99 protein-coding genes, 8 tRNA genes, 3 rRNA genes and 3 pseudogenes (2 of these 113 running past the window's edge) are annotated in these 115343 nt (G+C 49.3%); 58 read left to right on the top strand and 55 right to left on the bottom strand.

The annotated features are described in order from the left end of the window. The 12 genes from flhB to flhD form a co-directional block, all read right to left on the bottom strand. Window positions 1-253: the 5' end (the start) of a flagellar biosynthesis protein FlhB gene (gene flhB / locus PT300_02825; protein ID MDF7679597.1), read on the bottom strand. The gene continues 881 nt to the left of window position 1, outside the view; only the first 253 of its 1134 coding nucleotides appear in the window; it begins with the start codon at window positions 251-253; its stop codon lies beyond the left edge, outside the window. Window positions 254-431: 178 nt separating this feature from the next. Next, window positions 432-1076 (bottom strand): protein phosphatase CheZ, encoded by a 645-nt coding sequence (gene cheZ, locus PT300_02820; GenBank protein MDF7679596.1) that lies wholly within the window; start codon window positions 1074-1076, stop codon window positions 432-434. A 25-nt stretch (window positions 1077-1101) separates the two neighbouring features. Next, on the bottom strand, window positions 1102-1491 hold the full coding sequence (cheY, locus tag PT300_02815; GenBank protein ID MDF7679595.1) for a chemotaxis response regulator CheY: 390 nt from the start codon (window positions 1489-1491) through the stop codon (window positions 1102-1104). A 101-nt stretch (window positions 1492-1592) separates the two neighbouring features. Then, the gene (locus PT300_02810) at window positions 1593-2642 is read right to left on the bottom strand and encodes a chemotaxis response regulator protein-glutamate methylesterase (GenBank protein ID MDF7679594.1); all 1050 of its coding nucleotides are present in this window, start codon (window positions 2640-2642) and stop codon (window positions 1593-1595) included. Next, a complete protein-coding gene (gene cheR / locus PT300_02805) occupies window positions 2642-3514 on the bottom strand; it encodes a protein-glutamate O-methyltransferase CheR (protein MDF7679593.1) in 873 nt (290 codons plus the stop codon). The genes PT300_02810 and cheR overlap by 1 nt, the downstream gene beginning before the upstream one ends. Window positions 3515-3666: 152 nt before the next feature. Next, on the bottom strand, window positions 3667-5364 hold the full coding sequence (locus tag PT300_02800; GenBank protein MDF7679592.1) for a methyl-accepting chemotaxis protein: 1698 nt from the start codon (window positions 5362-5364) through the stop codon (window positions 3667-3669). 151 nt (window positions 5365-5515) lie between these two features. Beyond that, the gene (gene cheW / locus PT300_02795) at window positions 5516-6016 is read right to left on the bottom strand and encodes a chemotaxis protein CheW (protein ID MDF7679591.1); all 501 of its coding nucleotides are present in this window, start codon (window positions 6014-6016) and stop codon (window positions 5516-5518) included. 33 nt (window positions 6017-6049) lie between these two features. After that, a complete protein-coding gene (gene cheA, locus PT300_02790) occupies window positions 6050-8215 on the bottom strand; it encodes a chemotaxis protein CheA (protein ID MDF7679590.1) in 2166 nt (721 codons plus the stop codon). Beyond that, window positions 8212-9171: a flagellar motor protein MotB gene (gene motB, locus PT300_02785; protein ID MDF7679589.1), complete on the bottom strand. Its 960-nt coding sequence runs from the start codon at window positions 9169-9171 to the stop codon at window positions 8212-8214. Before motB ends, cheA begins: the two co-directional genes overlap by 4 nt. After that, the gene (gene motA / locus PT300_02780) at window positions 9168-10070 is read right to left on the bottom strand and encodes a flagellar motor stator protein MotA (protein ID MDF7679588.1); all 903 of its coding nucleotides are present in this window, start codon (window positions 10068-10070) and stop codon (window positions 9168-9170) included. The genes motB and motA overlap by 4 nt, the downstream gene beginning before the upstream one ends. Before the next feature lie 167 nt (window positions 10071-10237). Further along, the gene (gene flhC / locus PT300_02775) at window positions 10238-10786 is read right to left on the bottom strand and encodes a flagellar transcriptional regulator FlhC (GenBank protein MDF7679587.1); all 549 of its coding nucleotides are present in this window, start codon (window positions 10784-10786) and stop codon (window positions 10238-10240) included. A gap of 2 nt (window positions 10787-10788) precedes the next feature. Continuing rightward, window positions 10789-11136, bottom strand: coding sequence for a flagellar transcriptional regulator FlhD (gene flhD / locus PT300_02770; protein MDF7679586.1), 348 nt, complete (start codon window positions 11134-11136; stop codon window positions 10789-10791). A 963-nt stretch (window positions 11137-12099) separates the two neighbouring features. On the opposite strand from flhD, the gene PT300_02765 reads away from it, so the two are divergent. Together PT300_02765 and PT300_02760 are read left to right on the top strand one after the other, a co-directional pair. Continuing rightward, window positions 12100-12375 (top strand): type II toxin-antitoxin system RelB/DinJ family antitoxin, encoded by a 276-nt coding sequence (locus tag PT300_02765; GenBank protein MDF7679585.1) that lies wholly within the window; start codon window positions 12100-12102, stop codon window positions 12373-12375. Further along, complete coding sequence (locus PT300_02760) at window positions 12368-12640, top strand: type II toxin-antitoxin system mRNA interferase toxin, RelE/StbE family (GenBank protein ID MDF7679584.1); 273 nt, start codon at window positions 12368-12370, stop codon at window positions 12638-12640. The genes PT300_02765 and PT300_02760 overlap by 8 nt, the downstream gene beginning before the upstream one ends. Window positions 12641-12693: 53 nt before the next feature. On the opposite strand, the gene uhpT is transcribed toward PT300_02760, so the two are convergent. The 9 genes from uhpT to ibpA all read right to left on the bottom strand — a co-directional run bounded on the left by uhpT (window position 12694) and on the right by ibpA (window position 21506). Then, a complete protein-coding gene (uhpT, locus tag PT300_02755; GenBank protein ID MDF7679583.1) occupies window positions 12694-14079 on the bottom strand; it encodes a hexose-6-phosphate:phosphate antiporter in 1386 nt (461 codons plus the stop codon). A gap of 142 nt (window positions 14080-14221) precedes the next feature. After that, window positions 14222-15550, bottom strand: coding sequence for an MFS transporter (locus PT300_02750; protein ID MDF7679582.1), 1329 nt, complete (start codon window positions 15548-15550; stop codon window positions 14222-14224). Between the two features lie 9 nt (window positions 15551-15559). Beyond that, on the bottom strand, window positions 15560-17062 hold the full coding sequence (uhpB, locus tag PT300_02745) for a signal transduction histidine-protein kinase/phosphatase UhpB (GenBank protein ID MDF7679581.1): 1503 nt from the start codon (window positions 17060-17062) through the stop codon (window positions 15560-15562). 2 nt (window positions 17063-17064) lie between these two features. Then, the gene (gene uhpA / locus PT300_02740) at window positions 17065-17652 is read right to left on the bottom strand and encodes a transcriptional regulator UhpA (GenBank protein ID MDF7679580.1); all 588 of its coding nucleotides are present in this window, start codon (window positions 17650-17652) and stop codon (window positions 17065-17067) included. Between the two features lie 66 nt (window positions 17653-17718). After that, window positions 17719-18009: an acetolactate synthase small subunit gene (ilvN, locus tag PT300_02735; GenBank protein MDF7679579.1), complete on the bottom strand. Its 291-nt coding sequence runs from the start codon at window positions 18007-18009 to the stop codon at window positions 17719-17721. A 3-nt stretch (window positions 18010-18012) separates the two neighbouring features. Next, window positions 18013-19701, bottom strand: a complete 1689-nt coding sequence (ilvB, locus tag PT300_02730; protein ID MDF7679578.1) for an acetolactate synthase large subunit — start codon at window positions 19699-19701, stop codon at window positions 18013-18015. Between the two features lie 102 nt (window positions 19702-19803). Then, window positions 19804-19899 (bottom strand): ilvB operon leader peptide IvbL, encoded by a 96-nt coding sequence (gene ivbL, locus PT300_02725; GenBank protein ID MDF7679577.1) that lies wholly within the window; start codon window positions 19897-19899, stop codon window positions 19804-19806. Between the two features lie 218 nt (window positions 19900-20117). Continuing rightward, window positions 20118-20812 (bottom strand): IS1 family transposase gene (locus tag PT300_02720; GenBank protein MDF7679576.1). Its coding sequence is split into 2 segments (ribosomal slippage): window positions 20118-20554 and window positions 20554-20812, totalling 696 coding nucleotides; the frame shifts between segments, so codons are not numbered across the junction. Between the two features lie 280 nt (window positions 20813-21092). Then, window positions 21093-21506 (bottom strand): heat shock chaperone IbpA, encoded by a 414-nt coding sequence (gene ibpA, locus PT300_02715; GenBank protein MDF7679575.1) that lies wholly within the window; start codon window positions 21504-21506, stop codon window positions 21093-21095. A 207-nt stretch (window positions 21507-21713) separates the two neighbouring features. Here ibpA and PT300_02710 point away from each other — a divergent pair, with 207 nt between their 5' ends. Further along, window positions 21714-21845 (top strand): hypothetical protein, encoded by a 132-nt coding sequence (locus PT300_02710; GenBank protein MDF7679574.1) that lies wholly within the window; start codon window positions 21714-21716, stop codon window positions 21843-21845. 7 nt (window positions 21846-21852) lie between these two features. Beyond that, entirely contained in the window at window positions 21853-22185 is a 333-nt protein-coding gene (locus PT300_02705; GenBank protein ID MDF7679573.1) for a YceK/YidQ family lipoprotein, read from the top strand. 54 nt (window positions 22186-22239) lie between these two features. Here PT300_02705 and PT300_02700 read toward each other — a convergent pair whose 3' ends face one another. The 6 genes from PT300_02700 to dnaA form a co-directional block, all read right to left on the bottom strand. Further along, on the bottom strand, window positions 22240-23466 hold the full coding sequence (locus PT300_02700; protein MDF7679572.1) for a DUF3748 domain-containing protein: 1227 nt from the start codon (window positions 23464-23466) through the stop codon (window positions 22240-22242). A gap of 4 nt (window positions 23467-23470) precedes the next feature. Continuing rightward, complete coding sequence (gene yidA / locus PT300_02695) at window positions 23471-24295, bottom strand: sugar-phosphatase (GenBank protein MDF7679571.1); 825 nt, start codon at window positions 24293-24295, stop codon at window positions 23471-23473. A gap of 163 nt (window positions 24296-24458) precedes the next feature. Further along, window positions 24459-26873 carry a DNA topoisomerase (ATP-hydrolyzing) subunit B gene (gene gyrB / locus PT300_02690; protein ID MDF7679570.1) on the bottom strand — a complete coding sequence of 805 codons (2415 nt, stop codon included), beginning with the start codon at window positions 26871-26873 and terminating at the stop codon, window positions 24459-24461. 28 nt (window positions 26874-26901) lie between these two features. Continuing rightward, on the bottom strand, window positions 26902-27975 hold the full coding sequence (gene recF, locus PT300_02685) for a DNA replication/repair protein RecF (protein MDF7679569.1): 1074 nt from the start codon (window positions 27973-27975) through the stop codon (window positions 26902-26904). Window positions 27976-28027: 52 nt separating this feature from the next. Then, window positions 28028-29128 carry a DNA polymerase III subunit beta gene (gene dnaN, locus PT300_02680; GenBank protein MDF7679568.1) on the bottom strand — a complete coding sequence of 367 codons (1101 nt, stop codon included), beginning with the start codon at window positions 29126-29128 and terminating at the stop codon, window positions 28028-28030. A 4-nt stretch (window positions 29129-29132) separates the two neighbouring features. Further along, window positions 29133-30536, bottom strand: coding sequence for a chromosomal replication initiator protein DnaA (gene dnaA / locus PT300_02675; protein ID MDF7679567.1), 1404 nt, complete (start codon window positions 30534-30536; stop codon window positions 29133-29135). A 765-nt stretch (window positions 30537-31301) separates the two neighbouring features. On the opposite strand from dnaA, the gene rpmH reads away from it, so the two are divergent. The 5 genes from rpmH to mnmE all read left to right on the top strand — a co-directional run bounded on the left by rpmH (window position 31302) and on the right by mnmE (window position 35111). Then, the gene (gene rpmH / locus PT300_02670; protein MDF7679566.1) at window positions 31302-31442 is read left to right on the top strand and encodes a 50S ribosomal protein L34; all 141 of its coding nucleotides are present in this window, start codon (window positions 31302-31304) and stop codon (window positions 31440-31442) included. Between the two features lie 16 nt (window positions 31443-31458). After that, window positions 31459-31818 (top strand): ribonuclease P protein component, encoded by a 360-nt coding sequence (rnpA, locus tag PT300_02665; protein MDF7679565.1) that lies wholly within the window; start codon window positions 31459-31461, stop codon window positions 31816-31818. Continuing rightward, window positions 31782-32039: a membrane protein insertion efficiency factor YidD gene (gene yidD, locus PT300_02660; GenBank protein ID MDF7679564.1), complete on the top strand. Its 258-nt coding sequence runs from the start codon at window positions 31782-31784 to the stop codon at window positions 32037-32039. Before rnpA ends, yidD begins: the two co-directional genes overlap by 37 nt. 2 nt (window positions 32040-32041) lie before the next feature. Further along, window positions 32042-33676, top strand: a complete 1635-nt coding sequence (gene yidC, locus PT300_02655) for a membrane protein insertase YidC (protein MDF7679563.1) — start codon at window positions 32042-32044, stop codon at window positions 33674-33676. Window positions 33677-33746: 70 nt separating this feature from the next. Beyond that, window positions 33747-35111, top strand: coding sequence for a tRNA uridine-5-carboxymethylaminomethyl(34) synthesis GTPase MnmE (gene mnmE, locus PT300_02650; protein MDF7679562.1), 1365 nt, complete (start codon window positions 33747-33749; stop codon window positions 35109-35111). 39 nt (window positions 35112-35150) lie between these two features. Here mnmE and PT300_02645 read toward each other — a convergent pair whose 3' ends face one another. The 15 genes from PT300_02645 to asnC all read right to left on the bottom strand — a co-directional run bounded on the left by PT300_02645 (window position 35151) and on the right by asnC (window position 51469). After that, window positions 35151-36488, bottom strand: coding sequence for an NCS2 family permease (locus PT300_02645; protein MDF7679561.1), 1338 nt, complete (start codon window positions 36486-36488; stop codon window positions 35151-35153). A gap of 149 nt (window positions 36489-36637) precedes the next feature. After that, window positions 36638-38467, bottom strand: coding sequence for a glutamine--fructose-6-phosphate transaminase (isomerizing) (gene glmS, locus PT300_02640; protein MDF7679560.1), 1830 nt, complete (start codon window positions 38465-38467; stop codon window positions 36638-36640). 151 nt (window positions 38468-38618) lie between these two features. Then, complete coding sequence (glmU, locus tag PT300_02635) at window positions 38619-39992, bottom strand: bifunctional UDP-N-acetylglucosamine diphosphorylase/glucosamine-1-phosphate N-acetyltransferase GlmU (GenBank protein MDF7679559.1); 1374 nt, start codon at window positions 39990-39992, stop codon at window positions 38619-38621. Window positions 39993-40176: 184 nt separating this feature from the next. Continuing rightward, the gene (locus tag PT300_02630; GenBank protein ID MDF7679558.1) at window positions 40177-40596 is read right to left on the bottom strand and encodes a F0F1 ATP synthase subunit epsilon; all 420 of its coding nucleotides are present in this window, start codon (window positions 40594-40596) and stop codon (window positions 40177-40179) included. Between the two features lie 20 nt (window positions 40597-40616). After that, a complete protein-coding gene (gene atpD / locus PT300_02625; protein MDF7679557.1) occupies window positions 40617-41999 on the bottom strand; it encodes a F0F1 ATP synthase subunit beta in 1383 nt (460 codons plus the stop codon). 26 nt (window positions 42000-42025) lie between these two features. Continuing rightward, window positions 42026-42889 carry a F0F1 ATP synthase subunit gamma gene (atpG, locus tag PT300_02620; GenBank protein ID MDF7679556.1) on the bottom strand — a complete coding sequence of 288 codons (864 nt, stop codon included), beginning with the start codon at window positions 42887-42889 and terminating at the stop codon, window positions 42026-42028. Window positions 42890-42941: 52 nt separating this feature from the next. Then, a complete protein-coding gene (atpA, locus tag PT300_02615) occupies window positions 42942-44483 on the bottom strand; it encodes a F0F1 ATP synthase subunit alpha (GenBank protein ID MDF7679555.1) in 1542 nt (513 codons plus the stop codon). Window positions 44484-44495: 12 nt separating this feature from the next. Beyond that, window positions 44496-45029: a F0F1 ATP synthase subunit delta gene (gene atpH, locus PT300_02610; GenBank protein MDF7679554.1), complete on the bottom strand. Its 534-nt coding sequence runs from the start codon at window positions 45027-45029 to the stop codon at window positions 44496-44498. Window positions 45030-45043: 14 nt separating this feature from the next. Beyond that, window positions 45044-45514: a F0F1 ATP synthase subunit B gene (gene atpF, locus PT300_02605; GenBank protein ID MDF7679553.1), complete on the bottom strand. Its 471-nt coding sequence runs from the start codon at window positions 45512-45514 to the stop codon at window positions 45044-45046. A 53-nt stretch (window positions 45515-45567) separates the two neighbouring features. After that, window positions 45568-45807 (bottom strand): F0F1 ATP synthase subunit C, encoded by a 240-nt coding sequence (atpE, locus tag PT300_02600; protein MDF7679552.1) that lies wholly within the window; start codon window positions 45805-45807, stop codon window positions 45568-45570. 48 nt (window positions 45808-45855) lie between these two features. Beyond that, window positions 45856-46668, bottom strand: a complete 813-nt coding sequence (atpB, locus tag PT300_02595; protein MDF7679551.1) for a F0F1 ATP synthase subunit A — start codon at window positions 46666-46668, stop codon at window positions 45856-45858. Window positions 46669-47529: 861 nt separating this feature from the next. Beyond that, on the bottom strand, window positions 47530-48171 hold the full coding sequence (gene rsmG, locus PT300_02590) for a 16S rRNA (guanine(527)-N(7))-methyltransferase RsmG (GenBank protein MDF7679550.1): 642 nt from the start codon (window positions 48169-48171) through the stop codon (window positions 47530-47532). A gap of 40 nt (window positions 48172-48211) precedes the next feature. Next, window positions 48212-50101: a tRNA uridine-5-carboxymethylaminomethyl(34) synthesis enzyme MnmG gene (gene mnmG / locus PT300_02585; protein ID MDF7679549.1), complete on the bottom strand. Its 1890-nt coding sequence runs from the start codon at window positions 50099-50101 to the stop codon at window positions 48212-48214. Between the two features lie 377 nt (window positions 50102-50478). Continuing rightward, window positions 50479-50919 carry an FMN-binding protein MioC gene (mioC, locus tag PT300_02580; protein ID MDF7679548.1) on the bottom strand — a complete coding sequence of 147 codons (441 nt, stop codon included), beginning with the start codon at window positions 50917-50919 and terminating at the stop codon, window positions 50479-50481. Window positions 50920-51010: 91 nt separating this feature from the next. After that, a complete protein-coding gene (gene asnC, locus PT300_02575; GenBank protein MDF7679547.1) occupies window positions 51011-51469 on the bottom strand; it encodes a transcriptional regulator AsnC in 459 nt (152 codons plus the stop codon). Between the two features lie 382 nt (window positions 51470-51851). Between asnC and kup the strand changes: the two genes are divergently transcribed. From kup to PT300_02505, 14 genes and pseudogenes are all read left to right on the top strand, one after another. Beyond that, window positions 51852-53720: a low affinity potassium transporter Kup gene (gene kup, locus PT300_02570; protein MDF7679546.1), complete on the top strand. Its 1869-nt coding sequence runs from the start codon at window positions 51852-51854 to the stop codon at window positions 53718-53720. Between the two features lie 174 nt (window positions 53721-53894). After that, window positions 53895-54315: pseudogene (gene rbsD, locus PT300_02565) on the top strand (D-ribose pyranase). An 11-nt stretch (window positions 54316-54326) separates the two neighbouring features. Further along, window positions 54327-55747: pseudogene (gene rbsA, locus PT300_02560) on the top strand (ribose ABC transporter ATP-binding protein RbsA). 20 nt (window positions 55748-55767) lie between these two features. After that, a pseudogene (gene rbsC, locus PT300_02555) lies at window positions 55768-56730 on the top strand (ribose ABC transporter permease). A 30-nt stretch (window positions 56731-56760) separates the two neighbouring features. Then, complete coding sequence (gene rbsB, locus PT300_02550) at window positions 56761-57651, top strand: ribose ABC transporter substrate-binding protein RbsB (protein MDF7679545.1); 891 nt, start codon at window positions 56761-56763, stop codon at window positions 57649-57651. Between the two features lie 70 nt (window positions 57652-57721). Next, a complete protein-coding gene (gene rbsK, locus PT300_02545) occupies window positions 57722-58654 on the top strand; it encodes a ribokinase (GenBank protein ID MDF7679544.1) in 933 nt (310 codons plus the stop codon). 12 nt (window positions 58655-58666) lie between these two features. Further along, entirely contained in the window at window positions 58667-59650 is a 984-nt protein-coding gene (gene rbsR / locus PT300_02540) for a ribose operon transcriptional repressor RbsR (GenBank protein ID MDF7679543.1), read from the top strand. Window positions 59651-59994: 344 nt separating this feature from the next. After that, window positions 59995-61536 (top strand): 16S ribosomal RNA (locus PT300_02535). Between the two features lie 73 nt (window positions 61537-61609). Next, a tRNA-Ile gene (locus PT300_02530) sits at window positions 61610-61686 on the top strand. A 63-nt stretch (window positions 61687-61749) separates the two neighbouring features. Beyond that, a tRNA-Ala gene (locus tag PT300_02525) sits at window positions 61750-61825 on the top strand. 153 nt (window positions 61826-61978) lie between these two features. Then, window positions 61979-64982 (top strand): 23S ribosomal RNA (locus PT300_02520). Window positions 64983-65081: 99 nt separating this feature from the next. Beyond that, window positions 65082-65197 (top strand): 5S ribosomal RNA (gene rrf, locus PT300_02515). Together the 16S, 23S and 5S rRNA genes with 4 tRNA genes alongside form the textbook arrangement of a ribosomal RNA operon. 54 nt (window positions 65198-65251) lie before the next feature. Continuing rightward, window positions 65252-65328 (top strand) — tRNA-Asp (locus tag PT300_02510). A gap of 50 nt (window positions 65329-65378) precedes the next feature. Continuing rightward, window positions 65379-65454 (top strand) — tRNA-Trp (locus PT300_02505). A gap of 131 nt (window positions 65455-65585) precedes the next feature. Here PT300_02505 and hdfR read toward each other — a convergent pair. Continuing rightward, the gene (hdfR, locus tag PT300_02500; protein MDF7679542.1) at window positions 65586-66407 is read right to left on the bottom strand and encodes an HTH-type transcriptional regulator HdfR; all 822 of its coding nucleotides are present in this window, start codon (window positions 66405-66407) and stop codon (window positions 65586-65588) included. Between the two features lie 118 nt (window positions 66408-66525). Here hdfR and PT300_02495 point away from each other — a divergent pair, with 118 nt between their 5' ends. Further along, window positions 66526-66864: a DUF413 domain-containing protein gene (locus tag PT300_02495; protein ID MDF7679541.1), complete on the top strand. Its 339-nt coding sequence runs from the start codon at window positions 66526-66528 to the stop codon at window positions 66862-66864. Between the two features lie 19 nt (window positions 66865-66883). On the opposite strand, the gene PT300_02490 is transcribed toward PT300_02495, so the two are convergent. Beyond that, on the bottom strand, window positions 66884-68404 hold the full coding sequence (locus PT300_02490) for a YifB family Mg chelatase-like AAA ATPase (protein MDF7679540.1): 1521 nt from the start codon (window positions 68402-68404) through the stop codon (window positions 66884-66886). A gap of 324 nt (window positions 68405-68728) precedes the next feature. Between PT300_02490 and PT300_02485 the strand changes: the two genes are divergently transcribed. From PT300_02485 to ilvA, 6 genes are all read left to right on the top strand, one after another. Then, window positions 68729-68827, top strand: coding sequence for an IlvGEDA operon leader peptide (locus PT300_02485; protein ID MDF7679539.1), 99 nt, complete (start codon window positions 68729-68731; stop codon window positions 68825-68827). 131 nt (window positions 68828-68958) lie between these two features. Next, window positions 68959-70599, top strand: a complete 1641-nt coding sequence (gene ilvG / locus PT300_02480) for an acetolactate synthase 2 catalytic subunit (GenBank protein MDF7679538.1) — start codon at window positions 68959-68961, stop codon at window positions 70597-70599. A 2-nt stretch (window positions 70600-70601) separates the two neighbouring features. After that, entirely contained in the window at window positions 70602-70844 is a 243-nt protein-coding gene (ilvM, locus tag PT300_02475) for an acetolactate synthase 2 small subunit (protein MDF7679537.1), read from the top strand. Between the two features lie 36 nt (window positions 70845-70880). Beyond that, the gene (locus PT300_02470; protein MDF7679536.1) at window positions 70881-71810 is read left to right on the top strand and encodes a branched-chain amino acid transaminase; all 930 of its coding nucleotides are present in this window, start codon (window positions 70881-70883) and stop codon (window positions 71808-71810) included. Window positions 71811-71872: 62 nt separating this feature from the next. Then, on the top strand, window positions 71873-73723 hold the full coding sequence (ilvD, locus tag PT300_02465) for a dihydroxy-acid dehydratase (GenBank protein MDF7679535.1): 1851 nt from the start codon (window positions 71873-71875) through the stop codon (window positions 73721-73723). 2 nt (window positions 73724-73725) lie between these two features. Beyond that, a complete protein-coding gene (gene ilvA, locus PT300_02460) occupies window positions 73726-75270 on the top strand; it encodes a threonine ammonia-lyase, biosynthetic (GenBank protein ID MDF7679534.1) in 1545 nt (514 codons plus the stop codon). On the opposite strand, the gene ilvY is transcribed toward ilvA, so the two are convergent. After that, a complete protein-coding gene (gene ilvY, locus PT300_02455) occupies window positions 75267-76157 on the bottom strand; it encodes an HTH-type transcriptional activator IlvY (protein ID MDF7679533.1) in 891 nt (296 codons plus the stop codon). The two genes, ilvA and ilvY, sit on opposite strands and share 4 nt — an antisense overlap. 297 nt (window positions 76158-76454) lie before the next feature. Here ilvY and ilvC point away from each other — a divergent pair, with 297 nt between their 5' ends. The 3 genes from ilvC to PT300_02440 all read left to right on the top strand — a co-directional run bounded on the left by ilvC (window position 76455) and on the right by PT300_02440 (window position 78879). Continuing rightward, window positions 76455-77930 (top strand): ketol-acid reductoisomerase, encoded by a 1476-nt coding sequence (gene ilvC / locus PT300_02450; GenBank protein MDF7679532.1) that lies wholly within the window; start codon window positions 76455-76457, stop codon window positions 77928-77930. A gap of 159 nt (window positions 77931-78089) precedes the next feature. Beyond that, window positions 78090-78413 carry a hypothetical protein gene (locus tag PT300_02445; protein MDF7679531.1) on the top strand — a complete coding sequence of 108 codons (324 nt, stop codon included), beginning with the start codon at window positions 78090-78092 and terminating at the stop codon, window positions 78411-78413. Window positions 78414-78582: 169 nt separating this feature from the next. After that, window positions 78583-78879, top strand: a complete 297-nt coding sequence (locus tag PT300_02440) for a hypothetical protein (protein MDF7679530.1) — start codon at window positions 78583-78585, stop codon at window positions 78877-78879. A gap of 213 nt (window positions 78880-79092) precedes the next feature. Here the strand turns inward: PT300_02440 and PT300_02435 are convergent. Continuing rightward, window positions 79093-79787 (bottom strand): IS1 family transposase gene (locus PT300_02435; protein MDF7679529.1). Its coding sequence is split into 2 segments (ribosomal slippage): window positions 79093-79538 and window positions 79538-79787, totalling 696 coding nucleotides; the frame shifts between segments, so codons are not numbered across the junction. A gap of 197 nt (window positions 79788-79984) precedes the next feature. Here PT300_02435 and rep point away from each other — a divergent pair. Beyond that, window positions 79985-82006: a DNA helicase Rep gene (rep, locus tag PT300_02430; GenBank protein MDF7679528.1), complete on the top strand. Its 2022-nt coding sequence runs from the start codon at window positions 79985-79987 to the stop codon at window positions 82004-82006. An 8-nt stretch (window positions 82007-82014) separates the two neighbouring features. Here rep and gppA read toward each other — a convergent pair whose 3' ends face one another. Both gppA and rhlB read right to left on the bottom strand, forming a co-directional pair. Next, entirely contained in the window at window positions 82015-83499 is a 1485-nt protein-coding gene (gene gppA, locus PT300_02425) for a guanosine-5'-triphosphate,3'-diphosphate diphosphatase (protein ID MDF7679527.1), read from the bottom strand. Window positions 83500-83502: 3 nt separating this feature from the next. Next, window positions 83503-84768, bottom strand: coding sequence for an ATP-dependent RNA helicase RhlB (gene rhlB, locus PT300_02420; protein ID MDF7679526.1), 1266 nt, complete (start codon window positions 84766-84768; stop codon window positions 83503-83505). Between the two features lie 252 nt (window positions 84769-85020). Here rhlB and trxA point away from each other — a divergent pair, with 252 nt between their 5' ends. The 17 genes from trxA (at window position 85021) to PT300_02335 (ending at window position 100128) form a co-directional block, all read left to right on the top strand. Continuing rightward, window positions 85021-85350: a thioredoxin TrxA gene (gene trxA / locus PT300_02415; GenBank protein ID MDF7679525.1), complete on the top strand. Its 330-nt coding sequence runs from the start codon at window positions 85021-85023 to the stop codon at window positions 85348-85350. A 342-nt stretch (window positions 85351-85692) separates the two neighbouring features. Next, complete coding sequence (gene rho / locus PT300_02410) at window positions 85693-86952, top strand: transcription termination factor Rho (protein MDF7679524.1); 1260 nt, start codon at window positions 85693-85695, stop codon at window positions 86950-86952. A gap of 183 nt (window positions 86953-87135) precedes the next feature. Further along, a complete protein-coding gene (gene wecA, locus PT300_02405; protein ID MDF7679523.1) occupies window positions 87136-88230 on the top strand; it encodes a UDP-N-acetylglucosamine--undecaprenyl-phosphate N-acetylglucosaminephosphotransferase in 1095 nt (364 codons plus the stop codon). Next, entirely contained in the window at window positions 88220-89302 is a 1083-nt protein-coding gene (wzzE, locus tag PT300_02400) for an ECA polysaccharide chain length modulation protein (protein MDF7679522.1), read from the top strand. Before wecA ends, wzzE begins: the two co-directional genes overlap by 11 nt. Next, the gene (wecB, locus tag PT300_02395; protein ID MDF7679521.1) at window positions 89303-90433 is read left to right on the top strand and encodes a UDP-N-acetylglucosamine 2-epimerase (non-hydrolyzing); all 1131 of its coding nucleotides are present in this window, start codon (window positions 89303-89305) and stop codon (window positions 90431-90433) included. Beyond that, window positions 90430-91692 carry a UDP-N-acetyl-D-mannosamine dehydrogenase gene (gene wecC / locus PT300_02390; GenBank protein ID MDF7679520.1) on the top strand — a complete coding sequence of 421 codons (1263 nt, stop codon included), beginning with the start codon at window positions 90430-90432 and terminating at the stop codon, window positions 91690-91692. The genes wecB and wecC overlap by 4 nt, the downstream gene beginning before the upstream one ends. A gap of 19 nt (window positions 91693-91711) precedes the next feature. Then, entirely contained in the window at window positions 91712-92413 is a 702-nt protein-coding gene (gene rffC / locus PT300_02385; protein ID MDF7679519.1) for a dTDP-4-amino-4,6-dideoxy-D-galactose acyltransferase, read from the top strand. A gap of 4 nt (window positions 92414-92417) precedes the next feature. After that, window positions 92418-93548, top strand: coding sequence for a dTDP-4-amino-4,6-dideoxygalactose transaminase (gene rffA, locus PT300_02380; protein MDF7679518.1), 1131 nt, complete (start codon window positions 92418-92420; stop codon window positions 93546-93548). A gap of 1 nt (window position 93549) precedes the next feature. After that, the gene (gene wzxE, locus PT300_02375) at window positions 93550-94800 is read left to right on the top strand and encodes a lipid III flippase WzxE (protein MDF7679517.1); all 1251 of its coding nucleotides are present in this window, start codon (window positions 93550-93552) and stop codon (window positions 94798-94800) included. After that, window positions 94797-95879 (top strand): TDP-N-acetylfucosamine:lipid II N-acetylfucosaminyltransferase, encoded by a 1083-nt coding sequence (locus PT300_02370; protein ID MDF7679516.1) that lies wholly within the window; start codon window positions 94797-94799, stop codon window positions 95877-95879. Before wzxE ends, PT300_02370 begins: the two co-directional genes overlap by 4 nt. Next, window positions 95876-97210: an ECA oligosaccharide polymerase gene (wzyE, locus tag PT300_02365; GenBank protein MDF7679515.1), complete on the top strand. Its 1335-nt coding sequence runs from the start codon at window positions 95876-95878 to the stop codon at window positions 97208-97210. Before PT300_02370 ends, wzyE begins: the two co-directional genes overlap by 4 nt. 18 nt (window positions 97211-97228) lie before the next feature. Next, a complete protein-coding gene (gene wecG, locus PT300_02360; protein MDF7679514.1) occupies window positions 97229-97969 on the top strand; it encodes a lipopolysaccharide N-acetylmannosaminouronosyltransferase in 741 nt (246 codons plus the stop codon). A gap of 224 nt (window positions 97970-98193) precedes the next feature. Continuing rightward, the gene (locus PT300_02355; protein MDF7679513.1) at window positions 98194-99579 is read left to right on the top strand and encodes an amino acid permease; all 1386 of its coding nucleotides are present in this window, start codon (window positions 98194-98196) and stop codon (window positions 99577-99579) included. 102 nt (window positions 99580-99681) lie between these two features. After that, window positions 99682-99758 (top strand) — tRNA-Arg (locus PT300_02350). 66 nt (window positions 99759-99824) lie between these two features. After that, a tRNA-His gene (locus PT300_02345) sits at window positions 99825-99900 on the top strand. 22 nt (window positions 99901-99922) lie between these two features. Then, a tRNA-Leu gene (locus PT300_02340) sits at window positions 99923-100009 on the top strand. 42 nt (window positions 100010-100051) lie between these two features. Beyond that, window positions 100052-100128, top strand: a tRNA-Pro gene (locus tag PT300_02335). Between the two features lie 134 nt (window positions 100129-100262). Here PT300_02335 and hemY read toward each other — a convergent pair. Genes hemY through hemC form a run of 4 tightly spaced genes read right to left on the bottom strand, consistent with a single transcriptional unit; the run spans window position 100263 to window position 104352 of the window. Next, window positions 100263-101498, bottom strand: a complete 1236-nt coding sequence (hemY, locus tag PT300_02330; GenBank protein MDF7679512.1) for a protoheme IX biogenesis protein HemY — start codon at window positions 101496-101498, stop codon at window positions 100263-100265. Window positions 101499-101501: 3 nt separating this feature from the next. Then, a complete protein-coding gene (gene hemX, locus PT300_02325) occupies window positions 101502-102650 on the bottom strand; it encodes a uroporphyrinogen-III C-methyltransferase (protein ID MDF7679511.1) in 1149 nt (382 codons plus the stop codon). A 22-nt stretch (window positions 102651-102672) separates the two neighbouring features. After that, window positions 102673-103413, bottom strand: a complete 741-nt coding sequence (gene hemD, locus PT300_02320) for a uroporphyrinogen-III synthase (protein ID MDF7679510.1) — start codon at window positions 103411-103413, stop codon at window positions 102673-102675. Beyond that, complete coding sequence (gene hemC / locus PT300_02315; protein MDF7679509.1) at window positions 103414-104352, bottom strand: hydroxymethylbilane synthase; 939 nt, start codon at window positions 104350-104352, stop codon at window positions 103414-103416. 329 nt (window positions 104353-104681) lie between these two features. Between hemC and cyaA the strand changes: the two genes are divergently transcribed. Continuing rightward, window positions 104682-107213: a class I adenylate cyclase gene (gene cyaA, locus PT300_02310; protein MDF7679508.1), complete on the top strand. Its 2532-nt coding sequence runs from the start codon at window positions 104682-104684 to the stop codon at window positions 107211-107213. 29 nt (window positions 107214-107242) lie between these two features. Here cyaA and cyaY read toward each other — a convergent pair whose 3' ends face one another. Next, window positions 107243-107563, bottom strand: a complete 321-nt coding sequence (gene cyaY, locus PT300_02305; GenBank protein MDF7679507.1) for an iron donor protein CyaY — start codon at window positions 107561-107563, stop codon at window positions 107243-107245. Window positions 107564-107700: 137 nt separating this feature from the next. Here cyaY and PT300_02300 point away from each other — a divergent pair, with 137 nt between their 5' ends. The 6 genes from PT300_02300 (at window position 107701) to uvrD (ending at window position 113308) form a co-directional block, all read left to right on the top strand. Beyond that, window positions 107701-107889, top strand: coding sequence for a lipoprotein (locus PT300_02300; GenBank protein ID MDF7679506.1), 189 nt, complete (start codon window positions 107701-107703; stop codon window positions 107887-107889). 34 nt (window positions 107890-107923) lie between these two features. Continuing rightward, window positions 107924-108748, top strand: a complete 825-nt coding sequence (gene dapF / locus PT300_02295; GenBank protein MDF7679505.1) for a diaminopimelate epimerase — start codon at window positions 107924-107926, stop codon at window positions 108746-108748. Beyond that, entirely contained in the window at window positions 108745-109455 is a 711-nt protein-coding gene (locus PT300_02290; protein ID MDF7679504.1) for a DUF484 domain-containing protein, read from the top strand. The genes dapF and PT300_02290 overlap by 4 nt, the downstream gene beginning before the upstream one ends. Further along, window positions 109452-110354 (top strand): tyrosine recombinase XerC, encoded by a 903-nt coding sequence (gene xerC / locus PT300_02285; GenBank protein ID MDF7679503.1) that lies wholly within the window; start codon window positions 109452-109454, stop codon window positions 110352-110354. Before PT300_02290 ends, xerC begins: the two co-directional genes overlap by 4 nt. Beyond that, a complete protein-coding gene (gene yigB, locus PT300_02280) occupies window positions 110354-111070 on the top strand; it encodes a 5-amino-6-(5-phospho-D-ribitylamino)uracil phosphatase YigB (GenBank protein MDF7679502.1) in 717 nt (238 codons plus the stop codon). Before xerC ends, yigB begins: the two co-directional genes overlap by 1 nt. A 72-nt stretch (window positions 111071-111142) precedes the next feature. Further along, entirely contained in the window at window positions 111143-113308 is a 2166-nt protein-coding gene (gene uvrD, locus PT300_02275; GenBank protein ID MDF7679501.1) for a DNA helicase II, read from the top strand. 86 nt (window positions 113309-113394) lie between these two features. Here uvrD and aphA read toward each other — a convergent pair whose 3' ends face one another. Further along, window positions 113395-114117 (bottom strand): acid phosphatase AphA, encoded by a 723-nt coding sequence (gene aphA / locus PT300_02270; protein ID MDF7679500.1) that lies wholly within the window; start codon window positions 114115-114117, stop codon window positions 113395-113397. A 25-nt stretch (window positions 114118-114142) separates the two neighbouring features. After that, window positions 114143-115343 carry the 3' portion of an OprD family outer membrane porin gene (locus PT300_02265; protein MDF7679499.1) on the bottom strand. Its footprint extends 140 nt past the window's final position, so only the last 1201 of its 1341 coding nucleotides appear in the window; the start codon falls outside the window, past its right edge — the gene reads right to left on this strand; its stop codon occupies window positions 114143-114145.

The raw sequence follows: 115343 nt of genomic DNA, 5'->3' as shown, positions 1-115343 counted from the left end.
ACATGCCAAAGCGCAGGACAAGTTGTTTGTCGTCATGGATCATGCCGTGGTCAAAATGGAGCCCCTGTATCACCATTTGTGCCAGGTGCTGTGCCAGATGACCGCCATACATCAGCATGATCACCAGCCCGGCAGACAGCATTAACACCGATGTCAGCTCACGCGAACGGGGGATCTGTCCCTCTTCCCGTGCTTTTTCTATTCGATGGGGGGTAGGAGCTTCGCTTTTTTCCAGATCGCTGTCTTCAGCCAAGTGCGCCGTTCCTGTATCGGGAAAGTCAATAGTCGCTGACAGAATGCCAAAAAAATGGCCTGTTCATGAGGCAAAAAACAATGAAAAGTATCCGTTATTTAACAGATAACTTAGCGGCAGGATCAGGGCGTGACGATCCACGCCCTGAGCGGATTAACACAGTAAAAAATCGAATATATCAGAAGCCCAGACTATCGAGTAAATCATCAACCTGTGCCTGGTCAGCAATGACACCTGCACCATTTTTATCAAGCTGTGGTCCATTAAGCAGGCTGTTTTCCGGTTTTTTCTCTTTCACTGGTTGTTCAGGCATATTTTCCATCAATACCATCAGTAGCTGTTTCTCTATCTCCTGAATGACAACCATCATTCGTTTGATAACCTGACCCGTTAAGTCCTGAAAATCCTGAGCCATCATGATTTCCATTAACTGCGTATTGGTAAAGGAAGTATGACTCGGCACCTCTTCCAGATACTGTCGGGTGTCATTTACCAGAACTTTTGCATCAGTCAGCTCAATCGGATTAGCAAACCACTGATCCCAACGTGCTTTTAATTCGTTGGCGCCTGACTCCAGTTTGGCCTGATGCGGTTGCGCGGCTTCGACACAACTCAATGCCCGATCTGCTGCCTGTGCTGTCATCGTGACAACATAGTCGAGGCGATCACGTGCATCAGGTATGGCTTCCGCTGCCTGAGCTATTGCTTGATCGAGCCCCAGCTCCCGCATACTATCACGCAGCATGCGGGTAAGCTGACCAATACGGGAGATAATATCACCGGTAATGGCAGAATTGCTGGGAGGCATAGGCTTCTCACTCATCACCCTCTCCTTTCCTTACATGTCCTTACATGCCCAATTTTTCGAAAATCTTGTTGAGCTTTTCTTCCAGTATTGCTGCTGTAAAAGGCTTCACGACATAACCACTTGCACCAGCCTGAGCCGCAGCGATGATGTTTTCTTTTTTGGCTTCTGCTGTCACCATCAGTACAGGGGTAGCTTTCAGGCCACTATCAGCACGAATTGTTTTTAGCAGTTCAAGGCCATCCATATTCGGCATGTTCCAGTCAGAGATGACAAAATCAAAACCGTTTTCTCGTAACTTATTCAGCGCATCGACGCCATCTTCTGCTTCTTCAACGTTGTTAAAGCCGAGTTCCTTGAGCAAATTTCTGACGATACGTCGCATGGTGGAAAAGTCGTCCACCACCAGAAATCTGAGATTCTTATCAGCCATGACTACTCCTGAAATATCTAAACACAATGAAGGAGATAAAGTTAACGACTGCCATACTGCAACAATCGCTTTATTTCGCCAGAAAATCTGACGATATTCCTTTAAATACGTAGTGCCTGGCCGCCAGCAATTTTCGCCAACATCCGTTGACTGATTTCATTTAAATCGACGACTTCACTGACGCCACCGGCTGCAATTGCTTCACGCGGCATGCCGAATACCACACAAGTCGCTTCACTTTGTGCGATCGTCCATGCGCCGGCATTGTGCATATCCAGCATGCCGGTTGCGCCATCGTTACCCATTCCGGTCAGGATCACCCCGACGGCATTGCGTCCGGCGTTTTTGGCGACCGAACGGAACAGGACATCAACGGCCGGGCGCTGATGATGCTCGGTTGGGCCATCATGCAATTTCACCTGATAGTTCGCCCCGTTACGTGCCAGCTCCATATGGTGACCACCGGGGGCAATATAGGCATGGCCGGGTAAGACACGCTCTCCATCCTCTCCCTCTTTGACCGTGATCTGACAGAGTTTATTGAGGCGATCAGCAAAAGATCGTGTAAATCCGGGGGGCATGTGTTGGGTGATCACCAGCGCCGGGCTGGTCAGTGGTAAGGGCAGTAACACTTCGCGCAGAGCTTCCGTGCCACCGGTAGAAGAGCCAATCGCGATTAATTTTTCACTACTGAGCAACGGCCCACATTTCAGCATTTTCGGCGCGGCACTGCCAGAGTGTGTGTTCAGTCGCGCCACAGCGGCAGCCCGGATCTTATCAGCAATAATTTCACTGTATGCCATCATGCCATCACGCAAACCTAAGTGCGGTTTGGTGACAAAATCCACCGCTCCCAATTCCAGCGCACGCAGGGTAATTTCCGATCCCCGGTCAGTCAGTGAGGATACCATGACCACAGGCATCGGCCGCAGGCGCATCAGTTTTTCAAGAAAATCAAGGCCATCCATGCGTGGCATTTCGACATCCAGTGTCAGAACATGGGGATTAAATTTTTTTATCAGATCACGCGCAACCAGTGGGTCAGGGGCGGTAGCCACCATCTCCATATCGTCATGTTCATTGATGATTTCCGTCATTATCTGACGCATCAGGGCCGAATCATCTACACATAATACTTTTATTTTACTCATTATTTCTTCTCCTTGGTCAGCCCATACACCGTATGCCCGCGTAGGTAGAAATCCTTACTAATCTGGCTGAAATTTTCTGAATGCCCGGCAAACAACAATCCCCCTGGTTTTAGTAAGGGGACAAAACGGCGCAAAATGGTCTCCTGTGTTGGCTTATCGAAATAAATCATTATGTTGCGGCAAAATATTGCGTCAAACGGCCCGTCGATATCCCACTCCGCAGATAACAGATTCAGCAGTTGAAAATGCACTTTTTCCGCTAACTCATGACGTATACGGACTTTGCCTTTATTATTTGGCCCAACGCCGCGTAAGAAGTAGTGCTGCATCTGAGCCGGTGTTAAAGCACGCAAATCCTCAAGACGATAAACACCGGTCTCCGCCTTGTGTAAAACATGGCTGTCAATATCACTGGCTACCACTTGCCAGCTGGTGACGGTTGGGCCTAACGCATCGCTCAGCGTCATGGCGATGGAGTAAGGCTCTTCACCTGTCGACGCGGCGGTACTCCATACACGGTAACCCGCAGATCGTGATTTTGCATGCTGTGCAAGGATTGGAAAATGGTGCATTTCACGGAAAAAAGCCGTCAGATTGGTGGTCAGAGCATTAATAAACTCCTGCCATTCATCACTTTGCGGATTCCCTTCCAGTATTGCCAGATATTCACCAAAATCATTTATTCCCAACCGCCGCAGGCGACGCATCAGACGGTTGTATACCATCTCACGTTTGTTGGCAGCCAATACAATGCCTGCGTGCTGATAAATCAACTGGCTAATGCGGCGAAAATGGGCATCTGACAGTGGTAAATTGCTCTCCATTTTCTCTAACAGTGATTTAGCGTCATGGCTGTCTTTGTGGCTTGACAAACTGAAGTCCCCTTAACCACAGATAAAACTGCGTTATTATTGCTATTCCCCGACGCAACAAAGCTACCGTCTGCCAGATGACATGCCTGTAGCCCGTTTCGACCTGTTATCTACGAAAAGGTAACCGCCGACAAGGCGGTTACCTGTGTTACTCAGAACGTCTCCCAGTCATCTTTTGCTGTGGTGGCTGTTTTCGCTTTGGCATCTTTTTTCACCTTCGCGACAGCAGGCGTTTTGACTTTCACTGCGGTCGGTTTATAGGCTGCGGTCGTGCCTGCCACACTGCTTTTTTCCTCTTTGATCTGGAATACCGATACTGATTTACTTAACAGGCTTGCCTGCTCTTCCAGCGCGGCGGCGGCGGCGGCAGATTCTTCAACCAATGCAGCATTTTGTTGCGTCACACGGTCCATTTCCACCACGGCCTGGCCCACCTGGTCGATACCACGGCTCTGTTCATCTGATGCGGAAGCAATTTCACCCATGATATCTGTGACTCGGGTTACCGCATTGACGATATCACCCATCGTATTACCGGCTGTTTCTACCAGGGTTGACCCCATATCGACACGATGCACAGAATCTTCAATCAGGGCTTTGATCTCTTTCGCTGCCTGTGCACTGCGTTGTGCCAGGTTACGAACTTCACCAGCCACCACCGCAAAGCCACGACCCTGTTCACCAGCACGGGCGGCTTCCACCGCAGCATTCAATGCCAGAATATTGGTCTGGAAAGCGATACTATCGATAACACCCGTGATATCAGAGATTTTCTGTGAACTTCCCGCGATATCATGCATGGTTTGTACCACATCAGCGACCACTTTGCCGCCTTTCTGTGCTGTTTCAGAAGCACTGAGTGCCAGCTGGCTAGCCTGACGGGCATTTTCCGCATTCTGTTTAACAGTTGAGGTTAACTCTTCCATACTCGCAGCGGTCTCTTCCAGAGAAGAAGCTTGGGTTTCAGTACGGGAGGAGAGATCGTTATTACCCGAGGCAATTTCAGTCGTACCGCTATAGATGGCATCGGCACCCTGGCGTACCACACTGACGGTTTCGATCAGTTCCTTCTGCATGTGTCTCAGGCTATCAGCCAGTATCCCCATTTCGCTGCCACGTGTTTCAGCAATATGTTGGGTTAAATCACCGGAAGCAATCCGCTTAATATGTTCAATCATACTATTTAGCGGTTGTACCATAATCTGATGAATACCGACCCATGAGACAACATTAGTTAGCGGTATCAGAATAAGGATGGTAATCAGTATACCGATCGACAGAGCATAGGATCTTTCATTCGAGTCGACCGCTTCTTTATATAACTCAAGATGCTGTGCGAGATAGTCTTTATACACCGCATCGTAATCTTCCAGATATTTCTGGACCGGGCGCTGATAAAATTCGTTAATTTTATTATCATCCATTAGCTGGATAAGTGCAGACATCTCATTATATAACGCATTATATTTCTGCTTAAGTTTGTCGGCTATTTGCTGACTTTGATGGGATTCGAGGGGGATTTTTTCATAGGCCGCAAAATTCTTTTCAACAACCTGCAGTTTTTCCCGTGCTTTATTCAGCAGCTCATCGCTGGCATCCCCTGTGCCGTTAGACTGAACATCCATCATATAGCGAACCGCTGCACGATTCATATTATTGAAGGCGCTGACAAAGAAATCGCGACTTTCGCTTAATAATAATTGTTGCTTACGAATAGTCTGCAATACATCAAAATTTTCCTTGTCTGTTTTCAATGCCGAGTAAAAAAGGCCTCCAGATATAAGTTGCAACACACTGAATAATATTAATACCAGCATCAGGCTGGTCACAATTTTAATACGCTTAAACATATTTCCCCTTCCTGGAAACCTGATCTGACAGGCTGTTTGTATGTGACTGTAAATTTTATCGGCGAAATCGAAAGGAACTTTATGGCTGAGAAGGACAATATTTCACTGCGTCCCGCAGTATCAGGGGCTCCAGATGTTGCCCCCTGCTTTATCAGCTACTTTTGGCAATATTATCGACCAACGCCATTTCTTCACTACTCAGTAGTTTTTCTATATCAACCAGAATCAGCATCCGGTCATTTATCGAACCCAGTCCGGTGAGATATTCTGTCGACATCTTCACCCCAAATTCAGGCGCCGGACGGATTTGGTCGGCGGTCAGTGACAGGACATCTGAAACACCATCCACGACGATACCAACCACACGGTGTTCCAGATTAAGGACGATGACCACAGTATTTTCGTTGTAAGTCACGCCTTCCTGTTCAAATTTCACCCGCAGATCAACGATCGGAACAATCACACCACGGAGGTTGGTGACGCCCTTAATAAAATCCGGTGTATTGGCAATATGGGTCACCTGATCATAACCACGAATTTCCTGCACCTTCAGAATATCGATACCGTACTCTGCATCACCAAGGGTAAAAATTAAAAACTCCTGACCTACTGTTTCGTCAGCTAAGTTACTGACGGCTGCTAATCCTGCCATTTTCTACACCTGTTTTCGTCAAAGGGTTAATCGTTATACGACCGCTTCACTCTTAAGCTCTTCCTGGAGCTGAAGCTTTTCTTTATTCAGCGCTTGCAATGCCGACACATCAAGGATCAGTGCGACGCTGCCATCACCCAGGATAGTTGCCGCAGAAATACCGGGAACTTTGCGATAATTGCTTTCCAGATTCTTGACCACTACCTGATGCTGACCAATCAACTGATCAACCAGCAGCGCATAGCGGCGGCCAGCGGTTTGCAAAATAACCACAATGCCTTGTGTGGCATCCGTTTTCGCCCCGGCGACATCGAATACATGGTAAAGCGCGACCAGTGGCAGATATTCACCACGTACCTGTAAGACCTGCTCACCACCGGCAACTGGATGCAGATCTTCTGCTCTCGGTTGCAGCGACTCCATAACCGCGTTCAATGGCAGGATAAAGACTTCGTCTTTCACTTTGACGGACATGCCATCAAGGATCGCGAGGGTCAGTGGCAGCAGGATACGGATCGTGGTTCCTTTACCTGCCCGGAAATAGACTTCAACATGTCCGCCCATCTCCTGGATATTTCGCTTCACGACATCCATACCGACACCACGACCGGAGACTTCAGTGACCTTCGCTGCGGTGGAGAACCCTGGAGCAAAAATCAGCATCGCGACTTCGGCATCCGTCATGTTTTCATGCACTGGCAGTCCCTGGGCGGTGGCTTTGGCCAGAATTTTTTCCCGATTGAGTCCGGCACCATCGTCCGTGACTTCGATACAAATATTGCCGCCCTGATGTTCTGCAGAAAGTGTCAAATTACCGCACGCCGGTTTGCCCGCCGCGATGCGGACATCGGGTGGCTCTATCCCGTGGTCAAGGCTATTACGTACCAGGTGGGTGAGCGGATCGATAATATGTTCACTTAAGCTCTTATCCAGTTCCGTCGAGCTGCCCAGTAATGTTAATTCGACCTGTTTGTTCAGCTTACCCGCTAAGTCGCGCACCAGACGCGGGAAGCGACTAAAGACAAACTCCATCGGCATCATACGAATCGACATCACCGATTCCTGCAAATCACGGGCATTACGTTCTAACTGCCCCATGCTGTTTATTAATTCACCGTGGATGACCGGATCGAGATCACCCGAGCGTTGTGCCAGCATCGATTGCGTAATCACCAGCTCACCTACCAGATTGACCAGCTGGTCAATCTTCTCGACGGCAACACGGATGTTGGTTGCTTCGCTATTTTTCGCATGATTATGGCTGGCACGTGATTTCGCCGCGAGTGCAGCAGCTGTTGCGGCGGCTGTTGCCGCAGCCTCGGCTATTGAGGTCGGATGACTTTCGGCCTCGTCTTCATGGGCAGGTTGCGCTGATTTCGTCGCTGTTGCCGTTTCATTCCCTGCTGGTGTAGCGGCGGCTTTTGTTTCCGTCGGCGCAGCAGGCTGGGCAGGAGCGGTCTCTGCGGTTGGTTCGGCTGATTTGCTCTCGGTTGCGCCAGAGGCTGATGGCGTGGAGAAGGTAATTTGTTCCGGTTCGACGACAAAACAGAGTACAGAGCTGATATCGTCCTGGCTGGTGGAGGTACGCAGCGTGACACTCAGGCTATCCGTGGTCTGTTGTGAACTTTTAATTTCCCCCAGATGCTCAAGCTCTTCCAGCATCAACGGAATTTCTTTTTCTTTCAGTTTGTTGATGCTAACGCATATTTCGCTTTCGCTCGCCGCAGCGGGTTTTGATGCCGCTGGGGAAGATTCCGCAGGCTGTGCATCTGCGCTGTTTTGCGCTGTATTTTGTTCTGCTTCTCGCTGGGCTTCTTCTGCCAGCTGACGTAATGCCTTGCAGATATATTCATAGCTTTCGGCATCAGGTTCTTGCGATGATTTATAGGCGTCCAGTTGCTCCTGCATAATATCTTTCGTTTCCAGAAACAGGTTGATAATTTCGGTACTCAGCTTCATTTCCTGGCGTCTGGCATCATCCAGCAGATTTTCCAGTAAATGAGTGGTTTCTTGTAGGATCTTAAAACCAAAGGTCGCTGCTCCTCCTTTAATTGAGTGTGCTGCACGAAATATAGCGTTCAGCGTCTCAATATCTGGCGCCTGTGGGTCCAGCTCCAGCAAGTGCTGTTCCATATTGGCCAGCAATTCGTCTGCTTCGTCAAAAAAAGTTTGAGAAAAGGCGCTAATGTCCATGCTCACGGGTTCACCTCCGGCTGTGAGTCGCGATTAGTCGGTGCGGGCGTCGCTACAGGATTGTCGGTCGGGTCGCTTTCCGACGGACCGCGTTGTATCAGGCCTTCCGGCCCGGAAATATCCATCGCGTTGCTTTCGGCATTTTCGCGTTCGATAGTTTGTTCAGTATCTTTATTCAATACCATGATAGTAATACGACGGTTGATCGCATTATCACCGTTGACCTGCTTGATATTCATCGTGTCTGCCATGCCAACCACACGTAATACTTTTCCTTCACCCAACCCTCCGGCGATCAATTCTCGTCGTGAGGCGTTAGCGCGATCAGCAGACAGTTCCCAGTTACTGTAGCCCCGCTCACCACTGGCATAAGGTAAATCGTCAGTATGGCCAGACAGACTGATCTTATTCGGTAAATCATTGAGTATCGGCGCAATAGCACGCAAGATAACCCGCATGTAACTTTCTACCTGAGTGCTGCCGGTTTTAAACATCGGCCGATTCTGGCGATCAATGATCTGGATACGTAGCCCTTCATTCACCAGTTCAATCAATAAATGAGGCTGCAACTCTCTGAGGCGGGGATCAGATTTAATGAGCTGATCCAGTCTTTCATGAAGCTGGTGCAAACGCTGTTGTTCAGCACGACCTTTGACTGATTCCACCCGCTTATTGACCTCACCGGTTTGCTTGATAGGGTCGTCACCGCCACCGGGAATAGGACTACTATCTGTACTATTTTTATCACCGCCAGTAATCGCCACTTTTAGTGGCATGCGGAAATATTCGGCAATTTGTGTCAGTTGTTGTGGGCTGGCTATCGCCAGCAACCACATCACCAGGAAGAAGGCCATCATCGCGGTCATAAAGTCAGCATAAGCGATTTTCCATGCGCCACCGTGATGGCCTCCGCCATGCGATTTACGCTTTTTGATGACAATCGGCTGCTCAGGCTTTTTCATGCTGCTTCTTCCGTTTGCCCCTCTGCCCCCGGTGCTGATGTTGTTTTCACCTTCCGCACATGCTCTTCCAGCTCATTGAAGGAAGGGCGTTCGGTGGAGTAGAGCGTTTTGCGACCGAATTCGACAGCAATCTGCGGTGCTGAACCATTGAGATTAGCAAGCAGGATCACTTTTATACACTGCAACATCTTCACCGCTTCTGCGTTCTTCTGGCGCAGAACATACGATAATGGCGCGATAAAACCGTAGGATAATAAGATGCCGAGAAATGTTCCGACCATCGCACTGGCAATCAGCGCGCCCAGTTCAGCCGGAGGGAGATCCGCCGATCCAAGGGCATGTACCACCCCCATCACCGCGGCGACGATACCAAAAGCGGGCAGAGAATCACCGACCATTGACAGACTACCTGCCGGGATTTCACCCTCTTGTTCGAAAGTTTCTATCTCTTCATCCATTAACGTTTCAATTTCAAACGCATTCATACTGTTGTCGCTCACCATCAGCCGCAGATAGTCGGTAATGAACTCCACGATGTGTTTATCGGCAAGAACACGGGGATAATTAGAGAAAATTTCACTTTCCTTCGGGTTGTCGATATCAAACTCAAGCGATAGCATGCCCTGCTGACGCGACTTATTCAGTAGCAGAAACAACAATGCGATGACATCCATGTATAACGCTTTAGTGTATTTGGAACCACGCATCAGTTGTGGCAGTGCACGAAGGGTCGCTTTAATCGCTTTACCATTATTACCCACGATGAACGACCCTAAACCCGCCCCACCGATAATCATCAGTTCAGAAGGTTGATAAAGCGCACCAAGATGCCCACCGACAATGACATAACCACCCAATACCGTACTTACTACAACGATATAACCCAAAATAACTAGCACACGCATTCCTCAAATTAGCAAATGTGGATAACAAAGCGCGGCCAATGCGTGCTGGTCTGATAGTCAGACAGTCATCATCCCGACGTTTTACACGTTGCGATGTCTTACCTGGAGCGGGCGATCCGTTCTGCCGCTCAGTTAACGCAATTGGCCTGTTTATCCAATAGTTATGGCATAATATCGGCCAGTTGAGGCGAAAGTTTACGTTTTTTCACTGCGCGTGACGGTGGCTGGCAGAGTGTACAAATGAAACTGTTCAACGGCTGGTGCGCATGGGTAATAAATGAGCCACCACAACAGTTGCAGGCAGATAGCTGCATCAGGTCACTACTGACAAACCGTACCAGGGTCCAGGCACGGGTCAGTGAAAGCAAGGGTTCTTTTTCCGTTTGCTGGGGGCACTGTTCCAGATAGAGGCGATACGCTTTAAGTACCGCATTGATGCCACTACATTGACCACTTTTTAATAAGAATGAGTAAGCGTTGTAGAACATGGAAGAGTGAATATTGTGTTCCCATGTCATAAACCAGTCTGTTGAGAACGGCAACATCCCTTTCGGCGGTGGATTGCCGCGTAACTCTTTGTAAAGTTTTATTAAACGACCGCGACTCAACTGCGTTTCATTCTCTAACATCTGTAAACGGGCATTAAGTGAAATCATCTCTATCGCGAGCGCAATATCTTTAGCTTCCTGAACAATACTTTTCTCAGCCATTATCACACTCTTTTCTTTGTCTGATGATCATCACTCGTGAGTTGTTGCAATAACTCACTGGAAAGTAAAATACCGGTATGGATTTGTTGTAGATCGTCAACCCGCGATGCTTTGGTCAGTTGCTCGACAGTTTGTGAATCATTAAAGCGGAAGTTACAGACCAGCTGGTTGGTTTCAGCCAGTTTCATCATTTGTGGCAAGCTGAGCTGTGAGAGGGTATCCACCATGTTTTCGTTAATCCCAAGACGAAACATAGCCGACGCTTTTTCTTTGCTGATCAACCTCTGAGCCAGAAGTAAATAAGAAAGGTTGATGTCATAAATATTTTTTAGTAACTCAGATGTATCCATATTCTTTATACCGACAGGTTAGTTAAAAAACATATGCATGCCAGATGATAGGTTTTTATCATCCATAATCAGCGATCCTTCGAAGAGTGACTAAATTCACACCTGAAAAACAGCTGTTCTAAACTTCATCAGATATTAGATTCAACCCTAATATTTTAAACAAATATTAATCAATCCGTATGGACGTACAAAATAAAAAAAAGGTAACAGCTAATCAGTTTTATCAAATAAAATGATAAACTCTGCTTTAATCCTACCATCAAATTATAAAAAGATACAACTCAAAGCAAATGTGTTTTACCGATAATATGATTAAAATCAAAGCAAAAATAGAATATACATACATATTAACGTTAGTAACTAATTCTTTATTATAAATTTTTGCTTATTAAACAAGCACAAAGAATATATTAAGCAAATTGACATCAGTCAGCTTTGTAATGATGGAAATATTTAAATAAAAATTTAATAACGTTAATTTACAAAACAAAAGATAAATATTGAAAGAAATTTAATATTCCCAGGCTATTTTTTTAGAGAGATCACAAGTGAGTGGACAATAATTATCTCAACGACCCAAGAGATAATAGCAATATATGGAATCAGTGACATACATTTCTATGATGATTCTGTTGTGATGCTTCATAAGATTCACTATCAGGAAATGAACGGGAATAATAAAATAAGATTGATTAATAATCATATTAATAATGGACATGTTGGATTAATTATGTTAGTATATATTAAGCGACAGCTATAATAATATTTCTGCCAATCTTTTATTACCTCATACAGCAATAAAGACAGACCGTAATCATAACGTTTCTCTGATTTCCCCGGTGCATAAGAGCCTGTCCCACCAGGCGTTATTGACGCGGCCAACGATGACTGTTTGAAAATTGCACATTTTATTCGTATATTATGTTTACAATAGCACGCATGATGTAAAGCAAAGGTGATGATATGGCGACGACAAATTTCAATCTTCGACTGGATCAGGATTTGCGTGATCGGGCTTTTCTGGTTTTTGAACGCTATGGGTTGAGCGCATCACAGGCGTTCAAGCTGTTCCTGAATCAAGTGGCTGAAACCAATACGATTCCGCTGTCTTTCGACTATCAGGCGATAGCGCCGAACGCAGTCACGAAAAAGGCGATCATTGAAGCATTGCAACGCACTGATTTTTCCGATGCCATGAGCATGAATGATGCTTTAAATGTATTGAACGATCATGCGTAAAGTCATCCTGGAAAAGCAGTTCAGGAAGGATGCCAAAAAGCAGTTTTTAGCGTTCACAACGTCCGCATGGGCGGAGGTTCTGAATTGTCTTTGCAATGACCTGGAATTGCCCGAAAAATACCGTGACCATGAGCTTTCGGGCAAATTGAAAGGCTTAATAATAACCTTTCGATGCGGCCAATCTCCCTCAGAGCCTTTGCCAGACCATTCTGTTTCGTTGACAAAAAAAGAGCATGACCGATTCGGATCATGCTCTTTTTTATAGCTGCTGTTGCTCCCCATACGCTTATGGGGAGGGACAGTTATTGATTACTGGCTCTACAGCGTTGCGTGCTGCTTTTTATCGCGGCGAATTTTACGCTCTTCATAGAATGCGACGATCGCCATCAGGCAAATACAGCCAATCGCGGCCGTATCCAGCGCGGCAAAGGTGCCCGCCCAGCCAGTCAGCCCAAAGATTGGCGTACCATCGGCAATCATACCAAGACCCAGCTTGGCAAAGCTATCCCCCACCAGGTAGGCAAAAGTTCCTTTGATACCATCGGCTGCACTGATCGCTTTTTTCGGTACGAAACCTACCGCTGCGACGCCAATCAGCAACTGTGGACCAAAGACCAGGAAACCTAACGCAAACAGCGAAGCCAGATAGACATACGTATTGCTGGCATGCTGGTAAATGCCGAGGGTCACGATGATTAATGCCAGTGCAATACAGGCGACCAGTGCACGACGGCCGTTTGCCAGATCGGATAACCAGCCCCACAATAACGTCCCGACCAGCGCACCGACCTCAAATAAAGTAAATCCCTGAATCGCGACATCTTTTGACATCTTAAGTTGCTGGTAAGCATAGACAGTCGACCATTGGTCAATCCCAATACGCACCACATAGAGGAAGATATTCGCGAAACACAATAGCCAGATAACTTTATTTTTCAGCACATATTCAACGAAGATCTGCCATTTGGTCATTGAGCTATCTTCTGTTTCTTTATCTTCTGTACTGATCTCTTCGCCAAACAGCTCTTCGGCACTCCCCAGGCCGTAAGCTTCCGGGGAGTCGCTACCAAAGCGCAGGCCGATAAAACCAACAATCAGGGCAATTATCGACGGGAAGATAAACATTCCGATGACATGGCCATCGAACAAGTAGTTGGCACCGAACAATGCCACACCAGCGGCCCCCGCACCACCCAGATTATGCGAGATATTCCACAGCCCCAGATAGGTGCCGCGCTTACGCCGTGGCGTCCATTTGGTGATGGTCGAATAACTGCAGGAACCGCCGGTACTCTGAAAGAAACCACTCAACGCATAGAAGGTGATCATCAGGAACAGATTAATCGAACCCGGCCCCATACTGGCACTGAAACCCAGCATACAGATGGCGGAAAGGATCAGCATAAATGGCAGGAACTGCTTGGTATTTTTGCCATCCGCATAATAGGACACCAGCGTTTTTCCCACACCATAGGTGATCGAAAAACCAAGACCAATCATCCCCAGCTGGGTCATGCTCAACCCGTAAGTCGCGATCATATCGTTCTGGGCGATATTAAAGTTCTTACGGATTAGATACATGGTCATGTAGCCGATAAAGACCACCAGATAAGACTGCATGAAGGGCTTGAACCACATTTTACGTCGTTCTTCAAGCGGTAGATTCAGCGTTGGCTTGCGCACCTGGTTTAGAAAATTGAGCATTAGACACTCCCGAAATTATTTCGATATCTGGAATTGTCTGGCATTCTAAAAGCCTGGCGTTCAGCTATCCTGAGATAACCTCCCGGTTAGATCGGGAAAATATCTTAGTTTTGTCCTGTCCAGGAGAAAAAAGAGAGGTCTGTCACGCTTCTATGTCGGTTTTGGGTGCCTGAGCGTTTAAAAATGGTAACAGTAACAAGGCAGAGATCCCGGCAGCAATGGCAATCACGACAAAAAAGCCGTTCCAGTGCCAGATCGCCATCACCTGTGCCAGTGGCCAGCCAGAGAGCGAAGCGCCGAGATAGGCAAATAATCCGACAAACCCGGTGGCTGCACCGGCGGCTTCTTTGTGGGAACACTCTGCCGCAGCCATCCCAATCAGCATCTGCGGGCCAAAAACAAAGAAGCCGATAGTAAAGAAACAGGTCGCCTGCATCGTGTAGCTGGCGAAAGGCATCAGCCATAAGCCGCCGACTGAAAGCAAAATTCCGGCAGCAAAAATAAGATTCATCGGCCCGCGATTGCCGTTAAAGAGCGTATCCGATCCCCAGCCTGCCACTAATGCACCGATAACCCCCCCTATTTCAAACATGCTGACCGCCGAGTTTGCCATGACCAGATCCACCCCCAGCCGTTCAGACATATAGAGATTCCCCCAGTCATTAATTGCCGCACGCACGATGTAAACCAGTACGTAGCACAATGATAACAACCAGATATAGGGGTTCTTTAAGACGTATCGGTAGAGGATCGCCTTATGTGTCAGTCCCTTTCCTTCCTGTTGCTGCATAATCTCCAGCTCATCATGACGCCATTCACCGACGGCAGGCAGTCCCACCACCTGTGGCCGATCACGCAGTCGCCAGCAGAGATACAGGCCAGCGACAATAGCCAGCATCCCGACCATTATCATTCCGGTTCGCCAGCCGTAATGTAATTCTGCTACCCCGATGATCACTAGGATCAGGGCACCGCCAATGTTGTGCGCCGTATTCCACAATGCCCACCAGCCACCCCGCTCAGAACGTGAGTACCATGCGGTTAATAACCGGACACAGGCCGGTGCGCCCCATCCCTGAAAGAAGGCGTTTAACACCCACAACAGGGCAAACGCCCATAACGAGGAGGAGATACCAAACAGAATATTGATGATCCCGGTGGTAATCAGCCCGGTACTCATAAAATAACGGGAGCTGGAACGGTCGCTGATGATGCCAGAGAAAAACTTTGATAGCCCGTAGGTGATGTAAAACAGCGTGCCCAGTAAACCAATATCACTGCGCGTTAACACATTGCTGAGCAGCATTTCCGGTACCACGGATTGAAAACTTTTGCGCGTAAAATAAAATAAGGCGTAACCCAGCCAGATAGTGATCAGAATATGGCAACGCCAGTAGTGATAACGGGCATCAATGACCTGTTTATCCGTCACTGGCAGCGTATCGGCAGGGGATTTGAGAAAATTAAGCATGCTGACTTCTTAGCGATAACGTCGCGGTAAACTGACACAAACGCGCGTACCATGGGTACAGGAGATGGTTAGCGTGCCACCCAGCGCGGTCACACGTTCGCGCATCCCGATCAGCCCGAATCCTTGCTGACCAGTACCGGAAGGTAATCCGCAGCCATCATCTTCAAGCAACAGCATCAGCCGTTGATCCTGCTGCCAGCCCCGAAGCATGACCTCGTTGGCACTGGCATGTTTGACAATATTGTTCAGCCCCTCCTGACAGATGCGAAACAGCGTCACACGCTGATTTTCACTCAATGCAGATTCATCAATCTGCCAGTCCAGATGGCTGACCATGCCGCGATCTTCCAGTTCCATTTCCCGCATCAGTGAGCGTACAGCCTGTTCAAGAGTCAGATCGTCAAGCTGACGTGGGCGCAAACGTCCCAGCAAGCGGCGAACAGAGTCATAAACCCCCAGGGAGAGCTGTTCGATCAATTCCGCACTCTGTTTGACGCCGCGGTTTTCCGGCGCCAGTCGCTGCACAATACCCGCCTGAGTACGAATCGCAGTGATAGCCTGACCAATATCATCATGCAGTTCACGGGCGACATCCTGGCGGACATTTTCTTCCGTTTCAAGCAATCTCTCGGCCAGCCGACGGTTGCGTGCCAGCTCGCTTTGTAACGACTGGTTGAGCTCACGCAGGCGCTGGATCCCGGTACCCAATAACAGTCCCGTCAGGCTTTGTGCCAGCAGCGAAAGCAGCAAATCCACCGGGTTATCCTGCCATGTCTGACTGGCGATTAACGCAATGGTATTCATCAGTGCGGCGATCAGCGCCCCTTGCCAGCCGTAATGCCAGGCCAGGGCGATAATCGGTAGCGCCAGACAGAAAGGGGTAAAACGGGATAACTCATTGGGTAGTCCCAGTTGCAACCACAGGCTGATAATAAATAACAACAGGTAGCCGATCAGGTGTCGGCCACGCCAGTTGACGGGCTGCGACACCAGCGCAGGGCCTAACGGCCGCCAGATAGTACTGGTGAGATAGTGCCAGATCACCAGACAGGTGGGGGCGAGGGTCAGTCCTCCGGTCAGCGTCAGCAGTAAGGCGCTCAGTCCATCACTGCCTTCTCCCAGCCACGGCAGTGATTGCAACAGTGCTGCCACAATCAGTACCCCACTCTGGCGCAGCAATGTCAGCCAGCCACGCTGGTGACGATAATGTGAAATGAGCGCAACCGGTAATAACGTCAGCAGGCCACCGATCAGCAATAGGGCTGCATGTGCCAGCGCCACCTGTTGTACCAGCCAGAAGATTAACAGCCATTCCGCACCCAGCAATACCAGCCAGTAGTTGCGTGAACATTGCAACATCATTCCCAGCCTGAGACCAAAAGGAAACAGCAGGATAGCAAAATCCGCGCGTTTCACCAGATGCAGGCTGATGCTCCATAAACAAAACCATGCAGCAGAGAAAATGCAGAAACAACCCACTAATGAAAATAGCCGGGAGAACAAGGTATTCATCGTCAGATATCAAATAGACACCGGGCCAGCTCAACATCGTTGCTGACACCCAGTTTTTCCAGCACGTTAGCACGATGCACATGCACCGTTTTCGGCGACAGACCTAATTCCACCGCGATTGCTTTCACCGTCATTCCCTGGCTCAGTTTCTCTGCTACCTGACGCTCGCGGCGGGTCAGTGGGTCCTGACGTCCCGCAGCCAGCTTCATGGCAATATCTGGCGTCAGATAGCACCCGCCCGTCGCCACAGTTCTGACCGCAGTGATCAGTTCATCGGGACTACAGCGCTTGGAGAGAAAACCACGGGCCCCCGCATTCAGCGCCTGTTCTACCAGTGCCGGACTATCATGAACAGAGAGCATGATGATCCCCATTCCTTTAGGCAAATGACTTAACAGCGCAAGCCCGGAAATATCCGGCATGGATATATCACAAATACAGACCTGCACGCCGTGTCCGGGTAACCCGGCCAGCGCATCCAGCCCGGAACCAAATTCAGCGACAACCTGAAAATCGACTTCCAGTGCCAGTAGCTGGGCAAAACCGGATCGAACAATAAGATGATCGTCAATCAGTGCAATGGTGATCATGGCAATTCCTGGCTGGATAAAAAAACGGGCTTACCTTAGCGATACGCCCATTTAAGCACGCACAATTTACTCAAAAAAAACAGTAATTTTGTTAAACATCGAGGGGTCAGACTGGTTACGAACCACCTTTTTCACATCTTCCAGTTTTTCAATCTGGCTAATCATCTGTACCAGCCGCTGATCATCATTAACCAGTAGCCAGATGCGGCTAAGTTGACTGTTCTGAATCGGCAGGCAGAGAATACCTTCAACGTTAAACGCACGGCGGGCAAACAGGCCACAGACATGGGTCATGACGCCGGGATGGTTACGGACAGTCAGTTCGAGAATAACGTTGTTATGAGTCTGCTGTGGCATAATTTATTCTCCCACCATTTCAGTATTCGCCGCGCCAGGCGGAACCATTGGATACACTTTTTCTTCTGCACTAATGCGCACATGGATCAACGCCGGGCCTGGACGAGCGATGATTGACTGTAATGCCGCCAGCGGGTCATCCTCATGATTCAGGTCGCAGGATTGCAGACCAAAACCCGCGGCAATTTGGGTGAAATTAATCATTCCTGGATAGGTCGCGGCAAAGACCCCTTGCGGATAGAACAGACTCTGCTGCTGATGCACCAGCCCTAACGCTTCATTGTCCATCAGGATAATTTTGATATCCAGTTGGTTTTCTGCCGCCGTCGCCATCTCCTGAATATTCATCATCAGGCTACCGTCACCGGTAAAGCAGATAACTTTACGCTGTGGGTTGGCTAGCGCCGCACCGATGGCCGCAGGCAGACCAAAGCCCATCGTTCCCAGGCCGCCAGATGTCAGCCACTGACGTGGGCGATTCAGTGGATAAGCCTGTGCTGTCCACATCTGATGCTGGCCGACATCCGTTGTGATGATAGCTTGATCATCAACACAACGGGCAACGGCATCAATCAGACCATAGTGAGAGAGGGGATTACTTTGCCGATGAAGAGGGGCGGGATATTGATGTTGCAGACTGGCGATCAACTGATGCCATGCACTGTGCGTCTGTGCCTCAATATGTGGAATCAAGTGGGTCAGCACGTCATTCACATCCCCCTGAATAGCCACCTGCGGCTGTTTAATTTTGCCCTGTTCAGAACGGTCAATATCAATATGAATAATTTTTGCCTGCGGACAGAACTGTTCAGCCTTACCAATGGCCCGATCATCAAATCGTGCCCCGAGGACAATCAGTAAATCAGCGTGTTGTAAAATATGGTTGGTACTGCGTGCACCATGCATTCCCAGCATACCCAGCGATAACGGATGCGCTTTAGGCAATATTCCCAGCGCCATCAGGGTCATCACCGCCGGCAGGCTGGCTTTTTCTGCCAGCGTCCGTACCTGTTCGCTCGCATTCAATGCGCCGCCACCCAGATACAATACCGGACGCTGCGCCGCATTGATCATCGCCACCGCAGCGTGAATATCGGTATCGTCAAACTGAGGATTGTCCATACGACAGCCGGGTTCTGGCAAGGTATCCAGTTCAATCGTCGCTGTTTGCACATCCTTTGGAATATCGATCCACACCGGGCCAGGCCGCCCGGACTGTGCAATCCGAAATGCGTCACTGATCATTTGTGGCAACTCAGAAATAGTGCGAACCAGATAATTATGTTTGGTGATCGGAATAGAGATGCCGTAGGTATCGACTTCCTGAAAAGCATCAGTGCCAATCATCGCCGCCGGAACCTGACCGGTAATACATACCAGCGGAATTGAATCCAGCCGGGCATCGGCGATCGCCGTGACCAGATTCGTCGCACCAGGGCCACTACAGGCCATACAGACCGCCGGTTTTCCTTCCGTGCGTGCCATTCCCTGGGCAATAAAACCCGCCCCTTGTTCATGGCGTGCCAGAATATGACTAATTTGCGTGCTTTGACTTAATGCATCATATATCGGCAAAATCGAGCCACCCGGGATCCCGGTCACTGTCGTGATCCCCTGACGTTCCAGCAAATGAACAACTAACTGCGCACCAGTAAAGCGCTTTTTTGGTGATGCGATACCCGAACCTGCCATGCTCTACTCCTTTATCTTCTGAGCCAGCTTAGCGAGCGGGTAACGAAAAAAAACCCCGCCCGGTATGTGCCGACGGGGTCTGGAATTATGCTATTTAGTCCCCTACGGCTGCTCGCCCACTTCCACCACGGCACACACGCCAACCACCACGGTAAGCGCGGTTTTTAGTAGAGCCGAAGTGAAAAGGGAAGTGCTCATCAGGAACCTGTCGTGTTGAAAATAGTAATGGGATTTATACAAACACAGTGGCAGCTATTAGGCAATCACTTTCTGTGCAGTGACTGCAATTTATGCACAGGATCACACTTTCCTGCCGTTTTCTCTGTGTGGTCTGTCTCAGGGCTTTGACTGAATTGCCCTTTTTTTACTTAGCGCCTGTCCCATTAGGGTGGTGTATTCAATATGTTTATATTGTCTCAAACATAATATTCGCGCTCAATAAAAGTACCGATGATCCTGTCATGCATCTCAAAAGATTTTGAGTACCCCAGTGTCTTACGATTCAGTCGCTTTAACCGGTTACGCAGATTCAGGTTTTCCCGTTCAATCCGCTGCGTGTAAAGCTTACCCCTGATATGTTTTTTATCCGGCAGTATGTCATATGCGCTGAAGTTATCGGTACACCAGAAGGCGGCATGAAAACCTGACAGTAATCTCAGTAACCTGCGCAGTGTCTTTTTGCTCCTGCGCCCAAAAGTATGTGCAATAATACGTTTGAGACGAGGCTCCCACGCATACCACAGCCAGCGTTGCTGCTTTTTACTGCCAGCAAAAGACCACATCTCATCCACTTCACAGATAAGCTGGATTTGCTGATTATCCAGCGGCAATGTGGTTACACATCGTGGCGCGGGTTTTTTAAAGTGCGGACAACGGCATTGATGCTGATATGCAGAGTCCGTGCGGTATCACGGATACCGGCATTATTCATAGCAAGGTCAATAATTTGTTCTTTCATGCCGGGGTGGCAGGCTCGATAAGCGTAATCGGTCTGGAAAGTACGACAGCATGACTGACAACGATAGCGCTGAAATCCGGACTTACCCACGCCATGCTTTTTAACGGGTTCAGTTTGTTTACAAAACGGGCATGCTACGTCAATTTTAGCCATCTGGTGTCTCTGATAAAAAGAGCGATTATATAACATGATCAATATGTTGAATACATGACCCCCATTAGGCGCTAAGTAAAAAAAAGCCTGACCCATCACAAGTATTTCTCTTGCCATTTTGACTGAATCGTTGATTTCTCTGTTTTCAGTCAGTTACACCTGCGGGTCAGGCATTCAATATTCTCTTTAAAGAGAATTTATTTTTCATTAATTTATATTATTATAATGATAAGGTTATGCTATGCATTATTCAGTTTTATTTTTTTATTCTGGTATTTTGTTAATTAATTTCGATACGTCGTGGTTTTTTGACTTCCGGAACGATACATTCGAGATCAATATACAGCAATCCATTTTCCAGTTTTGCTCCACAAACATGAATGTTTTCTGCTAACTGAAATTTACGTTCGAAGTTACGTTCGGCAATTCCCTGATAAAGAAAAGTGCATTCTTTTTGTTTGTCAGCATGAGAACCCCTTACAATCAATAAGTTATCCTGTAAAGTAATCTCCAGTTCCTCTTCAGAAAATCCGGCAACCGCAATCGAGATACGATAATGGTTCTCATCTACCCGCTCAACATTATATGGCGGATAGCCCCCATTACTCTGGCCCTGATTATTTTCCAGTAAACTAAACAGGCGATCAAAACCGATGGATGAACGATATAGTGGAGAAAGATCAAATTGACTCAACCCCATAATAAATAACTCCTGAAATCAGCGAGAATTTGTGGCCTTCTGCAATACAGACTGACCGTTATTACCCTGGATACCCATCAGGCGTATCCTCATTGGGTTACCTTTTCTTAAGTGAGGTTTATTATAAAATATTCAAGGATGAAAAGGGTTATTTTTTTTGCTTTTTTTTATTGAATAATTAGACTATTCATCTGGCAGGGCATGTTCGGACAAAAACGGCAACAACACGGTGAGTCACAACACACCGACTTTCCTGAGCATCTGGTGCCGCTCTTATCAGGTCATCTGATCAGTGACCAGCAATATATAATAGAAGGCAAACCCACAAAATAATGGGGAAATGATGAAAAACAGCCTGTTAAAGATGGTTCTGTTCAGTGGTGTCGTCAGCCTAAGCGGATGTTCCAGCGTCATGTCACATACTGGCGGTAAAGAGGGCACCTGGCCGGGAACCCGCGCCAGTATGCAAATGCTGGAAGAGAGTGATACCGGCTGGGGAACGAAATCACTGATCACGCTTGATATGCCTTTTACTGCGCTGATGGATACACTGTTACTGCCGTGGGATCTATTCCGTACCGATAATTCTATAAAGTCACGGGTCGAAAAGAGTGAAAACAAATCACTGACCACCGGCACGGTGATCCCATCGGCAAAAATGACCACGCCCTGATTGAGCCGCCCATTGCCGAAAGCCTGGAAAACAGATGGCATACCGCACTTATGATCAAAGCGTGACTTGCGTGATCCATAGCTGACGATATCCATCGACCTCTTCCATCCAGGCTATCTGTTTACCATCTGGTGAAAACACGACCGCGTCGGCGACAGGTGGACTCTGATGCTCAGCGGTTAAAAAAGTGATTTTACCACTGTGGGCATCACACATCGCGAGGCGATTGTCGAGGACAAATCCCAGCCACTTGCCAGAGGGATGCCAGTTAAAGGCTGACTGAATATCATTGTTGTTGTGCGTTAACTGGCGTAGATCTTCCCCTTGTGGCGAGATAAGCCATAGCTGAACCACCCCCGCATCATCACGCATCAAAAAGGCGATAGCAGTGGCCTGTGGATCTGCCCGTACCCAGTGGCGTGGTGTATTGACCAGCCCAGGATAGCGACGATGATGGGTAAACGTTAAACGCCGCTGTACCACGCCAGCAGGGGGCGCAGGCATGGCAGATGCCGTTCCTGCCAGTGGCGCATCACCCTGCTGTTTCCAGCCCTGTTCGCTATCCGGCAGAGCGACAATAAATAGTTCCGCTACTTTTTCCCCCGCTGCCGATAGCGTATCGCCAATGAATGCCAGTGCCTGATTGCCGACCCAGCCCTCTTCATAGGCGCGGTTAATTTCATCACTGCCCGGCTGCGGTGTCGGCGTTGTCCGGCTCACCAGTACGCACCAGTGACTGCCGTTATATTCACGGGCATGATGGCCTCGCACCACCACCGGGCCATAAGGGACGGCGACACCCACATTGCGTAAATCCAGTAAAGGTGATCGCTGATGCAGGACATGGTCATTATAGGTAAAACTGACATAGCGCCCATCCGGGCTATAGACATGTACATGACTGCCGCCCCGTAATGCACCGGGGGTATAAGGTGCGGTGATATCCATCGCATCAAGATTGTCGATCGTCCCCTGATTCAGCACCACACCACGACGATGGTGAAAATCATAATGCCAGTGTTCATCCGGATATTCCGGGCCGTGAATAAAGAGATATTTGTCCTGCTGTGGATGAGCCGTCACCACCCCCACATGCGCACCACAGGTGGCACGGTAGAGCGTTTCGACGACACCGGTTTGTACATTGACACGTTCAATGGTTTCGCCAGTAAAAAGAGCGCCCGATGGCCGGACATCAAAAACCAGCCACTGACTATCTGCCGTCCAGGCATTGATATTAGTCAGCTGATGATGGCGGGAAGCAAAAGTGACCGGTTTCATGACGTTATGCAGTACCCTGATTCAGCACAAATTTATCAATCGCATAAGCCACACCATCCTGCTGGTTAGTGTAAGTAATAAAATCAGCACACGCTTTGACTGCCGGAGTCGCGTTCTCCATCGCCACCCCCATACCGGCAAACTCAATCATCGATATATCATTTTCCTGATCGCCAATCGCCATCACCTCCTGCGGCTTGATATTTAATGCATCGGACAGCAATTTGACGCTAGCGCCTTTACTCGCCCGTTTATCAAGGATCTCAAGGAAAAAAGGTGCGCTTTTCAGTACGGTATATTTCTCTTTTACCGCCGCAGGAATACGCGCGATCGCGTGATCGAGGATCGCAGGCTCATCAATCATCATCACTTTCAGGAATTGAGTATCTGGATCCATTTTTTCGGCCTCACAAAATACCAGCGGAATCGTTGATATAAAGGATTCATGTACTGTGTAGGGGCTGATATGTCGGTTAGCGGTATAGAGGTTGTTAAAATCAAGGGCATGAAAATGGCATTCCAGTTCACGGGAGAGCTGTTCCAGGTAACGGTAGTCCTGATAGTTCAGCGGGATTTGTATCACCCTGCTGCCATCCCCGGCTTTCTGTACTAATGCGCCATTGTAGGTAATGCAGTAATCACCTTCACCGGTCATCTGCAGCTCTTGCAGATAATTTTGTACCCCGGTATAAGGTCGTCCGGTCGTTAACACCACATTAACTCCGCGCGCACGGGCGGCGGCAATTGCTTCTTTTACCGCTGGCGAAATGGTGTGATCGGGTAACAAAAGCGTACCATCCATATCAATAGCAATCAGTTTTATAGCCATATGATCCCCTGGTAGTCGGTAATTATCGGTATGCTAACGCGATCGTGAATGAAAAAATAGCAGCAAAAGAGAGATAAAGCAGAAAGGCATTTTCTCTTTGACTGATAAAAAAATACCCGATGACAACAGGTATGTTGATCGGGTATTTTTCATCTGATAACGGTCAGATATCAATATTGGCTGCTTTCAGCGCATTTTCTTCAATAAATGCCCGGCGCGGCTCAACCGCATCGCCCATTAATGTGGTGAATAACTGGTCGGCGGCAATTGCATCTTTCACGGTAACGCGCAACATCCGGCGGCTTTCGGGGTTCATCGTGGTTTCCCAAAGCTGCTCTGGATTCATCTCACCCAGCCCTTTATAACGCTGGATAGCCAGACCACGCCGTGACTCTTTCACCAACCACTCCAGTGCCTGCTCAAAACTGGCCACCGGCTGGCGACGATCACCGCGTTCGACAAAGGCACCCTCTTCAATCAGTCCACGTAGTTTTTCTCCCAGCGCACAGAGACGACGGTATTCGCCACCGGTGATAAACTCATGATCAAGTGGGTAGTCGGTGTCTACACCATGAGTACGAACACGGATAACCGGCTCAAACTGAGGTTGTTGCGCATGATGATGGATGTCGAATTTCCACTGGCTGCCATGCTGCTCTTTTTCATTCAGATCGGTCACCAGGGCATTCACCCAGCGCGTGACTTTTTGTTCATCCATCATATCAGCTTCGGTTAATGTCGGCTGATAAACCAGCTCTTTCAGCAATGCTTTCGGAAAACGCCGTTCCATGCGGCCAATCATTTTCTGTGTCGCATTGTATTCAGACACCAGTTGCTCTAATGCCGTGCCAGATAACGCGGGAGCGCTGGCATTGATATGCAGGGAGGCCCCATCGAGAGCAATCGCAATCTGATACTGATCCATTGCTTCGTCGTCCTTGATATACTGCTCCTGTTTGCCTTTCTTCACTTTGTACAAGGGGGGCTGGGCAATATAGACATGGCCGCGTTCGACAATTTCCGGCATCTGGCGATAGAAAAAGGTTAACAATAAAGTCCGGATATGCGAACCATCGACATCCGCATCGGTCATAATGATGATACTGTGATACCGCAGTTTATCCGGATTGTATTCATCACGCCCGATACCACACCCCAGTGCGGTGATCAGGGTGGCAACTTCCTGAGAAGAGAGCATTTTGTCAAAACGGGATTTTTCGACGTTAAGGATTTTGCCTTTTAGCGGCAGGATCGCCTGATTTTTGCGGTTACGCCCCTGTTTTGCTGATCCTCCCGCCGAGTCACCTTCCACCAGATACAGTTCGGATAACGCCGGATCGTTTTCCTGGCAGTCAGCCAGTTTCCCCGGTAATCCCGCGAGATCCAGCGCACCTTTACGACGGGTCATTTCCCGCGCTCGCCGTGCCGCTTCCCGAGCCCGAGCCGCATCGATAATTTTACCGACGACAATTTTAGCGTCAGTCGGGTTTTCCAGCAGATATTCATTCAGCAATTCATTCATTTGCTGTTCTACTGCCGACTTCACTTCAGAGGAAACCAGCTTATCTTTGGTCTGTGAGGAAAATTTCGGATCAGGGACTTTTACTGAGACCACCGCAATCAGCCCCTCACGGGCATCATCACCGGTCGCGCTGATTTTCGCCTTTTTACTGTAACCTTCTTTATCCATATAAGCATTCAGCGTGCGGGTCATCGCTGCCCGGAAGCCAGCAAGATGTGTCCCGCCATCACGTTGCGGAATATTGTTGGTAAAGCAGTAAATATTCTCCTGAAAACCATCGTTCCACTGTAAGGCTACTTCGACGCCAATACCGTCTTTTTCGCTGGAGAAGTAGAATATATTCGGATGAATCGGCGTTTTGTTCTTATTGAGATATTCGACAAAGGCTTTGATACCGCCTTCGTAGTGAAAATGATCTTCTTTGCCGTCACGTTTATCACGCAGGCGAATAGAAACGCCGGAGTTCAGGAAAGAGAGCTCACGCAGGCGTTTGGCCAGAATCTCATACTCAAATTCGGTGACATGAGTAAATGTTTCAAGGCTCGGCCAGAAGCGTACCATCGTCCCGGTTTTGTCAGCTTTTCCCGTTACCGCCAGCGGTGCCTGCGGTATACCGTGGTTATACACCTGACGATAAGTCTGATTCTCGCGCTGAATGACCAGCTCCAGCTTCTGTGACAGGGCGTTAACGACCGACACACCGACACCATGTAACCCCCCCGATACCTTATAAGAGTTATCATCGAATTTACCGCCAGCATGCAGCACGGTCATAATGACTTCCGCTGCCGATACCCCTTCTTCCGGATGAATGCCGGTTGGAATACCACGGCCATCATCCTGCACTGAAACAGAGTTATCACTATGAATAGTGATAACAATATCTTTACAGTAACCGGCGAGTGCTTCGTCGATAGCGTTATCCACAACCTCGAATACCATATGATGCAGGCCTGTACCATCATCCGTATCGCCGATATACATACCCGGGCGCTTACGCACCGCATCCAGACCTTTCAGCACTTTGATACTGGAGGAGTCATAAGAATTCGACATCAACGTTTCTCGCTCATTTTAACGTGGGTTAATCAGTTATTTTACCTTTTTCTACGGTGAACATCTTCGAATTTTTGTTCGACATATCCAGCACGTGTTCAGCGCTGATCGCACTGACGAAAACCTGTGATTGTGTTGCTTTTAAGCGACTGGCCAGTAAACCACGCCGCACATCATCCAGCTCCGAGGCAAAATCGTCTATCAAATACAGGCAACGTCGGCCACTTTCCTGAGTGAAAAACTCACCCTGAGCCAGGCGTAGTGCACACATCAATAGTTTAAGTTGACCGCGCGACAGGGTATCTTCAACCGGTGCGCCATTAGCCCGAATGCGAAAGTCGGCTTTATGCGGCCCGCTGGCGGTATAAGTCAGCATAGCATCACGCTCAAAATTCTTTTCCAGCAACTCGGCGTAATCCGTGTCTTTTTCCCAGCCACGTAAAAAGGAAAAGGTCAACGAAAACTCAGGTAAAAATTGTTTACAGGTATCGGCCATATTTTCAGCGATAGCGGCGCTATACTCAGCGCGCCACTGGCTGATTTGCTCTGCCAGAGGGATTAGTTGCTGATCCCACAGCCACAACTGCGCATAGCGATTCGCCTGACGTAATGCGGCATTACGCTGTTTTAAAACATGCTTCAGATTGCTCCAGACGGTAAAAAAACCCACCTCATTGTGAAAACATCCCCAGTCAAGAAAGGCTCTGCGATATTTAGGGCCACCACTGAGTAAGGTAAATCCTTCTGGTGTAATCAGTTGCATCGGGATCAGATGCGCCAGCTCCGCCACTTTATGGCCATCCGTACCATCGATACGGACTTTGCTGTCACCTTGCCTGTCTTTATTCAGGCCAATGGCCACTTCACGCTCTTCATTTTGCAGGCGGCCATGCAGCACAAAAGCGGGTTGTTCATGGCGGATCACCCGACCCGTTTGCAGGCTGCGAAATGCCCGGCCATGACCCAGGGTGTAAATCGCCTCCAGCACATTGGTTTTGCCGCTACCATTCGCGCCAATCAGAAAGTTAAAGCCAGGTGATAAGGTCAGATCCGCGCTTTCTATATTACGGAAATCTTTTATAAGCAGGCGGGTGAGTGACATATTCAGATATCATCCAAAAGGCGTCGCCAGTAAATCCACGCGGCTACCGACCTTACAATCTCATTGGCATAACCACATAAACCGCATGTGGGCTGGCCGCATCCTCAATCTGTACACTCGACACCGAGTCAGTGAGTAAAATACGCACATTTTCGCACTTCAGCGTATTGAGTACATCCAGCATATAACTGACGTTAAAGCCAATTTCTATCTCGCTACCGGAATAGGTGACATCAAGAATCTCTTCCGCTTCTTCCTGTTCCGGATTATTCGCGGTGATCTTTAACTGGTTTTCGCTCACATACAAACGGACACCACGGAATTTTTCATTCGATAGAATCGCCGCACGGGAAAACGCCTGTTTCAGGATATCACATCCTGCATCCAGATGTTTATCCGGGTTTTTTGGCAATACACGACGATAATCAGGGAAGCGACCATCGACCAGTTTCGAGGTAAAAATAAAATCACCGACATGGGCGCGAATATTATTACTACCAATTTGTACACATAGCGGTTTGTCACCACCGACCAGCATCCGCATCAGCTCAATCACCCCTTTACGGGGCACTATCACCGAATGGTCAGGCAACGCGGTATCCAGTGGCATGGCGCACACCGCCAGACGGTGGCCATCAGTGGCAACAGTACGTAATTCTTTACCTTCGGTTTCAAACAACATTCCGTTTAAGTAATAGCGAACATCCTGATGAGCCATCGAAAACTGAGTGGCTTCGATCAAGCGTTTCATCGTCGCCTGCGGTAGAGTGAATTCGACTTCGCTTTTCCAGTCATCAAGATTAGGAAAGTCAGCGGCAGGAAGTGTGACCAGCGAAAAACGACTGCGCCCGGATCGCACTAACAGGCGATCGCCATCCAGTTGCACCGCGATCTCTGCCCCTTCCGGCAACCCACGGCAAATATCAAAGAATTTACGTGCCGGAACGGTCGTCGCCCCCGATTGATGTGGCTGTGCCAGCGCAACGCGAGCCACCATCTCCATTTCCAGATCGGTTCCGGTCAGCGATAACACACCATCTTCAACCTGAAGAAGCAGATTGCCCAGAATCGGGAGTGTCGGACGTCCTCCCAAAGGGCTGCTCACCTGTTGCAGCGGTTTTAATAAATGTTCACGTTCTACGGTAAAATTCATAGCATTATGATGATAATGTTCTAATTAAATTGGAAAAATCTTCTTTTATATCGTGGCTTTCTTCGCGCAATTGCTCAATTTTACGGCAGGCATGCAATACCGTGGTATGATCACGCCCACCAAAGGCATCACCAATTTCAGGCAGACTGTGGTTAGTGAGTTCTTTCGCCAGCGCCATTGCCATCTGACGTGGCCGCGCCACCGAACGGGAACGGCGTTTAGATAACAGATCAGCAATTTTAATTTTGTAGTACTCTGCGACTGTTTTCTGAATATTATCAATCGTAACCAGCTTTTCCTGCAGAGCCAGTAAATCGCGTAACGCTTCACGGACGAAATCAATGGTGATCGCCCGTCCGGTAAAATTGGCATTTGCAATAACGCGATTCAGTGCGCCTTCCAGCTCACGGACATTGGAACGCAGACGTTTAGCGATAAAAAACGCGACCTCACCGGGCAGGCGGATGTTGTTTTCGTCCGCTTTTTTCATCAGGATAGCCACCCGGGTTTCCAGCTCAGGCGGTTCTATCGCGACCGTCAATCCCCAGCCAAAACGGGACTTCAGACGATCCTCAACCCCATTGATCTCTTTAGGGTAGCGGTCAGATGTCAGAATAATCTGCTGGTTCCCCTCCAGCAACGCATTAAATGTATGAAAAAACTCTTCCTGAGAACGCTCTTTATTAGCAAAAAACTGAATATCATCAATCAGCAGGGCATCGACCGAACGATAATAGCGCTTGAACTCTTCTATTACATTATTTTGTAACGCTTTAACCATATCCTGAACAAAACGTTCAGAATGCATATAGATCACTTTGGCGTTCGCTTTACGCGCCATAATGCCATTCCCTACCGCATGTAACAGGTGGGTTTTACCAAGGCCAGTGCCGCCATAAAGAAACAGTGGATTATAGGCACCACCAGGGTTATCTGCCACCTGACGCGCCGCCGCCCGAGCCAGTTGGTTAGATTTACCTTCAACAAAATTATCGAAAGTGTGTTTAGGATTCACATTAGAACGATAGGTTGGCTCTGCCGGTGCCGGGACATTATCCCAGCCAGCACGCCCGTTTGACGGCACAGTACGTGGCGCCTGATTCTGTGCCACAGGTATCGGGGAGGTGGCACGATTTACTGTGTTTCTTTGTTCCTGCACCACAGGGCGTGAGCCCACTTCAAAACGCAATTGTGGCGCATCAGTACCACAAAAATCATTGAGCAATACATTAATATTATTGAGATACTTATCTCTTACCCAATCAAGCACGAAACGGTTTGGCGCATACAGTGCCAATGTGTTATCGCTTAATTCCGCCTGCAACGGGCGTATCCACATACTGAATTCTGTGGCTGGTAACTCATCCTGCAATCGGGCAAGACATTGCTGCCAAAGCGAAAGTGACACGGCGAACTCCACTCGAACATAAAACCGATATTTAAAGAAAAAATTATGTGATTATTGGGGCACATCAATAAAATCCGCGGTAGCGGGCGATGTACGTACCGCTATTTGCGTTATTTACCCGATACGGATCGTGATGATCCTGATCGGAGTCGGCGATCATAGCCTAAACAGAGAAAGAGATCTTGTATTTTTCAACAGATTCATCCTGATTTATCCACAGGATGTCAAGCTAAGCGCCAGGCCCTGCTATCGTTATTGACGCAGCCCGTCTGGACACCGACAGGACGGGGAAACCGCAGCGAACAGGTCGTACGTGAGGATTTCGAGCACTGCCCAGAGCCAAAATGGCCAGTAAAATAGCCTGATGGGCCAGGCTCTAAGTGTAATCGATCTTATATCCTATGAAGCTAATTTAATCCTCAGTATCGATAAATTTAATGATCTATCGCGCAAAATCATCTCGCTGACCTTGTAACATGCCGTGAGATCCTACAAAAGATCCTTTTGATCCTTGCACTTTAACTGTGAGATCGTATAATTCTTAACCCGGCAAATAAAGCCTGTTTCACGCCATCTGTTACAGTGTGTTTTTTATCGCCCGTGCGTGAGAAATTAAGGAAAGAGAGTTTGACTCCGGAGTGTGCAATTATTACAATCCGGCCTCTTTAATCAACAATCAACACTCGCTGAAACGTAAATCACACGAAATCCATTCGGATATACGTAAAAGTCAGTGAAATTATTCAAGTTTAGGTAGAAACCGCCATGAAACGCACTTTTCAACCGTCAGTACTGAAGCGCAACCGTTCTCACGGCTTCCGTTCTCGTATGGCTACTAAAAATGGTCGTCAGGTTCTGGCACGCCGTCGTGCTAAAGGCCGTGCTCGTCTGACTGTTTCCAGATAATAAAAGTTAACCCTGCGTGGTTAAGTTCGCATTTCCCAGGGAGTTACGTTTGTTAACTCCCGGTCATTTCACTTTTGTTTTCCAGCAACCGCAACGGGCCGGCACGCCGCAAATTACTATCCTCGGCCGCCTGAACTCGCTGGGGCATCCCCGTATGGGTCTGACTGTCGCCCGGAAAAATGTTAAGCGAGCCCATGAACGCAATCGCATTAAACGTTTGACTCGTGAAAGTTTTCGGCTGCGTCAACACGAACTACCTGCAATGGATTTTGTAGTAGTGGCTAAACGAGGGGTTGCCGATCTTGATAATCGTACCCTCTCAGAAGCACTGGAAAAACTATGGCGTCGCCATTGTCGCCTGGCTCCCGGCTGCTGATAGGCCTTATCCGGCTCTATCAACGCCTGATTAGTCCACTACTCGGGCCTCATTGCCGCTTTACACCGAGCTGTTCAAGCTATGGTATTGAGGCACTGATCAGGTTTGGAATGATAAAAGGCGGTTGGTTGACAGTGAAACGCGTATTAAAATGCCACCCTTTACACCCTGGTGGTGACGATCCCGTCCCGCCTGAAACCTTTGATACCAGAGAACACTAACGATGGATTCGCAACGCAATCTTCTTGTTATCGCTTTGTTGTTCGTGTCTTTTATGATCTGGCAAGCCTGGCAGCAGGATAATAATCCTCAGGCTCAACAGCAGAGCACACAGACAATGACCACTGCGGGTAGCGCCGCCAGCCAGGGCAGTAGCCAGGGAAAAAAAATTACAGTTAAGACAGATGTACTGGCGCTGACGATCAACACTTATGGTGGTGATATTGATCAAGCGTTACTTCTGTCTTACCCGAAAACACTGAAATCTTCTGCACCATTCGAACTACTGGAAACCACGCCACAATTTATCTATCAGGCACAAAGTGGTTTAACAGGGCGTGATGGGCCGGATAATCCTGCCAATGGCCCTCGACCATTATATCATGCTGATAAAGATACATTTTCTCTGGAAAATGGTCAGAACGAAATCGTCATTCCGTTAACTTATACGGATAAATCCGGCAATATTTTCAGCAAAATCTTTACCCTGAAACGTGGTGATTATGCCGTAGAGGTTGATTATCGCGTACAAAACAAGGGAACCACACCACTGGAAATATCCACTTTCGGTCAGTTAAAACAGACTGAAAAACTGCCTGAACACCGCGATACACAAACCGGTGGCCTGTCTTCGATGCAAACTTATCGTGGTGCAGCCTATTCCACGACCCATTCAAATTACGAAAAATACAAATTCGATACGATTGCTGAAGGCGACAACCTGAACACCGAGACTAAAAATGGCTGGGTTGCCATGTTGCAGCAGTACTTTATTACGGCATGGATACCACACGGTAACGGTATGAACCATTTTTATACCGCTAATCCGGGTAACGGTATTGTGACGATTGGCTATAAATCTCAGCCAGTGGTCGTACAGCCAGGACAAACCGATAAACTGGAAAGCGTCTTATGGGTTGGCCCGGCGATTCAGGATAAAATGGCGGCTGTTGCACCGCACTTAGACCTGACCGTAGATTATGGCTGGTTATGGTTTATCTCGCAGCCACTCTTCAAATTGCTGAAATGGATCCACGGTTTTCTTGGTAACTGGGGCTTTTCCATTATCATCATCACCTTTATCGTTCGTGGCATCATGTACCCGCTGACCAAAGCGCAGTACACATCAATGGCTAAAATGCGGCTATTACAGCCAAAAGTTCAGGCCATGCGTGAGCGACTGGGTAACGATAAGCAACGGCAAAGTCAGGAATTGATGGCGCTGTATAAATCAGAAAATGTCAATCCACTGGGTGGCTGCTTCCCGGTGCTGATTCAGATGCCTATTTTCCTTGCACTGTATTACATGCTGAGCGCCTCAGTCGAGCTGCGTCACGCGCCCTTTATTTTGTGGATCCATGATCTTTCAGCACAAGATCCATACTATATTCTGCCGATCCTGATGGGGATGACGATGTATCTGATTCAGAAAATGTCACCTTCGGCAGTGACTGATCCGATGCAGCAGAAGATGATGACTTTCATGCCCGTTATCTTCACGGTATTCTTCCTGTGGTTCCCGTCGGGTCTGGTGCTTTACTATATCGTCAGTAACCTGGTCACCATTATTCAGCAACAGTTGATTTATCGCGGTCTGGAAAAACGTGGACTGCATAGCCGTGAAAAGAAAAAAGCCTGATGCGTTAAGCAGGCGAAAACAAAAAGCGGTCGAATGACCGCTTTTTTATTATAAAACATAGAGATATACCATGAGTCATAATGACACTATCGTCGCCCAGGCCACACCGCCGGGACGCGGCGGGGTCGGTATCCTGCGGGTCTCCGGTGAGAAAGCGCGCGATGTTGCACACGCTGTACTCGGTCAACTGCCCAAACCGCGTTATGCCGGTTATTTACCTTTTAAAAATGCCGACGGGACATTACTGGATCAGGGGATCGCACTGTGGTTTCCCGCGCCACACTCTTTCACCGGTGAGGATGTTTTAGAGCTTCAGGGGCACGGTGGCCCGGTGATCCTCGATCTCCTGCTCAAACGTATTCTTATGTTACCCGGTGTGCGTATCGCTCGTCCTGGTGAATTTTCGGAACGGGCATTTCTTAACGATAAACTTGATCTGGCGCAGGCCGAAGCTATCGCCGATCTGATCGATGCCAGTTCCGAACAGGCAGCACGTTCAGCGCTTAATTCACTCCAGGGAACCTTTTCTGCGCGAATCCATCAGCTGGTGGAAGCACTCACTGACTTACGTATTTATGTAGAAGCGGCGATCGATTTTCCCGATGAAGAAATCGATTTTCTTTCTGATGGTAAAACAGAAGCCCGGCTTAATGCTGTGATCGCCGATCTTGATGCTGTGCGTGCCGAAGCGCGTCAGGGGAGTCTGTTACGAGAAGGGATGAAGGTGGTTATCGCTGGTCGTCCTAACGCGGGAAAATCCAGTCTGCTCAATGCACTGGCGGGACGGGAAGCCGCTATCGTTACCGATATTGCTGGCACCACTCGTGACGTATTGCGCGAGCATATTCATATTGATGGCATGCCTCTTCATATTATTGATACCGCCGGTCTTCGCGATGCCCATGATGAAGTCGAACGAATTGGGGTCGAACGTGCCTGGCAGGAAATAGAGCAAGCTGACCGCGTACTCTTTATGGTGGATGGCACCACTACCGATGCCAGCGATCCTGCAGATATCTGGCCAGATTTTATCGAACATCTGCCAGAAAAATTACCGATTACCGTTGTGCGCAATAAAGCCGATATCACCGGTGAAGTGCCAGGTCTTAGTGAAGTGAACGGTTACTCACTGATTCGTTTGTCAGCCCGTACCGGAGGAGGTATTGATCTGTTACGCCATCATCTTCAGCAAAGTATGGGCTTTGAGAGCAATACAGAAGGGGGATTTCTCGCGCGTCGCCGCCATTTACAGGCACTGTCTGAGGCTGCCAGCCATCTGCAACAGGGAAAATCTCAGCTGATTGATGCCTGCGCGGGTGAACTACTGGCTGAAGAGCTGCGGCTCGCCCATCAAGCGTTGAGCGAAATAACCGGTGAGTTTACCTCTGATGACTTGCTGGGACGGATATTCTCCAGCTTCTGTATCGGTAAATAACCTTTTACCGATACAGGATAGTGAGTAGTGACTAACTATTTAATGGGCATCGACAAAGACTATTTTTAGCACAAACAGCAGCGACACGATGATCACACATGGACTGAGATCACGCAGGCGCCCGGTGCCGATTTTCATCACACAATATGAGATAAACCCCAGCGCAATACCTTCAGTAATCGAGAAGCTAAAGGGCATCATCACTGCGGTAATAAATGCGGGAACAGCTTCGGTCAGATCGTTCCATTTCACGCGCACCAGGCTGGAAGTCATCAATACACCGACATAGATTAGCGCACCCGCAGCCGCATAAGCAGGCACCATTCCGGCAAGCGGTGATAAAAAGATAACCAGCAGGAATAAAATTCCCACCACGACCGCGGTCAGACCGGTACGACCGCCCACAGAAACACCGGATGTCGACTCAATATAAGCCGTCACCGAAGATGTGCCGATAAAAGATCCCACCACCGAGGAAATACTGTCGACATACAACGCTTGCTTCATGTGTGGGAATTTTCCCTTTTCGTCAGTTAGACCCGCTTTATCCGTTACCGCAATCAGCGTGCCGGAAGAATCAAACAAATTCACCAGCATAAAAGAGAAGATAATTCCTGAGAGCCCGAGATTAAATGAACCGGCGAGATCAATATGGCCAATGACCGAGGTCACATCCGGTGGAGCAGAAATAATCCCGCTGTAGTGAACATCACCCAGCATCCAACCCAGCAAGGTCGTTACTACCATCGCAATCAACACCGCAGCATGAATATTGCGCGCGGCAAGGATAACGATGATAAAGAACCCCAGAATCCCCAGTAATACACTGTGAGAGGTCAGGTTGCCAATACTGACCAGGGTATCTTTATTCGCGACAATCACCCCGGCATTTTTGAGCCCCATCATGCCGATAAATAACCCAATACCACTGGTGATCCCGACACGCAGACTGAGTGGAATATTGGCAATCATCCAGTAACGTACACGAAAAATGGTCAATAGCAGCAGGCCTATCGCTCCCCAGAAAATAGCGCCCATACCGGTCTGCCACGATAATCCCATCGCCTGTACGACGACAAAAGCAAAGAAAGCATTCAGACCCATCGCCGGTGCCAGCGCGACCGGCAGATTAGCCAGCAGCCCCATCAGAATACTGCCGAAAGCAGCAATCAGACAGGTGGTTGTAAATACGACGTGTGTATCCATCCCTGCAACCCCCAGAATCTGTGGGTTAACAAAGATAATGTAAACCATCGTCAGAAAAGTCGTGAAACCTGCGATGACTTCGGTGCGCACCGTCGTACTATGTTTGCGCAGTTTGAACACGCGATCCAGCAGCCCCGTATCAGAAGACGGGGGGATTTGTTGTTGACTCATTATCGATTTCCGAACTCAATGGGGAAAATTCGCCGCTATCATATACTAAAATAGAACATTGGATGCAGTAATACCGCTATTTTTAGCGATTCTGTTTAAGATATGAATCCTCAGAATGACGTCATGCCCGCAGGCATGACGGACTGAATCTACTCGACAGTCACCGATTTCGCCAGATTACGCGGCTGATCAACATCGGTGCCTTTAATCAGCGCGACATGATAGGCCAGCAGCTGCAGCGGTATGGTATAGAAGATGGGAGCAATCTCCTCTTCCACATGTGGCATTTCAATAAGGTGCATATTGTCATTACCGTTAAAACCGGCGTCACCATCGGCAAAGACATACAATTGCCCTCCACGGGCACGCACTTCTTCAATATTAGATTTGAGCTTTTCCAGCAATTCATTGTTCGGCGCGATGACGATCACTGGCATGTCAGCATCAATTAATGCCAGAGGGCCATGTTTCAGCTCACCTGCGGCATAGGCTTCCGCATGGATATAAGAGATCTCTTTTAGCTTAAGGGCCCCTTCGTGTGCTATCGGATATTGATCTCCACGGCCGAGAAACAGCGCATGGTGCTTATCAGAAAAGTGCTCAGCCAGCGCCGCGATGCGTTTATCCTGATATAACATCTGCTCAATACGATTTGGCAGTGCCTGTAAGGCATGGATAATTCGCTTTTCAACTTCAGCGGGCTGGCTCCGGAGATGGGCCAGCCTGGCGACCAGGAGTAATAATACCGTTAACTGAGTGGTAAAAGCCTTAGTCGATGCGACACCAATTTCTGTACCCGCACGGGTCATCAATGCCAGGTCTGATTCCCGTACCAGAGAAGACCCCGCAACATTGCAGATAGTCAATGAACCAAGATAACCCAGTTGTTTTGATAAACGCAGGGCCGCCAGGGTATCCGCTGTCTCACCAGACTGGGAGAGGGTGATCATCAGGCTGTTGTGACGTCGCGCAGATTTACGGTAGCGAAACTCAGAGGCGATTTCGACATCGCAGGGGATACCCGCCAGTGCCTCAAACCAGTAACGGGATACCATTCCCGCATTATACGAGGTGCCGCAGGCGACAATCTGAATATGCTCAACCTGCGATAACATAGTATCAGCATCAGCCCCGAGTTCGCTCAGATCAACCGCCCCCTGACGGATGCGGCCAATCAGCGTGTTTTTTATCGCATCCGGCTGATCGTAAATCTCTTTTTGCATGTAGTGACGATAGGCACCCTTATCACCCGCATCATATTGCAGGTTAGATTCGATATCCGGGCGTTTAACTTCGTTTGCCGATTTATCAAAGATAACCACAGAACGGCGGGTCACTTCTGCAATATCGCCCTCTTCGAGAAAGATAAAACGGCGGGTTACCGGTAGCAGGGCCAGCTGATCGGAAGCAATGAAGTTCTCTCCCACGCCCAGGCCAATGACCAGCGGGCTCCCCGATCGCGCCGCCAGCAGCGTTCCTGGCGTGCGGGTATCCATAATGACCGCGCCATAAGCACCACGTAAGTGGGGGATCGCACGCATCACCGCTTCACGTAACGTTCCGCCTTGTTTCAGTTCCCAGTGAACCAGGTGAGCAATCACTTCAGTATCTGTTTCTGATACAAAGAGATAGCCACGCGCTTGCAACAGATCACGTAATTCTTCGTAGTTTTCAATAATACCGTTATGAACGACCAGAATATGGTCAGAAAGATGGGGGTGTGCGTTATCTTCGGAAGGCTCACCATGTGTCGCCCAGCGCGTATGCGCAATCCCCGTGCCACCGTGCAGTGGATATGCTTCTGCCGCCTGAGCCAGTACCTGAACTTTTCCTACACGACGAATACGGGACATCTGCCCCTGGTCATCAACAATCGCCAGACCGGCTGAGTCGTATCCCCGGTATTCCAGACGACGTAAGCCTTCAAGAAGGATTTCAGCAATATCGCGTTGTGCTACTGCGCCTACAATTCCACACATAGTTAAAATTCCTGATCATGGTTTTACCCGGGATTGCCGATACCGAAGCGTGATTATCTATTTTCAACAACATAAATCACTGATAATAAAATTATTCTGTATCATCCGTTTTTTGCAACGATATGATTAATCACTATTGCCGCTGGCCTTTTTAGTTTTTTTTCTTCACCGGACGTTGCCAGCCCTGTTTATGGACTTGTGGTACACGACTTAAAACCAGCTCATGATCAGCAACATTACGTGTGACCGTCGTCCCGGCTGCTATAGTAGCACCGTTACCCACCGTAACAGGTGCCACGAGTTGGGTATCAGAGCCGATAAACACATTATCGCCAATTAGCGTTTTAAACTTATTCGCACCATCATAGTTACAGGTGATCGTACCCGCGCCGATATTAACGTTATCACCAATTTCGGCATCACCGAGATAGGTCAGATGCCCGGCTTTCGATCCTTGTCCCAGCCGCGCTTTTTTCATTTCAACAAAGTTGCCGACATGTGCCCCTTTGAGCAGTTCTGCTCCTGGACGTAATCGCGCAAACGGACCGATAGTACAATTTACCTGTAAATGTGCACCATCCAGCACGGAATAGGGGCTGATCTCACAATCATCTTCAATAATGCTGTTTTTTATGATGCAACCTGCGCCTATTTTTACCCGATTACCCAGCACAATGTGACCTTCAAGGATAACATTAGTATCAATTTCAACATCACGGCCATGTGTCAGTGTGCCACGCAAGTCAAAACGTGAAGGATCGCGTAACATCACGCCAGCCAGTAATAGCTTTTCCGCTTGTTCCGACTGATAAATACGCTCCAGACGTGCCAGCTGCAGACGATTATTGACCCCTTCAACTTCGCTTAAGCGCTGGGGATGAACAGTCACAATTTCCCGACCTTCCTGATGCGCCATCGCGATAATATCAGTGATGTAATATTCGCCCTGAACGTTGTTATTGGTGAGTCTTGCCAGCCAGCGCTTTAAATCTGCACCACCGGTGAGCAAAATACCGGTATTAATTTCTTTAATCTGTCGCTGTTCATCACTGGCATCTTTGTGCTCAATAATCCCGGTCACTTTGCCATTCTGACGCAGAATGCGACCATAGCCGTCAGGTTGGTCAACCGCCACAGAGATTAAGCTTATTCCGCCCTGCGGTTTTGCTGTTCGCAGACGCTGCAAAGTCTCAACCGATATCAGCGGCACATCGCCATACAGTACCAGGATATCTTCATCATCGCGAAAGAAAGGAGCAGCCTGCTGGATAGCATGTCCGGTACCAAGCTGTTCTGGTTGTAATACCCAGTTGAGGTTATCTTCATGCAGTGCCTGATGAAGTAAATCGCCGCCATAGCCATAGACCAGATGGATCGCAGAAGCACCAAGATTTTTACTGGTATTAATAACATGCTGAACCATTGATTTGCCAGACAGGGTGTGCAGCACTTTGGGGAGATCAGAATACATACGGGTTCCCTTGCCTGCAGCAAGGATAACCACGCTCATTGTACTATTCAGCATAGGTGTCCTGACGGTGATTTATAACTTAGCCTCTATCCTGTCAGGCGTCATCGTCGCAGCCTGACAGGATAGACGCTTAATTTATCGAATAATATCTTGTTTTTGCTATTTTTATCCATGAATAAAAATCAAACAGAAAAAACCAGCCTGATTGACAGACTGGTTTTTTATTTTCAAGCCGGTGTTACATCACCTTTTTCGTTAGCTCGATAACCCGCAGTTTAGCAATCGCTTTAGCCAGTTTTGTCGATGCCTGGGCGTAATCAACATCACCATGAGAGTTATGAATATTCTCTTCGGCTTTACGCTTTGACTCCAGAGCTAACGCTTCATCAAGATCCTGACCACGGATAGCGGTATCAGCAAGCACGGTCACACGGTCAGGCTGCACCTCAAGAATTCCCCCAGACAGATAGATGAACTCTTCATGACCATACTGCTTAACGATGTAAATCATACCTGGCTTAATGGCGGTGAGTAACGGAGTGTGACCGGGGTAGATCCCCAAATCCCCTTCGCTACCCGTAACCTGGATTTTCTCGACCAGACCAGAGAAAAGCTGTTGCTCTGCACTGACGACATCCAGGTGGTAAGTTATTGCCATATCACCCTCCGATTAAGGCGTTAAAGTTTTTTCGCTTTTTCCACGGCTTCATCGATAGAACCGACCATGTAGAACGCCTGTTCTGGTAAGTGATCGTATTCGCCTGCCATAATACCTTTAAATCCACGGATCGTCTCTTTCAGGGAAACATATTTACCCGGCGATCCGGTAAAGACTTCGGCCACAAAGAATGGCTGAGAGAGGAAGCGCTGGATTTTACGCGCACGAGCGACCACCAGCTTATCATCTTCAGACAGTTCATCCATACCGAGGATGGCGATAATATCTTTCAGCTCCTGATAACGCTGTAACAGAGACTGTACGCCACGCGCCGTATCGTAGTGATCCTGGCCAACAACCAGTGGATCTAACTGACGGCTGGTGGAATCCAGTGGGTCAACCGCCGGATAAATCCCCAGAGAGGCAATCTGACGACTTAATACCACCGTTGCATCAAGGTGCGCAAACGTTGTCGCTGGTGAAGGGTCAGTCAAGTCATCCGCAGGGACATATACCGCCTGAACGGAAGTGATAGAGCCTGTTTTGGTGGAAGTGATACGTTCCTGCAACACACCCATCTCTTCTGCCAGTGTTGGCTGATAACCTACCGCTGAAGGCATACGACCTAACAGTGCAGAGACTTCGGTTCCTGCAAGGGTATAGCGATAGATATTATCAATGAACAGTAATACATCGCGTCCTTCGTCACGGAATTTTTCAGCCATTGTCAGACCGGTTAGCGCAACACGCAGACGGTTACCCGGTGGTTCATTCATCTGACCATAGACCAGGGAGACTTTATCAATAACGTTAGATTCGGTCATTTCGTGGTAGAAATCGTTCCCTTCACGGGTACGTTCACCCACCCCGGCAAATACGGAATAACCTGAGTGCTCGATAGCAATATTACGGATAAGTTCCATCATATTGACTGTTTTACCCACACCCGCACCACCGAACAGACCTACTTTACCGCCTTTCGCAAACGGGCAGATCAAATCGATAACTTTGATACCGGTTTCCAGCAGTTCTCTGGAACTGGAAAGGTCTTCATAAGAGGGTGCCGCACGATGGATAGCCCAGCGTTCTTGCTCACCGATATCGCCTTTCATATCTACCGGTTGGCCCAGTACATTGACAATGCGTCCCAGTGTTTCCTTACCCACCGGAACTTCGATGGGATGTTCGAGATCTGTCACGACCAGACCACGACGCAAACCATCAGAAGAGCCCATAGCGATAGCACGTACAATACCACCGCCTAGCTGCTGCTGAACTTCCAGCACCAGATTTTCATTACCATTTTTTACCTCAAGAGCATCGTACACGCGCGGTACAGCATCCTGAGGGAATTCGACGTCAACTACGGCGCCGATTACCTGGACAATTTTTCCAGTAGCCATCTTGATTCCTCTACGAATTAACCTGGTTATACCGCGGATGCACCACCGACTATCTCAGTGAGTTCCTGAGTAATGCTGGCCTGACGAGCTTTGTTGTAGACCAACTGCAGTTCTTTAATCAGGCTGCCACCATTATCGGTAGCTGCTTTCATCGCCACCATCCGCGCGGCCTGCTCGCTGGCCAGGTTTTCTACTACCCCTTGATAAACCTGGGACTCGATATAACGACGCAGGAGCGTATCCAACAGTGATTTCGGGTCGGGTTCATACAGATAATCCCAGGTTTTACGCTTCAGCTCAGCATCATCTGATGCCGGTAATGGCAGTAGCTGAGTGATGGTGGGAGCCTGAGACATCGTATTAATAAATTTGTTGCTGACAATATAAAGCTTGTCGAGGCGGCCTTCATCATAGGCCTGCAACATCACTTTTACCGCGCCGATCAGCTCGGATAACATGGGGTGATCCCCCATTCCGGTGGCCTGAGCAACAATGTTACTGCCGATGGAGTTAAAAAAAGAAATCCCCTTAGAGCCAATCATTGCGATATCGCATTGAACGCCCTTATCAGACCATTCTTTCATATCTGTCAGTAGTTTCTTGAACAAATTAATGTTCAAACCACCGCATAACCCACGGTCAGTCGATACCACCAGATACCCTACACGTTTAACGTCACGTTCTTCCAGATAGGGGTGCTTATATTCCAGATTGCCATTTGCAAGGCGACCAATCACTGCGCGCATGGTTTCTGCATAAGGACGGCTGGCCGCCATGCGATCCTGCGATTTACGCATTTTGGAAGCAGCGACCATCTCCATTGCGTTAGTGATCTTTTGCGTATTCTGGACGCTTGCGATCTTACTACGTATCTCTTTTGCGCCGGCCATGACTTCTCCTCAATGCCCCGCGACTTGTCTGCTGAAGACAAGTCGCCTGAATTTACCAGGTCTGGGTTGCTTTGAAAGCGTCAAGGACACTTTTCAGTTTGCCTTCAAGCTCATCACTGTAGCTACCGGTCTGGTTAATCTCTTGCATCAATGGGGCATGCTCATGTTCAGCATAAGCCAGCAACGCAGCTTCAAAACTGCCAATTTTTGCCAGCTCCACATCCTCAAGATATCCGCGCTCCGCAGCAAACAGAACCAGACTCTGCTGTGCCACAGACATCGGTGCATACTGTTTCTGTTTCAGCAACTCAGTGACTTTCTGACCATGATTTAACTGTTTACGGGTCGCATCATCCAGATCAGAAGCAAACTGCGAGAATGCAGCCAGTTCACGATACTGCGCCAGCGCGGTACGAATACCCCCCGACAGTTTCTTCATGATTTTAGACTGAGCCGCACCACCAACACGGGATACCGAGATCCCTGGGTTAACTGCCGGACGAATACCAGAGTTAAACAAATTGGTTTCCAGGAATATCTGACCATCGGTAATAGAAATAACGTTGGTCGGCACAAATGCAGAAACGTCACCCGCCTGCGTTTCAATGATCGGCAGCGCGGTCAGAGAGCCCGTTTTACCTTTCACTTCACCTTTCGTAAAGTTCTCAACATATTCTGCATTAACACGAGAAGCACGTTCCAGCAAACGAGAATGAAGATAGAAAACATCACCAGGAAACGCTTCACGTCCTGGTGGCCGACGAAGCAACAGAGAAACCTGACGGTAAGCCACCGCTTGCTTAGACAGATCATCATAAACAATCAGCGCGTCTTCACCACGGTCACGGAAGTATTCACCCATTGCGCAACCGGCATAAGGTGCCAGATACTGCAGGGCCGCCGATTCAGAAGCCGTAGCCACAACAACGATAGTGTTTTCTAGCGCACCATGCTCTTCCAGTTTACGCACAACATTCGAGATGGTAGATGCTTTCTGCCCAATGGCCACATAGACACACTTGATGCCAGAATCACGCTGATTGATGATGGCATCAATTGCCAACGCGGTTTTACCGGTCTGACGGTCACCAATGATAAGCTCACGCTGACCACGGCCGACAGGAATCATGGCATCGACAGATTTGTAGCCTGTCTGAACAGGCTGCTCTACAGATTGACGTTCAATAACACCCGGGGCAATCGCTTCGACAGCGGAAAAACCATCATGCTCGACAGCGCCTTTGCCATCGATGGGTTCACCCAGGGTATTCACAACACGTCCCAGCAGGCCACGGCCAACCGGAACTTCAAGAATACGCCCGGTGCATTTTACTGTCATGCCTTCGGCAAGGTCAGTATATGGCCCCATCACCACGGCACCCACAGAGTCACGTTCAAGATTCAGTGCGATGGCATAACGACCGCCAGGCAGAGAAAGCATCTCCCCCTGCATACAATCGGCCAGTCCGTGAATACGGATAACACCATCACTGACAGAAACAATAGTACCTTCGTTGTGAGCCTCGCTCACAACCTTAAACTGAGCAATGCGCTGCTTGATCAGTTCGCTGATTTCGGTGGAATTCAGTTGCATGCTCCAGTCCCCTTAAGACTGCAAGACGTCTGCCAGACGATCAAGACGGCTACGTACACTGCCATCTATGACCATATCACCCGAGCGGATGATAATACCTGCCATAACAGACTTATCAATTTTGCAATTCAGCTTCACTTTACGTGACAGACGTTTTTCCATAGCGCCGATGATCTTCGTCCGCTGTTCTTCACTCAATGGCGAGGCAGAAATCACCTCGACCGTGGCGGTTGCCTCACTGGCAGCGCGCAAACGAATGAACAACTCAAGAACATCCGGTAACACTTGCAGACGACTATTTTCAGCCATAACCCGAATCAGGTTCTGACCGTTTTCGTCCAGTTGTTCACCACAGACTGCGATAAACGAATCGGAAAGCGCTTCTGGTGCCAAATCACCGGTTAAAAGCTCTGCCATCTGTTCATTTTTAGTCACTTCAGCGGCAAACAACAGCATATTCTGCCAGTGTTCAACACGATTGTGCTCGATGGCAAAGTCAAAAGCTGCTTTGGCGTAGGGGCGAGCTACCGTTACAAATTCAGACATCAGCCCCTCCCTCCTTACAGTTCAGCGACAAGTTTATCCACGATGTCGCTGTTCGCAGCTTCATCTACGGATCGTTCGATAATCTTCTCAGCCCCTGCAATAGCCAGCATTGCAACCTGCTTACGTAACTCCTCATGAGCACGTTTACGTTCAGCGTCAATTTCAACCTGGGCTTGCGCAATAATTTTTGCGCGTTCCTGTTCTGCTTCAGCTTTCGCTTCATCCAGTATAAGAGCACGCCGTTTATTAGCCTGCTCAATGATAACCTGGGCTTCTTCTTTCGCTGTTTTCAGCTGGTCAGTCGCGTTGGTCTGTGCAAGATCTAAATCTTTTTTTGCTCGCTCCGCTGAAGATAAACCGTCAGCAATTTCTTTCTGACGTTTCTCAATGGCGGCCATTATCGGCGGCCATACATATTTCATGCAGAACCAGACGAATACAAAAAACGCGATAGCTTGGCCGAGGATTGTTGCGTTCATGTTCACAGCACAATACCTCTTAAGTTACTCAATGAATTAAATATCTTTCGCACAACAGACTATGCGACAGCAAACATGATATACATTCCCAGACCTACAGCGATCATCGGGATAGCATCGACCAGCCCCATAACGATAAAGAACTGAGTACGCAGAAGTGGAATAAGATCAGGCTGGCGCGCAGCACCTTCCAGATATTTTCCCCCGAGGATGCCGATACCGATCGCAGCACCGATAGCCGCCAGCCCCATCATCACAGCAGCAGCCATGTACAGCAGATCCATATTCAGGTTTTCCATGACAGTCTCCAGTTTGTTTCAATAAAAATGTAATGCAATAGTAAAAAATTAATGATCTTCAGAAGCCATCGACAGATAAACGATCGTCAGCACCATGAAGATGAAAGCCTGCAGCGTAATAATCAGGATGTGAAAAATGGCCCACGGCACATTCAGCACCCACTGTGACCACCACGGCAACAAAGCAGCAATGAGGATAAAAATCAGCTCACCGGCATACATATTGCCGAACAGCCGCAGTCCCAGAGAGATCGGTTTAGAGAGCAAACTGACCCCTTCAAGAATCAGGTTAATCGGAATAAAAGCCCAGTGATTGAATGGCTGCAAGGTGAGCTCTTTAACAAAACCACTCACGCCTTTTATCTTGATGCTATAGAAAATAATCAGGAAGAATACGCCAATAGCCATTGATAGCGTAATGTTAACGTCAGAAGAAGGAACGACGCGCATAGCGGGCAAACCAAGGCGTTTCGCTATCTCGGGAATCAAATCAATGGGCAGTAAATCCATCAGATTCATCAGGAATACCCAGACAAACACGGTGAGTGCCAGGGGAGCAATCAGTTTGCTCTTACCATGATACATATCTTTGACGCTGCCATGAACAAAACCAATGATCATCTCGACAGCGGTCTGGAATTTGCCAGGCACACCACTGGTCGCATTCTTTGCCACTTTACGGAAAATAGTAATGAACACCAGACCGAGTACCACGGAAAAGAACATGGAATCAATGTTAAGCGTCCAGAAAGTAGCCGGGGGGTTGTGAGGATCCACCAGCGAGAATGTACGCAAGTCAAGTTGAAGGTTATTCAGATGATGACCGATGTAATCCTGCGGCTTCATATTTTCTGCAGCCATGATGCCTTTTTACCCTTTGTTGTTAATTACAGATGGTGCCAGAATCACAACGACTGACACCAAAACCCACGACACGATTAGCGGCATAAACACTATCTTAAAACCACCCGTACCATCGCGTAGAGAGCGAAAACCAGTAACACTGTGAAAACGTTATCGCAGACGAAAAATCAGGCAATACAACACGATGTATAGGCGCCTGATAACACTACGCTAAATCATAAAACACAGTTTAACAGCCAAATCTCCGCATATTGGGCGGAAATGCCCGAATATCACTTTTTTCAGGTTAAACAGCAATCGCTTGCTGTTAACGGCGAGTCACTGAATAAACAGAAACTTACACACTACCTTTGCACTCAAAAGTAACACTGACTTCAAGGTAAATCACGTATCGTATAAAACGACCTTTGGGGCAAAGAGTCAAGCCTCAAAAAAGTGCAAATTTGTCTGGTATTACACCATTAAACCAACTTTTATGTAGCAAAAAAGTTAAAAAATTAATTTTTATCTTCTGTATCTGACTGCAATCCTGCGATATCAAGGTGATAAACGCGGAAACGATCCATTAGCGGGATAACCGGTGCTCCAGACGCCACATCGTAGCTGATAACCAGTGAATCTTATAGCATCACATCATTATGATTTTAATGATATTTATCAAAATTCTTATCATTTAAAAGAACAAATAATCACGATTATGGCAAGGCGCTGAAGGGAATAGAGTTCGCACATATCCGTCACTATCATGATAAAATTTGTTAACAAAATAAACTAAAAAAGAAAATAAAATGTTTCTTTATTATTCATAAAACCGCACATAAAACAATATATTATTAACATTAAGTGATACTGTTTTTTTCACATCTTTTGATAAAAATCAGGCTTGTTCTCCCGAATAATAATCAGGTGGCGTGCGCTTTCCAGCCGGGGGATCTGTAGACGGATAATTTCGTTCAGTGAATATCCCTCTGGTAAATGAGCGATTTCATCTCCCTGAACAAGCCCTTTTAACGCATAGAAACAACCCTTTTCTGACAACAGGTGGTGACACCAGCCCACCATATCACTGAGTGACGCAAACGCACGGCTGATAACACCATCAAACAGTGACGGTGGATGAAATCCTTCTACCCGGCTTTGTACGAGGGTGATATTGGGTAATGCTAACTCATGCTGAACCTGGCGAAGAAAACGGATACGCTTTCCAAGACTATCCAGTAGCGTAAAACGAAATTCAGGACACACGATAGACAATGGAATGCCAGGCAATCCCGGTCCAGTTCCGACGTCGATAAAATCGGTTCCCTGTAAATACGGCGCGACAACGATGCTATCGAGGATATGACGCACCAGCATCTCATTCGGATCACGAACCGCCGTCAGGTTATAGGCTTTATTCCATTTATCAAGCAGGCCGACATAAGCGACCAGCTGATTTTTCTGATGATCGGTAAGTGAAATACCGGCTTCATTCAGCAGACAGGAGAGTTTATTAAGCACGTTGTTCAATACCTGTTAGAAACAATAATCCCGATAGTCATCAGGCACTACGACGCAACAGTCCCTGCTTTTTCAGCCATACCAGCAAAATAGAGATAGCCGCCGGTGTGATGCCTGAAATGCGTGATGCCTGACCGATCGAAGCAGGCTTATGATCATTGAGTTTGGCAATGACCTCATTAGATAGCCCGGTGACCTGATGATAATCGATCGTCGCGGGCAGCAGCGTATTTTCATTACGCTGCATTTTTTCGATTTCTTCCCGCTGACGAGCAATATAACCTTCATATTTGACCTGAATTTCCACTTGCTCAGCAGCCTGAACATCTTCCAGTCCAGGAGAGAAAAGTGATAACTGCATGAGCTGGCGATAAGTCATCTCCGGGCGACGGAGCAACTCCTCGCCATTAACGTCACGAGAGAGTGGTGAGGTTAAACAGGAATTAATCTCTTCAGCGCTGTTTGCCAACGACGATATCCAGGTTGATCGCAAACGTTGACGCTCACAGGCAATATGTTCCTGTTTTTCATTAAAACGCGCCCAGCGTTGATCATCGACCAGTCCCAGCTTGCGCCCCCATTCAGTCAGCCGCAAATCGGCGTTATCTTCACGTAACATCAATCGATATTCGGCGCGGGAAGTAAACATCCGGTAAGGTTCTTTGGTGCCCAGCGTACACAAATCATCGACCAGAACGCCGAGATAAGCTTCAGAGCGGGCAGGTGCCCATCCCTCTTTTTCTGCACTGAAACAGCCAGCATTCAGACCAGCCAGCAATCCCTGAGCCGCCGCTTCTTCATAACCGGTTGTGCCATTTATTTGCCCTGCCAGGAAGAGTCCCCGAATATATTTACTCTCCAGTGTTGGCTTGAGATCCCGGGGATCGAAAAAGTCGTACTCAATCGCATAGCCTGGACGCACGATCCGGGCATTTTCCATTCCCGGCATAGAACGAACAATCTGGATCTGTACATCAAACGGTAAACTGGTCGATATACCATTAGGATAAATTTCATTTGATGTCAGTCCTTCCGGTTCGAGGAAAATCTGGTGCTGATTGCGGTCAGCAAAACGCATGACTTTATCTTCAATCGATGGGCAATAACGAGGGCCGATACATTCAATGACGCCAGCATACATCGGGCTGCGATCAAGGTTGCGTCGGATAACGTCATGCGTTTTTTCATTAGTATAGGTGATATAACAGGGGATCTGACGTGGATGTTGATCCCGTGACCCCATAAACGAGAAGACCGGTAGCGGATCATCTCCCTGTTGTTGTGCCAGCATCGCGAAATCAATGGTACGCGCATCAATTCTTGGCGGTGTACCCGTTTTCAGGCGTCCGGCGCGTAAGGGGAGTTCACGTAAACGGCGGGACAATGCGATAGCGGGAGGATCACCTGCACGACCGCCATGATAGTTTTCAAGACCAATATGGATCCGACCATCCAGAAAGGTTCCCGTCGTCAACACCACCGCTTTAGCCCGGAATTTCAATCCCATTTGTGTCACGACACCGACAACCTGATCGTTTTCAACCAGTAGATCCTCAACAGCTTGCTGAAAGATCATGAGATTGGGTTGATTTTCCAGCGCGGTTCGCACTGCCTGGCGATAAAGTACACGATCTGCCTGAGCACGGGTGGCTCTGACCGCCGGGCCTTTACTGGCGTTTAGTATTCTAAACTGAATACCGGCCTGATCGATCGCTTTCGCCATTAATCCGCCAAGTGCATCCACCTCTTTGACCAGATGTCCTTTCCCAATACCGCCAATAGCTGGATTACAACTCATTTGTCCCAGCGTATCGATATTGTGTGTCAGTAGCAAGGTTTGCTGGCCCATTCGAGCCGCAGCCATCGCGGCTTCAGTACCTGCATGGCCTCCGCCAATGATGATGACGTCAAAAGGATCCTGATAAAACATCGTGGTATGCCTCGCGTAAAGCGCTTTGAGAATAGGTTGAATCCCGGGGCGGGGATTTTACTCAACTTTTGTCTTTCAAGAAAGTACCGGGATCCTGAGTATTAAAAGAAGATCTTTTATTTAAAGATCTGTTTTATTGTGATCTCTTATTAGGATCGAAACTTCTTGTGGATAAGTGCGATCCTCATTTTAAGATCAATCAATTAAGCAGGATCTGTTTCTGTGAATGATCGGTGATCCCGATCCGGATAAGATGGGGACAACTAGCTTAGTTATGCACAGATGAAAATATTTTTAAACTTATACATGGGATAAATACCGGATAATCAGAGTTTTTAACTATATTTATCCACAAAAATAAATGATCCAAAGATGAATTAGATCAATTTTTGCCATGATCCGAGCCAGATTTCTGCTGGATCTTCCGGGATATCATGTTGCTGAACATTAATTTTCAGCGTGGATCCGATCTGCTGCGCACCACAAGCTTTTAACGACTGATCAAGCTTATCAATGGCACCACAAAAGGTGTCATATTCACGACTACCGATACCAATAGCGCCAAAACGAACTGCAGAAAGATCGACGGATTGTTGCTGGAGTGCTTTATAGAAAGGTAACAGATTGTCAGGCACATCACCCGCACCATGGGTTGAGGAAACAATCAGCCAGATACCTTCCGGCTGGAGATCCTCAAGCCGTGGTCCGTGACTGACTTTACTGCGGTGGCCCGCCTGCTGCAGTTTTTCAGCCAGATGTTCTGCAACGTACTCGGCATTACCGAGAGTACTGCCACTAATAAGCGTAATATCTGCCATACGGGTCTTCCCAATCATCTAAACAGACCCATTGTACCCTGTGTAACAACAGGGATCTATCTGTGGAAAACCGGGAATAACATTTTTCTGATTATGGTGTGATCGTCCGCATTATCGGGTTTTGCAGCGAAATGAGCGTCTCGGTAGACTGAATTTCATCAATAGTCTGGATCTTGTTGATAAGTACTTGTTGCAGCGCATCGATCGATCGGCACATCACTTTGATAAAAATGCTGTAATGACCGGTTGTATAGTAAGCTTCCGTGACTTCATTCAGGCTTTCCAGCTTAGCCAGCGCCGAAGGGTAATCTTTAGCACTTTTCAAAATGATGCCAATAAAGCAACACACATCATAACCGAGCCGTCTGGGATCGATATCAATGCGCGTGCCCGTGATAATACCCGCCTGTTTCATTTTCTCGACGCGAACATGGATCGTTCCAGGGCTAACATCGAATTGCTTGGCAAGCTCAGCATAAGCCGTGCGGGCGTTTACCATCAGGGCTTCGAGGATGCTACGGTCCAGGTTGTCGATGTGATAATTTTCCATATATTTTTCGTATTTCGTTGATGAATAAGTGTTGTTGATGTCACTTGTATCACAATATCCGGCAGCAGAAACCAATATCAAATTGCCTGATATAATTGAAAGAGACGCAGGGTGCCAGATTGGCTACAGCCTGCTTTTTTCTGTTGCAATAGTTAACAATATATCGATGCGGGAGAATAGCACGATAAAGCAACAATCATGATTCGCCTGCCCGGTGATATTGATATCAGCCATACGGTATAGACTTGGCTATTTTCTCTACGCCAGGTTAACAGAATGATAAGGAGAAGTACGATTAAGCTAATAATCGTGCATACTGTGCGCTTTTCGTGAGCCAGAGGATCAGGCGACCCATTTGTTTCATCAATGAAAAAACCAGTCTATGAGCACAGATAATAAACAATCGCTGCCAGCTATTACCCTTGCAGCTATCGGCGTGGTATTTGGTGATATTGGTACCAGCCCACTCTATACACTGCGAGAGTGTTTGTCAGGTCAGTTTGGTTTTGGTGTTGATCAGGATGCAGTTTTTGGCTTCCTGTCGCTGATTTTCTGGCTATTAATCTTTACGGTATCACTCAAATATATCACTTTTGTGATGCGCGCTGACAACGCTGGTGAAGGAGGAATATTGACACTGATGTCACTGGCAGGGCGTAATACCCCGGCAAAAGTGACATCGGTGCTGGTTATTCTGGGATTGATTGGCGGCAGTTTCTTCTACGGTGAAGTGGTCATTACACCAGCTATATCCGTTATGTCGGCGATAGAGGGGCTGGAAATTATCGCCCCTGAACTCGATAGCTGGGTTGTCCCGATTGCCATTATCGTCCTGACGTTGCTGTTTTCTATTCAGAAACATGGCACCAGTATGGTCGGCCGAATGTTCGCTCCGATTATGCTGATTTGGTTTTTGCTGCTGGCGGTGCTGGGCGCTCGCAGTATTATTGCTAATCCCACCGTATTGCACGCACTCAATCCCTACTGGCTATGGCACTTTTTCCTCGAATATAAAATGGCCTCTTTTTTCGCCTTAGGCGCGGTGGTACTGGCGATTACCGGGGTCGAAGCGCTGTACGCTGATATGGGACATTTTGGTAAGCGGCCGATTCGGCTGGCCTGGTTTTTCGTGGTGCTCCCCTCACTGGTACTAAATTATTTCGGTCAGGGGGCGCTGCTGCTAAAAAATCCACAAGCGATCAAAAATCCTTTCTTCCTGTTGGCGCCAGAATGGGCGCTTATTCCCATGCTGATTATCGCCGCCCTCGCAACGGTTATTGCTTCACAGGCGGTGATTTCCGGGATTTTTTCTCTCACTCGCCAGGCGGTTCGACTGGGCTATCTTCCCCCTATGCGGATTATCCATACCTCAGAAATGGAGTCCGGGCAAATCTACATTCCGTTTATCAATTGGTTGCTGTATTGCTGTGTCGTGGTGGTGATTATCAGTTTTCAGCACTCTTCCCGGCTGGCCGCGGCTTATGGTATCGCCGTTACCGGAACCATGGTTTTGACTACCATTCTCTTTACTTTCGTTATGCGAAAAAACTGGCACTGGAATAAGATTCTGGTGACTGTGCTCTTTATCGCTTTTATGTGTGTTGATTTGCCACTGTTTTTCGCGAATCTCGACAAGATTTTTTCCGGAGGCTGGTTACCGCTGATGCTGGGTCTGGTGATGTTCACCGTGATGACAACCTGGAAAAGTGAACGTTTTCGCCTGTTACGCCGTCTCCATGAACATGGTAAATCACTGGAGGCGATGATCGCTTCTCTCGAAAAATCGCCGCCCGTTCGTGTGCCTGGCACGGCGGTCTATATGTCTCGCGCCCTGAACGTTATCCCTTTTGCTTTACTGCATAATCTCAAACATAACAAAGTGCTACACGAACGGGTTATTCTGCTGACACTACGTACTGAAGATGTACCTTATGTGCATAAGGTTCGTCGTGTGCAAATCGATAAAATATCTCCCTCATTCTGGCGAGTTGTGGCCAGCTATGGCTGGTGCGAAACGCCGAATGTAGAAGAAATCTTCCATCGCTGCGGGCTGGAAGGCTTAAGTTGTATGATGATGGAAACGTCGTTCTTTATGTCACACGAATCGCTGGTTATTGCTAAACGCCCCTGGTATCTGCACTGGCGCGGTAAGCTGTATCTCATGTTACAGCGCAATGCATTACGGGCAGCTGATCAGTTTGAGATCCCACCGAATCGCATTGTCGAGTTAGGAACACAAGTAGAGATATAAGAGATTTAGCGCCTGGCCCGTGCCCGAAATCTTCACGTACTCCCTGTACGCTGCGGTTTCTCCGCGCTGTCGGTATTCAGACTGGCTGCGTCAATAACGCCTGCGGGGTCGGGCGATTATTATCCGTTTGTTGATTTCTTTACATAAACGTTTCGCTAGTGGAGCAGACGAAAAATGAAAAAAGGTACTGTACTTAACGCCGACATTTCTGCGGTGGTTTCCCGACTGGGTCATACCGATACGCTGGTGGTCAGCGTATGCCGGGTTACCCATTCCTCAAAGCAGTCAGCGGATCGATATGGCACTCACTCAGGGAATTCCTTCCTTTATGCAGGTTCTCGAGGTGGTAACGGCGGAAATGCAGGTCGAGGCCGTGATTCTGGCGGAAGAGATAAAAGAAGATAACCCATCACTTCACGACGAGATATTCGATTATCTTGAATTTCTGGAAGAACGTCAGGGTAATACCATCGAAATCAGTTATATCAGTCATCAGCAGTTTAAACAACAAACCGCAGAAAGCCGGGCTGTTATCCGCAGTGGTGAGTGTTCCCCCTATGCGAACATTATCCTCTGTGCTGGCGTCACTTTCTGAGGCTTAACCCTATGGAAGCCTTATTGCAGTTAAAGGGGATCGATAAAGCCTTTCCTGGTGTCAAAGCCCTGTCTGGGGCTTCGCTCAATGTATATCCAGGACGGGCGATGGCGCTGATCGGGGAAAATGGTGCTGGTAAATCCACCATGATGAAAATACTGACCGGTATTTATCGTCGTGATGCCGGTTCATCCATCAGGAACTTAATCTGATCCCACAGTTAACGATTGCAGAAAATATTTTTCTTGGCCGGGAATTTGTTAACCGCTTTGGCAAAATCGACTGGCCAGCGATGTACCGTGAAGCCGATAAGCTACTGGCAAAATTGAATTTGCGCTTTAACAGCCAGATACGGGTGGCTGATCTGTCGATTGGTGATCAGCAGATGGTCGAAATTGCTAAGGTACTGAGTTTCGAGTCTAAAGTCATCATCATGGATGAACCGACCGATGCGCTGACCGATAGCGAAACAGAATCTTTGTTTCACGTTATTCGTGAATTAAAAGCGCACGGACATGGGATTGTTTATATCTCTCATCGCCTGAAAGAAATTTTTGCGATTTGCGATGATGTCACCGTATTTCGTGACGGCCAGTTTGTTGCTGAACGCGAAGTCACCAGCCTTAATGAAGATCAACTGATTGAAATGATGGTGGGCCGCAAACTGGAAGAACAGTACCCACATCTCGATAAAGCCCCAGGTGACGTATCTCTACAGGTAGATAACGTGTGTGGCCCCGGGGTAAAAAACGTCACTTTCACTCTTCATCAGGGAGAAATTCTCGGCATTTGCGGGCTGATGGGAGTCGGGCGTACAGAGCTGGTGAAAATATTATATGGCGCGTTGCCACGCCGCAGTGGTGCCATGACCCTTTATGGTCATCCGGTTGATATCTGTTCACCGCAGGATGGCCTCGCTAACGGGATTGTCTATATTTCCGAAGATCGTAAACGTGATGGTTTAGTGCTGGATATGTCGGTGAAAGAAAACATGTCGTTAACGGCATTACGCTATTTTAGCCATGCGTGTGGACGTCTGGATCATCGAAAGGAACAACAAGCCGTGAGTGATTTTATCGGCCTGTTTAATGTGAAAACCCCCTCAATGGCACAGACAATTGGTTTACTTTCAGGAGGAAATCAACAAAAAGTCGCCATTGCACGGGGATTGATGACCCGGCCAAAAGTGCTGATTCTTGATGAACCGACGCGTGGTGTCGATGTCGGCGCCAAAAAAGAGATCTATCAGTTAATTAACCAGTTTAAAGCCGATGGATTGAGCATCATTCTGGTCTCCTCCGAGATGCCGGAAGTATTAGGCATGAGCGATCGCATTATTGTGATGCATGAAGGGCAAGCTAATGGTGAGTTCAACCGCGAACAGGCTACCCAGGAAGTATTGATGGCTGCCGCTGTGGGCAAGCTTAATTGAATTAATCAGGAGTAAAAAAGATGACAACCGAGGTTGTATCGGCTCGCCGCTGTTTCACCAAAGGGTGGTTGATGGAGCAAAAATCACTGATTGCGCTATTGGTGTTGATAGCGATTGTTTCGACCATGAGCCCTAACTTTTTTACCATTAATAACTTGTTCAATATCCTGCAGCAAACCTCCGTCAATGCGATTATGGCTGTTGGTATGACGCTGGTTATTCTCACATCAGGGATTGATCTGTCCGTGGGTTCGCTACTGGCATTGACCGGTGCCATTGCCGCATCTCTTGTCGGACAGGATATCAATGCGTTTATCGCTGCCGCCGCTGCTCTGGTATCAGGGGCTGCCATCGGTGGGATAACTGGAGTGATTATCGCGAAGGGCCGGGTACAGGCTTTTATCGCGACACTGGTCATGATGCTGCTACTGCGTGGGGTGACGATGGTTTATACCGATGGCAGCCCAGTGAATACCGGATTTAGCGAAAATGCGGATCTCTTTGGCTGGTTCGGCATTGGTCGCCCATTAGGGATCCCGACCCCGGTATGGATTATGGTTATCGTCTTTGTAGCCGCCTGGTACATGCTACAGCAAACCCGCCTTGGGCGTTACATCTATGCGCTGGGGGGCAATGAAGCGGCAACCCGATTATCGGGAATCAACGTTAATAAAGTAAAAATCATTGTCTATTCTCTGTGCGGCCTGTTATCAGCATTAGCCGGGATTATCGAAGTCGCGCGTCTTTCTTCCGCATAACCGACCGCCGGTACGGGCTATGAACTGGATGCTATCGCTGCAGTGGTGCTGGGGGGAACCAGCCTGGCAGGGGGAAAAGGCCGGATCGCAGGCACACTGATTGGCGCGTTAATTCTTGGTTTTCTGAATAATGGTTTGAATTTATTAGGTGTTTCATCGTATTACCAGATGATCGTGAAAGCGATAGCCATCCTGCTGGCGGTGCTGGTAGATAACAAAAAATAGTCACTCAGAACATTACAGGACATCTTAACTATGAATATGAAAAAACTGGCAACACTGGTCTCGGCGATAGCCCTGAGCGCCACCGTAAGTGCAAATGCAGTGGCGCAGGATACTATCGCGCTGGTGATCTCTACGCTGAATAACCCCTTTTTCGTGTCGCTAAAAGAGGGCGCGCAAAAAGAGGCCGATCAACGGGGTTATAAACTGGTGGTACTGGACTCGCAAAATAACCCGGCAAAAGAGCAGGCTAACGTACAGGATTTAGCCGTTCGTGGTACGAAGTTGTTGCTGATTAATCCAACGGATTCTGATGCAGTAGGTAATGCCATCAAAATAGCTAATCAGGCGAAAATTCCGGTGATTACGCTTGATCGTCAGGCGGCAAAAGGTGAAGTTGTCAGCCATATCGCGTCTGATAACGTACTGGGTGGCAAACTTGCTGGTGATTATATCGCGGAAAAAGCGGGGGATGGTGCCAAAGTTATTGAACTTGCAGGCATTGCCGGAACTTCTGCGGCTCGCGAACGGGGCGAAGGATTTAAGCAGGCGATTGCTGCACATAAATTCACGGTGCTGGCCAGCCAGCCTGCGGATTTTGATCGCACCAAAGGATTGAATGTTATGCAAAATCTGCTGACTGCTCATCCTGATGTACAAGCGGTATTCGCACAAAATGACGAAATGGCATTAGGTGCGTTACGTGCATTACAAACTGCGGGAAGATCTGATGTAATGGTGGTTGGATTTGATGGTACTGCCGATGGTGAAAAAGCGGTAAACAGTGGCAAACTGGCGGCGACCGTGGCGCAGTTACCAGAACAGATTGGCATAAAAGGTGTGGAAACGGCTGACAAAGTGTTAAAAGGTGAGAAAGTCGAGGCCAGCTATCCGGTTGCGCTGAAGCTGGTCACTAAGCAGTAACTGAACAATAAAAAAGAAAAGCAGGGTCATGCGCCACCAGAATCTGGTGGCGCACTTTCCGGGAACAAAAATAATGAAAACCTCAGGCAAACTTGTTGTTCTTGGCAGTATCAATGCCGATCATATTCTTCACCTTGATACCTTTCCCATGCCGGGGGAAACCGTTACTGGCGATCACTATCAGGTTGCTTTTGGTGGCAAAGGCGCGAATCAGGCGGTTGCTGCTGGACGTAGCGGTGCAGATATTTCCTTCATTGCCTGCACCGGCGACGATGACATCGGTGAACGTATTCGTTGCCAGCTGCAGCGCGATAATATTGATATTACTCCTGTACAGACGGTAAAAAATCAATCGACGGGGGTGGCGTTGATCTTTGTTAACGCCGAAGGTGAGAATGTTATCGGTATTCATGCGGGTGCCAATGCGGCGCTTTCGGTCGCTCAGGTTGAGGTGCAAAAAGAGCTTATTGCTGAGGCTCAGGCATTGCTGATGCAGCTGGAATCACCGCTGGATAGCATTCTGGCTGCAGCAAAAATTGCGCATCAGCATCAAACCCAGGTGGTATTAAATCCTGCACCGGCACATGCGTTGTCCGATGAGCTGCTTTCGCTGGTGGATATTATCACGCCGAACGAAACGGAAGCGGAAAAGCTAACCGATGTGCATATAGAAGATGATCACGATGCAGCGAAAGCGTCTTATATATTGCATGAGAAAGGCATCAGGATTGTGATTATTACGCTGGGTCGTCGGGGAGTATGGCTCAGTCATGAAGGCAAAGGTCAGCGAATCCCTGGTTTCAATGTTCATGCTATCGATACCATCGCTGCGGGTGACACCTTTAATGGCGCATTAGTCACCGCTTTACTGGAAGGCGCGAATCTGGATCAAGCGATTCGTTTTGCGCATGCCGCCGCCGCGATTGCGGTAACCCGCAAAGGCGCGCAACCTTCCGTTCCCTGGCGTGAAGAGATCGATACATTTTTACGTCAACAGAGGTAACATTTGGCTACGATGAAGGATGTAGCCCGCGAAGCGGGGGTCTCTACTTCAACGGTTTCTCATGTCATTAACCAGGATCGTTTCGTTAGCGAAGCGACGACCATCAAAGTTAATGCGGCGATTCAACGCCTTAATTACGCGCCATCTGCGCTGGCGCGTAGCCTCAAATTAAATCAGACCCGAACGATTGGTATGCTGATTACGGCGAGCTCTAACCCATTCTATTCGGAACTGGTCCGTGGCGTTGAACGTAGCTGTTTTGAACGCGGTTATAGCCTGATGTTGTGTAACACCGAAGGTGATGAGCAACGTATGAAGCGAAACCTTGAAACGCTGATGCAAAAACGGGTGGATGGTTTATTACTGCTCTGTAGCGAAATACGTCAACCTGCGCCAGAAATGATGCGCTGTTACCCGGCGGTACCAACAGTGATGATGGACTGGGCACCGTTTGATGGCAATAGCGACCTGATCCAGGATAACTCTTTGCTGGGTGGTGAGATGGCAACGCAATATTTGATTGACAAAGGCTATACCCGGATTGCCTGCATTACCGGCCCACTGGATAAAACACCGTCACAACTACGTCTGGCAGGGTATCATGCTGCCATGGAGCGCGCCGGGCTTCCTCACCCTGAGCACTATGTCATAACCAGTGATTTCGAATTTAGTGGCGGCGCTTGTGCGATGCAAAAATTGCTCGCATTAGCGGAGCGGCCACAAGCGGTATTTATTAGTAATGACGCAATGGCTGTAGGGGCATATCAATCGCTTTATCTGGCGGGATTATCTATTCCTCAGGATATGGCACTGATAGGATATGATGATATCGAACTGGCGCGCTATATGACTCCACCATTAACGACGATTCATCAACCAAAAGATGAATTGGGTGAACTGGCTGTTGATATACTGATCCATCGTCTGGCGCAGCCACAACAGACACAACAACGGCTGCAACTGACGCCTGAATTAATCGTTCGTGGCTCAGCTTAATGGTTGATTTGATGAAAAAAGAGCCGCTTGATCATTTTTAGTAAAAACAGGGCTTGTCAACGGCGAAGAACAGCCTATAATGCGCCCCCACTGACCCGGAATAACGGAGCGAATCCACCGGAAATCAGGCAGGGGAAGTGAAAAAGCACTTGACTCTGAAGCGCATGAGAGTATTATATGTGCCCGCTTCATTGAAGTACCGCTCTTTAACAATCAGTCAGACAATCTGTGTGGGCACTCAGGAAGACAGAGCCTGACCGTCGGTGACGGTCAAGCAAATTTAAAAAGTCTCTGAGTGAACACGTAATTCATTTACGAAGTTTAATTCACGAGCGATCAGACCTGAATTGAAGAGTTTGATCATGGCTCAGATTGAACGCTGGCGGCAGGCCTAACACATGCAAGTCGAACGGTAACAGGAAGCAGCTTGCTGCTTTGCTGACGAGTGGCGGACGGGTGAGTAAAGTCTGGGAAACTGCCTGGTGGAGGGGGATAACTACTGGAAACGGTAGCTAATACCGCATAATGTCGGAAGACCAAAGTGGGGGACCTTATGGCCTCACGCCACCGGATGTGCCCAGACGGGATTAGCTTGCAGGTGAGGTAATGGCTCACCTGGGCGACGATCCCTAGCTGGTCTGAGAGGATGACCAGCCACACTGGAACTGAGACACGGTCAGACTCCTGCGGGAGGCAGCAGTGGGGAATATTGCACAATGGGGGAAACCCTGATGCAGCCATGCCGCGTGTATGAAGAAGGCCTTCGGGTTGTAAAGTACTTTCAGCGGTGAGGAAGGATGGAAGTTTAATACACTTTCATTTTGACGTTATCCGCAGAAGAAGCACCGGCAAACTCCGTGCCAGCAGCCGCGGTAATACGGAGGGTGCGAGCGTTAATCGGAATAACTGGGCGTAAAGGGCACGCAGGCGGTGTGTTAAGTCAGATGTGAAATCCCCGGGCTTAACCCGGGAACAGCATTTGAAACTGACAGGCTGGAGTCTCGTAGAGGGGGGTGGAATTCCAGGTGTAGCGGTGAAATGCGTAGAGATCTGGAGGAATACCGGTGGCGAAGGCGGCCCCCTGGACGAAGACTGACGCTGAGGTGCGAAAGCGTGGGGAGCAAACAGGATTAGATACCCTGGTAGTCCACGCTGTAAACGATGTCGATTTGGAGGCTGTTCCCGTTGAGGAGTGGCTTTCGAAGCAAACGCGATAAATCGACCGCCTGGGGAGTACGGCCGCAAGGTTAAAACTCAAATGAATTGACGGGGGCCCGCACAAGCGGTGGAGCATGTGGTTTAATTCGATGCAACGCGAAGAACCTTACCTGGTCTTGACATCCACAGAACCCTCCAGAGATGGAGAGGTGCCTTCGGGAGCTGTGAGACAGGTGCTGCATGGCTGTCGTCAGCTCGTGTTGTGAAATGTTGGGTTAAGTCCCGCAACGAGCGCAACCCTTATCCTCTGTTGCCAGCGGTTTGGCCGGGAACTCAGGGGAGACTGCCAGTGAAAAGCTGGAGGAAGGTGGGGATGACGTCAAGTCATCATGGCCCTTACGACCAGGGCTACACACGTGCTACAATGGCGCATACAAAGGGAGGCGAGCCTGCGAGGGTGAGCGGAACTCATAAAGTGCGTCGTAGTCCGGACTGGAGTCTGCAACCCGACTCCACGAAGACGGAATCGCTAGTAATCGTGGATCAGAATGCCACGGTGAATACGTTCCCGGGCCTTGTACACACCGCCCGTCACACCATGGGAGTGGGTTGCAAAAGAAGCAGGTAGTTTAACCGAAAGGGGGGCGCCTGCCACTTTGTGATTCATGACTGGGGTGAAGTCGTAACAAGGTAACCGTAGGGGAACCTGCGGTTGGATCACCTCCTTAAAGTGAAGGGTTCTGGATTTCTGAAGTGTTCACACAGATTGTCTGATGAAAGATGAGCAAAAGGGATCTCAGCAGGCTTGTAGCTCAGGTGGTCAGAGCGCACCCCTGATAAGGGTGAGGTCGGTGGTTCAAGTCCACTCAGGCCTACCAGATTTTGCGCATGCAGTGTTGCTGCGGCGGAAATCAGGAAAAGGGATCACCTTATCGCTGTATGGGGCTATAGCTCAGCTGGGAGAGCGCCTGCTTTGCACGCAGGAGGTCTGCGGTTCGATCCCGCATAGCTCCACCATATAAAAATGTCAGAGTACGCTGAGACAGCGTGCTGTGAGATTTTGCTCTTTAACAAACTGGATCAAGCTGAAAATTGAAAAGAGGACACACGAAGAAGTGTGTCCGGGTCTCTCAAAGCGAAGCGACCGGAAGAGACATCTTCGGGTTGTGAGGTTAAGTGACTAAGCGTACACGGTGGATGCCCTGGCAGTCAGAGGCGATGAAGGACGTGCAAATCTGCGAAAAGCGCCGGCGAGGTGATATGGGCCTGTGACCCGGCGATGTCCGAATGGGGAAACCCGGTGTGAGTAATCACATCATCGTTAACTGAATTCATAGGTTAACGAGGCGAACCGGGGGAACTGAAACATCTCAGTACCCCGAGGAAAAGAAATCAACCGAGATTCCCCGAGTAGCGGCGAGCGAAAGGGGAGGAGCCCGGAGTCATAATCAGCATGGGTGTTAGTGGAACGGTCTGGAAAGTCCGGCAAAAGAGGGTGACAGCCCCGTACACGAAAGCGCGCATGCTGTGGACTCGAAGAGTAAGGCGGGACACGAGAAATCCTGTCTGAAGAAGGGGGACCATCCTCCAAGGCTAAATACTCCTGACTGACCGATAGTGAACCAGTACCGTGAGGGAAAGGCGAAAAGAACCCCGGCGAGGGGAGTGAAAGAGAACCTGAAACCGTGTACGTACAAGCAGTGGAAGCCCCACCACTAAGCCAGTGGTGAGATTCCACGAGGCATCCTTTGCTGTAAGGCAGGGCAGGCGGAGCGTGAGCGACGCCCAGCCGCCAAAAGAAGCAGAGGGGGCTTAGTGGTGGGGTGACTGCGTACCTTTTGTATAATGGGTCAGCGACTTGTATTCTGTAGCGAGGTTAACCGAATAGGGGAGCCGCAGGGAAACCGAGTCTTAACTGGGCGACTAGTTGCAGGGTACAGACCCGAAACCCGGTGATCTAGCCATGGGCAGGTTGAAGGTTGGGTAACACTAACTGGAGGACCGAACCGACTGATGTTGAAAAATCAGCGGATGACCTGTGGCTGGGGGTGAAAGGCCAATCAAACCGGGAGATAGCTGGTTCTCCCCGAAAGCTATTTAGGTAGCGCCTCGTGGGTTCATCTCCGGGGGTAGAGCACTGTTTCGGCAAGGGGGTCATCCCGACTTACCAACCCGATGCAAACTGCGAATACCGGAGAATGATACCACGGGAGACACACGGCGGGTGCTAACGTTCGTCGTGGAGAGGGAAACAACCCAGACCGCCAGCTAAGGTCCCGAAGTCATGGTTAAGTGGGAAACGAAGTGGGAAGGCTTAGACAGCCAGGATGTTGGCTTAGAAGCAGCCATCATTAAAAGAAAGCGTAATAGCTCACTGGTCGAGTCGGCCTGCGCGGAAGATGTAACGGGGCTAAACCATGCACCGAAGCTGCGGCAGTGGCGCAAGCTGCTGGGTAGGGGAGCGTTCTGTAAGCTGAAGAAGGTGTGCTGAGAGGCATGCTGGAGGTATCAGAAGTGCGAATGCTGACATAAGTAACGATAATGCGGGTGAAAAACCCGCACGCCGGAAGACCAAGGGTTCCTGTCCAACGTTAATCGGGGCAGGGTGAGTCGACCCCTAAGGTGAGGCCGAAAGGCGTAGCTGATGGGAAACGGGTTAATATTCCCGTACTTTATGTTACTGCGAAGGGGGGACGGAGAAGGCTATGTTATCCGGGTGACGGAAGTCCCGGTTTAAGCGTGCAGGTGGGTGTTTCAGGCAAATCCGGAACACCATAACACTGAGGCGTGATGACGAGGCACTGAGGTGCCGAAGTAACAGAAGCCCTGCTTCCAGGAAAAGCCTCTAAGCGACAGGTAACATGAAATCGTACCCGAAACCGACACAGGTGGTCAGGTAGAGCATACCAAGGCGCTTGAGAGAACCCGGGTGAAGGAACTAGGCAAAATGGTGCCGTAACTTCGGGAGAAGGCACGCTGACGCAAGGTGAAGCGCTTAACGCGTGGAGCTGAGGTCAGTCGCAGAGACCAGCTGGCTGCAACTGTTTATTAAAAACACAGCACTGTGCAAACACGCAAGTGGAAGTATACGGTGTGACGCCTGCCCGGTGCCGGAAGGTTAAATGATGCTGTAATCTGAAAGGAGAAGCAGCTGACTGAAGCCCCGGTAAACGGCGGCCGTAACTATAACGGTCCTAAGGTAGCGAAATTCCTTGTCGGGTAAGTTCCGACCTGCACGAATGGCGTAATGATGGCCAGGCTGTCTCCACCCGGGACTCAGTGAAATTGAACTCGCTGTGAAGATGCAGTGTACCCGCGGCAAGACGGAAAGACCCCGTGAACCTTTACTACAGCTTGACACTGAACCTTGAGCCTTGATGTGCAGGATAGGCGGGAGGCGAAGAAGTGTGGACGCCAGTCTGCATGGAGCCGCTGTTGAAATACCGCCCTTTAATGTTTGATGTTCTAACGCGGGCCCCTGAGCGGGGTTGCGGACAGTGTCTGGCGGGTAGTTTGACTGGGGCGGTCTCCTCCCAAAGAGTAACGGAGGAGCACGAAGGTCAGCTAATCCTGGTCGGACATCAGGAGGATAGTGCAATGGCAGAAGCTGGCCTGACTGCGAGCGTGACGGTGCGAGCAGGTGCGAAAGCAGGTCATAGTGATCCGGTGGTTCTGAATGGAAGGGCCATCGCTCAACGGATAAAAGGTACTCCGGGGATAACAGGCTGATACCGCCCAAGAGTTCATATCGACGGCGGTGTTTGGCACCTCGATGTCGGCTCATCACATCCTGGGGCTGAAGCGGGTCCCAAGGGTATGGCTGTTCGCCATTTAAAGTGGTACGCGAGCTGGGTTTAGAACGTCGTGAGACAGTTCGGTCCCTATCTGCCGTGGGCGCTGGATAACTGAGGGGGGGCTGCTCCCAGTACGAGAGGACCGGAGTGGACGCATCACTGGTGTACGGGTTGTCATGCCAATGGCACAGCCCGGTAGCTAAATGCGGAAGAGATAAGTGCTGAAAGCATCTAAGCCCGAAACTTGCCCTGAGATGAGTTATCCCTGATATGAAAATATCCTGAAGGGACGTTGAAGACGACGACGTTGATAGGTCAGGTGTGTAAGCGTGGTGACACGTTGAGCTGACTGATACTAATGACCCGTGAGGCTTAACCTTACAACGCCGAAGGTGTTTTATCGGAAGCGTGGAGCGGAGAGAGAGAAAGATTTTCAGCGAGGTCCGGAAGAAGAGCGAGGAATGATTAGAAAGAATCAGCCTGGCGGTGACAGCGCGGTGGTCCCACCTGACCCCATGCCGAACTCAGAAGTGAAACGCCGAAGCGCCGATGGTAGTGTGGGGACTCCCCATGCGAGAGCAGGGAGCTGCCAGGCTTTAAAATTAGTGAACCACCGGTATAAAAGCTGGTGGCAGCAGAAAGAGTTGCTGGAGCGGTAGTTCAGCTGGTTAGAATACCTGCCTGTCACGCAGGGGGTCGCGGGTTCGAGTCCCGTCCGTTCCGCCACAATTGCAATGAAGATAGCTGATTAGTAGTCAATCTGACAATAATATATTAGGGGCGTAGCTCAGTTGGTAGAGCACCGGTCTCCAAAACCGGGTGTCGCGAGTTCGAGTCTCTCCGCCCCTGCCATATTAATCCTTTGCTTAAGCGAAGGATTTTTTTTATATAACAGATGCAGTATGTAGCACCATAACAGGTGCTGCTGTTTTGAAAAGAGCAAAAACCAGAATAGTATTCTTTTTGTCGGATAAGTTGTGAATTTATCCTGACATGTCAGTTTTTAATATTTCATGAATTTGCCCCTGCTTATCACTATTTTGTAGCCAGATAGCATACAAAGGCCGTGAAACAACGGTACTCTCCTTCACCCGATATAAATCAGCTTTTTTTTCTGCCCATGATACAGGTAGCCATGCACAGCCATTTAGCATGGCGAGTTGCTGATAAGCTAATCGGGCAGAATCAGTGGTTAGTAACGGAAGATCATCGGGATTCAGCAGATCGGTTTCATTTTGCTGAAAGTCCATTCCCCATTCCAGACGCAGATAGTTTAATTCATTTTTGTTTTTATAGGGCGATGTACAATAGAGCGCCAGAGTCAGGTTACCCAGTAACTGGCTGCTCAGTTGATCTATTTTAGCTGATTCTGTTGTAATCAATAGATCCAACTGTCGTTCACGCAGTTGTTTAATTAATGATTGTCGTTGCGCGATCCGGGCTTCAAACTGCATATTGTCGTTTTTTTGGTAAAGTGTTCCCAGCCATTGGCCCAGTATGCATTCCCAAAGAGATGCGTTACTACCAATTGAAAACGAGTTATGCAGGGAAGCATTCACCACTTCTTTCCGCGCCATCTGCCAGGTATTCATCAGATTTTCAGCATAAGGCAGCAGTTTATCTCCAGCGAGCGTCAGGCGGATATTATTACGATGACGAGTAAAAAGGTTAACACCGAGCTGGTTTTCTAACTGACGAATACGAAAGCTGACCGCTGACTGTGTCAGATAAAGTGCCTCTGCTGCTTGTCCAAAGTGGCGAGTTCTGCTCACTTCAAGGAAAGTTTTAAGCAATTCGGTATCCATATTCTTTCCTGTAAATTTATTTATCATTATGATTTAAATCTTTTGTTTTACACGCTGTCAAGGGTAACTAATACTCCGCGCCATAGACAGCCCAGCTAAAGAATCAGGAGTGTGTAAGATGTCGCAAAGCTTTATGACAACTCATCGTTTTTTTGATAATAAAAATTATCCCCGTGGATTCTCACGTCACGGTGATTTCACTATCAAAGAGGCTCAATTGCTGGAGCAATATGGTTATGCCCTTAACGAACTGGACCTGGGTAAACGCCAGCCTGTCACCGAAGATGAAAAGCAGTTTATTTTAGTCTGTCGTGGTGAGTGTAATCCAGCGACAGAAGTAGAACGTGTCTGGATTAAGTACATGGCTCATATTAAGCGTCCAAAACGTTTTCATACGTTGTCCGGTGGTAAGCCTCAAGTGGAAAGCACCGAAGATTACACAGAAAGTGAGGATTAACAGAAAGGTTGTAAACTTTTTATTGCATAAATTTTTGCAAGTGATGAAGTATTCTGTCTATTGCCCGATAGCTGAGGGCTTCCTGAAGATGGTTACGCTCAATATGGGGTTCTTCTTCAGCATCGGCAATGGTACGGGCAACTTTGAGCAGTCGCTGCCAGGCACGAATAGAGAGTCCTAACTGTATGAGTGCTTGCTCCAGCCATATCGCGTCCTCTTTATGGAGAGGACACCAGATTTTTATTTCATGATTCTCAAGATCGGCATTAAGTTTTTTCTGTCGGGCCCACTGTTTTTGACGCACTGCCAGAACACGTTGTCGGATGCTGGCGCTATCTTCTTCGCCGGATGTTCTTTGACTAAGAACGCCAGGTGGTGGTAATGGCATTTCCAGTGAGAGATCAAAACGATCGAGAAAAGGACCGGATAAACGACCCAGGTAACGTAATATTTGTTCAGGTGATGTGCGATTATGTCGTCCCTTATAGTGTCCGGTTGGCCCCGGATTCATCGCGGCAATAAGCTGAAAGTGGGCGGGATAATCAACTTTGGCTTTGCTGCGGGAAATATGTATTTTACCTGACTCAATGGGTTCTCTCAGTGCATCCAGCACTCTGCGTTCAAACTCTGGCAGCTCATCAAGAAATAATATTCCGTTATGAGCGAGTGAAATCTCACCGGGTAAGGGGATTGAGCCACCACCGACCATTGCTGCCATCGATGCACTATGATGCGGGCTACGAAATGGCCGATGACGCCATTGTTTTGTGGCGTGATGGGTACTGAGCAGGCTAAGAATGGCTGCGCTTTCCAGCGCTTCTTCGTTGCTTAACGGGGGTAAAATGCCGGGTAACCGGCTGGCTAGCATGGTTTTTCCTGTCCCAGGAGGGCCGATCAGTAACAGGCTGTGTCCGCCAGAAGCGACAATCTCCAGTGCCCGTTTTGCCTGTTGCTGACCAATAACATCGATCAGGTCAGGATGTTTTTCTGCCGGGCAGGTTGTTTCAGCGATTGGCTCGTTCAGCGGTTGTTGTCCATTCAGAAAAGCGCATACTTCCTGTAAATGACTGGCGATAAAACACGCATTACCGCCAATAAGTGAGAGTTCTGCGGCATTGTCTGCCGAGGCGATAAGTTGTCGTTTAGCTTTTATTGCCTCTATTGCGCTGGGAATAGCCCCAGGGACAGCGCGTAAAGCGCCAGTCAATGCGAGTTCGCCAATAAATTCATATTGATTCAGCCGGGTTGTCTTGAGTTGTTCTGATGCCACCAGAAGCGCAATAGCGATGGGTAAATCATACCGTCCTCCCTCTTTGGGAAGATCGGCTGGAGCCAGATTAACCGTAATTTTTTTAGCCGGAAAAGTATATCCGCTGTTGATTATTGCACTGCGTACCCGGTCACGCGCCTCTTTTACTGTAGTTTCCGGAAGCCCAACCATTGTCAGCCCGGGTAGCCCGTTGCTGATATGAATTTCGATAGTGATAAGAGGGGCGTTAATACCAAATGCGGCCCGGGTATAAATAATTGCGAGTGACATAATGCCTCCTGGACAAGCGCATTATGGCGGCAGAAACATCATGCGTAATTTATGAAAATGATAATTTACGTAACACGACGCAGACTATCTTATTGGCTATCGTTCTGTTTCATTGATTATGGAATTTTTCTCACAAATAAAGCGAGCCGTGGCTAGCCTGTCTGCAGAAAACAGGTATGGCAGGAAGTTTTAAAAATAATGTTAAATAACAATTTGTTATCAATATTCTCAAACAGAATTAATAAATAAAGTGTAAAAACGCTTGTGTTTATTATGGATTTTATGATAACTCTTTACTCATTATCTTGATTAAGAAATTTAAAAATGACTGTTGTTCTACGAGTGATTAGCCTGATTATACTAAGCCTGGTGGTGATTATTATCCCATCAAGCGGGGCTGCACCTGGAGCAGAAAAGGCATAAATAGCCTTAACGAACTAAGACCCCCGCACCGTAAGGTTCGGGGGTTTTTTTATAAAAATAACAAGCAAGGAGCTCAGTGTGTATTTGAACATAACATTCTGTTTATTCGAAACTATGGCGGGAAAATAACTATGAATGGAGCACAGTGTGTAGTACATACTTTGCGAAAACAGGGAGTCGATACCGTTTTTGGCTATCCTGGCGGCGCTATTATGCCACTCTATGATGCATTGTATGACGGTAATATCGAACATGTCTTGTGTCGACATGAGCAAGGCGCGGCTATTGCGGCGATTGGTTATGCTCGTGCCACAGGAAAAACCGGGGTTTGTATTGCGACATCCGGGCCTGGGGCAACTAATTTAATTACCGGTCTGGCCGATGCCTTATTGGACTCTGTTCCTGTTGTCGCCATCACGGGTCAGGTTGCCGCACCGTTTATTGGTACAGATGCTTTTCAGGAGGTCGATGTCCTTGGGCTATCGCTGGCCTGTACGAAACACAGCCTGCTGGTGCAATCGCAGGCCGATCTGCCCCGGGTTATCACTGAGGCTTTTCAGATCGCTAACTCAGGGCGACCAGGTCCGGTACTGATTGATATTCCGAAAGATATTCAGCTGGCGCAGGGGCAATTCAGTGATTTTTCCCCGGCGGCAGATGAAAGCATCACCTTTCCTCAGACAGCCATTGAACAAGCCCGGCAGATGCTGGCAACGGCACAAAAACCAATGTTATATGTTGGCGGTGGCGTTGGTATAGCACGTGCAGTACCGGCACTACACGACTTTCTTGCTGTTACGCAAATGCCCGTCACCTGTACGCTGAAAGGTCTGGGTGCTGTTGAGGCGGATTACCCCTTATATCTGGCCATGTTAGGCATGCATGGTACTAAAGCGGCCAATCTGGCCGTCCAGGAGTGCGATCTTCTGATTGCCGTGGGTGCCCGTTTTGATGATCGGGTGACCGGCAGGCTGGATACTTTTGCGCCACATGCCAAAGTGATCCACCTGGATATCGATCCGGCAGAACTGAATAAGTTACGTCAGGTGCATATATCCCTGACGGGTGATTTGAAAACATTATTACCTGCTCTGCAACAGCCGCTGAACATTGACGGATGGCGCCAGCATATTCAGGCGCTGCGCACCGAACACGTATGGCGTTATGATAATACCGGTGACGGTATTTATGCGCCGCTATTGCTGAAGTTATTGTCTGAACGTAAACCGGTTGATAGCGTTATCACTACCGATGTTGGTCAGCATCAAATGTGGGCCGCACAACATATGACTTACTCGCGGCCAGAGAATTTTATCACTTCCAGTGGGCTGGGAACGATGGGATTTGGTTTACCTGCGGCGATCGGTGCACAGATTGCGCGTCCTGATGATACTGTCATTTGTGTCTCCGGGGACGGCTCTTTCATGATGAATGTACAGGAACTGGGAACAGTAAAACGTAAGCAGTTGCCGGTGAAAATCGTTTTACTCGACAATCAACGACTGGGAATGGTGCGTCAATGGCAGCAGCTATTTTTTGATCAGCGTTACAGTGAAACGACACTGAACGATAATCCTGATTTTGTCGCCCTGGCCAGCGCTTTTGGCATTCCAGGCCAGCATATTACTCATCAGGATCAGGTTGAAGCGGCACTTGACGCTATGTTGTCGAGCGAGGGGCCCTGGCTACTCCATGTCTCCATCAATGAACTTGAGAATGTCTGGCCATTAGTACCGCCAGGTGCCAGTAATGCAGAAATGCTGGAGGCATGATCGTGATACAACATCAGATAACATTACAGGCGCGTCTTAATCCGGAAACGTTAGAACGTATTCTGCGTGTCGTTCGTCACCGTGGATTTCAGGTTCGTGCCATGAATATGGCAACGCTGTCAGAGACCGGCAATATCAATCTCGAATTGACCGTTGCCAGTCAGCGACCTGTCGAATTACTGTTTAGTCAGCTCAGTAAACTGGTGGATGTGACGGGTATTGAAGTCCAGCCACGTTCACTCTAACAAATCGTGTCTGAGTGTAAGAAACAAGGAAAGAAAATGACGACAAAAAAATCTGATTATATTTGGTTTAATGGTGAGATGGTTCCGTGGGGGGAAGCAAAGATCCATGTGATGTCTCATGCGTTGCACTATGGTACTTCGGTATTTGAAGGCATCCGTTGTTATGATACCGATAAAGGGCCGGTCATATTCCGCCATCACGAACATATACAGCGTCTGTATGACTCAGCCAAAATCTACCGTTTCCCCATTGCGCAAAGTGTTGATGAACTGATGGACGCCTGTCGTGCAGTGATCCGCCAGAATAATCTGACCAGTGCTTATATTCGCCCACTGGTCTTTGTCGGCGATGTCGGAATGGGCGTCAATCCGCCTGCAGGCTATACCGCTGATGTTATTATTGCGGCATTCCCATGGGGGGCCTATCTGGGGGCTGATGCGCTGGAACAGGGGATTGATGCGATGGTCTCCTCCTGGCATCGTTCGGCACCGAATACGATCCCGACAACCGCAAAAGCGGGAGGTAACTACCTCTCTTCACTGCTGATTGGCAATGAGGCTCGTCGGCATGGTTATCAGGAGGGGATTGCCCTGGATATTCATGGTTATCTCTCTGAAGGCGCCGGTGAGAACATCTTTCAGGTAAAAGATGGCGTACTCTTCACTCCTCCTCTTACCTCTTCCGCTTTACCGGGTATTACCCGCGATACCATCATTACACTGGCGAAAGATCTGAATATCGAAGTCCGGGAACAGATTCTGTCCCGTGAGTCCCTGTATTTAGCCCATGAGGTCTTTTTAAGCGGGACGGCCGCAGAAATTACACCTGTGCGTAGTATTGATGACATTCAGATTGGCGCAGGTCGTTGTGGCCCCATCACCAAACATCTTCAACGTGCATTCTTTGGCCTCTTTAACGGTGAAACCGAAGATAAATGGGGCTGGCTGGATCAAGTTAACCAATAAATATAACAACGATGAAGTGACACGCAGCACTTCATTTTACAGAAACTGGGAGTAACTAAAGCATGCCTGATTATCGTTCTGCCACAACGACGCATGGTCGTAATATGGCGGGTGCCCGCGCATTGTGGCGCGCAACCGGGATGACTGACGCGGATTTTGGTAAACCGATTATTGCCGTCGTCAATTCATTTACGCAGTTTGTTCCGGGACACGTACATCTTCGTGATCTCGGCAAGCTGGTTGCCGAACAAATAGAAGCCGCTGGCGGTGTTGCCAAAGAATTTAACACCATTGCTGTCGATGATGGCATCGCGATGGGACACGGGGGCATGCTTTACTCTCTGCCATCCCGCGAACTGATCGCCGACTCGGTCGAATATATGGTGAATGCGCACTGTGCTGATGCGATGGTGTGTATTTCCAATTGCGACAAAATCACCCCAGGGATGCTGATGGCGTCCTTGCGTCTCAATATTCCGGTGATTTTCGTTTCTGGTGGCCCGATGGAAGCGGGGAAAACGAAACTTTCCGATAAGCTTATCAAGCTCGACCTGATTGATGCCATGATTCAGGGGGCCGATCCCGGTGTGTCAGATGATCAATGTTCGCAGGTGGAACGTACCGCCTGTCCGACTTGCGGATCGTGCTCCGGCATGTTTACGGCAAACTCGATGAACTGTCTGACGGAAGTGCTGGGTTTGTCACAGCCGGGAAATGGTTCCCTGCTGGCAACGCATGCTGATCGTAAACAACTGTTCCTGAATGCCGGCAAACGGATTGTCGAACTGGCCAAACGTTATTACGAACAGGATGATCATTCTGTACTGCCACGGAGTATCGTCAGCAAGGCGGCCTTTGAGAATGCGATGATGCTGGATATCGCGATGGGGGGATCGACAAATACCGTCTTACATTTGCTGGCGGCGGCACAGGAAGCCGAAGTCGATTTTACCATGAGCGATATCGACAGATTATCGCGTCAGGTTCCGCAGCTCTGCAAAGTCGCGCCCAGTACCCAGAAATACCATATGGAAGATGTCCACCGTGCCGGGGGAGTGATGGGGATCCTGGGCGAGCTGGATCGTGCTGGGCTGCTAAACCGCAACGTGAAAAATGTTCTTGGCCTGACATTGCCTGAAACACTTAAATTATATGATGTGATGGTCACTGACGATCAATCTGTAAAGCAGATGTTCCGTGCCGGGCCTGCGGGCGTACGCTCTACTCAGGCGTTTTCCCAGGATTGTCGCTGGGATACCCTTGATGATAACCGCGCAGAAGGGTGTATTCGCTCACGGGATCATGCCTACAGTAAGGATGGTGGTCTTGCCGTATTGTACGGTAACTTTGCTGAAAATGGCTGTATTGTAAAAACAGCCGGGGTGGATGACAGTATCCTGACGTTCACCGGCCCGGCGAAAGTTTATGAAAGCCAGGAAGAGGCTGTTGAGGCAATCCTCGGTGGTAAAGTGGTGGCGGGTGATGTGGTGGTGATTCGCTACGAAGGGCCAAAAGGTGGGCCGGGTATGCAGGAGATGCTCTATCCTACCAGCTTCCTGAAGTCTATGGGGCTGGGCAAAGCTTGTGCGCTAATCACCGACGGGCGTTTCTCTGGCGGCACCTCGGGGCTCTCGATTGGTCATGTCTCGCCGGAAGCGGCCAGCGGTGGCAATATCGCGATTATCGAAGATGGCGATATGATCGCCATTGATATCCCTCATCGCACCATTCAGCTCCAGCTAAGTGATGCTGAAATAAACACCCGCCGTGAGGCTCAACAGGCGCGTGGCCATCAGGCGTGGACACCCAAAATGCGTGACCGTCAGGTATCTTTTGCATTGCGTGCTTACGCGAGCCTGGCCACCAGCGCTGATAAAGGCGCCGTCCGTGATAAAGCGAAGCTGGGAGGTTAACAATGGCTGAATCACAGCCTTTATCTGCCACTCCGGAAGGAGCGGAATATCTCAGGGCGATATTACGCGCACCTGTTTATGAGGTCGTGCAAACCACGCCACTAGAGAAAATGGAGAAACTCTCATCGCGGCTGGATAACACCATTATGGTAAAACGCGAAGATCGCCAGCCGGTTAATAGTTTCAAACTACGCGGTGCCTACGCGATGATGGCGGGGTTAACTGACGCCCAGAAGGCCCAGGGGGTGATTACGGCCTCCGCCGGTAATCATGCGCAGGGAGTGGCATTTTCAGCCTCTCGTCTGGGGATCAAAGCATTGATTGTCATGCCGGTGGCTACGGCAGATATCAAAGTTGATGCGGTGCGTCGCCTCGGGGGGGAAGTGCTGTTGTATGGTGCTAACTTCGATGAGGCGAAAGCGAAAGCAATGGCTCTTGCGCAACAGCAACATCTTACCTGGGTGCCTCCTTTTGATCATCCGATGGTTATCGCGGGTCAGGGAACCATCGCACTGGAACTATTACGCCAGGATGCGCATCTGGATCGTATTTTTGTGCCGGTGGGCGGAGGTGGTCTGGCGGCCGGAGTGGCGGTGTTGATTAAGCAACTGATGCCGCAAATAAAAGTTATCGCAGTGGAAGCGGAAGACTCTGCCTGCCTGCAGGCGGCACTGGAGGCTGGACATCCGCTTGATCTGGCACGGGTAGGATTGTTTGCCGAAGGGGTGGCGGTAAAACGGATCGGTGATGAGACTTTCCGTCTGTGTCAGCAATATATTGACGACATTATCACTGTCGATAGCGATGCGATTTGTGCGGCGATGAAAGATCTGTTTGAAGATGTGCGGGCGGTAGCGGAGCCTTCAGGTGCCCTGGCGCTTGCCGGGCTGAAGAAATATATCGCCCAGCATCATATCTGCGGCGAACGGCTGGCACATATCCTGTCCGGCGCTAACGTTAACTTCCATGTTTTACGCTATGTGTCAGAACGCTGTGAACTGGGGGAACAGCGTGAAGCGCTGCTGGCGGTCACGATCCCGGAAACGCCGGGAAGTTTCCTGCAATTCTGTCAGTTACTGGGAGGGCGTTCTGTCACCGAATTTAACTACCGTTTCGCCGATACGAAAAATGCCTGTATTTTTGTTGGCGTGCGCCTGAGCCGTGGTCTGGAGGAACGCCAGGAGATTATTGAGCTGTTGTCTCAGGGCGGCTACAGCGTGGTCGACCTTTCCGACGACGAAATGGCAAAACTGCATGTGCGTTATATGGTCGGTGGACGACCATCAAAACCGCTACAGGAGCGTTTATTTAGCTTTGAGTTTCCCGAATCGCCGGGGGCATTGCTCAGATTTCTGCAAACCCTGGGCACGCACTGGAATATTTCGCTGTTTCACTATCGTAGTCATGGCACCGATTATGGTCGTGTTCTTGCTGCATTTGAGCTGGGTGATCATGAACCGGATTTTGAAACCCGCCTCAACGAGCTGGGCTATGAGTGTCATGATGAAACCAATAATCCGGCGTTCCACTTCTTTCTCGCCGGTTAATGGTTGGGCAAACCGGACCAGAATGCATTAATCAGCGGCTCACTGAGCCGCTTTTTCTGTACGCAGACGCCAAGTTCGAACGGGGGATCATCATCGCTCCGCTCCAGAATCACCACCCGGTTGCGCACCGGTTCCGGGCTGTTATCCAGCACTACTTCGGGTAACAGGGTGACGCCGCACCCCAGAGCAACCATTGACACCATCGCTTCATGACCGCTGACCGTCGCGTAAATAGCCGGATTATGGATCTTATGGCGACGAAACCAACGTTCGATCCGATGGCGTACTGGCCCCTGGTCAGCGGTAATAAATGGCACCGTTGACCAGTCGGGTGTTGGCTGCAGGATTTGGCTGCGTACCGGACAAGCTAAGGCCGGAGCAATCAGCACCACGCTAAGGTTTTCTAGCATCGAAAAAGCGATGACCCCTGGCAGGGTTTCGGGCTTACCGGCGATCGCTAAATCCGCCTCATGGGTAACTACTTTCTCCACCGCATCGGCGGCATCACCGGTAGTCAGCTTAATCTCCACCGAAGGGTGTTGGGCGCGGAAACGATCGAGGATTGGTGGCAGGTGGCTATAGGCCGCCGTCACGGAACAGAAAATATGCAACTCCCCCGATAGCGATGGCCCCTGCTGATCGAGGGTATGGCGTAATTGATGGTATTGCAGTAGCGTTTGCTGGGCGAAAACGCGCAGTTGTTCTCCGGCTTCCGTCAGGATAACGGTACGATTATCACGAATGAATAACTGTTGCCCGATGTCATCTTCCAGCCGCTGGATTTGCCGTGAAAGTGTCGACGGGCTGACATGCATCGCGCGCGCACTACGGCCAAAATGGCGGCTTTCTGTCAGGTGCAGGAAGGTTTTCAGATCGCGTAAATCCATGCGGAACCCATCTCTGATGTTATGAACCTATCCCATTAGGCTATTTTACTTGCCATTTTGGCCCTGGGCAGTGCTCGAAATCCTCACGTACTAACGTGTACGCTGCGGTTTCTCCGCGCTGTCCGTGTCCAAACTGGCTGCGCCAATAACACCTGGTGGGATAGGTTCTATGTTTCATTTATTGCAATTTATGTTGTTAATATATCAATTTCCGCAATAAATTTCCTGTCATATAGTAGGTTCATTCTCGCCCGTGCGAGCCATGAACATCATATGACGAAATCAGGGAGTTTATTTATGGCTAATTACTTTAATACACTGAATCTGCGCCAGAAACTGGCACAGCTGGGTAAATGTCGCTTTATGGCACGCGAAGAGTTCGCGGAAGAGGCCAGTTATTTACAGGGCAAAAAAGTGGTTATTATCGGTTGTGGTGCTCAGGGACTGAATCAGGGGCTGAATATGCGCGATTCGGGGCTGAACATTGCTTATGCACTGCGTAAAGAAGCCATTGCTGAAAAACGTCCTTCGTGGCGCAGGGCAACGGAAAATGGCTTTACGGTGGGCACCTATGAAGAACTTATTCCGCAAGCGGATCTGGTGGTTAATCTGACGCCAGACAAACAGCACTCAAAAGTGGTGAGCGACGTACAACCGCTGATGAAAAAAGGGGCCGCATTGGGCTACTCGCACGGTTTCAATATCGTAGAAGTTGGCGAGCAGATCCGGAAAGACATCACAGTGGTGATGGTTGCGCCAAAATGTCCGGGTACAGAAGTGCGCGAAGAGTATAAACGTGGTTTTGGCGTACCAACACTGATCGCGGTACACCCGGAAAATGACCCACAAGGGGAAGGGATGGCGATCGCCAAAGCGTGGGCTGCGGCAACCGGCGGCCATCGTGCCGGGGTACTGGAATCTTCTTTTGTGGCGGAGGTCAAATCTGATCTGATGGGTGAACAGACCATTCTGTGTGGTATGTTACAGGCCGGTTCTCTGTTATGTTTTGATAAGCTGGTCGCTGAGGGTGTCGATCCCGCTTATGCGGAAAAACTGATCCAGTTCGGCTGGGAAACCGTGACCGAAGCACTGAAACAAGGCGGTATCACGTTGATGATGGACAGATTGTCCAACCCGGCGAAACTGCGCGCTTATGCGCTGTCTGAACAACTGAAAACCATTATGGCTCCCCTGTTCCGCAAGCATATGGATGACATCATTTCCGGGGAATTTTCATCGAACATGATGGCGGACTGGGCCAATGGTGATAAGAAACTACTGACCTGGCGTGAAGAGACCGGCAAAACCGCTTTCGAAACGGCACCACAATATGCCGGAAAAATCAGCGAACAAGAATATTTTGATAACGGTGTGCTGATGATCGCGATGGTGAAAGCCGGGGTCGAGCTGGCGTTCGAAACGATGGTATCATCCGGTATTATCGCTGAATCCGCTTACTATGAATCACTGCATGAACTGCCGCTGATTGCCAATACCATTGCCCGTAAACGTCTGTATGAAATGAATGTCGTTATTTCTGATACTGCTGAATATGGTAATTACCTGTTCGCTAATGCCTGTGTGCCATTACTGAAAGAATTTATGACCACGCTACAGCCGGGTGATTTAGGCACAGCGATAGCTGCCGGGGCGGTAGATAATACGCAGTTACGCGATGTTAACGAAGCGATTCGTCATCATCCTATTGAGCAGGTAGGTAAGAAACTGCGTGGCTATATGACGGATATGAAACGTATTGCCGTAGCAGAATAACACCTGTTATCAGTAACGAATAAAGTAATAACAGCAAGCGACCCGGTGGTGATACCGGGTCGCTTGTTCGTTTTTGTGATCTCTGGCGGCGAATATTCATTTTTTTTAAGATCAACTCCACTATTATGCAGATAACATGAATTAAAAACGGTGCGTATAATGAATGAATCTGAGAACGAAGAAAAATTGTGTCAGCATGGTTTTACGCGAAAAGAAATAGCGTTATTAAGGACAATTGCAATAAGAGAGAAAGAGACTTATTTATCATTATTAATGGATTTAAAGAGTAGGTTTATTAGAGCTTGTGTTTTTTTGCCCTTTATTAACTCCTTGTTGTTATTGCAATGTTTATCTGATGATGATCCAGGGTTTTTTATAGTGGTGGCAATCTTTTTTTCTGTGTTAGCATGTGTTTTTGCTCCGTTAAAATTGGGGTTGAAAGCTTTTACTTTTCTTCGGAAAAACCGTAGCTCTTCTCAATGACAGCCGCTATGAGGGTGGTTTATTACCGGAGCAGTTAAGAGAGATTAGTATTTTCTTCTGGAAAAACAGAATCTATCGGAAAATAATTTTTTTAAAATATCATGTTGCTTTTTAATTTTAATTCTATTATTTTATAAATATAATATTGATAAAGAAGATGCATTTTATAATGAATGATTTTGAGATAGAAGAGAAGTTACGTCAACATGGATTTACGTTAAATGAATTAGCAATATTAAAAGAAGTTTCAGAAAAAGATAAAATGACATATATGTCGATGTCGATTGATTTAAAGAAAAAATTCATTAAAGCTTGCCTTTTATTATTTTTTGTATATTCCTGGTTATTGTTTGAGTTATTATTAGGGAATGATCCCAACGATCCTCCTGATCGATCATCATTGATAGTGGTAGCCGTCGTTGCCTTTGTTGCAATATATTTTTGTTCCATTGAAAATGGCATTTAAAGCGTTTACTTTTCTTTTGAAGAACCGGAACTCTTCTCAATGATAGACTTGATAACTAAAGTATCAGAAACAGCTTCAATTGTTAAAGCCGAATTACTCATGGTGTTTATATTTCTGACATAATAACTATTTAAATAATGAAATAGTTTCCAGGAATTTTATTTTAATACACGTCGACGTAATCGGTGATGTATTCAATGTGTTTATCTCGTCTCAAACATAATATTCGCGCTCAATAAAAGTACCAATGATCCTGTCATGCATTTCAAAAGATTTTGAGTACCCCAGAGTCTTACGATTCAGTCGCTTTAATCGGTTACGCAAATTCAGGTTTTCCCGTTCAATCCGCTGTGTATAAAGCTTACCCCTGATATGTTTTTCATCCGGCAGTATGTCATATGCGCTGAAGTTATCTGTACACCAGAAGGCAATATTAAAACCTGACAATAATTTCAGTAACCTGCGCAGTGTCTTTTTGCTTCTGCGTCCAAAAGTATGAGCAATAATTCGTTTGAGGCGAGGCTCCCATGCATACCACAGCCAGCGTTGCTGCTTTTTACTGCCGACAAAAGACCACATCTCATCCACTTCACAGATAAGCTGGATTTGCTGATTATCCAGCGGAAACGTGGTTACACATCGTAGGGCGAGTTTTTTAAAGTGCGGACAACGGCATTAATGCTGATATGCAGAGTCCTTGCGGTATCGCGGATACCGGCATTATTCATGGCAAGGTCAACAATTTGTTCTTTCATGCCGGGCAGGCAGGCACGGTAAGCGTAATCGACCTGGAAAGTACGGCAGCATGACTGACAGCGATAGCGCTGAAATCCAGCTTTGCCCAGACCATGCTTTTTAACGGGTTCAGTTTGTTGACAAAACGGGCATGTTACATCAATTTTAGCCATCTGGCGCACCGGTTAAAAAGAGTGATTATACAACATGATAAACACGTTGAATACATGACCTTTTATTGCCTCCCGGTAAACAAAAAACCTTTATCAGGTGGATTGTCAGGCGTGGTTCAACCCAGCCCTTTGCCTGTCAATTTCGCGATCACTTTCTGCTACAATCCCTTTCCGTTTACCGATTGAGCAAGACTTCCATGCGTTTAAATCCAGGCCAGCAACATGCTGTCGAATTCGTGACCGGCCCTTGCCTGGTGCTGGCAGGGGCGGGTTCTGGTAAAACCCGTGTTATCACCCAAAAAATCGCCCACCTGATCCGCCATTGTGGTTATCAGCCGCGGCAGATTGCGGCGGTCACTTTTACCAACAAAGCGGCACGTGAAATGAAAGAGCGTGTCGGGCAAACCCTCGGACGCAAGGAAGCGCGTGGATTAATGATTTCCACTTTTCATACCCTTGGGCTGGATATTATTAAGCGTGAATTTGCCGCGCTGGGGATGAAAGCTAACTTCTCACTGTTTGATGACACCGATCAGCTGGTGTTATTAAAAGAGCTGACAGAGGATTTACTTGATGATGATAAAGAAAAGCAACAGCAACTGATCGCGACAATCTCTCACTGGAAAAATGAGTTACAAACTCCCGCACAGGCAATGGCCAGCGCGAAAAGTGAACGGGATCGTCTCTTTGCGCTGTGCTATCAACGTTATGATACCCATCTGAAAGCGTGTAATGTCCTCGATTTTGACGATCTTATTTTATTGCCAACCCGCTTGCTGCAACATAATGAAGCGGTTCGTCAGCGCTGGCAAAACAAGATCCGCTATCTGCTGGTCGATGAATATCAGGATACTAACACCAGCCAGTACCAGCTGGTCAAATTACTGGCAGGCACGCGGGCACGTTTTACTGTCGTGGGGGATGATGATCAGTCGATCTACTCCTGGCGTGGTGCCAGACCGCAAAACCTGGCGTTGTTAAAAGAGGATTTTCCCGCATTACAGGTGATCAAGCTGGAACAGAACTATCGTTCATCCGGACGGATCCTGAAAGCGGCCAATATTCTGATCGCCAATAATCCCCATGTGTTCGAAAAGCGTCTGTTTTCTAAGCTGGCTTATGGCGCAGAATTAAAAGTGCTCTCCGCCAGTCATGAAGAGCATGAGGCTGAACGGGTGATCGGTGAACTGATCGCGCACCACTTTGTGAACTGCACACAGTACAAAGATTACGCGATTCTTTACCGTGGTAATCATCAGTCACGGGTATTTGAAAAGGTATTGATGCAAAACCGTATTCCCTACAGGATTTCCGGTGGAACATCGTTTTTTTCCCGTGCAGAAATTAAAGATCTGCTGGCTTACCTGCGTGTTCTGACGAATCCTGATGATGACAGTGCGTTTCTGCGCATCGTTAATACGCCAAAACGCGAAATTGGCCCGACGACACTGCAAAAGCTGGGCGAGTGGGCGAAGATGCGCAATAAAAGTTTGTTCTCTGCCAGTTTTGACATCGGGCTTAGCCAGAGCATGAGCGGGCGGAGTTACCAGAAGCTGAGCGAGTTTACCCGCTGGCTGAGTGATATCCAGCGGCTGGCGGAACAGCAACCGGTTATCGCCGTGCGCGATCTGATCCGTGGCGTGGATTATGAATCCTGGTTGTATGAAACATCCTCAAGCCAGAAAGCGGCAGAAATGCGGATGAGAAATATCAATCAGTTATTTAGCTGGATGACCGCCATGTTAGAAGGCAACGAGATTGACGAAGCCATGTCGCTCACCCAGGTAGTTACCCGTTTCACCCTGCGGGACATGCTGGAACGGGACGAATCCGATGACGAGTCCGATCAGGTTCAGTTGATGACTCTACATGCGGCGAAAGGGCTGGAATTTCCTTATGTTTACCTGGTCGGCATGGAGGAGGGATTGCTGCCGCATCAAAGCAGTATTGATGAAGAGAATATTAATGAAGAGCGTCGACTGGCCTACGTCGGCATCACTCGGGCACAAAAGGAGTTGACCTTTACCTTGTGTAAAGAACGCCGTCAGTATGGTGAACTGGTGCGCCCGGAGCCCAGTCGCTTTTTGCTGGAGCTGCCGCAGGATGATCTGCAATGGGAACAGCCGCGCAGGGTTGTCTCCCCCGAGCAGCGGATGCAACAAGGCCAGGCCCATGTGGCGAGTCTGCGGGCAATGCTGGCAAAAGCCAAAGAGAAGTAACCGGTTTCTTAAACGATCATCAGTGTCCAGTGGACGTCACCCTGCCACTGGCACTCCTGGGCCACCCGTTCCCGGCTCAGTGGATGACTCTCCAGCCAGCCTGACGGCAGTGTCAGTCGCATTTTTTCACCCTGAGTTATCAGGGTGATGGCAGGTAACTGATCATCATGCCCTCCACTGGCGAACAGAATGGCGAGGCGTAGCAGCCGACACAGGTGTTCCGCCACCGGTGATGCCACGGCATTTTGCTGGTGCAGTGATGAAATATCGACAGAATTAGTCTGGTTCAGCAGTAAAGTCGCCAGCAGATTTTTCTGTGCCGGAGTAAAACCCGGCATATCGAGGTGACTCAGTAAATAAGCCGCATGTTGTGGCGCATGATGGAAGCCAATACTGAGGCCAATTTCATGCAGAGCACAGGCACAAAGGAGTAAATCACGACTCAGCGACTCCAGCATCCACGGACCTTTTAGCTGATTGTTCAGCGCAATGGCCAGATCTGTGACCCGCTCCGCCTGGGCGATATCAATCATAAAACGTTGCTGGATATTGCGCAGGGTACGATGACGGATATCCGCATCGACAGCGGGCGGCAGCATGCTATAAATCAGTCCTTCGCGTAATGCTCCGCCCGCGAGAGTGATGTCCTGAACGGGAAGCTGAGTGAAGAGGGCGATCAGAATCGCCAGTCCGCCAGGAAAAGCGCCAGTGCGATCCGCGCTCAGACCGGTAATTTTGAGCTTATCCAGGGTGCGACACTGAATGACCAGCTGTTTGATCTGCTGCAATTTAGCCAGTGTGATACGTTCATCCATGCCTTGTGCCAGCATGATTGCCTGTAACGTCTGCAGGATACCCGATGCCCCGACACAGGTCTCCCAGTGATGGTGAGTGAGAGCCGCAACCACTGGCGATAAAACCGCGCAGGCCGCCTGTTCAGCACAGGTGAAATTTTCCGCGCTCAGGCGATGATTCGCAAAGTAGCGATTCAGCCAGGTGATACAACCCATCGACAGGCTGAATAGCGACGTGGCCTGTGCGCCAGTACCGGTTACCAGCTCCGTGCTAGCGCCGCCAATATCCACAACCAGCCGTTGTTTTTCTCCGCTGGTGGTACAGACCATTCCCTGATATATCAGACGTGCTTCTTCCTCACCACTGATCACCTGCACCGGAAATTGCAGGATATCCTGCGCGGTTGTCAGAAACTGGCTGGCATTCACCGCCAGCCGTAAGGTAGCTGTCGCGACCACACGGATATGTGCTGGCGGAATATCCTGCAAACATTCGGCAAACAAGCGAAGACACTGCCAGCCACGCTCCATCGCGGCAGTGGACAGCTGGTTATCCTGGTTGAGTCCGGCAGCAAGGTGAACTTTACGCTTAATGCGATAGCGTACCTGAATACTACCTGCCACCTCGCGCACCACCAACATATGAAAGCGACTGGAACCCAGGTCGATGGCGGCATACAGCGAGGCAGCGTGGGGCATAGGCTAGCCTGGGCGACGACGGTTACGCGGTGTCCCATTACGGCGAGGACCATTACCCGGGCGTGAACGTGTCAGCCGTAATGGTTTCGGCAAGTCGCTTAACAGCGCATCCGGGTTATATTTACTGACCGGAACAGGATGACCGATATAAGCCTCAATCGCGGGCAGGTTCAGCGCATACTCTTCACAGGCCAGGCTGATTGAGCTACCACTGGCACCCGCGCGACCGGTACGGCCAATACGGTGTACATAATCTTCGCAGTCATCAGGTAAGTCGTAATTAAAGACGTGGGTGACTTGCGGAATATGCAAACCGCGTGCGGCAACGTCAGTCGCCACCAGAATATCGATATCACCACGGGCGAATTGTTCGAGAATACGCAGACGTTTTTTCTGCGCAACATCGCCGGTTAACAACCCGACACGATGGCCATCGGCCGCAAGATGTCCCCAGATATCTTCACAACGATGCCGGGTATTGGCAAAGATAATGGCACGCTCTGGCCACTCTTCTTCCAGCAGCGTTTGCAACAGACGCATTTTTTCTTCGTTAGAAGGGTAAAACAACTCTTCTTTAATGCGATGACCTGTTTTCTGCTCAGGTTCGACTTCAATGTATTGCGCGTTGTTCATCTGTTCAAACGCCAGTTCACGAACCCGATAGGAGAGTGTCGCCGAGAACAACATATTGAGACGCTGATTAGCCGGTGGCATGCGACGAAATAGCCAGCGAATATCTTTAATAAAGCCGAGATCGTACATGCGATCCGCTTCATCCAGCACGACCACCTGAATCGCGCTAAGGTTAATGTAATTTTGTTTCGTGTAATCGATAATACGGCCCGTGGTGCCAATCAGAATATCGACGCCACTTTCCAGCACTTTTAGCTGTTTATCATAGCCATCACCGCCATAAGCCAGACCCAGGGTCAGCCCGGTCGCCTGCGCCAGTGGCTCAGCATCCGCATGGATCTGCACCGCCAGTTCGCGTGTCGGCGCCATAATCAGCGCACGCGGCTGGTTGACCTGGCGATCTGTGCCGGCCGGATGAGAAAGAAGATAATGAAACGTCGACGTCAGAAACGCCAGCGTTTTGCCGGTTCCTGTTTGCGCCTGCCCGGCAACGTCGCGACCTTCCAGTGTTAATGGAAGCGCCAGCGCCTGAATGGGCGTGCAATGATGAAACCCTTGTTTTTCAAGGGTTTCTATCACTGCCGGATGCAGGGCGAAGTCGGAAAACTTCTGTTGTATTAAATGTGTTTTGCTCATAGTGTGGTAGAATATCAGCTTAATGTTGCATTAAGAAAGCGTATCCGGTGAAATAACGTTAACCTTTCGCTGGCGAATACGCAAAATGATGTCGAATGCATCCGTGATAAACGGATGAATTGACGAAAGTTTAGACGACTGCGTGCGTCGTTGCACTGAAGGATGCATTCTGAAAAATAGCGTGTGTGAAATATCGGCGTGTCATTGATGGCTCGACACCCGCACACCAGGCCTATTCCTGTGGAGTTAAATATGAGCGATAAAATTATTCACCTGACTGACGATAGTTTTGGCACCGACGTACTCAAAGCTGACGGACTCATCCTTGTTGATTTCTGGGCAGAGTGGTGTGGTCCGTGCAAAATGATCGCCCCGATTCTGGATGAGATCGCTGAAGAGTATCAAGGCAAACTCACCATTGCGAAACTGAATATCGATCAGAATCCAGCGACTGCGCCGAAGTATGGCATTCGCGGCATTCCTACACTGCTGCTGTTTAAAAACGGCGAAGTGGTGGCGACGAAAGTGGGTGCGCTGTCTAAAGGGCAGCTCAAAGACTTTCTTGATGCCAGCCTGGCGTAAGCTGTTTGTTATTCTGATTTTCCAGTGTTCTGCTATTTTTAGCGGAACTCTGGACGTCAGTGTGTAGTCGTGCTAATTTAATGGCTGGCTCTATTTTAAACATATCTATTGTTTTGAATCTGGTTGTACCCGAAGCTTCCCGAAAAGAACATGCGAGAGGCTAGATATTCCGGGCTTATCACTCTTCCGTTTTGTCGTTTCAGCACTGCGTTCTTTCCTGTGACCAGGCAACGTACAGGCACGAGATGAAAGCCATATAAATTAACAGGCATGGATATTTCTGCCATACCATTCACAACATTAAGTTCGAGTTCTACCCCGAGTTTAAGAACCCACATCATTATGAATCTTACCGAATTAAAGAATACGCCGGTTTCTGAACTGATTACTCTCGGCGAAAATATGGGGCTGGAAAACCTGGCCCGTATGCGTAAACAGGATATTATCTTCGCGATCCTCAAACAGCATGCGAAGAGTGGCGAAGATATTTTCGGCGATGGTGTGCTGGAGATACTGCAGGATGGGTTTGGTTTCCTCCGCTCCGCAGACAGCTCTTACCTTGCCGGCCCTGATGATATCTATGTCTCTCCCAGTCAAATCCGCCGTTTTAACCTCCGCACCGGTGATACGATTTCCGGAAAAATCCGACCTCCTAAAGAGGGTGAACGCTATTTTGCGCTGTTGAAAGTCAACGAAGTGAATTTCGATAAGCCAGAAAATGCGCGCAATAAGATCTTATTTGAGAACTTAACACCGCTACACGCCAACTCACGGTTGCGTATGGAACGCGGTAACGGCTCTACTGAGGACTTAACCGCCCGGGTACTGGATTTAGCCTCGCCGATTGGTCGTGGCCAGCGTGGTTTGATTGTTGCGCCACCGAAAGCCGGTAAAACAATGCTGCTGCAAAATATTGCCCAGAGCATTGCGTATAATCACCCTGACTGTGTCCTGATGGTGCTGCTCATTGACGAACGTCCGGAAGAAGTCACCGAGATGCAGCGTCTGGTCAAAGGTGAAGTGGTAGCGTCTACTTTTGATGAGCCCGCCTCGCGCCATGTTCAGGTTGCCGAGATGGTTATCGAGAAAGCGAAACGGCTGGTCGAGCACAAAAAAGATGTCATTATCCTGCTCGACTCCATTACCCGCCTGGCGCGTGCTTACAACACCGTGGTTCCGGCTTCCGGTAAAGTATTGACCGGCGGGGTCGATGCCAATGCCCTGCATCGTCCGAAGCGTTTCTTTGGGGCGGCACGTAATGTAGAAGAAGGCGGCAGTCTGACGATTATCGCGACCGCGCTGATTGATACCGGTTCGAAGATGGACGAAGTGATTTATGAAGAGTTTAAAGGCACGGGGAATATGGAATTACATCTTTCACGTAAAATTGCCGAAAAACGTGTCTTCCCGGCCATCGATTACAACCGTTCTGGTACTCGTAAAGAAGAGCTGTTAACCACGCAGGAAGAATTACAGAAAATGTGGATCTTGCGTAAAATTATCCACCCGATGGGTGAAATTGACGCGATGGAGTTCCTGATCAATAAACTGGCGATGACCAAAACGAATGATGATTTCTTTGATATGATGAAACGATCGTAAGCCAACCCCGTCAGCGACGCCACGCAACTGCGTGGCGTTTTATTTTGGTGATGGCCTATCTCAAAAGAAGGGATAGAATCGGGTATCCTGTAGTCGATTTGTCAGGTTCTGCTTTACGCCTTCAGGAGTTGACGTATCATCGTTATACTCCCAGGGATTAACTATGCTGAGAGCGTATGCGCTGTGAATTTATCCACTGCTATTATTGAATTAATCAGTATTTTTTTGTTCACCACCCTTTTTCTTCTTGTCATCAGGAAAGTGGCAATCAAAATTGGGTTAGTGGATAAGCCTAACTATCGAAAACGGCATCATGGTCTGGTTCCGCTGGTCGGGGGGATCTCAATTTACGCAGGCATCTGTTTTAACGCTATTATTAGCAATGCCTATATCCCTCATGCAACGTTATATCTGATCTGTGCCGGTATTCTTGTCCTGGTGGGCGCACTGGATGACCGATTTGATCTTAGCGTCAAAATTCGTGCGGTTATCCAGGCGGTCATTGCCATTATTATGATGACCGCGGGCAATCTCTATTTAAGCAGCCTGGGCTGTATCTTAGGCCCCTGGGAACTCGTACTGGGCCCGTTTGGTTTCTTCCTTACCCTTTTTGCGGTCTGGGCGGCGATCAACGCATTTAATATGATCGATGGTATTGATGGCCTGCTGGGTGGGGTATCGTCAGTCTGTTTTGCCGCGATCGGCATCATTCTATCTCTTAAGGGTCAGTACAGTCTGGCAATGTGGTGTTTTGCGATGATCGCCGCCACGCTGCCCTATATTTTGTTTAATCTTGGTGTGCTGGGGCAGCGTTACAAAGTTTTCATGGGCGATGCTGGCAGTACCATGCTCGGTTTTACTATCATCTGGCTTCTTCTGGAGACGACGCAGGGAAAAATGCGCGCCATGAATCCGGTAACAGCACTATGGGTGATTGCTATCCCTTTGATGGATATGGTGGCGATTATGTATCGTCGCCTGCGTAAAGGGATGAGCCCGTTCTCACCGGATCGTCAACATATACACCATTTGATTATGCGTGCCGGCTTCACGGCCAGACAAACGTTTGTTCTGATCACACTGATGGCAGCATTGCTGGCGGCGGTGGGCATCGTCGCAGAATACATCTACGCGATACCTGAATGGGTGATGTTCATTCTCTTTTTGTTATCTTTTTCCCTTTATGGTTACTGTATCAAACGTGCCTGGAAAATAGCGCGGCGGATTAAGCATTTCAAACGCAGGATGCGGCGCTATAGTGGCAATAATGCAAAATGAGTCAAGTAGGATCGGGAAGACAACTATCCCCCCATTACCGGGAGTATGTGCAGTGAACATTGAAAACGAACTTGATATTCGCGGACTGTTTCGCACCTTATGGGCGGGAAAAATCTGGATAATCAGCATGGCGCTACTATTTGCACTCATTGTGCTGATTTATGCTTTCTTTGCCCGTCAGCAATGGAGCGCAATGGCGATCACCGATCGGCCCACCATGAACATGCTGGGCAGTTACTATGCGCAACAGCAATTTTTACGCGATCTGGATGGCAAAAAAAATAGCCCAGCGGTAGACAGCCCTTCGGTGATGGATGAAGTCTATAACGAATTTATCATGCAGCAGCGATCCTGGGATAGCCGCCGCGATTTCTGGATGCAGACAGACTATTACAAACAGCGTCGCTCGGGTAATGCACATGCTGACGCGGTATTACTCGATGAACTGATTAGCGATATCCAGTTTATTGCGGGCGATAGCGTTAAACACACCCAGGATAGTGTCAAACTGATCGCCGAAACGGCAGCCGACGCCAATAATTTACTCCGTCAGTACGTGGCTTTCGCCAGCCAGCGGGCAGCCAGGCATCTTAATGATGAGCTCAGGGAAGCCTGGGGTGTGCATACGGTACAAATGAGCGCCCAGGTGAAACGCCAGCAAGAAGTGGCATACGAAATCTTCAGCCGTCGGACAAAGCGCGTTGAACAGGCGCTGAAAATTGCCCAGCAGCACAATATTTCGCGTGATATTGCAGAGATCCCACTTGGGCAATTACCGGATGCTGAGCTGTTTTTATTAGGTCAGTCGATGCTACAGGCCCAACTGGAGAGCCTGCAGGCTGTGGGGCCAGAGTACAGTGCTGATTATGAGCAGGACCGGGCGATACTGAATACGCTTACTGCCGGGCCGGTATTAGATCCCCGTTTTCAGACATATCGCTATTTGCGTACCCCGGAAGAGCCCATAAAACGTGATAGTCCACGGCGACTTTTTCTGATGGTAATGTGGGGGATTGTCGGTGGGTTCATTGGCGCAGGAGTTGCTTTGTCACGTCGTCGGTTCAGTGAATAAATGAAAGTATTAACCATATTTGGTACCCGACCCGAAGCCATCAAAATGGCGCCTCTGGTGCATGCCCTGGCGCAAGATCGCGGGTTTGAAGCGAAAGTGTGCGTCACGGCACAACATCGGGAGATGCTCGATCAAGTGCTGAAGTTATTTGCCATCGAGCCTGATTATGATCTCAACATTATGCAGCCCGATCAGGATCTCACCACCATAACCTGTCGTATCCTCGCAGGATTGAAGCCGGTTCTGGAATCATTTCGTCCCGATGTGGTGCTGGTTCATGGCGATACCACCACGACGATTGCGGCGAGTCTGGCCGCATTCTACCAGCGTATTGCAGTAGGACATATCGAGGCGGGGCTACGAACCGGTAATCTGTACTCACCGTGGCCAGAGGAAGGAAATCGCATACTGACTGGACATCTGGCGACCTATCATTTTGCCCCGACCCCAACGTCGCAGCAGAATCTGTTACGCGAAAATATTGCCGCCAGCCGTATCACCGTCACTGGCAATACCGGTATTGATGCGTTGTTCTGGGTGCGCACCCGGATACAGCGTGATCAGGGGCTGCACCATCAATTAATGCAGCGTTACCCCTTTATGATGACGGACAAAAAGACGATTCTGGTGACGGGCCACCGGCGGGAAAACTTTGGTCAGGGTTTTGATAAAATCTGTCAGGCGCTGGCCTGGATTGCGGCCAGCCATCCTGAGGTACAAATTGTTTATCCGGTGCATTTGAATCCCCATGTCAGAGAGCCGGTTAACCGCCTTCTTAGTCACATCGATAACGTGATCTTGATTGAGCCGCAGGACTACCTGCCGTTTGTCTGGTTAATGGATCACGCGTGGCTTATCCTCACCGATTCCGGCGGTATCCAGGAAGAAGCGCCGTCGCTGGGGAAACCGGTGCTGGTGATGCGTGATATCACTGAACGCCCGGAAGCTGTTGCCGCAGGGACAGTACGTCTGGTGGGAACCGACAGTCAGCGTATTGTGAATGAAGTGACGCATCTGCTCAGGGATGATAGCGCCTGTGACGCTATGCGTCGGGCGCACAATCCTTATGGTGACGGACAGGCATGTTGTCGTATTTTGTCAGCTCTTAAAAATAATCAGGTAATGTTATGAGTTTTTCTACCATTTCGGTGATCGGACTGGGATATATCGGTTTGCCAACCGCTGCAGCATTTGCTGCCCGACAAAAACGGGTGGTGGGTGTGGATACCAATCCACAGGTGATGGAGACCATTAACCGTGGTGAGATCCATATTGTGGAGCCGGATCTGGCGAACATTGTTAAAAGTGCGGTCGAACAGGGATATTTCAGCGCCACGACGCAACCTGTGATTGCCGATGCTTACCTGATCACCGTCCCCACCCCTTTTAAAGATCAGCATGAGCCTGATATGTCCTTTGTGGAAGCTGCGGCAAGATCAATTGCTCCGGTATTGCAGAAAGGGGCGCTGGTGATACTGGAATCCACCTCTCCGGTAGGCGCGACAGAGCAGATGGCGGCCTGGCTGGCCGAAATGCGCCCGGATTTACGCTTTCCACAACAGGCTGGTGAAGCGGCTGATATTAATATTGCCTATTGTCCTGAGCGGGTCTTGCCCGGTCAGATCATGGTCGAACTGATTAAAAACGATCGGGTAATTGGTGGGATGACACCGCGCTGTTCCGCGCGGGCCAGCGAGCTTTATCGTATTTTTCTGCAGGGTGAATGTGTGGTGACAGACAGCCGCACGGCGGAAATGTGTAAGTTAACAGAAAATAGTTTTCGCGACGTGAATATCGCCTTTGCCAATGAACTGTCGCTGATTTGCGCCCGCCAGGGAATTAACGTCTGGCAATTGATCCGCCTGGCTAACCGTCATCCGCGTGTCAATATTCTGCAACCCGGGCCGGGAGTCGGCGGCCACTGTATTGCTGTTGATCCGTGGTTTATTGTCGCACAGAACCCGCAACAGGCACGGCTAATCCGTACCGCTCGTGAAATCAATGATCATAAACCCACGTGGGTTGTTCAGCAGGTCAAGGCGCGGGTAGCAGATTGCCTTGCGGCCCGCAACCAGCGTGCTAATGAACTGAAAATTGCCTGTTTTGGCCTGGCTTTTAAAGCTGATATTGATGATTTGCGCGAAAGCCCGGCGCTGGAGATTGTGCAGCAAATTGCCCGCTGGCACCCCGGTGAAACACTGGTTGTCGAGCCCAACATTCACCAGTTGCCTCATGCGCTGGCAGGATTATGCTCGCTGGTGACGGTCGATGAGGCGCTGGCCTGCGCTGATGTCGTGGTGATGTTAGTGGATCATCACGCCTTTAAAATGATCGACCGGGAGCGTGTGGCACACCCTTATCTTATCGATAGCAAAGGCATCTGGCAGTGAGCGGGACGTTATTATTGCGATGACGCATTTATATTCAGCACCTTGCCAGCCGCTCCATGCCCGTCTTGAATTTCTGGAATGGGAAAGTCGTTTTTTTGGTCTTGATAGCGCTATTCTGCACTTTGACGATGACGCCTCGCCGCTGAACCCACAAGCGCTGGCTGGCTGGGCGCGGGTGCAGGCAAAAGTAGCTGCCAGCGATACGGCGCGTATTGAGGCCCTACAACAACGGGGCTTTCAGCTGGTGGAGGGAGAAATTGATCTGCTGTTGCCTGTCGGTCTCCCCAACGCAGCAGGGGGTGAAGTGGCAACATCGGCAGATATTCCACGATTACGCCAGCTGGCGGCACAGGCTTTTACTCATAGCCGTTTCCGTTCTCCGTGGTACGCCGCGAATGCCGACAGTTGTTTTTATGCCCAATGGATTGAGAACGCGGTACGGGGCCGCTTCGATGATCAGTGCCTGATTTTTCGTGCTGCCAATGGTGATATCCGTGCTTTTGTCTCCCTGCGCCAGCATAATGAGACACAAGCCCGCATTGGCCTGTTAGCAGGACGCGGTGCCGGAGCAGAATTGATACAAGCGGCCCAGCGCTGGGCTTATGATCACGGATTTTCTGCGTTGCGGGTTGCCACTCAGATGGGGAATACCGCTGCCCTTAAGCGTTATATTATGAGCGGTGCCAATATAGCGCACACCGCATACTGGTTATACAGGTGATATGATGATCCCCTTTAATGCGCCCCCAGTGGTGGGAAGCGAACTTGAGTACATACAATCGGCCCTTGGCAGTGGCAAACTATGTGGTGACGGGGCTTTTACCCGCCGCTGTCAGCAATGGATAGAACAGCATTTTGGTACGGCGAAGGCGTTGCTGACTCCCTCCGGTACTGCCGCACTGGAGATGGCCGCATTATTACTGGATATCCAGCCCGGTGACGAAGTGATCATGCCGAGCTACACCTTCGTCTCTACTGCCAACGCTTTTGTTCTGCGTGGGGCCAGAATTATTTTTGTCGATATTCGTCGTGACACCATGAATATTGATGAAACACAGATCGAGGCGGCGATAAGTGACCGAACCCGGGCGATTGTGCCGGTACATTATGCCGGTGTCGCCTGTGAAATGGATACCATCATGGCGCTGGCAAAACGCTATCATCTGATGGTGGTCGAAGATGCGGCTCAGGGCGTAATGTCAACTTACAAAGGCCGGGCGTTAGGGACGATCGGCCATATCGGCTGCTTTAGTTTTCACGAAACGAAAAACTATACTGCGGCGGGTGAAGGTGGCGCGGTGTTAATTAATGATAGCCAGCTGATCGAGCGTGCGGAAATTATCCGCGAGAAGGGCACCGATCGCAGTCACTTTTTCCGTGGTGTGGTGGATAAATATACCTGGCGTGATATTGGCTCCAGCTATCTGATGTCTGATGTGCAGGCGGCCTGTTTATGGGCGCAACTGGAAGTGGCGGAGCAGATTAATCAGCAGCGACAGGCGTTATGGCAGCGCTATTATGATGCGCTGCAACCCCTGGCGCAGGCCGGGCATATCGAACTTCCCGCGGTTCCGGTGGGTTGTAGTCACAACGCGCATATGTTTTATATCAGACTCCGCGACATGGCAGAGCGCAGCAAGTTGATCGCCTGGCTGAGCAAGCAGGAGATCATCGCGGTATTCCACTATATCCCACTGCACAGCAGCCCCGCAGGCAAGCATTTTGGTCAGTTTCATGGTGAAGATCGTTTTACCAGCGCTGAGAGTGAACGTCTTTTGCGTCTGCCGCTGTTTTATAACCTGTCATTTGCTGACCAGCACACGGTGATCAATGCGCTGTCAGACTATTTCTCCTGATATGTCGCTGGCGAAAGCGTCATTATGGACGGCCACGTCGACACTGGTCAAAATCATGGCCGGATTGCTGGTGGTGAAACTGCTGGCTGTTAAATTTGGCCCCGCCGGTATTGGTCAGGCAGGTAATTTTCGCCAGTTGATAACCGTGCTGGGTGTGCTGGCGGGTGCCGGTATTTTCAACGGTGTCACCAGGCTGGTCGCGCAGTATGCGGATGATCGGCAACAACTTAGTGCTGTCACCGGTACGGCATCCACGATAGTCCTTTGCTCCTCAACCTTGCTGGCACTCCTGTTCCTGCTGGCTGCCGCGCCTGTCAGTCAGGTCGTCTTTGGCCATACCCATTACCAGGGGGTGATACGCCTTGTGGCTCTGGTTCAGATGGGCATCGCGTGGAGCAACCTGTTACTGGCAATGATAAAGGGCTTGCGCGATGCAGCGGGCAATGCGTTATCGCTGATTATCGGCAGCCTGGCAGGGGTTGTCGTCTACTGTATTTGCTACTCTCTGGCTGGCTATCAGGGTGCATTGCTGGGTCTGGCGCTGATGCCAGCACTGGTGGCTCTTCCGGCGGCAGTGGCGCTATATCGCCACAACGCACTGACACCCAGTGATTTCTTCCCGCGCTGGGAGAGTGACTTTGCAAGGCAGCTTTTCAAATTTACTCTGATGGCACTGATAACATCACTGACTTTGCCGGTGGCTTATGTGATGATGCGAAACTCACTGGCGAAGTATGATGGCTGGCAGGCGGTGGGGTTATGGCAAGGTGTGAGTACATTTTCCGATGCCTGGCTGCAATTTATTACCGCTTCATTTAGCGTTTATCTGTTACCGGCGCTGTCGCGCCAGACGGTAAAAACAGCGCTGATCCGCGAAATTATCAATACGTTAAAATTTGTTCTTCCGCTTGTAGCAACGATAAGCTTAGCTATCTGGCTGTTGCGCGATTTCGCCATCGGGTTGCTGTTCTCTGAGCGTTTTTCAGCGATGCGCGATCTGTTCGCCTGGCAACTGGCAGGGGATGTATTGAAAGTCGGGGCTTATGTTTACGGCTATCTGGTGATCGCAAAAGCATCACTACGCCTGTATATTCTGGCGGAAGTGAGTCAGTTTACGCTGTTGATGCTGTTTTCGTCCTGGCTGATTCCGGCCCATGGCGCGGCAGGGGCGGTACAGGCATATATGATGACCTATAGCGTCTATTTTGTTGTTTGTAGTGGCGCATTTTTACTTTGGTGCAGACGAGGATGACAACACTGATACATGTACTGGGGTCCGCGATTCCGCATCACAATCAGACCATTTTACGCTTCTTTAATGACCATCTGGCCACCGATGATCCACAGGCAAGAACATTTATGATCGTTGCCGGGAGCAACGATATGGCTGAGGCTTATCCGCGATTATCTGTCACTGGTTATCCGGGGAAAATGGCGCTGGCCAGGGCGGTCATCGCGCGGGCAAAAGCGGATCGTCATCAGCGTTTTTTTTTCCACGGCCAGTTTAATAGCCGCTTATGGATAGCGCTGCTCAGTGGAGAGATCCACCCGTCTCAGTTTAACTGGCATATCTGGGGGGCTGATTTATATCAAAATGCCACCGGTCTGAAATTTCGTCTTTTCTATCCCGTCCGACGGCTGGCACAGAAACGGGTCGGCCATGTCTTTGCGACACAGGGGGATCTGAACGAGTTTGCCCGCCGCTGTCCCCATGTCCCAGGCAAACGGCTCTATTTCCCGACGCCGATGGCGCTGAACGGTCATTATCGACGGGTCAGAACTTCATCCAGGAGAGAAAAGCTGACTATTCTGGTCGGCAATTCAGGGGATCGCAGCAATCAACATCTTGCGGCATTACATGCTATCCATCGACAGTTCGGTGATACGGTGAATGTCATAGTACCGATGGGGTATCCTGATAATAATGCGCAATATATTGAGGAAGTGCGCACCGCAGGAGTGACGTTATTCGGCGCCGGACAGCTACAGATCCTGAACCAGAAACTGACGTTTAATGCTTATCTCGACCTGCTCCGCCAGTGTGATTTAGGCTACTTCCTGTTTGCGCGGCAACAGGGTATTGGCACATTATGTTTATTGATTCAGGCCGATATCCCCTGTGTGCTGAATCGGGATAACCCATTCTGGCTGGATATGACTGAACAGGGTATTCCGGTACTGTTTACCGATGATGTGCTGACGCCTGAGCTGATATATGCAACACAGCGCCAGTTAGCACAGATGGATAAAAGCCGGATTGCCTTTTTCTGCCCGAACTATCTGACCGGCTGGCGTCAGGCGTTACCGCTGGCGGCAGGAGTGAACACATGACGTTAATGCAGTTTTGCGGATTGCTGGTCATCTGGCTGCTGTCGACACTCTTTATCGTGACGACCACCTGGTTTGAGTTTCGTCGTGTACGTTTTAACTTCAATATATTTTTTTCGCTGCTGTTTTTACTGACCTTCTTTTTTGGTTTCCCGCTGACCAGCCTGCTGCTATTCCGTTTCGATATCGCTATCGCGCCGCCCGAAATATTGTTGCAGACTTTGCTGGTCTCCGTCTGTTTCTACGCGATCTATTACGTCAGTTACAAAACGCGGATCAGTTCAGTGACCCGGACATATCCGGCTCGTCCGTTGTTGACGGTCAATCGGGTCGAGGCGTGGCTGACCTGTGGAATGCTGCTGGCGGTGGCATTATTATCTGTCGGGATTTTCTTTGTTTATAACGGTTTTTTACTGTTTAAATTGAGCACCTATAGCCAGATCTTCTCCAGCGAAGTCTCTGCGGTGGCATTAAAGCGCTTTTTCTATTTTTTCATTCCGGCGATGCTGGTGATTTATTTCCTGCATCAGAGTTATAAAGCGTGGATCGCCTTGCTGGTGAGCACGGTGGCATTCGGTTTATTAACCTATATGATGGTTGGCGGAACGCGCGCCAACATCATGATCGCGTTCGCGATCTTTTTATTTATTGGCATTATGCGTGGCTGGATAAACTTGTGGATGTTGTTTATCGCTGGCATTGCCGGGATCAGCGGAATGTTCTGGCTGGCGCTCAAACGTTATGGCATGAATGTCAGTGGTGATGAGGCGCTTTACACCTTCCTCTATCTGACCCGTGATACCTTCTCGCCGTGGGAAAATCTGGCGCTGCTGTTGCAAAACTATGACCAGATCACTTTCCAGGGGCTGGCACCGATGATCCGTGATTTCTACGTTTTTATTCCAGGCTGGCTGTGGCACGGACGGCCCTCGCTGATACTCAACAGCGCGAACTACTTTACCTGGGAAGTGCTGGATAATCACTCCGGGCTGGCGATTTCACCGACGCTGATTGGCTCGCTGATCGTGATGGGGGGGATCTGGCTGGTGCCGTTGGGCGCGGTGGTGGTTGGACTGATTATTAAATGGTTCGACTGGCTTTATCAACAGGGGAACCGCGAGCATAATCGCTACAAAGCGGCGATCCTGCATAGCTTCTGTTTTGGTGCCATTTTCAACCTGATCGTCCTGGCGCGGGAAGGGCTGGATGCATTCGGCTCACGAGTGGTATTTTTCGTGGTTATTTTTGGTGCTTGCTTGTTAATAGCAAAACTATTATATGGACTGCTGAAAAGTGCGGGACTGATTCAGCCACGGATCATGCGGCAATCGTAAGTTTAATAAAAAGTGAACATGACTATAAATACTTCTGCGCCCTTGTATCTGTTGCGGGGATTACAGCTGATTGGCTGGCGTAATAAGCGCCATGCGGTGGACTACTTATATCGCGATGGTGCTATTCGCCAGGGAACGCTGATCGCTATCAATGCGGAAAAAATGCTGGCGGTCGAGGATGACCCGGAAATCCGGCAGTTAATAGAGGCGGCAGAGTTAAAATATGCGGATGGTATCAGCATTATCCGTGCATTGCGTAAAAAATATCCCCAGGCAAAAGTGGCACGGGTGGCTGGCGCTGATTTGTGGGAAGCGTTGATGGAACGTGCCGGGATGCAAGGCACCCCCGTTTTCCTGATTGGCGGAAAGCCGGAAGTGCTGGCACAGACCGTACATCAGCTGCGTGAGCGCTGGCAGGTTAATATTGTCGGTAGCCAGGATGGTTATTTTACTGCGGATGAGCGTCAGGCTTTGTTTGCTCGCATACGTGATAGTGGTGCCCGGATTGTGACTGTCGCAATGGGATCACCCCGTCAGGAGATAGTGATGCGCGATTGTCGGGCGATCTACCCATCGGCGTTATATATGGGTGTAGGCGGAACTTACGATGTTTTTACCGGCCACGTCCGCCGGGCGCCGAAGTGCTGGCAAAACATGGGGCTGGAGTGGTTGTATCGCTTGTTGTTACAGCCGACGCGAATAAAACGGCAGATCCGTCTGCTGCGCTATTTACGCTGGTATTACACCGGGCAACTCTGATGCTGCCCATTGGTGGCAGGATGCCGCTTAATGGATTCACTGACAAAGCGTTTATTTGTCACTTCGACAAAATCAGCGTCCATCAAGTCAAACAGCCTGATGGGGTAGATTCTTATTAACAATAGATAAAAATAACCGGTTTATGCTCCTTTTCTGGGTCAGAAGGGGAAGCAGAAACTCAAAATTCGGCAAACAACGACAATAAAACAAATACCAGAGGCAATATGACAGAGAAAAAAACCGAGCTTCATCGTGGTCTGGAAGCCAGACACATTGAGCTCATCGCGTTGGGTGGAACCATTGGGGTAGGATTATTTATGGGCGCGGCCAGCACGCTAAAGTGGGCCGGTCCTTCTGTTTTACTGGCGTATATCATCGCGGGCTTATTTGTCTTCTTAATTATGCGCTCAATGGGTGAAATGCTGTTTATTGAGCCCGTCACCGGCTCTTTTGCTGTTTATGCCCATCGCTATATGGGCCCGTTTATGGGGTATCTGACCGCCTGGTCATACTGGTTTATGTGGATGGCGGTTGGGATTTCTGAAATTACGGCGATTGGCTTGTATGTGCAGTACTGGTTCCCGCATCTGGCGCAGTGGATCCCGGCGTTAATCGCCGTCGGACTGGTGGCTCTGGCCAACCTGGCGGCGGTACGCTTATACGGTGAGATTGAATTCTGGTTTGCCATGATTAAAGTGACCACCATTATCGTCATGATCATCACGGGACTGGGGGTGATCTTCTTTGGCTTTGGTAACGGTGGCCAGACACTCGGTTTCGGCAACCTGACAGAACACGGTGGCTTCTTTGCCGGGGGCTGGAAAGGTTTTCTGACCGCGTTATGTATCGTGGTGGCTTCGTATCAGGGGGTGGAACTTATCGGGATCACCGCTGGTGAGGCGAAGAACCCACAAGTGACATTGCGTAGCGCGGTAGGCAATGTTTTGTGGCGTATTCTGATTTTTTATGTCGGGGCCATTTTTGTTATTGTCACCATTTTCCCGTGGGATCACATTGGTACTAATGGCAGTCCTTTCGTTCTGACCTTTGCGAAAATCGGTATTACCACCGCCGCCGGTATCATTAACTTTGTGGTTCTGACCGCGGCGCTTTCTGGCTGTAATAGCGGCATGTATAGCTGTGGACGGATGCTCTATACACTGGCCAGGAATCGCCAGCTACCCCCGGTCATCGCCAGAGTGTCGCGTCATGGTGTCCCGGTCATCGGAGTGGCGCTGTCGATTGTCATTTTGCTGACTGGCTCCTGTCTGAACTATATTATTCCTAACCCGCAACGTGTTTTTGTCTATGTTTATAGCGCCAGCGTATTACCGGGGATGGTGCCGTGGTTTGTGATCCTGTTTAGCCAGATTCGTTTTCGTCATCTGCATCAGAAGGAGATGGCACGCCATCCTTTTCGTTCACTGTTTTTCCCGTGGGCGAACTATTTAACCATGGCATTTCTGGTTTGTGTACTGATCGGGATGGGATTTAATGACGATACCCGCCTGTCGCTGCTGGTGGGGATGCTGTTTATGGCTGTCGTCACGCTTATCTATAAGATCTTTGGCCTTGATCGTCAGCAAGATATTGAACGCCAGCCAGATTAACGCACAAAATGCACAAAGCATGAGCAAACAGACGTTTTATTGCAAAAGGCACTGGACAGCGGAGGGGGAAGTCCGTATTATCCGACTCCGCAACGGCGCTAAGCGCCCGTAGCTCAGCTGGATAGAGCGCTGCCCTCCGGAGGCAGAGGTCTCAGGTTCGAATCCTGTCGGGCGCACCATTTACCCGGTGTCAGAGCTGCGGTGGACTGTGAATGTGGCAGGGCCGCGTAAAAAAATTTGTTGTGGTGGCTATAGCTCAGTTGGTAGAGCCCTGGATTGTGATTCCAGTTGTCGTGGGTTCGAATCCCATTAGCCACCCCATTATTTGTCAGAGTTGTGCATTGCGAAGGTGGCGGAATTGGTAGACGCGCTAGCTTCAGGTGTTAGTGTCCTTACGGACGTGGGGGTTCAAGTCCCCCCCCTCGCACCACAGCTTTTATGAATTAAAGCAGAAGTTAAAACAGCAGTATTTCGGCGAGTAGCGCAGCCTGGTAGCGCAACTGGTTTGGGACCAGTGGGTCGGAGGTTCGAATCCTCTCTCGCCGACCAATTTCTAACCCCGCTCAGGCGGGGTTTTTTTATTGCGCGCTCTTCCGGTAACCGAAAGAGATGCTTCACTGCCTTGTTTTATCTCGTTTACCAGACAGAAGATCAGCTGAGATCTTCTGTCTTGTGGACAGGCTTCAGGCGTTATGCTCTTGCCCTTCTTTCGGGTCCACTTTCGGTGACTGCGGATTATTCTGTAAGGTCAGTATCAGGCCATCACGACGCATCGCGGCGGCTTCTTCTGGTTGATGCAGGTGATCAAGCACATCGGCCAGCCAGGCGTAATCAAAAGTATCCGGACGTTGCTTGAGCGCGGCACGAAAGGCGACACTGGCCTCCTGCCATTCACCATGATTCATCAGGGATTGTCCCAGGGTGCTCCATAGCAAAGGATTATCGCCCACCGTTTTAATCTGCTGACGTAATATTTTTTCCAGTTGCTGTGGATTGTTGGTTTTCAGCCGCGGGATCAGCATCACTAACTGATCGTTGTACTGTTTTTTCAGGCCATCAATAATAATCTGCTGAGCGGTGTCGTGATCATCGCTCTCAATCAGTAGACTGGCGATCGCCACCTGCAAGGGCAGCTGGTGACGGATTTTACGGCTTTGGTTTTTCCACCATTCGCGCAGTCCCTCGCTGCCACGATCAGCCAGCGTCTGTTGCATTAAACCAATCCAGGCCTGTTGTTGTAGCTCGGCGTAGTGTGCTTCATCGCCCACTCCCGCTTTCGCCATTGCCGGGAGGATATCCAGCAGTGAATTCCATGCACCGGTACGGATATACGCTTGTTCGGCCAGGCGCAGCACTTCGGGATGGCGTGGCGTTATTTCCAGAAGTTTATCAATACCATGGCGAGCAGCATGATTTTCGTTACGCGCAAGCTGCAAACGAACACGGGTGATATCCACCGGGATCATGTCATCTCCGGCCAGCTCGGTAGCACGTTGCAGATGCTGATTAGCACGGGCTTCATCGCCGCGTTGTTGTGCGGCTTCCGCAGCCAGCAGATAGTTCACTACCGGTTGTCCGGCGTAATCGGCATTTTTGGTCATCAGTTTTTCAACTTGCTGGTAGTCGCCTTCTGCCAGTTTCAGTAATGCCTGTTCGGTTTGTTTGCGCGCCCGGCGCTGTTTACGCCCGGTAAACCAGTTTCGGGTATGAGCACCGGTACGGAAAATACGCCGCAGTACCCATTCTGCAACAAACAACGCCACCATAATCAGGATCATCATGATGACCAGCCCGGTGACGCTGGTTTCGATATTGTAATTATCTGTCTGGATCAGAACATAACCCTGATGACCAGAAATAATCGGGCCAATCACAATCCCGGCGATTAACAGCGCGAAGAGTAAGAGCGTTTTCAACATACTTTACTCTCCTTGTGGGGTCGGTGCGGAATCGGTCTGATCCGGCGCTGCCGCAGGGTGTGCCATCAGGCTGCGTACCCGTGTTTGCATCAGCTTTTCAACCGCCGCCGGACTCTGCAGATTATCTGGCACACTCATTGCGATATTTTGCTGCCCCAGTTTATCGATATCCTCCAGAAAAACTTTGGTGGCGGTATCGGCGGTGTCGTAATAGGCGCGTACCCAGGTTGAAACGTTATCCAGCGCTTGTTTATAGGTTTCCTGCTGATGACGCGGTACCGCCTGGGCGGCAATTAATAGCTGAGAACGAATATTTTCCCGCAGATAGATATCCTGATTAGGCGCCAGTAGTGGCACAGCCGTTTCATCACGGCGTCGGATGGTAATGAAGCTATCCATAAAACTCTGCCAGCTCTTTTGCAGATTGCTCCGCCATTCGCTCAGCGAGCCGGATAGCGTTTCGCTATCGGCGTCCATAGGCGAGTCACTCTCGTTATTGTCAGCAAGACGCAGGTTGTCAATCTGATTGGCGAGCTGGTTTACTTTGAGAATGATGCCGTCATAATCGATTTGACTGACCGCGGCCAGCGCGGTGATATCGGCAGTAATGATACGACGAACGTTAATCAGACTGGGATCATTCATCTCGGCGAGACTGGCATCGGCACTTTTGAGCAGGGCCACGGCAGTGGTGATATCCTGATCGCTCCACAGTTTACGACCCGCCGCTTTGACCAGAAAGTCGGCTTGCGCCAGCAACCAGGTTTTACCATCGCTACTGGTAATAACCGCCACTTTTTGCTCGATTTCTTCCAGTTTTTTAGTCAGCGTTGCCTGCTGATGCAGGACTTCAGTAAGCTGATCCGCTTGTTGTTTGATCGTCTCTGCAAGCTCATTGCCGTGCTTTTCCTGTAAGGCTTGCAGCGAGGTGATCCGATCAGCGAGATCCTGGCTGACTTCGCTTTGCTGAGAGACTTGCTGTTTATGCAAGCTAAACAGGCTGATACCTACGGCGAGGGCAATAGCGATAGCGACACTACTCAGCACGAGACTGGTCTTATTACCGCAATTTTTCGCTGTAGGTTGTGGCGTTTTGTCTACCGCATCTCTGGTCTCTTCAGGCACGGCGGATTGCTGCTGTTGTTCCGTCATTATGGCTTCCAATCATTGAGCGTTATTGTAATGCGCGCAGTAGCGCATCGTTATCAGCGCTATCGGCAACCTGGATATCCTGCCAGCCCAGATGATGAGCCTGCCGGGCCAGGCGTTCACTGACAACTAAAATACGACAGCGCATGAGCCATTGTTCGTGATACCGTTTTGGTATCAGCGCCCAAAGTTGTTGTAGCATCTCACCACTGGTAATCACCACGGTTGTGACGCCACAAGACTGCCAGCGTATCGCTTCTTTTTCACCATCATAATGCTTTGCACTACGTTGATAACATTCACAAAAAGTGACATCAGCGCCGCGTTCTCGCAGCGTTTCACTTAATAATTCCCGGCCAGCGTTTCCACGCAGAAGGAGCGCTTTCTTACCGGCAACATTTTTCAATTCAGGTAATTGTAGCAAGACTTCGCTGATTTCCCGCTCTAATGGATAGCGAATATTTTTACCGCTGACGCGATGTAATAGCCCGGCTGTCGTGCGACCAGGGGTGAAATAATCAGGCGCCTGTGGCCAGGATTGACCGCACTGTTGCAACTGCGCATCGGCAAACTCGACCGCACGCCGGGAGAGGGCGAATAGCAGATCGCCAGCCGATAAGGTGGCGAGTTGCTCGCTTAAGGTATTAAGCTGGCGACCCGGAATAAATTCAATCAGTGGAAAACCCCAGGCTGATTTCCCCAGTCCCCGCAAACGACAGACCAGTTCTTCACTTTGTGGTAATGGACGGGTGACCAGGATGCTCATTCAGGGGTTTTCTCCGCTATAAACTGCAGTGAGAATTTCGCCAGCACCGTTATGCAGCAGTTCTTCCGCAAGGCTGACACCAAGCTGTCTGGCGTCGTCCGGTGAGCCACGCCGCTCACCGCGTATCAATTGTGAGCCATCCGGTGCGCCCACCAGGGCACGTAACCACAATTCACCGTTGTTCAGTTCGGCATAACTGCCGATCGGCACCTGGCAGCCCCCTTCCAGCCGGCTGTTCATCGCCCGTTCGGCACAGACGCGAAGCGCTGTTTCGGGGTGATTTAATGGCGCAAGCAGTGTCTGTGTCCGGTGATCGTCAAGGCGGCACTCAATGCCGACCGCGCCCTGGCCAACCGCAGGAAGTAGCTGTTGTGGCGTGAATAGCTGACGAATACGCGCTTCCAGCCCCAGACGTTTAAGTCCGGCGGCGGCCAGAATAATGGCGTCATATTCGCCACTATCCAGTTTAGCAAGGCGGGTGCCGACATTGCCACGCAGTGAACGGATGATCAAATCCGGGCGCCAGGCCGCTAACTGACACTGACGGCGCAAACTGGATGTCCCGACGATGCTGCCATCTGGCAGGGCATCCAGCGAGGTATAGTGATGAGAAACAAAAGCGTCGCGCGGATCTTCGCGTTCGCAAATGGTCACCAGTCCCAGTCCTTCAGGAAATTCGACAGGAACATCTTTCATCGAATGGACAGCGATGTCTGCGCATTTTTCTATCAGCGCACGTTCTAACTCTTTAACGAATAACCCCTTACCGCCGACCTTCGCCAGAGGCGTATCCAGGATCACGTCGCCGCGCGTCACCATCGGGACAAGTTCGACGGTTAATCCTGGGTGACAGAGTTTCAGGCGCTCTTGTACATAATGTGCCTGCCATAGGGCAAGCGGGCTCTGTCGGGTGGCAATTTTTAAAACGTTGTCTGGCATGTTGGCTACCGTTATTATCGACTATCTATTATCCTAACATTGTTAACTTAGGGATGTTAGTTTTGTGAAAACACAGATATCACACTTCCATGCCGCATAGCGATTAACAGGAAAATATTTATTAATATTATTTTATCAATAAATTAACAAATTAATATCAATACGACACATGTAACAATAATTTGTTGATTTTACAGGTGACGTACTCAGAAGATACCCTGTTATTTTTCTCATCGCCAGCCGCCGTGCGTTGCATTATTGCTCTCTCCTTTACGCCCCATCAGCAAGATGTTAAATTAATCACGTTTTTAATCATCAGGCGATATCTCTTGTACCTCTATATTGAGACACTAAAACAGAGACTGGATGCCATTAACCAATTGCGTGTTGATCGTGCGTTAGCAGCGATGGCGCCTTCTTTCAAACAGGTTTACAGTCTACTGCCGACACTACTGCATTACCACCATCCGCTAATGCCAGGCTATCTTGACAGCAACGTCCCCCACGGCGTGTGTTTTTATACGCCTGATGAAACGCAACGTACCTATCTTGACGAATTAAAACAGTATCTGGGCGCACTGATACAGGAACCGCTGAAAGGTGAACTACCGATCACCGGTGTTTATTCGATGGGCAGCACTTCTTCTGTCGGACAAAGCCGCTCTTCTGATCTCGATATCTGGGTGTGTCATCAGTCATGGCTCGATATCACGGAACGTCAATTGCTGCAGCATAAATGCAGTCTGCTGGAAAGGTGGGCCGCCTCTCTCGGTGTGACGGTTAGCTTTTTCCTGATTGATGAAAATCGTTTCCGTCATAATGAAAGCGGTAACCTGGGCGGAGAAGACTGTGGCTCGACGCAGCACATTTTACTGCTTGATGAGTTTTATCGCACTGCGGTGCGCCTCGCCGGGAAACGTATCCTGTGGAATATGGTGCCGTGCGAAGAAGAAGACAATTATGACGATTATGTGATGCGTCTTTATGCGCAGGGCGTTCTGACACCCAATGAATGGCTGGATCTGGGGGGACTGGGTTCGCTATCGGCAGAAGAATACTTTGGGGCCAGTCTGTGGCAGCTGTACAAAAGTATCGACTCGCCCTATAAGGCGGTGCTGAAAACGCTGTTACTGGAAGCCTATTCCTGGAAGTATCCGGATAACTCCTTGCTGGCAAAAGACATTAAACAGCGGTTGCATAATGGCGAAATCGTGGCCTTTGGTCTTGATCCTTACTGCATGATGCTGGAACGTGTCACCGCTTATTTACAGGCGATAGCCGATGATACCCGCCTTGACCTGGTGCGTCGTTGCTTCTATCTGAAAGTATGCGAAAAACTGAGCCGTGAACAGCATACCTGTGTCAGCTGGCGTCGTGAGGTATTAAGTGGCCTGGTGAAATCATGGGGCTGGGATGAAAAACGGCTGCAGATGCTGGATGACCGGGACAACTGGAAGATTGATGAGGTGCGTAAAGCGCATAACGAATTGCTGGATACCATGATGCAAAGTTATCGCCATCTGATCCGCTTTGCGCGCCGCAATAACCTGAGCGTCTCCGCCAGCCCGCAGGATATTGGCGTGCTGACCCGTAAACTTTATGCGGCTTTTGAGGCTTTACCTGGCAAAGTCACCCTGGTTAATCCGCAAATCTCTCCCGATCTTTCAGAAACCAATTTGACTTTTATCCATGTGCCGTCAGGGCGAGCGAATTGCGCTGGCTGGTATCTGTATAATCGCACGCCGGATATGGAATCGATCGTCAGCCATCAGCCACTGGAGTATAACCGCTATCTCAATAAGCTGGTGGCCTGGGCATGGTTTAATGGCTTGCTGACATCGCGAACCCATCTGTTTATTAAAGGCAATGGTATCGTTGATCTGGCGAAATTGCAGGAAATGGTAGCCAATGTTGCGCAACATTTTCCACTGCGTTTACCGGCACCGTTGCCGAAAGCACTGTATAGCCCGTGTGAGATCCGTCATCTGGCCATCATTATCAACCTGGAATATGACCCGACGGCACTATTTCGTCATCATGTCGTCCATGTTGATTTTCGTCAGCTGGATGTTTTTAGCTTTGGTGAATTACAGCAATGTTTAATCGGTAGTATTGACCTGCTGTATCGTAACTCATGGAATGAAGTCAGAACCCTGCATTTTAATGGCGAGCAGGCGATCATCGAAGCACTGAAAACAATTCTCGGTAAAATGCATCAGGATGCCGCACCGCCGGAGGTGGATGTCTTCTGTTACAGTCAGCATCTGCGGGGGGTGATTCGTACCCGTGTGCAGCAAATTGTTTCTGAGTGTATTGAGCTACGCCTTTCCAGTACCCGCCAGGATACCGGGCGTTTTAAAGCACTTCATGTTTCCGGACAGACATGGGGTTTGTTCTTCGAACGCTTGCATGTATCGGTACAGAAACTGGAAAACGCGATCGAATTTTACGGCGCCATCTCACATAACAAATTGCATGATCTGTCTGTTCAGGTGGGCACTAATCCGGTTAAGTTACCTCTGGTGGTGGATGGGTTTGCCAGCGAGGGCATTATTCAGTTTTTCTTTGAAGATGTGGGTAATAATGGCGGGTTTAATATCTATATTCTCGATGAGAATAACCGCGCTGAGGTTTATCACCATTGTGAAGGGAGTAAAGAAGATCTGGTGCGTGATGTGAGCCATTTCTACTCATCATCTCACGATCGATTTACCTACAGTACAGGGTTTATCAATTTTAATCTGCCGCAGTTTTACCAGATAGTGGATGTGGATAGCCATCCTCAGGTAATTCCGTTTCGTAGTCAGGCTATCAGCACGGCAACAACCTCACCCGCGAGCCAGGACGAATATTTTCTCTGAATCAATAACCTGGCTCAGAAATAGGTGAATTAATCGAATCTGACCTCTTCTCCCGCCTGTTGGGTTGCTGCCTGGCTCAGTAAATCCTGGAAGCTTTTGCTGCTACGATCACATCGCCACTGCCCATCCTGGTAATCAAAATGGTAGCCACCTTGTTTGGTTGCCAGCCACACCTGGTGCAGCGGCTCCTGGCGATTGATAATGATTTTGCTGCCATTTTCAAAACTGAGGGTCAGTACGCTACCGTGGATTTCACAGTCGATATCGCTATTGCCGTCCCGGTTGTCAACCGACGCTTCAATCGCCAGCCAGAGCTCATCAGCCAGACGATGGAATTCACTGTCATTCATGGTTCTGCCTTACTTTTTCAGAGAAAGCGGCAGTATAGCGCGAAATAAAAGCCTGTGCAGTCAGATGCTAAATGTTTGCTTTTGCCGCTTCTCCTGCGATGATAGACAGCAGAAAAGTGAACGACGGACAATGATCAATGAAAAATATTTTTCCCGTGATTGCCATTTGCCTGGCGGTTTCCAGCTTGATCGGTTGTGGCTTAAAAGGGCCATTATATTTCCCGCCTGCGGATAAAACATCTTCATCGTCAGTGGTGACGCAAAGCTTAAATCCCGATCGTCACGATCAGGGTGATAACGAAGAGATAAGCCATTCCGGTGAGTGACATCATATTCTGTTCCGCCTGGCGGGAGTAAATAATGCAATTTTCTAAAATGCATGGTCTTGGAAACGACTTTATGGTCGTTGATGCGGTAACGCAGAATGTTTTTTTCTCACCCGAGCTGATTCGTCGACTGGCGGACAGACACCTGGGGGTCGGTTTTGATCAATTACTGATTGTCGAACCGCCTTATGATCCCGATCTGGATTTTCATTATCGTATCTTTAACGCCGATGGCAGCGAAGTTTCGCAGTGTGGTAATGGCGCACGTTGTTTTGCCCGATTTGTGCGTTTAAAAGGATTAACCAATAAACGTGATATCCGTGTGAGTACCACGAGCGGGCGGATGTTATTAAGTGTGATGCCCGATGAGCAGGTGCGCGTCAATATGGGAGAGCCGAATTTCGAGCCGTCACAAGTGCCTTTCCGCGCCAGTAAAGCGGAAAAGACCTATATTATGCGCGCTGCTGAGCAGACGATTTTATGTGGTGTGGTATCGATGGGAAATCCACATTGTGTCATTCAGGTTGATGATGTCACAACCGCTGCGGTAGAAACGCTGGGTCAGGTCATGGAGTGTCACGAACGTTTCCCGGAGCGGGCGAATATCGGGTTTATGCAGGTGATGGCGCGCGATCACATTCGTCTGCGCGTGTATGAGCGCGGTGCAGGGGAAACGCAGGCGTGTGGCAGCGGCGCCTGTGCTGCGGTGGCGGTAGGCATTCAACAGGGGTTACTGGATACTCAGGTTCGTGTGACGTTACCGGGTGGGACGCTCAATATCGCCTGGCAAGGAGCGGGGCAACCCCTCTTTATGACCGGCTCGGCGGCACATGTTTATGATGGAAATATACACTTATGAAAAAACAGGGCAGAGCGAAACCATCGGAGATAGTCCACCGGCTGAATGATCAGGCGGTGGCTGACTATTTATTACAACATCCGGAGTTTTTTATTCGTCACGCGGCGTTAGTGGCGCAGATGCGGGTGCCGCATCCGGTGCGCGGATCAGTATCACTGGTAGAGTGGCATATGGCACGATCACGCGACCATATCAGCAAGCTGGAAAAGAATATGATGTCGCTGATGGTACAAGCTACCGAGAATGAAAATTTATTCCAGCGTTTATTGCGGTTACAAATGCGGCTCACCCGCGCAGAAAGTCTTGATGAAATGCTGAATCATCTGCAGCATTGGGCCTGTGAACTGGGCCTGGCTAGGGCGACGATACGTCTGTTTTCTGATAGCTGGCGGCTGGATGCGCCCTCGAAATTTACCCATCTGGCGTTAACTCGCCAGGCGTTTGAGCCGGTTCGTATTCAGCGTCTTGGCCAGCAACGCCACTATCTTGGCCCGCTTAACGGCTCAGAGTTGCGGGTGATGCTGCCAGATCCCCATGCCGTAGGCTCCGTGGCGATGTCATTACTGGGGGGAGAGGACACACTGGGGGTGATTCTGTTCATCAGTCATGATGACGGACACTATCAGCCAGAACAAGGCACACAAATGTTACAGGAGATTGCCTTAATGCTACCAGATCTGCTGGCGCGCTGGATTGAACGGCGATGACCGGCCAACCTTTAGGATCTGCGGTTAGCCGTTTTCTGCGCCATCTGCGTGTCGAACGGCAGTTAAGCTCCTTGACACTGCTGAATTATCAGCGGCAGCTGGATGCCCTGATGATGCTTGCCGGGCAGTCCGGATTACAAAACTGGCAACAGTGTGACGCGGATCAGGTACGCAATCTGGCGGTACGTAGCCGAAGACAAGGCCTGGGGCCAGCCAGCCTGGCACTGCGCCTTTCAGCACTGCGCAGTTTGTTTGACTGGCTGGTAGCACAGGGGGAACTGGCAGCCAACCCGGCAAAGGCGATTTCAGCGCCGAAAATCCCGCGTCACTTACCAAAAGATATCGATGTCGATGATATAGACCGCTTGCTGGATATCAATCTGCAGGACCCGCTGGCAGTACGTGATCGGGCGATGCTGGAGATCATGTATGGTGCCGGGCTGCGTCTTGCTGAGCTGGTCAATCTTGATATTAGCCACCTTGATCTGCAAACCGGGGAAGTGTGGGTCAGAGGGAAAGGGAATAAAGAGCGTCGCCTGCCGATCGGACGCAGCGCTGTCGCGTGGATTGAGCACTGGCTGGCTGTACGTGATTTACTGGGATCAGAGAGTGATGCGCTGTTTTTATCCCGCCTGGGTAAACGTATTTCTGCCCGCAACGTACAGAAACGCTTCGCCGAATGGGGCATCAGACAAGGGCTGAGTAGCCATGTCCATCCTCATAAACTGCGTCACTCCTTTGCGACGCATATGCTCGAATCCAGCCACGATCTACGTGGTGTACAGGAGTTGCTGGGCCATGCCAGCCTTTCTACCACCCAAATCTACACCCATCTCGATTTTCAACACCTTGCTTCGGTGTATGATAAAGCCCATCCACGCGCAAAACGGGGGAAATAATGCAATTTTACCGGCCTCTGGCTCCGATTTCTGCATTGACTTTCGATCTCGACGATACCTTATATGATAATCAACCGGTGATGGATCGGACGCGGGATCAATCCCTGGCTTTTGTGCGTCGTTACCATCCGGCATTACGCCAGTTTGATGATCAGCAACTGCAACAGTGGCGGCAGAGGCTGCGGGAAAGCGAACCGGAGATTTATCACGATGTGACGGAATGGCGTCGTCGGGCGCTGGCGCTGGCGATGCAACATGCCGGATTATCGACGCTGCAAGCTACCGCTGGTGCTGATGCTGCGATGGCACACTTTGCCAGCTGGCGCAGTCAGATTACTGTGCCGCCAGCCACGCATCGGACACTGACCGCACTGGCGGAAAAGTGGCCGCTGGCGGCGATAACCAATGGCAATGCGCAGCCAGAAAAATGTGGTCTCGCTGGCTATTTTCGTTTCGTTTTACGCGCTGGCCCGGATGGGCGTTCTAAACCGTTTGCCGATATGTTTCATCTGGCTGCCCGCCAGCTGGGTGTGCCACTCAGCCAGATACTTCATGTGGGTGATGATCTGACGACGGATGTGGCGGGCGCTATCAGCAGTGGTATGCAGGCGTGCTGGATCAATACACAGCAGGCTGACTTACGACATGCACCTGACTGTCGCCTGTTGCCACACCTCGAAATATCGCGGTTGGCATCACTGACCTCGCTGATATAATCATCATTCTGTATATATTCACAGTGGCTCGCTAACCAAACGTTATTGGGTTACTGATTTATGGCGGTATCAATGGACGTTTCTTATCTGCTCGATAGCCTTAATGATAAACAGCGTGAAGCTGTGGCAGCGCCGCGCACCAATATGCTGATCCTGGCCGGGGCGGGGAGTGGTAAAACCCGGGTGCTGGTGCATCGTATCGCCTGGTTGCTGAGTGTGGAAAACTGCTCGCCCTATTCGATTATGGCGGTCACCTTTACCAATAAAGCGGCCGCTGAGATGCGTCATCGTATCGGCCAGCTGATGGGAACCACGACCCAGAATGGCATGTGGGTGGGAACCTTCCACGGCCTCGCCCACCGTCTGTTACGTGCTCACCATCTGGATGCCGGTCTGCCACAGGATTTTCAGATCCTTGACAGCGAAGATCAGCTGCGTTTACTGAAACGTTTGCTGAAAGCGATGAACCTTGATGAGAAACAGTGGCCACCCCGTCAGGCGATGTGGTACATCAACGGTAAAAAAGATGAGGGGCTGCGCCCACACCATATTCAGAGTTACGGCAATCCGCTGGAGCAAACCTGGCAAAAGGTTTACCAGGCCTACCAGCAAGCCTGTGATCGCGCAGGGCTGGTCGATTTCGCGGAATTGCTGTTACGCGCCCATGAATTGTGGCTGAATAAACCGGATATTCTCCAGCATTATCGTGCGCGCTTCAGCAACATTCTGGTGGATGAATTCCAGGATACCAACAATATTCAGTACGCCTGGATCCGTCTGTTGGCCGGTGATAGCGGCAAGGTGATGATCGTCGGCGATGATGACCAGTCAATTTACGGCTGGCGGGGAGCGCAGGTAGAAAATATTCAGCGCTTTCTGACCGATTTCCCCGGCGCACAGACTATCCGTCTGGAGCAGAACTACCGTTCGACCAGCAATATCCTCAGCGCGGCTAATGCGCTGATTGAAAATAACCAGGGGCGGCTGGGGAAAAAGCTGTGGACGGAGGGGAAAGAGGGGGAGCCGGTCTCGCTCTATTGTGCGTTTAACGATTTGGATGAAGCGCGTTTTGTTGTCAATCGCATTAAAGCCTGGCAGGAGGGCGGCGGGATGCTCGCGCAATGTGCCATCCTCTATCGCAGTAATGCACAATCGCGAGTACTGGAAGAGGCCCTGTTACAGGCGGCGATGCCTTATCGTATCTATGGCGGGATGCGCTTCTTTGAGCGTCAGGAAATTAAAGACGCGCTGGGCTATCTCCGGCTGATTGCGAATCGTAATGATGATGCGGCATTTGAGCGCGTGGTCAATACACCGGTACGGGGTATTGGCGATCGTACACTGGATGTGGTGCGTCAGACATCCCGGCAGCGACAACTGACTCTCTGGCAGGCAAGCCAGCAATTAATCGCCGGGAAAGCACTGGCCGGACGCGCGGCCAGCGCATTACAGCGTTTCATGGAACTGATTGACGCTCTGGCGCAGGAAACCGCGCAGATGCCGCTGCATGTTCAGACCGATCGGGTGATTAACGACTCCGGTTTACGGATGATGTATCAGCAGGAAAAGGGCGAAAAAGGCCAGGCGCGGATCGAAAACCTCGAAGAACTGGTCACCGCAACCCGCCAGTTCAGCTATACCGAAGAAGATGAAGATCTGATGCCGCTCCAGGCTTTTCTCTCACATGCAGCGCTGGAAGCGGGGGAGGGGCAGGCGGATAGCTGGCAGGACGCGGTACAGTTGATGACGCTACATTCGGCAAAGGGGCTGGAGTTTCCTCAGGTATTCATCGTCGGCATGGAAGAGGGGATGTTCCCCAGCCAGATGACGCTGGACGAAGGAGGGCGACTGGAAGAAGAGCGCCGCCTGGCTTACGTTGGGGTAACGCGAGCAATGCAGAAACTGACGCTGACCTATGCCGAAAGCCGTCGGTTATATGGTAAAGAAGTTTACCATCGTCCTTCGCGCTTTATTGGTGAGCTACCGGAAGCGTGTATAGAAGAGGTTCGGCTGCGAGCCACGGTCAGTCGTCCGATGAGTCATCAGAGGATGGGAACGCCACTGGCGGAAAACGATACCGGTTATCGCCTGGGCCAGCGTGTGCGACATCCTAAGTTTGGTGAAGGCACGATCGTTAATCTGGAAGGCAGTGGCGAACACAGTCGTTTACAGATAGCTTTTCAGGGGCAAGGTGTTAAATGGCTGGTAGCTGCTTACGCGCGGCTGGAAAGCATGTGACATGAATTGCTGGCAGATGTCAGTGGCTAACGAGCCAATCAGGCTGGCCCGTTATCTGGCACAGCCTGATTTATCAGCCAGCGAAATCAGAAATCAGAATTAATCAGCACTTTTTCACCCAGCGCACCATTACGTGGCATAGGCTGGTTTGATGATCCCTGGGAACGCATCACGCGAATTGCTTCGGCACCGGCTTCACGGGCATCAATGATGTCGTTATCGGAATCGCCGTAGTAGAGCTTAATTTTCAGATCGCGAATATGCTGTACTTTGGCACTTTTGCTTTCTCCGGCAAAAATAACCTTATTCAGTTTATCCTGCGGGACAGAGAAGTCTTTCGCCAGTTGTTCGGTAACGGCTTCTTTACCGTTGGTGGGCATCGGGCGGCCGGTAATAAACCAGATACGATCACCGCGATCAAGATGCAGTTTCATCAGCGCTTTTGCGGATGTTTTCGGCACTGAGTAAGCATCCCAGCCATTGCTGAGTTGATCCCAGAACTCTGTTTTCTTCAGAAAATCATTTTTTCCTGGCGAAAAGACCTGCTGACCGTGGAAAAAGGCGGGGGTGGAATAAAGCAGGGTGTCATCAATATCAAAACCGACATCGATGGGCGCTTTTCCTTTTAATCCTTCAGCAATTTGTTCAATTGAAATCAGATGGATAGGATACTGATTATGTATTTGCTGTAGTGTTGCACCGGTAGTGGCTACGGCAGGTGTCTCAATGGCGCTAAATGCGGGAGCCGTGACCAGCAGAGCGGTAACCAGAGCCGCAGCGCGGATTTTTTTAGATTTCAACAGGAACATTTTTTATCCTTACGTGGGTTAATCATCAGAACAGGTTAAAGGAATAATCAATCTGCAGTTCGACAGAGTGGTTAATAGCGCGTTTTACTCTGCCATCATCCGTCATAATGGGTTGATTCTTTTTACTTTGATAATTCCATGATGGACCACCGGATAACTGAACACTCAGATTTTTCTCCCATGATGGCTTCCATTTTGAAAAGACCAGCGTTTCACCGCGATCAATAGAATGATCCTGATATTTCATTCCCCAGCCGAAGGCGCTTTGTAAACCGAGGCTGATTTCAGAAAATACCTGATATTCTGTCGTCCACGCGATCATTTTTTCATTATCGCCAACGTAGTCGTTACCCCAGGCATCGGCCATTGAATTGAATCTGCCACGGCTGTTTTTAGCCATATGGCGCTCAAAATAGCCGAGGTGATCACTGGTAGAGTGTGCCTTAGTCCAGGAAGCGCCCACCTTGTTTTTCCATTTATCCTGCTTCCATTCAACATAAAATGCGGTATGCCAGGCATCATTATTAAATGGCCGGTAATCGGGACTCATTGATTTAAAGTCTTTCAGGCCATGGTTCATGTACAGCATCCCGAGAATTTTGCCGTTATTATCCGCCAGGGCCTGCGGCTGCCAGCCTAATTCAACACCATTGCGTTGCATATAGTTGTGGCTTTCGCCAAAGAAATAGAGAGCATCATACTCTTTATCTTTATATTTCAGTTCACCGGTTGCCAGATAATCAATATTTTTCTTACGATCGGCAGTCTGGAAGCGAATTTGATCCGGTGAGCCACGGTCGCTGTAACGATCAACCCATGCGCCACGAAATGCGACAGGGCCAAGACCACTATCCAGTTTCCATCCCCGGTAAGTACTGGGGATCGCACGGCTGGAATTGGTTAACGCGCCCCATGTATTGATAATCTGCCAGCCGGTATTGAGTTTGACATACTCTTCTTCATTACCAAACTTGATCTTGGAGTACAACTGACCAAATTTATGGAAACCTTTTGCCTTGCCATGATCATTATAAAGCACACTACGACCATCAAAATCATCACTGGCGGCGAGTTTGATAACATGGTAATACGATGCATCAACGCCAATAATATCAGCAAGATAGCCTGACATAAAGTCCAGTGATACCCCTTGCCCCCAGGCCGTCTGTACAGAGCGGTCACCATAATCAGAGGTATTCAGGTTTTTCATCTGGTTTCTTAAAGAA

The sequence above is a fragment of the Enterobacteriaceae bacterium ESL0689 genome (assembly GCA_029433525.1).
Taxonomy (GTDB): Bacteria; Pseudomonadota; Gammaproteobacteria; order Enterobacterales; family Enterobacteriaceae; genus JAQTIF01.
Note: the sequence above shows the minus strand (reverse complement) of the source record. Positions and strands in the feature narration are given on the sequence as shown.

Bases quoted from the DNA above. Each gene is read 5' to 3' on its own strand.
- cheZ (MDF7679596.1), bottom strand. From the start codon at position 1,076: ATGAGTGAGAAGCCTATGCCTCCCAGCAATTCTGCCATTACCGGTGAT.
- cheY (MDF7679595.1), bottom strand. From the start codon at position 1,491: ATGGCTGATAAGAATCTCAGATTTCTGGTGGTGGACGACTTTTCCACC.
- PT300_02810 (MDF7679594.1), bottom strand. From the start codon at position 2,642: ATGAGTAAAATAAAAGTATTATGTGTAGATGATTCGGCCCTGATGCGT.
- PT300_02800 (MDF7679592.1), bottom strand. From the start codon at position 5,364: ATGTTTAAGCGTATTAAAATTGTGACCAGCCTGATGCTGGTATTAATA.
- cheW (MDF7679591.1), bottom strand. From the start codon at position 6,016: ATGGCAGGATTAGCAGCCGTCAGTAACTTAGCTGACGAAACAGTAGGT.
- motB (MDF7679589.1), bottom strand. From the start codon at position 9,171: ATGAAAAAGCCTGAGCAGCCGATTGTCATCAAAAAGCGTAAATCGCAT.
- flhC (MDF7679587.1), bottom strand. From the start codon at position 10,786: ATGGCTGAGAAAAGTATTGTTCAGGAAGCTAAAGATATTGCGCTCGCG.
- flhD (MDF7679586.1), bottom strand. From the start codon at position 11,136: ATGGATACATCTGAGTTACTAAAAAATATTTATGACATCAACCTTTCT.
- PT300_02765 (MDF7679585.1), top strand. From the start codon at position 12,100: ATGGCGACGACAAATTTCAATCTTCGACTGGATCAGGATTTGCGTGAT.
- PT300_02760 (MDF7679584.1), top strand. From the start codon at position 12,368: ATGCGTAAAGTCATCCTGGAAAAGCAGTTCAGGAAGGATGCCAAAAAG.
- uhpT (MDF7679583.1), bottom strand. From the start codon at position 14,079: ATGCTCAATTTTCTAAACCAGGTGCGCAAGCCAACGCTGAATCTACCG.
- PT300_02750 (MDF7679582.1), bottom strand. From the start codon at position 15,550: ATGCTTAATTTTCTCAAATCCCCTGCCGATACGCTGCCAGTGACGGAT.
- uhpB (MDF7679581.1), bottom strand. From the start codon at position 17,062: ATGAATACCTTGTTCTCCCGGCTATTTTCATTAGTGGGTTGTTTCTGC.
- uhpA (MDF7679580.1), bottom strand. From the start codon at position 17,652: ATGATCACCATTGCACTGATTGACGATCATCTTATTGTTCGATCCGGT.
- ilvN (MDF7679579.1), bottom strand. From the start codon at position 18,009: ATGCCACAGCAGACTCATAACAACGTTATTCTCGAACTGACTGTCCGT.
- ilvB (MDF7679578.1), bottom strand. From the start codon at position 19,701: ATGGCAGGTTCGGGTATCGCATCACCAAAAAAGCGCTTTACTGGTGCG.
- ivbL (MDF7679577.1), bottom strand. From the start codon at position 19,899: ATGAGCACTTCCCTTTTCACTTCGGCTCTACTAAAAACCGCGCTTACC.
- PT300_02710 (MDF7679574.1), top strand. From the start codon at position 21,714: ATGTTCGGACAAAAACGGCAACAACACGGTGAGTCACAACACACCGAC.
- PT300_02705 (MDF7679573.1), top strand. From the start codon at position 21,853: ATGATGAAAAACAGCCTGTTAAAGATGGTTCTGTTCAGTGGTGTCGTC.
- PT300_02700 (MDF7679572.1), bottom strand. From the start codon at position 23,466: ATGAAACCGGTCACTTTTGCTTCCCGCCATCATCAGCTGACTAATATC.
- yidA (MDF7679571.1), bottom strand. From the start codon at position 24,295: ATGGCTATAAAACTGATTGCTATTGATATGGATGGTACGCTTTTGTTA.
- gyrB (MDF7679570.1), bottom strand. From the start codon at position 26,873: ATGTCGAATTCTTATGACTCCTCCAGTATCAAAGTGCTGAAAGGTCTG.
- recF (MDF7679569.1), bottom strand. From the start codon at position 27,975: ATGTCACTCACCCGCCTGCTTATAAAAGATTTCCGTAATATAGAAAGC.
- dnaN (MDF7679568.1), bottom strand. From the start codon at position 29,128: ATGAATTTTACCGTAGAACGTGAACATTTATTAAAACCGCTGCAACAG.
- rpmH (MDF7679566.1), top strand. From the start codon at position 31,302: ATGAAACGCACTTTTCAACCGTCAGTACTGAAGCGCAACCGTTCTCAC.
- yidD (MDF7679564.1), top strand. From the start codon at position 31,782: ATGGCGTCGCCATTGTCGCCTGGCTCCCGGCTGCTGATAGGCCTTATC.
- yidC (MDF7679563.1), top strand. From the start codon at position 32,042: ATGGATTCGCAACGCAATCTTCTTGTTATCGCTTTGTTGTTCGTGTCT.
- mnmE (MDF7679562.1), top strand. From the start codon at position 33,747: ATGAGTCATAATGACACTATCGTCGCCCAGGCCACACCGCCGGGACGC.
- PT300_02645 (MDF7679561.1), bottom strand. From the start codon at position 36,488: ATGAGTCAACAACAAATCCCCCCGTCTTCTGATACGGGGCTGCTGGAT.
- glmS (MDF7679560.1), bottom strand. From the start codon at position 38,467: ATGTGTGGAATTGTAGGCGCAGTAGCACAACGCGATATTGCTGAAATC.
- glmU (MDF7679559.1), bottom strand. From the start codon at position 39,992: ATGCTGAATAGTACAATGAGCGTGGTTATCCTTGCTGCAGGCAAGGGA.
- PT300_02630 (MDF7679558.1), bottom strand. From the start codon at position 40,596: ATGGCAATAACTTACCACCTGGATGTCGTCAGTGCAGAGCAACAGCTT.
- atpD (MDF7679557.1), bottom strand. From the start codon at position 41,999: ATGGCTACTGGAAAAATTGTCCAGGTAATCGGCGCCGTAGTTGACGTC.
- atpG (MDF7679556.1), bottom strand. From the start codon at position 42,889: ATGGCCGGCGCAAAAGAGATACGTAGTAAGATCGCAAGCGTCCAGAAT.
- atpA (MDF7679555.1), bottom strand. From the start codon at position 44,483: ATGCAACTGAATTCCACCGAAATCAGCGAACTGATCAAGCAGCGCATT.
- atpH (MDF7679554.1), bottom strand. From the start codon at position 45,029: ATGTCTGAATTTGTAACGGTAGCTCGCCCCTACGCCAAAGCAGCTTTT.
- atpE (MDF7679552.1), bottom strand. From the start codon at position 45,807: ATGGAAAACCTGAATATGGATCTGCTGTACATGGCTGCTGCTGTGATG.
- atpB (MDF7679551.1), bottom strand. From the start codon at position 46,668: ATGGCTGCAGAAAATATGAAGCCGCAGGATTACATCGGTCATCATCTG.
- mnmG (MDF7679549.1), bottom strand. From the start codon at position 50,101: ATGTTTTATCAGGATCCTTTTGACGTCATCATCATTGGCGGAGGCCAT.
- mioC (MDF7679548.1), bottom strand. From the start codon at position 50,919: ATGGCAGATATTACGCTTATTAGTGGCAGTACTCTCGGTAATGCCGAG.
- asnC (MDF7679547.1), bottom strand. From the start codon at position 51,469: ATGGAAAATTATCACATCGACAACCTGGACCGTAGCATCCTCGAAGCC.
- kup (MDF7679546.1), top strand. From the start codon at position 51,852: ATGAGCACAGATAATAAACAATCGCTGCCAGCTATTACCCTTGCAGCT.
- rbsB (MDF7679545.1), top strand. From the start codon at position 56,761: ATGAATATGAAAAAACTGGCAACACTGGTCTCGGCGATAGCCCTGAGC.
- rbsR (MDF7679543.1), top strand. From the start codon at position 58,667: ATGAAGGATGTAGCCCGCGAAGCGGGGGTCTCTACTTCAACGGTTTCT.
- hdfR (MDF7679542.1), bottom strand. From the start codon at position 66,407: ATGGATACCGAATTGCTTAAAACTTTCCTTGAAGTGAGCAGAACTCGC.
- PT300_02495 (MDF7679541.1), top strand. From the start codon at position 66,526: ATGTCGCAAAGCTTTATGACAACTCATCGTTTTTTTGATAATAAAAAT.
- PT300_02490 (MDF7679540.1), bottom strand. From the start codon at position 68,404: ATGTCACTCGCAATTATTTATACCCGGGCCGCATTTGGTATTAACGCC.
- PT300_02485 (MDF7679539.1), top strand. From the start codon at position 68,729: ATGACTGTTGTTCTACGAGTGATTAGCCTGATTATACTAAGCCTGGTG.
- ilvG (MDF7679538.1), top strand. From the start codon at position 68,959: ATGAATGGAGCACAGTGTGTAGTACATACTTTGCGAAAACAGGGAGTC.
- PT300_02470 (MDF7679536.1), top strand. From the start codon at position 70,881: ATGACGACAAAAAAATCTGATTATATTTGGTTTAATGGTGAGATGGTT.
- ilvD (MDF7679535.1), top strand. From the start codon at position 71,873: ATGCCTGATTATCGTTCTGCCACAACGACGCATGGTCGTAATATGGCG.
- ilvA (MDF7679534.1), top strand. From the start codon at position 73,726: ATGGCTGAATCACAGCCTTTATCTGCCACTCCGGAAGGAGCGGAATAT.
- ilvY (MDF7679533.1), bottom strand. From the start codon at position 76,157: ATGGATTTACGCGATCTGAAAACCTTCCTGCACCTGACAGAAAGCCGC.
- ilvC (MDF7679532.1), top strand. From the start codon at position 76,455: ATGGCTAATTACTTTAATACACTGAATCTGCGCCAGAAACTGGCACAG.
- PT300_02445 (MDF7679531.1), top strand. From the start codon at position 78,090: ATGAATGAATCTGAGAACGAAGAAAAATTGTGTCAGCATGGTTTTACG.
- PT300_02440 (MDF7679530.1), top strand. From the start codon at position 78,583: ATGAATGATTTTGAGATAGAAGAGAAGTTACGTCAACATGGATTTACG.
- rep (MDF7679528.1), top strand. From the start codon at position 79,985: ATGCGTTTAAATCCAGGCCAGCAACATGCTGTCGAATTCGTGACCGGC.
- gppA (MDF7679527.1), bottom strand. From the start codon at position 83,499: ATGCCCCACGCTGCCTCGCTGTATGCCGCCATCGACCTGGGTTCCAGT.
- rhlB (MDF7679526.1), bottom strand. From the start codon at position 84,768: ATGAGCAAAACACATTTAATACAACAGAAGTTTTCCGACTTCGCCCTG.
- trxA (MDF7679525.1), top strand. From the start codon at position 85,021: ATGAGCGATAAAATTATTCACCTGACTGACGATAGTTTTGGCACCGAC.
- rho (MDF7679524.1), top strand. From the start codon at position 85,693: ATGAATCTTACCGAATTAAAGAATACGCCGGTTTCTGAACTGATTACT.
- wzzE (MDF7679522.1), top strand. From the start codon at position 88,220: ATGCAAAATGAGTCAAGTAGGATCGGGAAGACAACTATCCCCCCATTA.
- wecB (MDF7679521.1), top strand. From the start codon at position 89,303: ATGAAAGTATTAACCATATTTGGTACCCGACCCGAAGCCATCAAAATG.
- wecC (MDF7679520.1), top strand. From the start codon at position 90,430: ATGAGTTTTTCTACCATTTCGGTGATCGGACTGGGATATATCGGTTTG.
- rffC (MDF7679519.1), top strand. From the start codon at position 91,712: ATGACGCATTTATATTCAGCACCTTGCCAGCCGCTCCATGCCCGTCTT.
- rffA (MDF7679518.1), top strand. From the start codon at position 92,418: ATGATCCCCTTTAATGCGCCCCCAGTGGTGGGAAGCGAACTTGAGTAC.
- wzxE (MDF7679517.1), top strand. From the start codon at position 93,550: ATGTCGCTGGCGAAAGCGTCATTATGGACGGCCACGTCGACACTGGTC.
- PT300_02370 (MDF7679516.1), top strand. From the start codon at position 94,797: ATGACAACACTGATACATGTACTGGGGTCCGCGATTCCGCATCACAAT.
- wzyE (MDF7679515.1), top strand. From the start codon at position 95,876: ATGACGTTAATGCAGTTTTGCGGATTGCTGGTCATCTGGCTGCTGTCG.
- wecG (MDF7679514.1), top strand. From the start codon at position 97,229: ATGACTATAAATACTTCTGCGCCCTTGTATCTGTTGCGGGGATTACAG.
- PT300_02355 (MDF7679513.1), top strand. From the start codon at position 98,194: ATGACAGAGAAAAAAACCGAGCTTCATCGTGGTCTGGAAGCCAGACAC.
- hemY (MDF7679512.1), bottom strand. From the start codon at position 101,498: ATGTTGAAAACGCTCTTACTCTTCGCGCTGTTAATCGCCGGGATTGTG.
- hemX (MDF7679511.1), bottom strand. From the start codon at position 102,650: ATGACGGAACAACAGCAGCAATCCGCCGTGCCTGAAGAGACCAGAGAT.
- hemD (MDF7679510.1), bottom strand. From the start codon at position 103,413: ATGAGCATCCTGGTCACCCGTCCATTACCACAAAGTGAAGAACTGGTC.
- hemC (MDF7679509.1), bottom strand. From the start codon at position 104,352: ATGCCAGACAACGTTTTAAAAATTGCCACCCGACAGAGCCCGCTTGCC.
- cyaY (MDF7679507.1), bottom strand. From the start codon at position 107,563: ATGAATGACAGTGAATTCCATCGTCTGGCTGATGAGCTCTGGCTGGCG.
- PT300_02300 (MDF7679506.1), top strand. From the start codon at position 107,701: ATGAAAAATATTTTTCCCGTGATTGCCATTTGCCTGGCGGTTTCCAGC.
- dapF (MDF7679505.1), top strand. From the start codon at position 107,924: ATGCAATTTTCTAAAATGCATGGTCTTGGAAACGACTTTATGGTCGTT.
- PT300_02290 (MDF7679504.1), top strand. From the start codon at position 108,745: ATGAAAAAACAGGGCAGAGCGAAACCATCGGAGATAGTCCACCGGCTG.
- xerC (MDF7679503.1), top strand. From the start codon at position 109,452: ATGACCGGCCAACCTTTAGGATCTGCGGTTAGCCGTTTTCTGCGCCAT.
- yigB (MDF7679502.1), top strand. From the start codon at position 110,354: ATGCAATTTTACCGGCCTCTGGCTCCGATTTCTGCATTGACTTTCGAT.
- uvrD (MDF7679501.1), top strand. From the start codon at position 111,143: ATGGACGTTTCTTATCTGCTCGATAGCCTTAATGATAAACAGCGTGAA.
- aphA (MDF7679500.1), bottom strand. From the start codon at position 114,117: ATGTTCCTGTTGAAATCTAAAAAAATCCGCGCTGCGGCTCTGGTTACC.